This window comes from Haloferax gibbonsii (genome assembly GCF_001190965.1).
Taxonomy (GTDB): domain Archaea; phylum Halobacteriota; class Halobacteria; order Halobacteriales; family Haloferacaceae; genus Haloferax; species Haloferax gibbonsii.
Map to the genome: position 1 here is coordinate 57,672 of NZ_CP011948.1, position 112,877 is coordinate 170,548.

Annotated in this window: 100 protein-coding genes and 2 pseudogenes (2 of these 102 cut by a window edge); 48 read left to right on the forward strand and 54 right to left on the reverse strand. The window is 66.0% G+C overall.

The features are described from left to right. The 3 genes from ABY42_RS15250 to ABY42_RS15260 form a co-directional block, all read left to right on the forward strand. Window positions 1-71: the 3' end of a dihydrodipicolinate synthase family protein gene (locus ABY42_RS15250; RefSeq protein WP_050459987.1), read on the forward strand. The gene continues 868 nt to the left of window position 1, outside the view; only the last 71 of its 939 coding nucleotides appear in the window; its start codon lies beyond the left edge, outside the window; the stop codon is at window positions 69-71. A 245-nt stretch (window positions 72-316) separates the two neighbouring features. Then, window positions 317-2,251 carry a hypothetical protein gene (locus ABY42_RS15255; RefSeq protein WP_050459988.1) on the forward strand — a complete coding sequence of 645 codons (1,935 nt, stop codon included), beginning with the start codon at window positions 317-319 and terminating at the stop codon, window positions 2,249-2,251. Window positions 2,252-2,741: 490 nt separating this feature from the next. Then, a complete protein-coding gene (locus ABY42_RS15260; RefSeq protein WP_004971509.1) occupies window positions 2,742-3,464 on the forward strand; it encodes a ThuA domain-containing protein in 723 nt (240 codons plus the stop codon). A 197-nt stretch (window positions 3,465-3,661) separates the two neighbouring features. Here the strand turns inward: ABY42_RS15260 and ABY42_RS15265 are convergent, their stop codons facing one another. Beyond that, on the reverse strand, window positions 3,662-4,087 hold the full coding sequence (locus ABY42_RS15265; protein WP_049904869.1) for a DUF5518 domain-containing protein: 426 nt from the start codon (window positions 4,085-4,087) through the stop codon (window positions 3,662-3,664). 253 nt (window positions 4,088-4,340) lie between these two features. Here ABY42_RS15265 and ABY42_RS15270 point away from each other — a divergent pair, with 253 nt between their 5' ends. Beyond that, window positions 4,341-4,694, forward strand: a complete 354-nt coding sequence (locus ABY42_RS15270) for a cupin domain-containing protein (protein WP_004971504.1) — start codon at window positions 4,341-4,343, stop codon at window positions 4,692-4,694. 42 nt (window positions 4,695-4,736) lie between these two features. Further along, window positions 4,737-5,567 (forward strand): carbon-nitrogen hydrolase family protein, encoded by an 831-nt coding sequence (locus ABY42_RS15275; protein ID WP_050459989.1) that lies wholly within the window; start codon window positions 4,737-4,739, stop codon window positions 5,565-5,567. Between the two features lie 27 nt (window positions 5,568-5,594). On the opposite strand, the gene ABY42_RS15280 is transcribed toward ABY42_RS15275, so the two are convergent. The 7 genes from ABY42_RS15280 to ABY42_RS15310 all read right to left on the reverse strand — a co-directional run bounded on the left by ABY42_RS15280 (window position 5,595) and on the right by ABY42_RS15310 (window position 14,319). After that, complete coding sequence (locus ABY42_RS15280; protein WP_050459990.1) at window positions 5,595-7,898, reverse strand: pentapeptide repeat-containing protein; 2,304 nt, start codon at window positions 7,896-7,898, stop codon at window positions 5,595-5,597. A gap of 201 nt (window positions 7,899-8,099) precedes the next feature. Then, the gene (locus tag ABY42_RS15285) at window positions 8,100-9,071 is read right to left on the reverse strand and encodes a hypothetical protein (RefSeq protein ID WP_050459991.1); all 972 of its coding nucleotides are present in this window, start codon (window positions 9,069-9,071) and stop codon (window positions 8,100-8,102) included. 22 nt (window positions 9,072-9,093) lie between these two features. Further along, on the reverse strand, window positions 9,094-9,624 hold the full coding sequence (locus tag ABY42_RS15290; RefSeq protein ID WP_050459993.1) for a hypothetical protein: 531 nt from the start codon (window positions 9,622-9,624) through the stop codon (window positions 9,094-9,096). A gap of 6 nt (window positions 9,625-9,630) precedes the next feature. Continuing rightward, window positions 9,631-11,466, reverse strand: a complete 1,836-nt coding sequence (locus ABY42_RS15295; protein WP_050459994.1) for a spermidine synthase — start codon at window positions 11,464-11,466, stop codon at window positions 9,631-9,633. Window positions 11,467-11,524: 58 nt separating this feature from the next. After that, entirely contained in the window at window positions 11,525-12,250 is a 726-nt protein-coding gene (locus ABY42_RS15300) for a hypothetical protein (RefSeq protein ID WP_004971491.1), read from the reverse strand. A gap of 93 nt (window positions 12,251-12,343) precedes the next feature. Continuing rightward, window positions 12,344-12,934, reverse strand: a complete 591-nt coding sequence (locus ABY42_RS15305) for a hypothetical protein (RefSeq protein ID WP_004971489.1) — start codon at window positions 12,932-12,934, stop codon at window positions 12,344-12,346. 122 nt (window positions 12,935-13,056) lie between these two features. After that, window positions 13,057-14,319, reverse strand: a complete 1,263-nt coding sequence (locus tag ABY42_RS15310; RefSeq protein WP_050459997.1) for a glycosyltransferase family 2 protein — start codon at window positions 14,317-14,319, stop codon at window positions 13,057-13,059. Between the two features lie 298 nt (window positions 14,320-14,617). Between ABY42_RS15310 and ABY42_RS15315 the strand changes: the two genes are divergently transcribed. The 3 genes from ABY42_RS15315 to ABY42_RS15325 are packed head-to-tail and all read left to right on the forward strand — an operon-like array spanning window position 14,618 to window position 16,845. Next, window positions 14,618-15,091, forward strand: coding sequence for a molybdopterin-dependent oxidoreductase (locus tag ABY42_RS15315; RefSeq protein WP_050459999.1), 474 nt, complete (start codon window positions 14,618-14,620; stop codon window positions 15,089-15,091). A 4-nt stretch (window positions 15,092-15,095) separates the two neighbouring features. Then, window positions 15,096-16,055: an extracellular solute-binding protein gene (locus tag ABY42_RS15320; protein ID WP_050460001.1), complete on the forward strand. Its 960-nt coding sequence runs from the start codon at window positions 15,096-15,098 to the stop codon at window positions 16,053-16,055. Next, window positions 16,036-16,845 (forward strand): molybdate ABC transporter permease subunit, encoded by an 810-nt coding sequence (locus ABY42_RS15325; RefSeq protein ID WP_004971482.1) that lies wholly within the window; start codon window positions 16,036-16,038, stop codon window positions 16,843-16,845. Before ABY42_RS15320 ends, ABY42_RS15325 begins: the two co-directional genes overlap by 20 nt. A gap of 183 nt (window positions 16,846-17,028) precedes the next feature. Here ABY42_RS15325 and ABY42_RS15330 read toward each other — a convergent pair whose 3' ends face one another. The 3 genes and pseudogenes from ABY42_RS15330 to ABY42_RS15340 all read right to left on the reverse strand — a co-directional run bounded on the left by ABY42_RS15330 (window position 17,029) and on the right by ABY42_RS15340 (window position 20,455). Further along, a complete protein-coding gene (locus ABY42_RS15330) occupies window positions 17,029-17,700 on the reverse strand; it encodes an SdpI family protein (RefSeq protein ID WP_004971481.1) in 672 nt (223 codons plus the stop codon). Between the two features lie 128 nt (window positions 17,701-17,828). After that, window positions 17,829-20,009, reverse strand: coding sequence for a heavy metal translocating P-type ATPase (locus tag ABY42_RS15335; RefSeq protein WP_050460002.1), 2,181 nt, complete (start codon window positions 20,007-20,009; stop codon window positions 17,829-17,831). A gap of 123 nt (window positions 20,010-20,132) precedes the next feature. Then, window positions 20,133-20,455 (reverse strand): annotated as a pseudogene (locus ABY42_RS15340) (universal stress protein). Between the two features lie 316 nt (window positions 20,456-20,771). Between ABY42_RS15340 and ABY42_RS15345 the strand changes: the two are divergent. Then, the gene (locus ABY42_RS15345; RefSeq protein WP_004971474.1) at window positions 20,772-21,980 is read left to right on the forward strand and encodes a CBS domain-containing protein; all 1,209 of its coding nucleotides are present in this window, start codon (window positions 20,772-20,774) and stop codon (window positions 21,978-21,980) included. A 331-nt stretch (window positions 21,981-22,311) separates the two neighbouring features. On the opposite strand, the gene ABY42_RS15350 is transcribed toward ABY42_RS15345, so the two are convergent. Then, on the reverse strand, window positions 22,312-22,740 hold the full coding sequence (locus ABY42_RS15350; RefSeq protein WP_050460003.1) for a DUF7539 family protein: 429 nt from the start codon (window positions 22,738-22,740) through the stop codon (window positions 22,312-22,314). Window positions 22,741-22,764: 24 nt separating this feature from the next. Between ABY42_RS15350 and ABY42_RS19105 the strand changes: the two genes are divergently transcribed. Next, window positions 22,765-23,451 (forward strand): diadenylate cyclase, encoded by a 687-nt coding sequence (locus ABY42_RS19105; RefSeq protein WP_231608377.1) that lies wholly within the window; start codon window positions 22,765-22,767, stop codon window positions 23,449-23,451. Between the two features lie 38 nt (window positions 23,452-23,489). Here the strand turns inward: ABY42_RS19105 and ABY42_RS15355 are convergent, their stop codons facing one another. After that, window positions 23,490-23,729: a hypothetical protein gene (locus tag ABY42_RS15355; protein WP_049904866.1), complete on the reverse strand. Its 240-nt coding sequence runs from the start codon at window positions 23,727-23,729 to the stop codon at window positions 23,490-23,492. A 381-nt stretch (window positions 23,730-24,110) separates the two neighbouring features. Here ABY42_RS15355 and ABY42_RS15360 point away from each other — a divergent pair, with 381 nt between their 5' ends. Then, window positions 24,111-24,326, forward strand: coding sequence for a hypothetical protein (locus ABY42_RS15360; protein ID WP_004971465.1), 216 nt, complete (start codon window positions 24,111-24,113; stop codon window positions 24,324-24,326). Between the two features lie 88 nt (window positions 24,327-24,414). On the opposite strand, the gene ABY42_RS15365 is transcribed toward ABY42_RS15360, so the two are convergent. Continuing rightward, entirely contained in the window at window positions 24,415-24,978 is a 564-nt protein-coding gene (locus tag ABY42_RS15365) for a hypothetical protein (protein WP_231608379.1), read from the reverse strand. Window positions 24,979-25,296: 318 nt separating this feature from the next. Between ABY42_RS15365 and ABY42_RS15370 the strand changes: the two genes are divergently transcribed. From ABY42_RS15370 to ABY42_RS19895, 4 genes are all read left to right on the forward strand, one after another. Continuing rightward, window positions 25,297-26,034 carry a sporulation protein gene (locus ABY42_RS15370; protein WP_004971461.1) on the forward strand — a complete coding sequence of 246 codons (738 nt, stop codon included), beginning with the start codon at window positions 25,297-25,299 and terminating at the stop codon, window positions 26,032-26,034. An 81-nt stretch (window positions 26,035-26,115) separates the two neighbouring features. Next, complete coding sequence (locus ABY42_RS15375) at window positions 26,116-27,126, forward strand: aldo/keto reductase (protein ID WP_050460006.1); 1,011 nt, start codon at window positions 26,116-26,118, stop codon at window positions 27,124-27,126. Between the two features lie 171 nt (window positions 27,127-27,297). After that, window positions 27,298-27,666: a type II toxin-antitoxin system death-on-curing family toxin gene (locus ABY42_RS15380; RefSeq protein ID WP_233510429.1), complete on the forward strand. Its 369-nt coding sequence runs from the start codon at window positions 27,298-27,300 to the stop codon at window positions 27,664-27,666. Between the two features lie 24 nt (window positions 27,667-27,690). Further along, the gene (locus tag ABY42_RS19895) at window positions 27,691-27,831 is read left to right on the forward strand and encodes a hypothetical protein (protein WP_197092944.1); all 141 of its coding nucleotides are present in this window, start codon (window positions 27,691-27,693) and stop codon (window positions 27,829-27,831) included. Between the two features lie 99 nt (window positions 27,832-27,930). On the opposite strand, the gene ABY42_RS15385 is transcribed toward ABY42_RS19895, so the two are convergent. Then, complete coding sequence (locus tag ABY42_RS15385; protein ID WP_004972276.1) at window positions 27,931-28,950, reverse strand: lipid II:glycine glycyltransferase FemX; 1,020 nt, start codon at window positions 28,948-28,950, stop codon at window positions 27,931-27,933. Window positions 28,951-29,235: 285 nt separating this feature from the next. Between ABY42_RS15385 and ABY42_RS15390 the strand changes: the two genes are divergently transcribed. After that, a complete protein-coding gene (locus ABY42_RS15390; protein ID WP_004972274.1) occupies window positions 29,236-29,628 on the forward strand; it encodes a pyridoxamine 5'-phosphate oxidase family protein in 393 nt (130 codons plus the stop codon). Between the two features lie 47 nt (window positions 29,629-29,675). Here the strand turns inward: ABY42_RS15390 and ABY42_RS15395 are convergent, their stop codons facing one another. The 3 genes from ABY42_RS15395 to tenA are packed head-to-tail and all read right to left on the reverse strand — an operon-like array spanning window position 29,676 to window position 32,721. Beyond that, window positions 29,676-31,205 (reverse strand): sodium:solute symporter family transporter, encoded by a 1,530-nt coding sequence (locus ABY42_RS15395; RefSeq protein ID WP_004972271.1) that lies wholly within the window; start codon window positions 31,203-31,205, stop codon window positions 29,676-29,678. After that, window positions 31,199-32,059 carry a TenA family protein gene (locus ABY42_RS15400; RefSeq protein ID WP_050460215.1) on the reverse strand — a complete coding sequence of 287 codons (861 nt, stop codon included), beginning with the start codon at window positions 32,057-32,059 and terminating at the stop codon, window positions 31,199-31,201. The genes ABY42_RS15395 and ABY42_RS15400 overlap by 7 nt, the downstream gene beginning before the upstream one ends. After that, window positions 32,056-32,721: a thiaminase II gene (gene tenA, locus ABY42_RS15405; protein WP_050460007.1), complete on the reverse strand. Its 666-nt coding sequence runs from the start codon at window positions 32,719-32,721 to the stop codon at window positions 32,056-32,058. Before tenA ends, ABY42_RS15400 begins: the two co-directional genes overlap by 4 nt. 284 nt (window positions 32,722-33,005) lie before the next feature. On the opposite strand from tenA, the gene ABY42_RS15410 reads away from it, so the two are divergent. From ABY42_RS15410 to ABY42_RS15420, 3 genes are all read left to right on the forward strand, one after another. Continuing rightward, window positions 33,006-33,572 carry a TATA-box-binding protein gene (locus ABY42_RS15410; protein ID WP_004972266.1) on the forward strand — a complete coding sequence of 189 codons (567 nt, stop codon included), beginning with the start codon at window positions 33,006-33,008 and terminating at the stop codon, window positions 33,570-33,572. A 921-nt stretch (window positions 33,573-34,493) separates the two neighbouring features. Then, a complete protein-coding gene (locus tag ABY42_RS15415) occupies window positions 34,494-35,726 on the forward strand; it encodes a Cdc6/Cdc18 family protein (protein WP_004041152.1) in 1,233 nt (410 codons plus the stop codon). Window positions 35,727-35,841: 115 nt separating this feature from the next. Next, the gene (locus tag ABY42_RS15420; protein ID WP_050460009.1) at window positions 35,842-36,999 is read left to right on the forward strand and encodes a M20 family metallopeptidase; all 1,158 of its coding nucleotides are present in this window, start codon (window positions 35,842-35,844) and stop codon (window positions 36,997-36,999) included. Between the two features lie 60 nt (window positions 37,000-37,059). On the opposite strand, the gene ABY42_RS15425 is transcribed toward ABY42_RS15420, so the two are convergent. Beyond that, entirely contained in the window at window positions 37,060-37,479 is a 420-nt protein-coding gene (locus tag ABY42_RS15425) for a GlcG/HbpS family heme-binding protein (protein WP_004972263.1), read from the reverse strand. A gap of 226 nt (window positions 37,480-37,705) precedes the next feature. Continuing rightward, window positions 37,706-38,953, reverse strand: coding sequence for a serine hydroxymethyltransferase (gene glyA / locus ABY42_RS15430; protein WP_050460010.1), 1,248 nt, complete (start codon window positions 38,951-38,953; stop codon window positions 37,706-37,708). A gap of 372 nt (window positions 38,954-39,325) precedes the next feature. Between glyA and ilvA the strand changes: the two genes are divergently transcribed. Continuing rightward, the gene (gene ilvA, locus ABY42_RS15435) at window positions 39,326-40,567 is read left to right on the forward strand and encodes a threonine ammonia-lyase (RefSeq protein WP_050460011.1); all 1,242 of its coding nucleotides are present in this window, start codon (window positions 39,326-39,328) and stop codon (window positions 40,565-40,567) included. A 122-nt stretch (window positions 40,568-40,689) separates the two neighbouring features. Further along, window positions 40,690-41,070, forward strand: coding sequence for a Rid family detoxifying hydrolase (locus ABY42_RS15440; protein ID WP_004972257.1), 381 nt, complete (start codon window positions 40,690-40,692; stop codon window positions 41,068-41,070). A 6-nt stretch (window positions 41,071-41,076) separates the two neighbouring features. Here ABY42_RS15440 and ABY42_RS15445 read toward each other — a convergent pair whose 3' ends face one another. Then, a complete protein-coding gene (locus ABY42_RS15445) occupies window positions 41,077-41,949 on the reverse strand; it encodes a hypothetical protein (protein WP_050460013.1) in 873 nt (290 codons plus the stop codon). A 248-nt stretch (window positions 41,950-42,197) separates the two neighbouring features. Here ABY42_RS15445 and ABY42_RS15450 point away from each other — a divergent pair, with 248 nt between their 5' ends. Next, on the forward strand, window positions 42,198-42,848 hold the full coding sequence (locus ABY42_RS15450) for a helix-turn-helix domain-containing protein (protein WP_050460015.1): 651 nt from the start codon (window positions 42,198-42,200) through the stop codon (window positions 42,846-42,848). Between the two features lie 31 nt (window positions 42,849-42,879). Here the strand turns inward: ABY42_RS15450 and ABY42_RS15455 are convergent, their stop codons facing one another. Beyond that, window positions 42,880-43,254, reverse strand: a complete 375-nt coding sequence (locus ABY42_RS15455) for a hypothetical protein (protein ID WP_004972251.1) — start codon at window positions 43,252-43,254, stop codon at window positions 42,880-42,882. Next, entirely contained in the window at window positions 43,247-44,389 is a 1,143-nt protein-coding gene (locus ABY42_RS15460) for an aromatic ring-hydroxylating oxygenase subunit alpha (protein ID WP_050460016.1), read from the reverse strand. Before ABY42_RS15460 ends, ABY42_RS15455 begins: the two co-directional genes overlap by 8 nt. Before the next feature lie 198 nt (window positions 44,390-44,587). On the opposite strand from ABY42_RS15460, the gene solA reads away from it, so the two are divergent. The 4 genes from solA to ABY42_RS15475 all read left to right on the forward strand — a co-directional run bounded on the left by solA (window position 44,588) and on the right by ABY42_RS15475 (window position 50,619). Beyond that, the gene (gene solA, locus ABY42_RS15465) at window positions 44,588-45,730 is read left to right on the forward strand and encodes an N-methyl-L-tryptophan oxidase (protein WP_004972248.1); all 1,143 of its coding nucleotides are present in this window, start codon (window positions 44,588-44,590) and stop codon (window positions 45,728-45,730) included. 284 nt (window positions 45,731-46,014) lie between these two features. After that, window positions 46,015-47,769: a BCCT family transporter gene (locus ABY42_RS15470; RefSeq protein ID WP_050460018.1), complete on the forward strand. Its 1,755-nt coding sequence runs from the start codon at window positions 46,015-46,017 to the stop codon at window positions 47,767-47,769. Between the two features lie 34 nt (window positions 47,770-47,803). Further along, window positions 47,804-47,962, forward strand: a complete 159-nt coding sequence (locus ABY42_RS19900) for a hypothetical protein (protein ID WP_004972242.1) — start codon at window positions 47,804-47,806, stop codon at window positions 47,960-47,962. Between the two features lie 140 nt (window positions 47,963-48,102). Then, the gene (locus tag ABY42_RS15475) at window positions 48,103-50,619 is read left to right on the forward strand and encodes a GcvT family protein (RefSeq protein WP_050460019.1); all 2,517 of its coding nucleotides are present in this window, start codon (window positions 48,103-48,105) and stop codon (window positions 50,617-50,619) included. A 160-nt stretch (window positions 50,620-50,779) separates the two neighbouring features. On the opposite strand, the gene ABY42_RS15480 is transcribed toward ABY42_RS15475, so the two are convergent. Together ABY42_RS15480 and ABY42_RS15485 are read right to left on the reverse strand one after the other, a co-directional pair. Further along, window positions 50,780-51,190 carry a hypothetical protein gene (locus ABY42_RS15480; RefSeq protein ID WP_004972237.1) on the reverse strand — a complete coding sequence of 137 codons (411 nt, stop codon included), beginning with the start codon at window positions 51,188-51,190 and terminating at the stop codon, window positions 50,780-50,782. After that, window positions 51,187-52,050: a ParA family protein gene (locus ABY42_RS15485; protein ID WP_004972235.1), complete on the reverse strand. Its 864-nt coding sequence runs from the start codon at window positions 52,048-52,050 to the stop codon at window positions 51,187-51,189. Before ABY42_RS15485 ends, ABY42_RS15480 begins: the two co-directional genes overlap by 4 nt. A gap of 262 nt (window positions 52,051-52,312) precedes the next feature. Between ABY42_RS15485 and ABY42_RS15490 the strand changes: the two genes are divergently transcribed. From ABY42_RS15490 to ABY42_RS15515, 6 genes are all read left to right on the forward strand, one after another. Continuing rightward, window positions 52,313-53,683 (forward strand): SLC13 family permease, encoded by a 1,371-nt coding sequence (locus ABY42_RS15490; RefSeq protein WP_004972233.1) that lies wholly within the window; start codon window positions 52,313-52,315, stop codon window positions 53,681-53,683. 145 nt (window positions 53,684-53,828) lie between these two features. Next, complete coding sequence (locus ABY42_RS15495) at window positions 53,829-54,482, forward strand: helix-turn-helix domain-containing protein (RefSeq protein ID WP_050460023.1); 654 nt, start codon at window positions 53,829-53,831, stop codon at window positions 54,480-54,482. A 183-nt stretch (window positions 54,483-54,665) separates the two neighbouring features. Continuing rightward, window positions 54,666-56,531 (forward strand): ABC transporter substrate-binding protein, encoded by a 1,866-nt coding sequence (locus ABY42_RS15500; protein ID WP_004972229.1) that lies wholly within the window; start codon window positions 54,666-54,668, stop codon window positions 56,529-56,531. Between the two features lie 51 nt (window positions 56,532-56,582). Next, a complete protein-coding gene (locus ABY42_RS15505; RefSeq protein WP_004972227.1) occupies window positions 56,583-57,578 on the forward strand; it encodes an ABC transporter permease in 996 nt (331 codons plus the stop codon). Then, complete coding sequence (locus ABY42_RS15510) at window positions 57,575-58,495, forward strand: ABC transporter permease (RefSeq protein WP_004972224.1); 921 nt, start codon at window positions 57,575-57,577, stop codon at window positions 58,493-58,495. The genes ABY42_RS15505 and ABY42_RS15510 overlap by 4 nt, the downstream gene beginning before the upstream one ends. Next, a complete protein-coding gene (locus ABY42_RS15515) occupies window positions 58,492-60,606 on the forward strand; it encodes a dipeptide ABC transporter ATP-binding protein (protein WP_050460024.1) in 2,115 nt (704 codons plus the stop codon). Before ABY42_RS15510 ends, ABY42_RS15515 begins: the two co-directional genes overlap by 4 nt. Before the next feature lie 386 nt (window positions 60,607-60,992). Here the strand turns inward: ABY42_RS15515 and ABY42_RS15520 are convergent, their stop codons facing one another. Continuing rightward, window positions 60,993-62,033, reverse strand: coding sequence for a zinc-dependent alcohol dehydrogenase (locus tag ABY42_RS15520; protein WP_004972220.1), 1,041 nt, complete (start codon window positions 62,031-62,033; stop codon window positions 60,993-60,995). A gap of 98 nt (window positions 62,034-62,131) precedes the next feature. Here ABY42_RS15520 and ABY42_RS15525 point away from each other — a divergent pair, with 98 nt between their 5' ends. The 4 genes from ABY42_RS15525 to ABY42_RS15540 all read left to right on the forward strand — a co-directional run bounded on the left by ABY42_RS15525 (window position 62,132) and on the right by ABY42_RS15540 (window position 66,667). Further along, a complete protein-coding gene (locus tag ABY42_RS15525) occupies window positions 62,132-62,905 on the forward strand; it encodes an SDR family NAD(P)-dependent oxidoreductase (RefSeq protein WP_050460026.1) in 774 nt (257 codons plus the stop codon). 739 nt (window positions 62,906-63,644) lie between these two features. Then, window positions 63,645-64,514: a fumarylacetoacetate hydrolase family protein gene (locus ABY42_RS15530; protein WP_050460027.1), complete on the forward strand. Its 870-nt coding sequence runs from the start codon at window positions 63,645-63,647 to the stop codon at window positions 64,512-64,514. After that, complete coding sequence (gene gfo6 / locus ABY42_RS15535; protein ID WP_050460028.1) at window positions 64,511-65,629, forward strand: D-xylose 1-dehydrogenase Gfo6; 1,119 nt, start codon at window positions 64,511-64,513, stop codon at window positions 65,627-65,629. Before ABY42_RS15530 ends, gfo6 begins: the two co-directional genes overlap by 4 nt. Window positions 65,630-65,689: 60 nt before the next feature. Continuing rightward, window positions 65,690-66,667 carry a D-xylose 1-dehydrogenase gene (locus tag ABY42_RS15540; protein WP_004972193.1) on the forward strand — a complete coding sequence of 326 codons (978 nt, stop codon included), beginning with the start codon at window positions 65,690-65,692 and terminating at the stop codon, window positions 66,665-66,667. A 27-nt stretch (window positions 66,668-66,694) separates the two neighbouring features. Here ABY42_RS15540 and xacC read toward each other — a convergent pair whose 3' ends face one another. Continuing rightward, on the reverse strand, window positions 66,695-67,549 hold the full coding sequence (gene xacC / locus ABY42_RS15545; RefSeq protein ID WP_050460029.1) for a pentonolactonase XacC: 855 nt from the start codon (window positions 67,547-67,549) through the stop codon (window positions 66,695-66,697). A gap of 77 nt (window positions 67,550-67,626) precedes the next feature. Further along, a complete protein-coding gene (locus tag ABY42_RS15550) occupies window positions 67,627-68,388 on the reverse strand; it encodes an SDR family oxidoreductase (protein WP_197092945.1) in 762 nt (253 codons plus the stop codon). Window positions 68,389-68,488: 100 nt separating this feature from the next. Between ABY42_RS15550 and ABY42_RS15555 the strand changes: the two genes are divergently transcribed. The 6 genes from ABY42_RS15555 to xacK all read left to right on the forward strand — a co-directional run bounded on the left by ABY42_RS15555 (window position 68,489) and on the right by xacK (window position 75,111). Continuing rightward, entirely contained in the window at window positions 68,489-69,253 is a 765-nt protein-coding gene (locus ABY42_RS15555; RefSeq protein WP_004972189.1) for an NAD-dependent epimerase/dehydratase family protein, read from the forward strand. Window positions 69,254-69,550: 297 nt separating this feature from the next. Beyond that, window positions 69,551-70,861: an ABC transporter substrate-binding protein gene (locus tag ABY42_RS15560; protein ID WP_197092946.1), complete on the forward strand. Its 1,311-nt coding sequence runs from the start codon at window positions 69,551-69,553 to the stop codon at window positions 70,859-70,861. A 55-nt stretch (window positions 70,862-70,916) separates the two neighbouring features. Continuing rightward, on the forward strand, window positions 70,917-71,870 hold the full coding sequence (gene xacH / locus ABY42_RS15565) for a xylose/arabinose ABC transporter permease XacH (RefSeq protein ID WP_004972184.1): 954 nt from the start codon (window positions 70,917-70,919) through the stop codon (window positions 71,868-71,870). Between the two features lie 2 nt (window positions 71,871-71,872). Further along, complete coding sequence (gene xacI / locus ABY42_RS15570; RefSeq protein ID WP_004972182.1) at window positions 71,873-72,802, forward strand: xylose/arabinose ABC transporter permease XacI; 930 nt, start codon at window positions 71,873-71,875, stop codon at window positions 72,800-72,802. A 3-nt stretch (window positions 72,803-72,805) separates the two neighbouring features. Further along, complete coding sequence (gene xacJ, locus ABY42_RS15575) at window positions 72,806-73,957, forward strand: xylose/arabinose ABC transporter ATP-binding protein XacJ (protein ID WP_050460031.1); 1,152 nt, start codon at window positions 72,806-72,808, stop codon at window positions 73,955-73,957. A 2-nt stretch (window positions 73,958-73,959) separates the two neighbouring features. Then, window positions 73,960-75,111: a xylose/arabinose ABC transporter ATP-binding protein XacK gene (gene xacK, locus ABY42_RS15580; RefSeq protein ID WP_050460033.1), complete on the forward strand. Its 1,152-nt coding sequence runs from the start codon at window positions 73,960-73,962 to the stop codon at window positions 75,109-75,111. A 354-nt stretch (window positions 75,112-75,465) separates the two neighbouring features. Here xacK and ABY42_RS15585 read toward each other — a convergent pair whose 3' ends face one another. Further along, on the reverse strand, window positions 75,466-76,704 hold the full coding sequence (locus ABY42_RS15585) for a xylonate dehydratase (RefSeq protein ID WP_004972176.1): 1,239 nt from the start codon (window positions 76,702-76,704) through the stop codon (window positions 75,466-75,468). Window positions 76,705-76,884: 180 nt separating this feature from the next. Here ABY42_RS15585 and xacF point away from each other — a divergent pair, with 180 nt between their 5' ends. After that, complete coding sequence (gene xacF / locus ABY42_RS15590; protein ID WP_050460034.1) at window positions 76,885-78,333, forward strand: 2,5-dioxovalerate dehydrogenase; 1,449 nt, start codon at window positions 76,885-76,887, stop codon at window positions 78,331-78,333. Between the two features lie 312 nt (window positions 78,334-78,645). Here xacF and xacR read toward each other — a convergent pair whose 3' ends face one another. From xacR to cobN, 14 genes and pseudogenes are all read right to left on the reverse strand, one after another. After that, window positions 78,646-79,401, reverse strand: coding sequence for an HTH-type transcriptional regulator XacR (gene xacR / locus ABY42_RS15595; protein WP_004972172.1), 756 nt, complete (start codon window positions 79,399-79,401; stop codon window positions 78,646-78,648). A gap of 615 nt (window positions 79,402-80,016) precedes the next feature. Beyond that, the gene (locus ABY42_RS15600) at window positions 80,017-81,444 is read right to left on the reverse strand and encodes an MATE family efflux transporter (RefSeq protein WP_050460036.1); all 1,428 of its coding nucleotides are present in this window, start codon (window positions 81,442-81,444) and stop codon (window positions 80,017-80,019) included. Beyond that, window positions 81,444-82,292, reverse strand: a complete 849-nt coding sequence (locus ABY42_RS15605) for a polysaccharide deacetylase family protein (RefSeq protein WP_050460038.1) — start codon at window positions 82,290-82,292, stop codon at window positions 81,444-81,446. The genes ABY42_RS15600 and ABY42_RS15605 overlap by 1 nt, the downstream gene beginning before the upstream one ends. Then, window positions 82,289-84,269, reverse strand: a pseudogene (locus ABY42_RS15610) (IucA/IucC family protein). Before ABY42_RS15610 ends, ABY42_RS15605 begins: the two are co-directional and overlap by 4 nt. After that, window positions 84,266-85,639, reverse strand: coding sequence for a lysine N(6)-hydroxylase/L-ornithine N(5)-oxygenase family protein (locus ABY42_RS15615; protein ID WP_050460039.1), 1,374 nt, complete (start codon window positions 85,637-85,639; stop codon window positions 84,266-84,268). Before ABY42_RS15615 ends, ABY42_RS15610 begins: the two are co-directional and overlap by 4 nt. Then, complete coding sequence (locus tag ABY42_RS15620; protein ID WP_050460041.1) at window positions 85,636-86,331, reverse strand: GNAT family N-acetyltransferase; 696 nt, start codon at window positions 86,329-86,331, stop codon at window positions 85,636-85,638. The genes ABY42_RS15615 and ABY42_RS15620 overlap by 4 nt, the downstream gene beginning before the upstream one ends. Continuing rightward, complete coding sequence (locus ABY42_RS15625; protein WP_050460042.1) at window positions 86,328-88,109, reverse strand: IucA/IucC family protein; 1,782 nt, start codon at window positions 88,107-88,109, stop codon at window positions 86,328-86,330. Before ABY42_RS15625 ends, ABY42_RS15620 begins: the two co-directional genes overlap by 4 nt. Next, complete coding sequence (locus ABY42_RS15630; protein WP_050460043.1) at window positions 88,106-89,659, reverse strand: pyridoxal phosphate-dependent decarboxylase family protein; 1,554 nt, start codon at window positions 89,657-89,659, stop codon at window positions 88,106-88,108. The genes ABY42_RS15625 and ABY42_RS15630 overlap by 4 nt, the downstream gene beginning before the upstream one ends. Further along, on the reverse strand, window positions 89,656-91,035 hold the full coding sequence (locus ABY42_RS15635; RefSeq protein WP_050460045.1) for a diaminobutyrate--2-oxoglutarate transaminase: 1,380 nt from the start codon (window positions 91,033-91,035) through the stop codon (window positions 89,656-89,658). The genes ABY42_RS15630 and ABY42_RS15635 overlap by 4 nt, the downstream gene beginning before the upstream one ends. A gap of 269 nt (window positions 91,036-91,304) precedes the next feature. After that, complete coding sequence (locus ABY42_RS15640; protein WP_050460047.1) at window positions 91,305-93,131, reverse strand: IucA/IucC family protein; 1,827 nt, start codon at window positions 93,129-93,131, stop codon at window positions 91,305-91,307. Window positions 93,132-93,230: 99 nt separating this feature from the next. After that, the gene (locus tag ABY42_RS15645) at window positions 93,231-94,427 is read right to left on the reverse strand and encodes an ABC transporter substrate-binding protein (RefSeq protein ID WP_050460049.1); all 1,197 of its coding nucleotides are present in this window, start codon (window positions 94,425-94,427) and stop codon (window positions 93,231-93,233) included. Between the two features lie 75 nt (window positions 94,428-94,502). Next, window positions 94,503-95,327 carry a cobalt-precorrin-7 (C(5))-methyltransferase gene (locus tag ABY42_RS15650; protein ID WP_050460050.1) on the reverse strand — a complete coding sequence of 275 codons (825 nt, stop codon included), beginning with the start codon at window positions 95,325-95,327 and terminating at the stop codon, window positions 94,503-94,505. After that, complete coding sequence (locus ABY42_RS15655; RefSeq protein WP_050460052.1) at window positions 95,320-96,000, reverse strand: precorrin-8X methylmutase; 681 nt, start codon at window positions 95,998-96,000, stop codon at window positions 95,320-95,322. The genes ABY42_RS15650 and ABY42_RS15655 overlap by 8 nt, the downstream gene beginning before the upstream one ends. After that, window positions 95,993-99,853: a cobaltochelatase subunit CobN gene (gene cobN / locus ABY42_RS15660; protein ID WP_050460053.1), complete on the reverse strand. Its 3,861-nt coding sequence runs from the start codon at window positions 99,851-99,853 to the stop codon at window positions 95,993-95,995. Before cobN ends, ABY42_RS15655 begins: the two co-directional genes overlap by 8 nt. Before the next feature lie 44 nt (window positions 99,854-99,897). Between cobN and ABY42_RS15665 the strand changes: the two genes are divergently transcribed. Beyond that, on the forward strand, window positions 99,898-102,084 hold the full coding sequence (locus ABY42_RS15665) for a VWA domain-containing protein (protein WP_050460054.1): 2,187 nt from the start codon (window positions 99,898-99,900) through the stop codon (window positions 102,082-102,084). 36 nt (window positions 102,085-102,120) lie between these two features. On the opposite strand, the gene ABY42_RS15670 is transcribed toward ABY42_RS15665, so the two are convergent. Genes ABY42_RS15670 through cbiT form a run of 11 tightly spaced genes read right to left on the reverse strand, consistent with a single transcriptional unit; the run spans window position 102,121 to window position 110,871 of the window. After that, complete coding sequence (locus ABY42_RS15670) at window positions 102,121-103,377, reverse strand: outer membrane protein assembly factor BamB family protein (protein ID WP_050460056.1); 1,257 nt, start codon at window positions 103,375-103,377, stop codon at window positions 102,121-102,123. A 6-nt stretch (window positions 103,378-103,383) separates the two neighbouring features. After that, entirely contained in the window at window positions 103,384-103,761 is a 378-nt protein-coding gene (locus ABY42_RS15675) for a DUF3209 family protein (protein WP_004972141.1), read from the reverse strand. 2 nt (window positions 103,762-103,763) lie between these two features. Continuing rightward, a complete protein-coding gene (locus tag ABY42_RS15680; protein WP_050460057.1) occupies window positions 103,764-104,984 on the reverse strand; it encodes a CbiX/SirB N-terminal domain-containing protein in 1,221 nt (406 codons plus the stop codon). Further along, the gene (locus ABY42_RS15685; RefSeq protein WP_050460058.1) at window positions 104,981-105,652 is read right to left on the reverse strand and encodes a hypothetical protein; all 672 of its coding nucleotides are present in this window, start codon (window positions 105,650-105,652) and stop codon (window positions 104,981-104,983) included. The genes ABY42_RS15680 and ABY42_RS15685 overlap by 4 nt, the downstream gene beginning before the upstream one ends. After that, window positions 105,649-105,903: a ferredoxin gene (locus ABY42_RS15690; protein WP_004972134.1), complete on the reverse strand. Its 255-nt coding sequence runs from the start codon at window positions 105,901-105,903 to the stop codon at window positions 105,649-105,651. Before ABY42_RS15690 ends, ABY42_RS15685 begins: the two co-directional genes overlap by 4 nt. A gap of 1 nt (window position 105,904) precedes the next feature. Further along, window positions 105,905-106,906, reverse strand: coding sequence for a precorrin-3B C(17)-methyltransferase (gene cobJ / locus ABY42_RS15695; protein WP_050460061.1), 1,002 nt, complete (start codon window positions 106,904-106,906; stop codon window positions 105,905-105,907). 3 nt (window positions 106,907-106,909) lie between these two features. Then, window positions 106,910-107,773 (reverse strand): precorrin-3B C(17)-methyltransferase, encoded by an 864-nt coding sequence (locus ABY42_RS15700; protein WP_050460063.1) that lies wholly within the window; start codon window positions 107,771-107,773, stop codon window positions 106,910-106,912. After that, the gene (cbiG, locus tag ABY42_RS15705; RefSeq protein WP_050460065.1) at window positions 107,770-108,768 is read right to left on the reverse strand and encodes a cobalt-precorrin 5A hydrolase; all 999 of its coding nucleotides are present in this window, start codon (window positions 108,766-108,768) and stop codon (window positions 107,770-107,772) included. Before cbiG ends, ABY42_RS15700 begins: the two co-directional genes overlap by 4 nt. Next, the gene (gene cobM, locus ABY42_RS15710; RefSeq protein ID WP_050460066.1) at window positions 108,765-109,616 is read right to left on the reverse strand and encodes a precorrin-4 C(11)-methyltransferase; all 852 of its coding nucleotides are present in this window, start codon (window positions 109,614-109,616) and stop codon (window positions 108,765-108,767) included. Before cobM ends, cbiG begins: the two co-directional genes overlap by 4 nt. Further along, window positions 109,613-110,320 (reverse strand): cobalt-factor II C(20)-methyltransferase, encoded by a 708-nt coding sequence (locus ABY42_RS15715; protein ID WP_004972123.1) that lies wholly within the window; start codon window positions 110,318-110,320, stop codon window positions 109,613-109,615. Before ABY42_RS15715 ends, cobM begins: the two co-directional genes overlap by 4 nt. Next, window positions 110,317-110,871 (reverse strand): precorrin-6Y C5,15-methyltransferase (decarboxylating) subunit CbiT, encoded by a 555-nt coding sequence (gene cbiT, locus ABY42_RS15720; protein WP_050460067.1) that lies wholly within the window; start codon window positions 110,869-110,871, stop codon window positions 110,317-110,319. The genes ABY42_RS15715 and cbiT overlap by 4 nt, the downstream gene beginning before the upstream one ends. A gap of 170 nt (window positions 110,872-111,041) precedes the next feature. Here cbiT and ABY42_RS15725 point away from each other — a divergent pair, with 170 nt between their 5' ends. The 4 genes from ABY42_RS15725 to ABY42_RS15740 form a co-directional block, all read left to right on the forward strand. After that, on the forward strand, window positions 111,042-111,227 hold the full coding sequence (locus tag ABY42_RS15725; protein WP_004972120.1) for a CbtB domain-containing protein: 186 nt from the start codon (window positions 111,042-111,044) through the stop codon (window positions 111,225-111,227). A gap of 2 nt (window positions 111,228-111,229) precedes the next feature. Then, window positions 111,230-112,084, forward strand: a complete 855-nt coding sequence (locus tag ABY42_RS15730) for a CbtA family protein (RefSeq protein ID WP_050460068.1) — start codon at window positions 111,230-111,232, stop codon at window positions 112,082-112,084. Further along, on the forward strand, window positions 112,084-112,425 hold the full coding sequence (locus tag ABY42_RS15735) for a (2Fe-2S) ferredoxin domain-containing protein (protein ID WP_050460069.1): 342 nt from the start codon (window positions 112,084-112,086) through the stop codon (window positions 112,423-112,425). The genes ABY42_RS15730 and ABY42_RS15735 overlap by 1 nt, the downstream gene beginning before the upstream one ends. Before the next feature lie 125 nt (window positions 112,426-112,550). Then, window positions 112,551-112,877 carry the 5' portion of an Lrp/AsnC family transcriptional regulator gene (locus tag ABY42_RS15740; protein ID WP_004972114.1) on the forward strand. Its footprint extends 168 nt past the window's final position, so the window shows 327 of its 495 coding nt (coding positions 1-327); it begins with the start codon at window positions 112,551-112,553; the stop codon falls past the right edge of the window.

Genomic DNA, 112,877 nt, shown 5'->3' on the forward strand with positions numbered 1-112,877 from the left:
CCGAAGACGAGCGCCAGGCGGAGGAGCTGTACGACCAGCTCGACGACGACATCGAGCGCCTCATCGACTGAACGCGACCCACAGAAGACGCCGAGCGACGACAACCAACGACCGACCGACCGAGGGCCGCGAGAGCGACTGGCATAACCGCGGTAGCGACGAGGTCGAGCCGCGCGGTGTCGGCACGGTGAGTGACGACTGAATCGGGAGGTTCGCCGACGACGCGGTCGGACGGAGCGTCGTCGCCCGAACCGACCGGAGCGCCGCGACTCGCGCGACCCAAATATTCATCACCCGAGGCGCGGGGTATGTTGGCATGCGCGAGTTCGAAGCGACCGCCGAGGCGACTCGGCCGCCGACGTGGGCGCACAAACAGCGAGCACTGTTCGACCTGACGGCCGACGCGGTCGACCGATTCGTCGACGACTACACCGGCTCCGACGGGGAGCCGTTCTGGCCGCCGGACGACCACGTGGGCGTCGACGGCTTCGACGACGTGGTCGAGGGGTTCTACAACTGGCCGCTCGTGTACGCGATGGGCGGCGACGAACGCCTGCTCGACCACGCCCGTCGCGTGTACGAGTCCGCGTTGGAACGCGGCGCGGCGACGGAGACGCCGTTCGGCCATCCGATGGTCGTCGACGAGTTCGAACAGTGTCGCGACTGGTTCCACCTCGGGGAGGGCAACCTCTACACGTACAACATGGGCCTCGCCGCGCCCGACGACGACGCGGTCGTCGACCGAGCGACGAAGTTCGCCGACCTCTACACCGCCGACTCGGAGACGGGGAACTACGACGCCGAAAATCGGGTGGTCCGCGGGCCGATGAACGGGAGCATGGGCCCGGAGTTCTGCGACTTCTCCGCCTACGAACACCACCCCTACGGCGCGGACTACCGCTGGGCCAGACACGGCCTCCCGTGGCGGGATTTAGAGTTCGACGAGGCCGCGGACCTCCTCGACCGGGCGAACGAAGAGCGCCTGTTCGAGGTGCTGAACGAGCGCTGCGCGAAGGGCGATATCCCGCTGAACCTCAACATCACGAGCCTGATGACGAACGCCTATCTCCACACGGGCGACGACGACTACCGGGAGTGGGTGACCGACTACCTCGACGCGTGGCGGGAGCGGACGGCCGAAAACGGCGGCATCATCCCCGACAACGTCGGGCGCTCCGGCGAAATCGGCGAGTACACAGACGGGTCGTGGTACGGCGGCTACTACGGCTGGTCGTGGGGCGGGTGGCACTACATCGGCATCGGGCCGACGGTCGCCGCCGAGAACGCAGTCCTGCTCGAAGGTGACCGGGAGTACCTCGACTTCCCGCGGTCGCAACTCGACGTACTCATCGAAAACGGCATCGAGGTCGCCGAAGACGACGTACACAGCACCCTCCACATCCCGCACAAGTACGGCGGCGAGGGCGACTACCACTACGACGCCTCGGGCGTCCTCACGGAGGACGACGGGGAGGTGCTGTGGCGGGACGGCTGGTACGAGTTCCAGCCGCCCACGGACGACCCCTACGCGGTTCACCTCTGGTACATGTCGATGCGCGACGAGGACCGAAATCGGGTCCGTCGGCTCCGCGACTGGGGCGAACAGGACTGGCGACGCGTCGACCCGCGGGCGAAGACGAAACACGACGACGGTCACGAGTACGCGTGGCTGGCCTACCTCGACGGGGAGTTCTCGGACTACCCGGACCGAATCCTCGAAGCGACGCGCGAGCACGTCGACGAGCGACTGCGACTGTTCGACGCCGAGGGGAACGAGCCGACGACCGTGGACGAAGACTACCTCAGAGACCGAAACCCGGCGTTCCACAAGGCGCTGCTCCAACTCACCATGGGAGCGCCACAGCCAGTCTACTACGGCGGCCTCGTCATGGCTCAAGTGCGGCACTTCGACGCCCGCAGGGAGCGGCCGGGACTGCCGACGGGCGTCGCCGCGCTCGTGGAGTCGGTGACGAAACAGGGAATCGAACTGACGCTCGTCAACACCGGGGCGAGACAGGAGGAGGTCGTCGTCCAAGCGGGCGCGTACGGCGAACACCGATTTACGACGGTCGAGACCGACGGCGCGGAGCGTGGCGAGGAGGACTCCGACAGCGCAAGTGACGGCGACGAAGGGACGGGCGCGCTCCGGGTGCGGCTCCCTGCCGGAAGTCGGATGTCGATTCGCGCCGGTCTCAACCGCTTCGCGGACGACCCGAGTTACGAACACCCGTGGTCGGAAACGGCGTCGTAAGGTCCCGCGGCGGCGACGCGCGGGGTTCGGGAGAAGCGCACGAAAAATCGATATAGTAGTTCTCGTTCCCCTCGGGGGAACGACGATATTCGGGGTGTGCCGACAGACATTCAAGAGAGCGATTGGTGAGGCACGAGGCGGGCGATTCGACGTGGAAGTGACTCACGAGAGCTGGAATCGAGTCGAGTGACGTTCCCCTGTTGGGAATTATTAATCGAGAACTATTCTCGAAGCCGTCTCGGGAACGTCGAAGAGACGTTTCGGCAGTCAGATTACAACCATATAACCGTAATGCTTGTCAGCCGGGAAGACGAGGATATTCCCTCGGTACGCGGCGTTCAAAACCACAAGATTCCAGATTCTGCAGCGACAGCCCATGTGTCGACAATCGGCAGTGAGTTCCCATTAGGGGAACAGTCTGGAGCAGCGAGTGGTAGCCAATATCTCGCTCGGGAGGAGAATTTATCAACGGGGGCGAACACTATGGCGCATGCCGACACGAGTCACCGTCTGGAACGAGAACGTCCACGAACGGGAAGAACCAGAGGTCGCAGAGCGGTATCCGAAGGGAATCCACGGCACCATCGCGGAACATCTGGAGGGGCCGAACCGCGAGGTTCGGACGGCGACGTTGCAGGAGCCCGAACACGGCTTAGACGAGGAGACGCTGGACGCGACGGACGTACTGGTCTGGTGGTCCCACTGCGCCAACGACGAGGTGAAAGACGCCGTCGCGGAGCGCGTCGTCGACCGCGTCCACGAGGGGATGGGCTTCATCCCGCTGCACTCGGGCAAGAACTCGAAACCGTTCACGCGGCTGATGGGCACGACCTGCAACATCAAGTACCGCCACGGCGGCGAGCGCGAGCGCGTGTGGGTCGCAGACCCCGGCCACCCCATCGCCGACGGCCTCGACGAGCAGTTCGTCATCCCGGAGACAGAGACCTACGGCGAGCCGTACGACATCCCGGAACCCGACAGAACCGTCTTCATCTCGTGGTTCGAAGGCGGCGACGTGTTCCGCTCGGGCGTCTGCTATCGCCGCGGCCGCGGGCGAATCTTCGCCTTCCGACCGGGCCACGAGGAGTATCCCATCTTCCACCAGGACGAGGTCAAACGGGTCATCGACAACGCCGTCGAGTGGGCGACGCCGACCGAGGGCGCGTCGGCGCGGTGGGGGAAGACCGACCCGCTCGAACCCGTCGACGAGTGAGCACGAGAACGCGCGTCACGATGGGTCTGTTCCCTACAAAGGAACAAACGCGACTATTGTTGCTGAACGAGTTCGAAATCACTTCGCTGTGAGAACGGAGGCGATGTTCGAACCCAAAATCGAGTGTCATGGCTCACACATCAGTTTTCGATGTATCTTTATTATTTGGTAATTCTGTGAAAAGTGTCACAAGGGATCTACGACGTACTCGCAGTAGGATTCCACCGTGAGGCGACGGTACGCACCGTCCATCCGCCGACTCGACCGCATCCCAGACCGAACATGGAGGCGAGACAGAGGACGACCCCGCCGGCGAGCCCGAAGAACGCGATTCTGGACGGCGGCCACGCCGCCGTCGTGCCCGCGGTCGCTGCGAACACCAACAACTCCAGAACGCCACCGAGAAGGCCGGCGCGGAGTCCGGCGGCGTCCGGGTCCGCCGAGCTGAGCGCGGCGACGGCCCCCGCGATGAACGCGCCGAATACCATCATACCGGCACCGACGGTCGACTCCGACTCCGGCAGCCAGTTGACAACCGCAATGACGGGGAGCGAGGCTATCACCCCGATAAGTGCGGATTTCCATGCTGGAGGGAGGGTTCTGAAACGGGGGGTCGAGACCATAGTCGCGTATGTAAAATTGCTAAGGATTCATATATCTTGGCAGGGCTGGACCTCGAGATTTCGAGTTGCGAATCGGCTTCCGGGTCGCTCGTGTGACGACTCGCAGACAGCGGACCCGCCGAGCCAACGAGCCCTCGCGAACGATATTGTCTGTAATAGTATATGAGCTCGTTTTACAAATTTTTCTTACAGGAGATAGTTATGTCGTCAGCACCGACGTAAGAGCTACTACCGTCCCCGGAGAACGTGTTTTATGGCAGACAGTACCGAAGTCGACGAGCTAGTCGTCACGGAGCTTTCCGACGCGGAATCCACAGCGCTCGAAGCCGGCCGCACGGAGTCGGTCGACCTAAGCGACGTGGCGGTCACGCGGGCGACGTTGGAACCGGGATGGGGAACAGAGGACGGCCACGGTGAGACAGAGCTCGACTACTGCCAGAACGCACACGACATCTACGTCGTTTCGGGGACGCTCGGCCTCGAACTGGACGACGGGACGCAGACTGAGGTTGCCGCCGGCTGCGCCGCGACCATCCCGCCGGGACACCGCGGATGGACGGTCGGCGACGAGCGACTGGTCTACCTCGAGTTCGACCCGAGCGAGTAACCGTGACTACCATATCGTCGGTCCACGTAGCCTCCCGACGAGATGTCCCGATTCGTGGCGGCCGCGTGCCAACTAGACTCGCGAGACGACAAGGCGGCGAACGTCGAGCGGGCGCTCGACCTCCTCGACGAGGCCGCGTCCGACGGCGCGGACTTCGTGGCGTTCCCGGAGATGACGACCTTCATCGGCCCGGAAGAGCGGTTCGCCGAGGTCGCAGAGCCGCTCGACGGACCCACCGTACGACGGTTCTCGGAGAAGGCCCGCGAACACGGCGTCTTCGTCCACACGGGGAGTTTCTTCGAACGGATTCCGGACGGCGACCGCGTCTACAACACGTCGGCGCTCATCGGCCCGAGCGGCGAGGTGCTCGACACCTACCGGAAGGTCCACCTGTTCGACATCGAAATCGGCGGGAGCGTCGAACACCGCGAGTCCGACCACGTCGCCCCCGGCGACCGGGCGGTGACGGTCGACACCGACCTCGCGACGTTCGGCCTCTCTATCTGCTACGACCTCCGGTTTCCGGAGCTCTACCGAACGATGGCGCAGTCCGGCGCGAGCGTCCTTCTCGTCCCCGCGGCGTTCACGATGCACACCGGAAAAGACCACTGGGAACCGCTCCTTCGCGCCCGAGCCATCGAGAACCAGGCGTACGTCATCGCGCCCGGCCAAATCGGCGACAAGCCGTCGTGGGTCGAGACCTACGGCCGCACGCTCGTCGTCGACCCGTGGGGGAACGTGATTTCGAAGGCGCAGGACCGCGAGGAAGTCGTCACGGCGACTATCGACCTGTCGCATCTGAACGACATCCGCCGCGACATGCAGACGCTCCAGCACGCGCGACCGGACGTGTACGAGCGGTCGGACGAGTGAGGAGGGGACGCGGGCGACTCGGCTCGATTAGCTCCCGCCGAGGACACGCTTGAACAGCGTGAACGTGAGCAGGGTGAAAAACAGCCCGTTCAACATCCCCTGGCTCGCCGCGAGCACGCGCGCCGCCGGCCCGAGCGGGTTGATATCGCCGTAGCCGACCGTGCTGAAGCTGATGTAGCTGTAGTAGACGTTGTCGAAGAGGACCTCCATCGTCGTCTTGTCGACCGCGGCGGGGTCGAAGACGCTCCCCGCCTGCGTCAGAAACGGCCCGCCGAGGGCGTAACACAGCCCGAACAGCGCCGGGAGGAGGAACGTGAACGCCGCGATTCGCGGGAGGCGGTTACCGTAGCCGCAGGTGACTTGCATGAGCGTGTTCAGTCCCACGCTTGCGACCTTCTTGCCGCGGGCCCACGTGTTCAGCGAGTACTCGTTGAGGATGATGTCGAAGTTCTTCTGGCGGTTGTAGTAGTAGCGCTTGAACTCGAACTCGCGGCTCGCGGGGGTGTCACCGACGGCGTTGGCGCTGTCCTGCGCCTTCCGGTACGTTTCTTCGATGATATCGGGCGTCAGTTCCACGGCGAACTGGCCGGTCGCGCCGTTACCCACGAAGTCGTGGATGGTCCAGTCGTTGCGTTCGAGGTAGCCGTGGTGGTCGCTGAAGTCAAAGCGGTCGAACTCGGTGAGACAGAAGCGGAAGTGGTCAAGAAGCTGGTGTTCGTTGCCGTCGCCCTCCAGCGTCAGGTCGCCGATGGTCGCGCGGGTGAGGTCGTACGGCGTCGGCTCGCCGGAGCCCTGCGAAATCGTGCCGCCGGAGAGCGTCGCGTCGGTGAAGTCGAGGTAGGTGTCGCGGTCGCCGACGAGCACGCGGAAGCGCGCCGTCTCGAAGTCAGACTGCCGGAAGTCCGCCCGGTCGTGGAACGTCGTCTCCCAGAACGACGCGCTCGTGAAGTTCGCGGCCTCGAACTCCGCGCCGGCTTCGAAGGTCGCCTCGTTGAACGAGGCGTTGGCTTCGAGGTGCTGCAGTTCGCCCTCGAAGAACGCCCCGCGGAAGGTGGCGAGGCCGTGGAACGCCGCGGTCTTGAAGCTCACGTCCTCTTCGAACCGCGCCTCGCCGAACCGAGCGTTAGCTTCGAACTCGACCCCCTCGAACGAGGCGTCGCACCCGAACGTCGCCTCCTCGGCGACGACGGCGTCGCGGAACTCGCTCTCGTCGAAGTTCGCCTGTCCGTCGAACGACGCCAAAGAGAGGTCGAACGCGCCGTCGACGCGGAGGCGATAGCAGTCGGTGCGGGCGGTGAACGTCGCGCGGTCGAAGTTGACCGCGCCCTTGAACACGGCGTCCTTGAAGTCCGAATAGCGGAATCGAGCGAGCTTGTAGTCCGCTTCGCCCTCGAACGTCGCGCCCTCGAACGTCACGTCGTCGTGGGTCGTCCGGCTCCCGCCGTTGAACTCGACGCCGCGGAACTCGGCCAACTGCATGAACCGGGCGTCGGCGAAGCTCGCGTCGTCGTCGAACCGCGCCTCGTCGAAGTCGGCCATCTCGTCGAAGCGGACGCCGTCGAACCGGGCGTCGCCCTCGAACTCGACGTGTTCGAAGTCCGACCCCGCGGTGAACCGCGCGCCCTCGAACGTCACGTAATTGAAAATCGCCTGTCTGAAACTCGCGTCGTCGCGGAACGTCGCGTTCGCGAAGGTGATGTTGTCGTCGAGGACGTGGCTGCTCCCACTGGTCTCGACGTTGCGGAAGCGCGCCGTGCCGTGGAACGTCGCGTCTGCGAAACTGGTGTCGCCCTGGAACACCGTCTCGTCGCAGCGGACCTCGCCGCGGAAGGTCGCCTCCGAAAAGCGAACGTCCTGTTCGAACGTCGCCTCGTTGGTCGTCACCGCGCCGGTCACGGTGACCTCCCGTGCGTCCACGTCGCCGGTGACCACCGCCTCGTCGAGTTTGAGGCGGCCGACCGTCGCCTCGCGGAGAATCAACCCCTGGTCGAGGCGGCCGTGGGTGAGGTCCAAGCCCTCGATGTCGGCGTGCTGGAAGTTGAGAACGTGGTTCGTCGCGCCGTTGATGTCCTGATAGGTGAGCGAGAGGTGCGGGAGGTCCGCGCCGACGTACTCGTTGACGCGGGTGTCGGGCGACTGGAGGTTCGCCCGGAGTTCGCCGACGATGTCGTCGCCGGTCACGTCGAGCGAGGCGCGCTCGTCGCGGCTCATGTGGAACACGCAGAACTCGCTTTCGGGGTGGGCTTCGTGCGGACACTCCCACGTCGTCTGGAGGTGGGCGTCGGTCTGGACCGACGGGTCGAACGTGTACCGGCACGACGAGGAGGACATCAGCGCCGGCGTGGACTCATTTCTCGACATGGCTGGGGAGGGGCGGACGGATGCGCCGGGGACAGCGGGCGTGGCGGGTGCGGCTGAGGGTGCAGACCCGGCGAGCGCGTTCGAACACGGGTGCGACGTTCGAACGCGGGGACAATCGTATGTGCAACATTGTCTGGTGTTTTGATATATATCTTCGGACCGCCGACGAGGTCAGTCGAATATCTCGCGGCGCTCGGACGCCGAGAGTTCGGCGTGAATCGCGTTGGGCGAGCAGTGTTCGCACTCGCGGGCGGGGTTGGTGCTCTGCTCGAAGGTCCAAAGCGGCCAGCCGAAGAGGAAAAACGCCTCCATCTGGTGGCGCTCGATGATGGCCTCGGCGGGCTTGCCGCAGTTCGGACACCACTCGTCGCCGTCGGCCGGCTCTTGGAACGTCACCTTACGGCGGCCGAACCCGGCGTTCGAGTAGGCCTCGCTTCGGGACATCTCGACGAGGTCCTCGGCGGGGTAGGGGTCGGCGTCGACCGCGTTGTCGAATCCGGTGTCGGTCTCGACGCTCGACGCGAGGTACGGCCCGACGCTGACGGTGTTGTCGTAGCCGACGAAGTGGACGGAGACTGCCGCACCTCGACCCTCGACCCGCACCTCGTGGCCGTGGCCGACGAGGTAGAGTTCCACGTCCGAGTTGACGTTCGTGAGGTCGACGTCGTGGGCCATGCCGACGGCGTAGACGCCGGTATCGGGGTCGGTCGCGCTCCCCGACTGCTTCCAGCCGAAGGTGGACACGTCGTAGTCGTCGGGGGCGGTAACGGGCGTCCCCTCGCCCGCGTAGACGTTCTCCGCCCCGGGTGCCGAGACCGCGCCGTCGGCGGCGTCGGCCGCGATGAACACGTCTTCGGCGTCGCCGAGGAGCACGTCGCCGTCGACCGACTGGACGTAGCCGTCTTCGAGGCTGCCGCGGATTTCGGTCTCGACGGCCGCGTCGCCGGCCGTCGCGTCGCCGACGGCCGCGTCGTCGGTCACCGGCGCGTGGGTGAAGACGTACTCGGCGTTCTGCACGGTGAGGTCGCCGGCGACGCTCGCGCCGCCGACGAACACGTCCGCGGGGTCGCGCAGTTCGACCGGGGGTCGTTCGGAGCCGTTGAGCGTCACGTCGCCGTCGTAGGTGGTGGCGTTTCGGGTCATCGTTGGGTAGTTCGTTCGGGAGTCATCGCTGAGCCTCTCGTTCGGGCGTCATCGTCGTCTCGGTGTACAGCGCGAGGTCGTACTCCGGGTAGGTGTGGTACGTCTCGTAGCCGCCGTCGCCGACGCGGATAGTGGTCCACGCCTCCGGGCCGAACCGATAGGCGACGGTCGCGTCGTCCGGGCCGGGGAAGGCGTCGAGCGAGCGCCCCTCCACGACCGTCCGGGCGTCGAGTCGGTCGCTCTCGAAGCTGAACTCGCGTTCCGCGCCGACGGAAAGCGGCGTCTCGTGGGTTCGTTCGTGCGGCAGCGGCTTGCACGAACACAGCTCGTGGAAGTCGAGCGCCGGCAGGCCGACGTAGTGGGACTCGCCGATGACGGTGAGGACCGCCGGTTCGCCCGCGAGCGTCGCCGGGGAGACCATCTTCACGTCCACGGTCGTCAGGTCCGGCACGTCGGCGCTGTAGCCGAAGTACAGCTCCGTCGGTGTCTCGACCGGCGGAGACGGGTCGGAGGCGGCGGGCGGTTCGGTGGTGGAAGGTGGTTGGGAGGGCATGGGTAATCAGGTGTCGACGAGGATGTCGTAGTTCGGGTGGAAGATGGAGTTCTCGCGGACGCCGCGGTAGTGCGGGACCGCGCGCCACTCGGCGGAGCCATAGTGCTCCTCGCGGGCGCGGACGTACCGCGTCGCGCCGTCGCCGGTGAGCCGGGGGCGGTCGCCGGGCGCGAGCACGTAGAACTGCTCGACGCGTTCGGTCTCGCCGTCGTCGTCGAGGTCCTCGCGCACCCAGTAGGAGAGCTCTCGGGTGAAGCCCGCGGCCCCGACGGTGTTGACGAACGCCTTGTGGTGTTCGGGGTAGGCGTCGGGCGAGTAGCCCCACGTCACCGCGACGCCGTCCTCGGAGAGGTGCGTCCGGACGGAGCGGTAGAACTCGGTCGAGTAGAGCGTGAGCAGGTCGTCGTCGGTCGCGCCGGGCACGTCGAGCAACACGAGGTCGTACGTCTCGTTCGTCTCTTGGAGGTACCGGTAGCCGTCGGCGACCGTCGTGTTCAGCCGGTCGTACTCGTGGGCGTCGTCGTGCCAGCGGCGGAAGAAGGGGTCCGTCTTCGCGTCGCGCATGAACTCGCCGTCGAGGTCGACGTGGTCGACGGTGACGCCGTACTCCCGCAGGTGGTCGATCGCGATCCAGTCGCCGCCACCGACGACGAGCACCTTGGTCTCCGGACCGGGGTCGACCAGCGACATCGGCACGTCGACCAGCCCCCGATGGTAGCTGTCGGCCCAACTCTCGCAGAGTTGGACGGCCGCGCCGAGCCGGAGGCACTGTTCCGTCCGCCCGTCGAAGTGCGGATTCGGGCCGGTGCCGGTCCACGTGCGGTTGTACCGGATGACGTGCTGGTAGGTGGTCGTCTCCTGCGAGGTGACCGTCGCGCGCATCGCGCCCGGCGGGTACTCGTTTTCTATCTGCTGTTCGAGGTAGAGTTGCGACAGGCGCTCGTCGGCGACGTCGTGCTTGGCGACGACGCCCGCGTAGGTCGCCGTCAAGAGGAGGCAGACCACGAGGAGCGTCTTCGAGACACGCGCGGCCGAGAGCGACCGGTCGGCTCGGGCGCTGTCGGTCGCGTTCCCGCCGGGGTCGGCGCTGGCGGACGAGGTGGGGCTTGCGGACGGGGCGGCGTCGCTGAAGGGCCACCACGACCACTCGCCGAAGTGGGCGACGAAGACGAGCGCGGCGACCCCGTTGAGGAGCGCCAGCACGAATATCGTCGGGATGAGGCCGAGACCCGGGTAGAGGACGCGGGCGTAGACGACGGCACCGGCGAGGCCGCCGACGTAGTCCATCGCGAGGATGACGGAGAGGCCGCTCCTGCGGCCCTCGGTCCGCTCGACGGTCCAGAGGGTGCCGACGGCGGCCACGACGAAATCGTGGATTCGCGCGCCCGCGGTTCGGAGCCACGAGGGCGTCGCCGACCCGTCGTCGCCGAGTTCGTCGAACATGCGGGTCAAAAGCGGGAGTTCGAACCCCGAGAGGAACCCGACGACGACGACGGGGAGGCGGGCGACGGTCCAGATGACCTCCGCGGGCACCGCCTGCGGGATGCGGACGCTGTTGAGACCGACGATGAGCAGGAAGCCCGCGGGCGCGGCCGCGGCCAGGAGCACCTCGGTGCGGAAGAAGTTCCCGCCGAGGGTCGCGCCGTCGAGGTCGTCCGAGAGCGCCGCGCCGATGCCGAGGCTGAAGAAGTACAGCCCGACCGTGATGACGTACTGGGTGACCGTCCCGCCGTACATCACCGTCAGCAGTTCCGAGTAGACGAACTCGTAGGCGAAGCTACAGAACGACACCACGAAGGTGAGCGTCAGGAGCGTCGCCGTGTCGGTTCGCGTGTTGGACATCGATGGAGGGCGAGTGGGTGAGTTATAGAGGGCGAGGGAAAGCGCGCTTCAGCCGCGCTCAGATGCGCGGAGAGACTTTCCACTCTTCCTCGATGGAGTACCCCGCGTCACCGATACCGTCGGTGACTTCGAGGTCGTAACACTCCCAGCGGAAGTCGTGGTTCACGTCGTCGCCGACGACGTGCGCGCCGACGCGGTACCAGCCGTCCTGTCCGAACTGGCTGCCGTCGTCGATGTCGTACTGGACGGTATCGTTCGGGTCCTGTATCTCGCGGTCCCACGGCACCGGGCCGGCGTCGGGCGCGTCGTCTCGCATCGCCGCGGTCGATCCGAGGTAGGCGATGCCGAGCGCGGCGACGCCGACGGGGAATCGACTCACTTTGCCGGCGTTGTTCTCGTACCAGTCGTCGGCGTAGTCGCCGCCGTGGTACCACGCGTGGCCGTGGACCGTCCGCGGGGCGGAGGCGTAGCCGCCCGTGCCGCGGCCGGTCGCGCCGCGGCCGCCACCGCCGCCGCCCTTGCCTTTCGCGCTCGCAACCCCGACGGGGCTGAGCGCGGCCAGCGACTGCGGGTCGAACCCTGACAGCGACGACTGGTCGGCGGCTTCGTAGCGGGACATCACCCACGTCTGGTCGGCGAGGTCGACGACGAGCGAGCCGTCGGAGACCTCGAACTCGGAGACGACGCTCGACTTTCGCGGGGGAGGGGAGTTCGAACCGAGACAGCCGGCGAGTCCGCCGACGGCCCCGAGGCCGGTCAGTTGGAGGAACGTACGACGCTTCATGGGGACTCTCGTCTCTGTCAATCAGAAAACTAGGATAACAGTCTTGTGGTTCGATACGTCTCGTCGGAGAGAACGTCGTGTCCGCTGACGGGTTTACGGGCGGACCGTCGCGAACGCGGTCCTGACGCTCCCGATGACCACCCTGTCGAGCGAGTGCGTCGCCGCGCCGAACGAGACGAAGAAGACGACCATGACGAGGAACTCGACGAGCGGGACCGCGCCGAACGGGAATACGCCGGCACCGAGGCCCGTGACGAGTCGGATGAACGCGATGCCCGCGTCGACGGCGCGGTCGAACGTGAGCACGGCGATAGAGCCGCCGACGACGGTGACGACGCCGTACAGGAGAAGTCGCGGGACGCTGGGGACGGCCCGTCCCGACGCTACGCGGTCGAGTCGGCCGGCGTCCCCGGCGACGACCCCGAGCGCCGCGAGTTGCCGGCGGAGTTGGTCGAGCGTCGTCACGACGAAGATGAACCACAGGAACGCCGCGAGTCCGAAGCCGACCGCCGACGCCGAGAGCCCGGGAACGACACCCGTCACGGTGTCGACGATAGTCGGCGTGGCGCGCTCGACGAACAGGTAGAAGACGACGAACCCGAGCGCCGCGTCCACGGGTCCGTACGCCGGAAAGGGCTCGTGTTTGCGAGCGCGGTCGGGACCGGTGTTCGCGTGCGCGTTCATACGCGAGTAGACGTACCGTGAGCGCATCAAACGGTGGCTCGATTGTCACGGCGCGGGAGTCAGCCCCAGGAGAGTGGTCATCGGATGCCGATCGGGAATGGTTCGGCACGCAATCGCCGCGGTCAATCGTCAAAGACGTGAACAGACTCCCGGAGCCCGCTCGTGAGTCGATTCACGTCCAGCCGCTCGGGTAAGTCGTTCCGCCCGTCGTGTTTCGTGAGCGAGCCGGGCTCGAACGCGGGGTTGCGCTTTTCGACCGTCTCCAGCGGCACCTTGGTCGTGACGGCGAAGTGCTCGACCGGGGAGACGAACCCCCAGAGCGCGCCCGCCGTGTTGAGAACGACGAGAATCGGTGTCCACGGGACCGCGAGGAGCGTGAGTTTCGACTCCGACCAGTAACTTGCCACGCCGGCCCCCGTCACGACGAACAGCGTGGCGAACTCGAGAAGGGAGCCGACCCGATAGAGCATCAGGTCCGGGAGCGCGCCGGGGACGAGGAACGTGATGAACGTTATCACCGGGATGAGCGGCGAAAAGCCCCACGCGACGAGGCGGAACTGCAGGAACATCTGATAGTGCAGCGGCAGGAGGTCCGAATCCTGTCGCGTCCCGGAGAACCACCGGCGACGCTGCTTGAGCATCGTCATCACCGACGGCGGGGCCTGATTGCGGAACTTGCAGTTCAGCACGCTGAAATCGAGGTCGGCGGCGGCGGCGGCGCGCCACGCGAAGTCCGTGTCCTCGGTGATGGTCTTCGAGTCCCACGTGATGCGGTTTTCGAGGCTCGTCCGAATCGCGATGCCGCCGCCCCACGCGTACAGCGGGAAGCTGAAGCGGCCGAACGCCCGCTGTTCGCGCTGGTAACCGATGCGGAACACCTCCGAGAGGTACGTCACCCACGACCCGGTGTACACCGGCAGTTCGGTTATCTGGATGATGTCGCCCTCCGGCAACCCCTCGAAGTTCGCCATCAGCGTGTCCTCGTCGAGGTAGAGGACGAACTCCTTGTCGCAGGGGACCTCGCGGCGCGCCCATTCGAGCGCGCGGCCCTTGTGAGACGCCGTGCAGGTGAACTCCTCGGGAACGGCGTGGACCGTCGCGCCGTCGACCGAAATCGGGTTCTCCGCGATGACTCGAACGTCGGCGAGGTCGTCGGGAACCGCGTTGACCGTCGATTGGACGATGTTCGCCGCGTCGATAGTGATGATGCGCACTTGGATGTCGTCGTAGCCGTAGGCGACGTCGTCTGCGGGAACGGTCTGTCGCCACGCGAGGACGAGCACCTCGACGAACCACGTGAACACCGAGGCCGAATACAGCACGAAGACGGTCCAGACGAGCATCAGGAGGATGAACACCGCCAGTTCGGACTGGACCTCGAACATGTAGATTAAACGTATATTCTCGGAACAATGAATGTACGGACTTCGGAATCGACCGACGCGGCGTAGTTCGAGGGGCTGAGAGTCGTCGATGGAAGGGGAATTCCGGAATTCGAGAACCGACACGACCGCCCCCGACGTTGACCGACCGACTCGTAATCAGGTCGAAACCGCCCACGCGGGTTCCGACGTCCGTCCACCCAGCACGTCGGGGGATTCATTTTCAGACGTTTATAAACCCTTAATTGTTTGAGGTTACACACACCGTTAGAGTCAACCAATATCGGACTAGTGAATACACATGCACGCACAACACGACCGGTCGCGTCCGGCGACCGCCCCGTCCGAGCCGATTCTCCTCCGCGGCGACGGCCGAGCGTCGCTGTCGGGCGCGGAGTTACTCGACTTCCCCGCCGAGGACCGAACGGTGACGGTCGCGTGCGCGTCGGGGACGCGACACACCGCGACGTGGACCGGGATTCCGATCTTCGACCTCTTCGCTGACGTCGGCCTCGACGACGAGACGACGCACCTCGTCGTCGAGAGCGCCGACGGTTATCGCGTCTGTATCGACGTGTACGACGCTCTCGACGCCGTGCTCGCCTACGCCCGCGACGGGACGCCGATAGGCGAGGAGCACGGCTACGAGACGCGCTTTATCGCGCCCGACATTGACGGGTCGCGGACGGTGAAAGGCGTCCGCGCCGTCGAGGCGCGCGCGCTCGACCCGTCTACCGACCCCGAATCGCTCGAAGACACCTCCAAGAAACCCTGACCAGATGACGCGAGAGAGACGGAATCGGCCGGCCCGAACGGACGCGGCGGAGAACACCGATGAGTCCGCCAGTGGGTCGGGCAGGCGGGCGTTTCTCGCGTCCGTCGGCGGGGTCGCCGCGACCGGCCTCACCGCGACAGCGGGCTGTCTCGGTCGAGCGGGGTCGACGCCGACCGTGTCGATTCTCGCCGCCGGGAGCCTCCAGCGGGCGCTCACCGCCGAGTTCGAGCCCCCGGAGGGAACCCGCGTGGAGGTCGAGGCACACGGTTCCGCCCGCGTGGCGCGGATGGTCGCCGACGACCAGCGCGACCCCGATATCGTCGTCCTCGCGGACACGACGCTGTTCGACGCGCCGCTTTCTGTCCCGTGGTACGCGACGTTCGCCAACAACGCGCTCGTCGTCGCGTACAACCCCCAGACCGACGGCGGCGAGCGAGTCGCCGACGCCGCGTCGTGGCCCGACGCCCTCCTCGACGACGTCAGCCTCGGCCGAACCGACCCCGACCTCGACCCGCTGGGCTACCGGACGCGGTTCGCGCTCGCGCTCGCCGCCGACTACTACGACCGGCCGGCACTCGCCACCGACCTGCTTCGCCGCGACCAGATATACCCCGAGACGCAACTGCTCGCGCAGTTCGACGCCGGCGGCGTCGACGCGGCGTTCGTCTACCGGAGCATGGCCGTCGAGCGCGACTACCCGTACCTCGAACTCCCGGCCGAAATCAACCTGAGCGACCCCGAACACGCGTCGGCGTACGCGACGGTCTCCTACACGCTCCCGGAGGGTATCACCGTCCGCGGCGGCCCAATCCGGTACGCCGCGACGCGACGAACCGACACGGCGGCGTCGAAATCGGTGTTCGAGGCGCTCGTCAGGACCGCCGGCGAGTTCCTCGAACCCTCCGGGTTCGCCGTGCGCGCGAGCCACCCACACTACTTCGGAGATGTCCCACCGAGAGCCTAACAGCCGCGAGAGCGGCGTCACGCGGCTCCTGCCCGAGACGTGGCGAGGCCTGACGCTGCTTCTCGCGGGGATGCTCCTCGTCTACTACCTGCTTCCCATCGGCGCGCTCGTCCTCGCGCAGTCGCCGGCGTCGCTGGTCGGCGACGTGACGAGCGACGTCGTTGTGACCGCCGCCACCAACTCCGTCGTCGCCGCGACACTGAGCACGCTGGTCGCCGTCGCCTTCGGCCTCCCCTTGGCCTACTGGCTCTCGCGCACGTCGTTCCGCGGCCGCGACGTGATTCTGGCGATGGTCATGCTCCCGCTCGTCCTCCCGCCGGTCGTCAGCGGGATGTTACTGCTCAAGCTGGTCGGCCCCGCGGGCCTCGGTCAGCTGACGAGCGTCCCGCTGACGCGCTCGCTGGTCGGGGTCGTCCTCGCGCAGACCTACGTCGCCTCGCCGTTTCTGGTCGTGACCGCGAAGACGGCCTTCGACGGCGTGGACAGGCAACTCGAAGCGGCGGCCCGTTCGCTCGGCGAGGACCGCATCGGGAGCGTCCGGCGCGTGACGCTCCCGCTGGCGAAGCAGGGCATCCTCGCCGGGGTGACCCTGACGTTCGCGCGGGCGATGGGCGAGTTCGGCGCGACGCTCATGCTGGCGTACTACCCGCGGACGCTCCCGGTGCAGATCTGGGTGTCGTACCTCTCGACCGGCCTCGACGCCGCGTTCCCGGTCGCGCTCGTCCTCGTCGGCATCGCCGTCGGGGCGATTCTGTTGGTCCACGCGCTGGGGACGAACCCGTGGGAGTGAGGGCGAACGGGACCGCGGGAGTCGTCAGGAGACTGGAACGTAACCAACGACAGTCGTCCAACCGAGAGGTAGGTTCGCCCATCCACCAGACGGCCGGTTCGCGTTAAACGATGCGAAAAAAGCGACCGGTGCGACGTCCAGCCGCGCTATTCAGCACGCCGCTCCTGTTGCTCTCAGAGTGACTCACAGATTCGAGCCCGGGGCGGTATCCGAGCTTCCGTCGATTCGCTCGTACAGGTAGTACGAGTAGACGACGGTAACGCCGGCTGTCAAAAGCGCAGGAACGAGGAGGAAGTAGAGCGCGTAGTCACCGAACAACAGACCGACGAGCGTGAGGACGGCGGTGAGTTTGAAGAGTCGGCCGCCGAGTGCGTGAGTCCGTGCCCAGACCTCTTCGCTACTGAGAGTCCACGGCGTCCGGATACCGACGAACCAGTTCTGCTCGGCGTGCGCGAGTACGACGCCGCTATAATAAAACAGCCCAGCCACGGCGACGAGAATCAGGGAGGTGAAGTCGAACTCGTAGCCGAGATTGAAGGCGACGATGCCGACGTGAACGACGGACATGTAGACGGTGAAGATGACGACGAACCAGTCGTAGTAGGACCGGAACTCGGCGATGTTCTCTCGGAGCGGGTCGATTCGCGGGATGGCGGCGAACGTGAGGAGGAGCCCCGCGGTCAGAGCGGGAATGAGCCAGAGGGCAAGCAGCTTCGGCATCGTCCCGTTGGGCTCGCCACCCGACCCCCAGTTCGTGACGAGCTCAGCGGGGAGCGATGGCGCGGCAAGCAAGCTCACGATACCGGACAGCGCGACGAAGCCCGCAGCCGCGAGGAACCGGTGAATCGTCTTCATACTGGAACGTACGGCCTGCGTGTAGATGAACGGGCGGGTGGGAAAGTCCGCCGGCCTCTCGTCATCGCAACAGGCCGGCGGTCCTCCGAGCGACCGGGGGGAGTTCGCCTCCGTCGCCCGTGACGTACTCACCCACGAAAGCCGAGCAGCCGAAGACCGTTCAGTGAGACGATGACCGTCGAGCCCTCGTGGCCGACTACTGCGAGCGGGAGCGGGATTCCTCGGAGGAGGATCGCACCGACCATGAGTGCAATCGCGCCGAAGGCGATTGCGAGGTTGATGGTGAGCGTCCGGCGAGTCCTGCGACCGAGACCGAGCACGTAGGGAATCTTGCTGAGGTCGTCGCCCATCAGCACCACGTCGGCGGTGTCGAGCGCGACGTCGGTTCCCGCGCCGCCCATCGCGATGCCGAGGGTCGCCGTGGCGAGCGCCGGCGCGTCGTTGACGCCGTCGCCGACCATCGCCACGTTCTCGAATCGCCCGACCAGGCCCTCGATGGTCGCCACTTTCTCCTCCGGGAGCAGTTCGGCCTGTACCTCGTCGATGCCGACTTCGTCGGCGATGCGCTGTGCGACGCGCTCGTTGTCGCCCGTCAGCATGACGATGTGCTCCACGCCGAGCGAGCGGAGGTCGTCGATCATCTCGGCCGCGCCGGGGCGAACGGTGTCGGTGAAGGCGAGCCACCCCGACACGCTGACGTCGCCGTGGCGCTCTCGGGCGACGAGGACGCTCGTTTTCCCCTCTTCCTCTAACGTCTGGAGACGGTCGAGGCCCGGTTCGAGACCGTCGATCGCCGCGTCCCCGAGGACGGTCTCGAAGTAACTGCGGTTCCCGATGTGCGTCGTCGTGCCGTCGACGTCCGCTTTGACCCCTTTCCCGGCGACCGACTGGAACCGCTCCGCGTCGGGGACGTCGAGTGACCGAGCATCTGCCGCCCGCACCGTCGCGCGGGCGAGGTGGTGCTCCGAACGGGCCTGCACCGCGGCCACGACAGAGAGGAGTTCGTCCTCGGTCAGCGTCTCGTCCGCCGCGTCGTCACGGACGAACACGTCGGTCAACTGCGTGTCCCCCTGCGTGAGCGTCCCGGTCTTGTCGAAGGCGACCGCATCGATGCGCGCGGCGGTCTCGACGTGCTCGCCGCCCTTGAACAGGACGCCCTGTCTGCCTCCGGAGGCGATAGCTGAGAGGACTGCCGCGGGCGTCGAGATGATGACCGCACACGGCGAGGCGGCGACCATGAGCGTCATCGCGCGGTAGAACGTCCCGGTGAACTCGTTCCCGAGCGCGACCGGAACGGCGATAGCTGCAATCGTGAGCCCGAACACGCCGAGGACGTACGGTTGTTCGAGACGGTCGATGAGCCGCTGTGTCGGGGCCTTCTCGCTTTGGGCGCGTTCGACCATGTGGATGAGGCGGCTGATCGCCGATTCGTGTGCCTGCCGCGTGACTTCGATTTCGAGGCTCCCGCTCTCGTTTATCGTGCCGCCGAACACCTCGTCACCGGGCACCTTGGGTACGGGAACTGATTCGCCGGTGAGCGAGGCTTGGTCCACCGTTCCCTCGCCGGACGTGACGATGCCGTCGAGCGGGATTCTGTCGCCGGGGCGGACGACGAACACGTCGCCGACGGCGACCTCCTCGATGGGAACCGTAACCTCCTCACCATCGCGGAGGACCTGCGCCTCGTCCGGCCGCATCTCGACGAGGGACTTGATCGCCCGGCGCGAGCGGCCGATCGCGTAGTGTTGGAGCGTGTTCGACAGCGAAAACAGGAAGAGCAGCATCGCTCCCTCGAACGGTGCGCCGATAGAGAGCGCCCCGAGCGCGGCGACGATCATCAACAGGTCGATGTCGACAGCGCCGTGACGGAGCGTCTCGATCGCCCCCTTGAGCCCGTACCAGCCACCGAAGGCGTACGCGACGCCGTAGCCGGCCCACATGAGGAGTGACGGTCCACCGAGCCATCCCGTCGCCAGGCCGGTCACCATGCCGACCAGCGTCAGCCCGACGAACACGGCCTCCCGCCTGAGGTCCGAGCGGGTGGTCGCCTCGTCGGGTGTCGTGTCGGGGTCGTCCCGAATCGAGACGTCGCGGTCGCGAACCGCTTCTCGAAGCTGTTCCTCCGAGGTGACGCTCTCGTCGTAGGTGATTCGAACGCTCCCCGTTCGGAACGAGACGTCGATGTCGTGGACGCCGGGCGTGTCCCGGAGGTATCGTTCGAGGGCTCGAGCTCCCGCTTCGCCGCGACCGCCTCGTCGCTCGATTTGGACAGCACACGTCGAGAGCGGGGACGATTCAGTAACGGTCACGCGGTCTCTCCATACACTGCATCCTGATTCTGTATTGTCGGTCTGTCATCGTGTCCCTATCTGAGTGCAGACGAAGCGGGCCCCCACTGTCGACCGCCCTCGCGTCCTTCTGGTCCGAATGGTTCAACTGACGATCGTCACCGGAATCCGCGCTCGGCGGGTAACCGTCTCGGCAACGCTCCCGAGGAGCGCACGGTCGATTCCCGAGCGACCGTGGCTGCCCATGACGATCTGATCGATGTCGTGGTCGTCGGCGTATTCCAAGATTGCTCGTGCCAGTCTTCGGCGACTGGTAAGCCGCCGGCCTCCACGTCGATAACCGAGTCGAGCGGATTAATCACGTACATCGACGTGATGGACGCGTCCGGGAAGGTCTCGATGGCGTATGCGAGCGCGCGCGCCGAAAGCGGAGAGCCATCGAAGGCGACGAGAACGGTGACCGGCATGAGAGAACACTTCGTGGTGAGTAGGGATGAACGTACTGCCGCGCGGGTGGCGCACCGACGACTCGCGAAGGAGGTGCGTTCGCACAGACCGAGTCGCGGACATCACTCGGCCGGATTCGGCGGTTGAACGCACTCACCTGCCTCGTGGCGACGTGAGTGTGCTAGCGATAGGCGTCGTCGCCGTCGGGTGTAGCCTTCTCGTCGGACTGCCGGCGTTCTCCGTCGCCCTAACCTCGCCATTCGGACGCCTCTACCACTCAACGAAAGGGTGGGACAGGCATAACCGTCCTGCACCGCTCTGTCTAGAGAGTTACTCATGAATATCTCTGAAATTCTCTCCACGAAGTTCACCGAGTTCGATATCGGGACGCCGCTGTCGAAGGTCGCCGGCGCATTCGAGAATCAAGAACTCGATGCCGTCGTGGTGACCGACGGTGACGAGTATCGAGGTGTTGTCAGCCGCCGACAGTTGGCCTCCTCGTCCAATCAGCCCTCCGCAAAGGTCGGCTCGCAGGTCCAGCACGTCCCGACCGTCGAACGCACAGAGGACGTTCGGGAGGTCGCGCGACTCATGATCGGGAGCGACGCTAAAACGCTTCCCGTACTCGATGAAGACCGTATCTTCGGTGTGGTGACCGCAGATGCTATCCTCGAAGCCGTGCGTCCGTTTCTCGATGCCGTGACCGTCGAAGACGCGTATTCGACGAAACTCGTCAGCACGACGCCCGAGGCGACGATCGGAAAAACGCTTAACCTGCTTCGAGAGTCCGGTATCGCCCATCTCCCCGTTATCGACGGGGACGAACTCGTGGGAATCGTAAGCCTGTACGACGTTATCGAATTCACGACGCGAGGTGGAAGCAAGAGCCAGGGAGGGTCGTCGGGCAGTTTCGGTGGCCGCGGACGCTCTGGGGGGTCTCACGGCGGGTTCGGTGCTCGCGAGGGCGACTCCGACCGGATGCTCGACCTTCCGGTCCGAAATCTGATGTCCGATGTAGTTGTGACGGTCCGCCGAAGCGCCCCGCTCGACGAGGTCGTCGAAACGATGTTCGAACACGAGGTCTCGTCGCTCGTCGTCACGGCCGACCAAACGGGCGAGCCAGTCGGAATCATCACCAAGACGGACGTTATTGAGGCGCTCACCTGGGAACGCGACGACCGGAATGCTGTGCAGGTGTTCGGACTCGACTTGCTAGAGGGGATGGACTACGACGACGTCTCCGCGTTGATCGAGAGCGTCACCTCGAAGTACGGCGAGATGAGCGTCATCAAGGCCAGTATCGAACTACAGGAACACAAAGAACAGAGCCGGGGCGTACCACTCGTGTTGGCACGGATTCGACTGGTTACTGACCGCGGGTACTTCACGGCCGACGGCGAAGGGTACGGCGCCACCCACGCACTCCGACTCGCCGCAAACGCGGTCGAACGCCAACTCCTCAAGGGGAAGACGTACGGTCAATCGAAGAAGCAATCCGACGCCGAGTCTCAAGAGCACCTCTACGGGTGGTGGCTCAGCGGGTGACGAACTCACCCTCCCACGAGAAGGCTGGTCGGCGTCGATCGACGGACTACCAGTGTGGTCGGTCGACCGTCACGGGACGAAATCGTTCATCGAGTTCGTGAGCACATATCTCCCGGACCATCCCGAACACCGTCCAGTATGCGGGAACGAAGCCCGCGCTCAGTCGGAGTGTCGGAGCGAAAAGCGCGATGACGACGGATTCCACTTCATGCACGCCTGTCCGGAGTGCGGGGCTGAGGAAGACGTATTTTTAAATCTCGCACCGGAACGCGGACGAACCAGACGGTAGTCGCACACCGATGGCAGTGTAGTAAAAGCGGCGAGACGAACCTCAGCTCTGTGTTCGACGGATGAACTCGTGGAGTTTCTCTTCGATGAGCGTCGCAACCCGCTCACTATACCGCCAGAGTGCCGCGTTGAGTCGCTCTTCGGCCTCGTCGTCGAGGTCGTCTGCCCCACGGAGGACGGAGTCTTTGGTGATCTGTGGGTGATACACGCAGACGACGCCGAGTGAGGTGTCCGAACTCGAGGTTCCCGCCGTGTGGATTCCGTACTGATCGGTCCCCCAGACACCATCGCCTCCCTCTCGTTCCAGTTCGGAGTCGAGCGCATCGAGCAGTTGCACTTCTTCGAGGGAGAGGATGGGGTCGTCACCCTCGAACAGTTCAGTGTACGCCTCCATCCTGGCACTTCTCGTCCACTGGTCCAACTGGGAACGCGCCCGTAGTACGAGTTGTCGTTCGTCTGGGAACTCGGCCATGCTTCTAGAAGGTGTGCAAGGCGAATGAGTGTTTGTACAGTGTCCACGGATGGTAGGTGCGTCAGTAGCGGTGGTGTACCTCAGGCGTCTCTATCACGGGCAGAGCATTCAAACAGAGTCTCCCCGTACATCGAGTATGTCGGTGAGAGAGCTATCGTAAAAGCCAACGACGGTCAGGCGGAGTACGCCACAATCCCGGAGACTATCGACATCCTCAGATATGTCGCGGAGAGTTTGAGTCTCTCTTTCAGCCGGTGGGACGAGCCGTACGTGACCGGACCGAGTCTCTATTTTATTGTCGTCGCTGACATCGATTTCGGAAGATACACCGATCCACTGGGAGACAACACGTGGCCCGTCGAACAGTGCCGGTCAGTCGGTATCACATCCAACGAGTTCATCGATGCAGCCCGCAACGTGGCATTCAGCTGCGATGGAGCAGTCGTCATTGCCGCGGATAAGACAATCCAAGAACAGATGGTTCGCGTTCGGACTCCAAATACTACTGAAGCGGTCGAAGAGACACCCATCGCCTCTGCCGCTTGGATGGGAACCAAACATCTCAGTGCGTTGGAAGTGTCTCTCCGGGAAGAAGTCCTTGCCAGTGTAACGCTGAGCGAAGAGAACGGCCGTGTGACCGTCTTTCGGAGTGGAGAGTATACTGACCGCGAACGTGAGGAGCTTGGGGGACGCTGGCGGACCGCACACTGAGGCTGCGCGTCTCTTCCGGCGGCGGATGTTCCGCGAACTCAGTTCTCGAATCCGTCGTCGTATTGTTCGTAGGTGATGGTTAGCTTGCCTGCCGTTGGACGTTTCGCTGCGTCTCGAAGCGTTTTGAACGATTCGAGGAGTTCGCTTGTGTCGGTCGAGTCCCCTCGGCCGCTCGATGACTCTTCCCGTATCGTATCGTAGACGCGCTCCAGGATGCGTCGAGCGGCGTACGAATCGGTCTTTGAGTCGATGTCGAAGGAAGCCACGTGACGAGACATACGCAGATATCGTGCTCCACGATGTTAACAGCCATCATGGTTCAGCCGGTAGCGTGTCATCGCCCACCGTCGGAGGTGATTCTCGTCCACTCGGGGTCACCGGTTCGGACAGCGGTGAGGATACACTCTGGCTCGGTTGTACCGAGAACTACCGTTTCGCAGTGTGCACGGTGAGCTCCCTTCGCGGCGAGAAGGTCGGCTGGTACACCGTTTCCGGCAGCACCGCCGATATGGAGAACGGGGCCAATGGGTTGGCTCGGGCGGGGCTACCCAACGAGTCGAAAACGGAGAGGGAAGCGCGTCGGAACCCGGCCACCCCGCAGACCGAATCGGCACCCACCTTCTTTACGGAGCGTTCCGTGGTCGCGAATAGAGGACTCGATGACATCGAAACAGGGCGGACACACGCCGCTTTCTCCTCGCGCGACGCGAGCGTTCGAACACCTTCGGCCTCTCGTCGCCGACCGCGACTCGGGGATGCCCGTGGCGGACGCGCGCCGTCGGGTGCGCTCGGCGGGCGAAGACCCCGAAACCGTCGACGAACTCCTGAACAAGGGCTACCTCTACGAAGTCGAAGGCGACGTGTACGTGACGTGAGGCGTGTCGCGCTTGGCTGTGAGGCGCGCGAGTGCGGACCGTCGACAAAAAAGCCGAAGCGAGACGAACTCATCGCGATGACGGCGACTTATTGTCCCGGTGGTGACGTCGGCCGGGTGACCTGATTACCGACGCCGGAGACGACGTACGTCTGGTACTCCCAGTCGCCGCCGAACGCGGGCGGGCGGTCGCCCGTGTACCGCGGGTCCGTCTCGTGGACGATGTTGTAGTTGTAGTTCCCGTTGTCGTCGTAGCCGCGGCAGTTGATCTGGTTTCTGACCCAGCCAGTGTCCAAGAACGGGTCGTTCGCGTACGTTCCCCGGTACTGGACTTTGTACTCACAGACGGTGAGACGGTCCTGGTCAAGCTCGTCGATGCTGTCGACCGTCCCGCTGACCCGACCGTCGCCGAGGTCCCAGTACCAGTCTTCCTGCGGATACGCTCCCGAACCGTACTCGCCCTCGTACGCCAAGACCGACTTGTACGCGCCGGTAACGACCTCCCCCTCGTCAGGGATACCGTTGCCGTCTTCGTCGTCGAACTGGCTTTTCGCGGTCGAACCCGCGGTGCCGACGCCGGCGAACGCGACGAGACCCACAAGTCCCGCCGCGTTCCGAAGGACGGCTCGTCGAGTTCGTGGTTTTGTTGTCACTTCTGAACACCTCGGGTGATAGACAATGTCGGCGGGTAAATAGATATTTAGCTGTCATATCTGGACACTATCAAAATCACCTGAGGGAACTGGTTCGGTGGCTATTATACAATTTTGAATTTCTCACCCGTCACAAAATTCATAATTCTTATATTTTTTGAGGCGGGTCAACAAGTCCCGGTCGGGAGACAAGTCCATATCCTCTGGAGGCTCGACGCGTGTGCATCAACGAATCGGTCGCACAGGAGATCAACTGTCGCTCGGAAAGTAGCGAGCCACGAGATACTTACACCGCGAACGAGACGGTCGGTGTGCATCATGAAGAAGGTCCTCGCACGAATCGGAATCGGCAACGCGACCGTCGATACCGTTCTCCCCTCCGACACCGTCCGCGCCGGCGAGACGGTCGATGCAGAAGTGCGCATCGAAGGGGGTTCGACAGAACAGGAAATCGGGAAGATTCGGTTCGAACTGGAGACCCGCTACCGGACCGAAGAGGGCTACCGAGAGGTGGATATCGCGCAGTACACCCTCGCGGAAAGCCTCACTATCCAACCGGACGAGCGGGAGACGCGATCGGTCTCGCTCGACATCCCTCGCGGAACGCCCGTCACTCTCGGGAACGTCGACGTGTGGGTCGAAACCGAACTCGACATCGAGTTGGCCGTCGACCCCGAAGACAAAGACTACCTGAACGTCCAGCCGACGCCGCGGCTTCAGGCCGTCTTCGACGCGCTCGACGACCTCGGCTTCTCGCTGCACAGCGCCGAGTGCGAGGCCGACCCCCACGGCGTGTTCACCGCGAGCAGGCGCTTCGTCCAGGAGTTCGAGTTCCGACCCACGTCGGGGCCGTTCGCCGGCGAGTTGGACGAGCTCGAAGTCGTGCCGCGACCGGGCGAAGACGCGCTCGAACTGCACCTCGAAGTCGACCGTCGCGGCGGCGTGCTGAGCGAGCTTAGCGACTTGGACGAGCGGACGGTCCAGACGACGGTCCGGACCACCGACGCGAGCCAGGTGCGCGACGAACTGGAATCGCTGATTCGCGCGAACGCCTGACGGCGGAACGCGGGGCGACTCACCCCAATCGCCTTCCGGCTACCCAACGCTTTTGCGTCGATTCGGCGTATCTGTGCGGGCATGACGACACCCGAAGACATCGACCTGGACTTCGTGCCGTTCGGCGAGACGGGCCTCCAGACGAGCGAACTCCAGTTCGGGACGTGGCGGTTCGGCAAGGAGACCGAACAGGGCAACGTCGAAATCGACGAGGAGCGCGCGCACGAACTGCTCGACGCCTACGAGGCGGCCGGCGGACGCTTCATCGACACCGCGGACATCTACGGCGGCGGCGCGAGCGAGCGCTGGATCGGCGACTGGCTCGACGACCGAGACCGAGAGCGGTTCACCATCGCGTCCAAGATTTACTGGCAGATTCGCGACGGCGACCCGAACAGCCGCGGGACGAACCGGAAGAACATCCGGCACCGCATCGACGCCCTACTCGACCGCCTCGACACCGACTACGTGGACGTGCTCTACATCCACCGCTGGGACGACGAGACCCCCACCCGCGAGATGATGAAGACGCTCAACGGCCTCGTCGAGGACGGAAAGGTCCACTACCTCGGCGCGTCGACCCTCCGACCGAACGCGTGGAAGGTGGCGAAGGCGAACGAAATCGCCCGCGCCGAGGGCTGGGAGCCGTTCACCGTCGCCCAGCCGCGGTACAACCTCGTCGACCGCGAAATCGAGGGGGACTACCTCGAGATGACCCGCTCGTACGGCATCGCGGTCTGTCCGTGGAGTCCGCTCGGACAGGGCTTCCTCACCGGGAAGTACACCCGCGAGGACGGCCTCACCGGCGAGTCCCGCGCCGCGGAGTCCAGCCGGTTCGAGGAGTCGTATCTGACGGAGGAGAACTTCGACGTGCACGACGAACTCGACGCGGTCGCCGAGGAAGTCGACGCGACGCCCGCCCAGACGGCGCTCGCGTGGCTCATGCACCGCGACGGCGTCACGGCCCCCATCGTCGGCGCGCGCACGGTCGAGCAACTGACCGAGAACCTCGAAGCCGCCGCTATCGACCTCACGGACGAGCAGGTCGACCGCCTGACCGAGGCGAAGCCCGACCCCTACGCGGGGCTCTAACTTCAGCGTCGAAGGAAACGGTGATACGGCCTCCGGGAGAACACAGCGTTCAATGAGTCGCCCACTCTGGTACCCGACCGTCGACGATGTCGTCGAGATACACGATGACATCGTTTCAGAGTATGCGGAGACGACGCGCGGGGTTCAGAGCGAGGGGGATATCGAGTTCGCGTGGAGTATATCGAAACGGGAAGCTTCGGCGCAGCACCGGAGACCATACACGAGAAAGCGTACCATCTACTCCGACTCCTCGTCGCTAACCATCCGTTCGTCGACGGGAATAAACGAACCGCGCTGAACACGACAGTCGTATTCTACCTGCTCAACGGGTATCGATTGGAGTACGGCCACGAAGTCAGAGAGATTCTCAAGCAGTTCGGAACCGATGAAGCCGCCACGGACGAGGACGGCGTTATCGATTATCTCCGGACACACACCAAAGAAGTCGACCTCAATGACGTGGTCGAACAGTGGCGAAACGGACTCGTTCGGCACGGACTCGACCAGTTAGACGACGACGCATCAGACCCGAAGCAATAACTCTACGGAAGACACAGTAGGCGTATGGCAACGAAAAACGGCGCGAACAATGAATCCGAACTCGACAGGGTGATGGAAGACATCCGTCGAGAGCTCGTTCTCCGCGTCGCGAAGGCCGACCGCGACGACCACCGGGGCGTGTACGACGCACTCGAACACGAGTAAACCCGGGTTTCCGTGCGACCACCGAGTTGGGTAACTAGTAGGGTTTCTGGGACTTCTTGAGTCAATATCCGGACGGAATTCGGGACGAACCGTACTCCGTTACACGCCCTCCCGAATCGTCTTGTAGAGGTGCGCGAGCGTCTTCATTCCCGCCGCGTTCCGTTCGAGGCTGTAGAAGGGGTGGAGTTCGGGATTGAACTTCGCCTTGTACCGGTTGATACGGCGGTTGTTCGCGCCGACGAGGTCGTACGTCGTCCGCCCGCGGTCCATCGCGTCGCGCATGATGTGCCAGTCGAGCAGGTCGTTGACGGCGAGGTCGGTGTCCACGTCGGTCCGCACGCCGCCCTGCCACCGCGACACCGTCTCCTTGTAGTCGACGGCGAGGATGCCGCCGACGAACTCGCCGTCGGTTCGGAGGACGTAGGGGCGAATCTGTCCCTCGGGAAGGGTGGTGTAGAGGTCCTTGACGAACGACGGGGTCGACCGGTACGAGATGCCCTGTGCCTCGTAGCGCGAGGCGACCTGTTCGACGATTTGCTCGATTTCTTCGGGACCGCCCTCCTCGATGGTGTACGCGTCGTCGGGCGCGTTCCGGATGTTCGACCGAGCGTCGCTGCTGAAACTCATGAACACGTCGTCGGCGCCGGGCGAGAGGTCGACGTGGTAGGTGTACTGCGGCGTTATCGCGTAGTCGTTCCACGAGAAGGCCCTGAGGTCGTCGTACCGGCCGTCGAGGCGGATATGGGTGTAGCGCGGTCGAATTTCGTCGCGGACCCATTCGAGGCAGTCGTCGATGAACTCGTGGTGCCGGCCCTCGCGCTTTCGCTGTTTCATGTGGTCCATGTTCAACAGGACCGGTCCGAGATACGCGACTCGCAGTTCCGGCGGCGGCGAGAACACCGTCGCGATTGGTCCTTTGTCGATGCGGAACATCGGAAACAGTCCGACGACTTCCTCACCTTTGCGTCCGACGAGCGGTATCAACTCCGCGCCGGCGTGGGCCGCCTGAATCTCAAGCGCGTCGTACTGATGGAACGCGTTGCCGTGCGGGGACTGTTCGACGAACGCGTCCCAGCCGTGGACGTCGTCTCCAGTCGCCCGTCGAACCTCGATGCTCATGAGTAGGGTGCCTGAACTGTCGCGTCTGACCCCTTTGTTATGCACCCGTTATGAGGCCCCTTTCACCGAATTTGGACGGAGTCAAACCGCGTTTCGGCTGGCGTTAGGAGCGAGTGAACAGGGCAGAGAGGTGACAGAGACTACGCGAGTCGCGAGCGTTCACGAGGCGGGACGTGGCGCGACCAGCGACTCGACGGGACGCGGCCAGCAGCGCGGGGACTACCCTCGCGTTTGTAAAACCGGAGCGAAGTCACCGTTTTACGCCGACACGACGATAATTAGCATATGGCAGGCCTCTCCGAACGCGCCGCGGCGCTCGTGACGAGCGAACCGGTCATGGCGCACCTCGCGACCAGCGTCGACGACCGCCCCCACGTCGCACCCGTCTGGTTCGACTACGCGGACGACCGCGGAGTAATCGAGGTGCTCACCACGGGTCGAAAGCTCGAAAACATCCGCGAGAACCCGCGCGTCGCGCTCTCAATCCAGAAAGACGAGAACGGACAGGCGCAGTGGAAGGTGACGATTCTCGGGACGGCCACCGTCGTCACCGACGACGACGCCCGGAAAGACGCGACCCAGCGAATCAACCGGAAGTACGGGGCCGAAGAATCCGCGTGGCCCGAAAACGAACTCGTCCGAATCTCGGTGGGGACCGCGACGGTCAGCGAGTACTGAAGTCGTCCAGCCGGGATAGTGAGGCGAGCGAGTCGGACGACGGCGCCTCAATCGGACGACGGCGCCTCAGTTCGGCCGTCGTCGAACCGGCGAATCTCTCGCGAGAGCCGACCGAGGTCGAACCCGGCGTCCGTGAGTCGGGCGGCGACGAGCGCCGCCGCCGTCGACACCACGAACGCCCCGCCGAAGGACGTGAGATACAGCGGGTCGGCGGCGGGGAGCAGGCCGCCGACGACCGGAATCGACGTGATGACGCCGCGGAGGTCGGGGAAGAACGCGAGGCCGACGGCGAGTCCGGTGAGACTGCTCGCGAGCGCGCCGGGGCCGGTGATTCGCGTCGAGTACAGCCCGTAGACGAGAGGGAAGGCGACGGCAGCGCCGAGCAGGTCGGCGAAGAAGAACAGCCGGAGGACGCTCTGGGCCCGGAGGCTGACGTAAATCGCGGCGACCGCGACGACGACTGTGAGCGCTCTCGACCCGAGCGCGAGGCGGCGGTCGCTCGGTTCCGCGAGCAGGCGGGCGAGGTCGGCGGTCACGAGGCTCGAAAGCGCATTGAACAGCGTGTCGATGGAGCTCATCACGAGTAGGAGCGCGAGGAGGACCGCCGCGAGGACGAGCCACTCGGGGAACGCCTCGCCGAGGAGGACGAAGAAGGCGGCGTCGGCGTTGTAGCCCGCGCTCGCGGGGTCGGTGACGACGGCGGCGTTACCGACCGCGACGACGCCGAAGAAGGCGGTGACGAACACGATTGCGCCGTTTGCGAGCGCCGCGGTTCGAAAGCTCCGCCCGACCGTCTCCGACGAGTCGGCCGCGTAGATGCGTTGCCACCACGTCTGGTTGATGAGTTCCGCGCCGAGGATGGCGAACGCGAGCGCGAGGCCGAACTGCAGGCCGGCGACCGCACCGAGGTCGAGAAGCGCGGGGTTCGTCGCCGTGATACCGTCGATGGCGGCGGCGGGACCGCCGAGCGCGACGAGCGTGCCGGCGAACGCGAGCAACAAGAGCGGGATAACGATGACCGCTTGGACCGCGTCGGTCGCGATGCTGGCGCGGAGGCCGCCGTAACTCGTGTAGAGCAGGACGAAGCCGCCGACGAGGAGCGCGGTCTGCCACTGCGGGACGCCCGCGACGAGCGAGAGCGCGCCCGCGATGCCGGTCAACTCGGCGGCGAGGAAGATGAACATGTAGAGCGCGCTCACGAGGAGGACGAACGCGTACATCGCTGACCCGTATCGGGCGTGGGCGTACTCGGTCAGCGAGTGACCCTCGGGGATGAGTTCCCGAATTCGCGGGCCGAGGCGGGCATAGACGAGCATCGGGACGGCCTCGCCGACCGCGTAGCCGACGACGGCCGCGATACCGAAGCTCGCACCCGCCTCCGGAGCCGAAAAGAGCACCCACACGCCCATGACGGACGCGACGAGCGTCGCCGTCGTCCGCCGGCTCCCCGCGGAGTCGCGGGCGCTGATGAGGTCCTCGACGGAGCCGACGCGACCGCGAGAGAACCACACGCCGACGCCGGTAAAGGCGACGAGCGTCGCGACGGTCAGCCCGAGCGCGACGGTCGAACTCACCATCGACCGTCACCCGGTCGAGAAGAGCGACCGCCCGACTTCGAGGACGCGGATGAAGTCGTAGGTGCCGTCAAGTCGCCGGACGGAGCCAGTTCGTACGCCTCGTCGAAGAACGCGACCTCCAGTTCGACCGTGCGACAGAACAGTTGTTCGAGCCGCCGCTGCCGACGCGGGGAGGCGGCCGCGCCCTCGCGGTCGAGTTCGGTCCGGAGCCACTCGACGAACGCCGCGAAGTCGTCGACTGCGTGGAGGTCGATCCACTCGGAGAGGTAGAACCGCGAGGGTGATTCAGAGGGGTTCGAGCCGGTATCGTCCGCGGCAGTCGCCCACGACAGGTAGACCCACTCGGCGGGGACGAGCACCGCCAGCGTCTCGGCGTACCCGCCCTGCCCCGCGGCGCGTTCGAGGAGGTCGATAAAGGCGCGCGTCGCCGGCGTAGTCTCGGGGTCGGAGTAGACGGATTCGGGAACGTCGAGCGCGTCGAACGCCCGGAGGAAGTAGTCGTCCTCGTCGTCGGTGAGAACGCCGAGGAACGAGACGAGTTCCGACTTCGACTCCATGGTCGGCGCGGTGCCGACGGCGTGGCCGAAGACGCCGACGAGGGTCTCCACGAAGGCGTAGTCCTGTACCAGGTACTGTCTGAACACGTCGTCTACGAGTTCGTCGGCGGCGAGTTCTCGCGTCAGTCGGTGTCTCGTCGCGTCGTCCCACGAGTCGCCCGCGCGCTCGCGGAGCCAGTCGGTAAAGCGCGGGTTCGACCGCGACGCGGCGAACTCGTCGTACGTCTCGGGGGCCGACGGGTCCGCCTCGGACGAGTCGGGCGAATCAATCGAATCTGACTGATCGGCGTCGGTCATAGCGGCCACTCCTCGCGACGCCAGGCGGCGTCCCAAAACAGGTACTCGTACTGCGCCGACGTGCGGAACAGGTCGCGGTAGCGTTCGCGGTCCGACTCGGTCGCACTCGCGGCCACGTCGTCCATGAGCGATTTACACCAGTCGGTGAGTTCGGTGAACTCGTCGCCGGCGTACATCTCGACCCACGCGGCGTACTGCTCGTGGTCCGGAGTCCCCGCGTCGGCGAGTCGGCGTCCCGTCTCGTTGAACCCCCACATACAGGGAAGCAGGGCGGCGACGATGTCGCCGAAGGAGCCGAGGGTCGCGGTGCGAACGAGGAAGTCAGTATAGGCGCGAGTCGTCGGCGACGGCGTCGTGGCTTCGAGTTCGGCGAGGTCGATGCCGAACTCGGCGGCGTAGCTCCGGTGGAGGTCCATCTCCTCGTTGACGGTCGATTCGAGGAGGCTCGCGAACGTTCCCATGGAGTCGAGCGTCGGGGCCTTCGCGGCACCGAGCGCGAAGAGGCGACTGTACTCGACGAGGTAGACGTAGTCCTGCCGTACCCAGTAGCGGAACGGCTCCTCGTCGAGGCTCCCCTCCCCGAGTCGAACGACCATCGGATGGTCGAGGACGGCCGACCAGAACTCGTCGGCCTCGTCGTGTATCGTGTCTGTGAACGCCATGGCGAGTAATCGAAGAAGACGCTGAAAAGAATTATGATAGGGTGGTATTCATTGGTTATTCACGCGAGAGAGCGGATGTCTCGGACCATCGTATCGGATTTGTTCGGCGGGGTTGCCACCCGTTTCGACTGTTGCCAAGTTCGGGGCGTTGCCCGGTTTCGACTGTTTTTCCGACTGCCGGTCTCGAATGTTAGTTAGTCGCCCGACTAGCCAGTTGTCCGGTGAGTAACGCGTTCGAACGACCCCGGTAGTTTAAGACGAGTGAGTGTCAACTAATTCACAAGATGTCGCACGTGAACGCCGTCGGGTCCATCGAGATTCAGAACGTCGTCGCTTCGACGGAGGTTCCGGTCGAACTCGACCTCGAACGACTCTCGCTCGACATGGACGGAACGGACTACGACCCCGAGAACTTCCCGGGACTCGTGTATCGAACCCGAGACCCGAAGTCGGCGTGTCTCGTCTTCCGGTCTGGGAAAGTCGTCTGTACCGGTGCGGACAGCGTCGACGACGTGGGCACGGCCATCGAAACGCTGTTCGACGAGTTCACCGACCTCGGCGTACCCGTCCCCGAGGACGCGGACATCACCGTGCAGAACATCGTTTCGAGCGCCGACCTCGGGGCGGCGCTCAACCTGAACGCGCTGGCTATCGGACTCGGTCTCGAAGACGTCGAGTACGAACCCGAGCAGTTCCCCGGACTCGTCTATCGCCTCGACGAACCGAGCGTCGTCGTCCTCATGTTCGGAAGCGGGAAAGTCGTGATTACGGGGGCGAAGCGGACTACCGACGCCGAAGCGGCGCTCAAGACGGTCGACGAGGACGTTCGCGAGCTCGGACTGCTCGGGTAAGGTCTCGGTGTCCGTTGGGGCTGCGTGACCGTGCTAACAGTGTCGTGAGGGTGTGTGGGCCGAGACTCGTGTTGCCTGACGGTCAGTCGTCTCTCGGTCATCTCTCGGTCGGTTCTCGATCGTCTCTCGGTTGCTCACCGTCCGTTCTTTGTTCTTCGTTCCTGTTTTCTTGTATATTGTTATAGATTGTATTTTATTGTATGTCGAGTAGTAATAGTAGTAATAGTGGTAGTAGTAGCAGTAGTAACTACTAGTCTACTCTAGCTACTAGTGATACCTGCACACTAGCGGTGTCACTGGGTTCGTTCGAGGTTCCCGTTTCTTCGTTTGGCGGTTGCCGAGTAGTCGTGGTTTTCCCCCGGTCCAGTCGCTGTTCGCGGATAGCCGGCTAGAAGCCGTCGGCTCGTTTCGTTCGGCCTGTCCGTGTTCGGGAGTACACACACACACACCCCCCTCGCGTTTGTAACGGCTACGCCAGACCCTAGGGGAATTCGACACACCCCCCTCGCGTTTGTAAATATAGAAGCAAAAACATCCGGGAACCACTCGACCTGCGAACCGCCCCCACGCCGATTCGCGTTACATTCGCGAGGGTGGTGTGTCTGCACCGGTGCTTTCGACGCTCAACGTTACAAACGCGACGGTACTCCCCCCGTTCAATTACAAACGCGAGGGTGGTCTCTCGCGACTCGAGTTACAAACGCGAGCGTACCCCTCCAGTGAGTGGTTCCCCCGAGACCGTCTCGCGCGTTACAAACGCGAGGGTGGTGTCTGACAGCCTTACTTGCGCGATACTACTCGTTGATCGTCGAATCCAAAACCGGGACTGAAATACCGCTCAAACGGCCGTATTTGTCGCTGTTACAAACGCGAGTCCACCCCTTCACCTTTATTACGGGTGAGTATGAATAGCGAACTCACATGACATCGGACGAGAGCGAGGGTGGGACTCGCGACCCGCTGTTTCGCTACGACCAGCCTATCTTCGCGAACGAGGATATCCTCAAAATCTCTCACCTGCCGGGTCCCGACAAGATCGTCGGTCGCGACGAGCACATGTCGAAAGTCGCACAGGCGCTCAACCCCGCCATCTTCGGACGCGAACCGACCCACCTGTTCATCTTCGGGAAGACGGGGTCGGGAAAGACGCTCACCGCCCGACTCGTGAGCGAGCGACTCCAACACGAGGCGGTCCGCGAGGACGTCGACGTTCGCATCGCCGTCATCGACTGCGGCGAACAGCACACCGAGGCGTCGGTCATCAAGACGCTCGCCTCGCAGGTCAACGACCCGTCGAAAAGCGGGATGACGATTCCCGAGCGCGGGCTGTCGACCGGCGACTACTACAATCGACTGTGGCAGGTGCTCGACACCTGTTCCGACGTGACCATCGTCATCCTCGACGAAATCGACATGCTCCGCGACGACGAGGTGCTTCGAAAGCTCTCGCGCGCGGGCGAGAACCAGAAGATAGTGGACTCCCGTATCGGCATCATCGGCATCTCGAACAAGATCGACTACCCCGAGGAACTCACAGAGCGCGTCAAGTCGAGTTTCGCCCACGACGAACTCGTCTTCCCGTCCTACGACGCGAACCAACTCCGCGAAATCCTCGAAAACCGGAAGGACGCGTTCAAGCCCGGCGTCCTCACCGACGACGTGATTCCCCTCGCGAGCGCGCTCGCCGCCCAGGAACACGGCGACGCGCGGAAGGCAATCGACATCCTCCGCAACGCCGGTCGTATCGCCCGAAACGAGAGCGCGGAGACCGTCACCGACGACCACGTGCGGGCCGCCAAAGAAAAGAGCGAGGCCGACCGCTTCAGCGAACTTCTCGAAGGAACCGCCACGCAGTCGAAGGCCGTCCTCTACTCGCTCGTCCTCCAGACCGGCGGCCGAAAGACCGCCGAGATCACGACGAACAAGATTTATCGACAGTACCTCACCGTCGCCGACGACCTCGACATGGACCAACTCTCGGAGCGCCGCGTTCAGGAACTCCTGCAGGAACTCGACTTCCTCAACGTCATCCAGTCCGAAGTCCGGGGTCGCGGTCGCGGGCAGGGCGTCCACGGGACCCACCGCCTTCTCGAGGACCCGGACATCGTCAAGCGGGTGCTTCTCCGAGACAGTCGTATCTCCACGCTCGAATAGCGACGCCCGACGCGTGCGTTCGCGCGGAATCTTCCACGCCGACGGTCGAGTTGGAAAAAAGCTATCGTACGAACCCTTAACACACGCCCGTCTCTGTCGATAGACGACCGAAATCATGGACGAGGAGTTACTATCGTTGCTCACGAGTCTCGTCGAAATAGAGACCGAGAACCCGCCGGGAGACGAGGCGGCGGCGGCGACTTTCGTGTACGACTGGCTCGAATCTCGGGGCGTCTCGGCGACGCTCGTCGAGGAACCGTATCCCGACCGACCGCAGGTCGCAGCCCGCGTCGGCGACGGCGAGCCCTCGGTCGTCCTCAACGGCCACCTCGACGTGGTTCCGGCGGGCGACCGCGACCAGTGGGACCTCCCGCCGTACGAACCGACTGTCAGAGACGGTCGGCTGTACGGTCGCGGGAGCGCGGACATGAAGTGCGGCGTCGGCCTCGCGATGCTCGCGACGGTCGAATTCGCCGACGCGCTCGACTCCGGAGCCCTCGACGGGTCGCTCGTGTTCCACGCGGCCGTCGGGGAGGAGACGGCCGAACCGGGAACGAAGGCGCTCCTCGAACGCGGCTACGACGGCACCTACGGCGTCGTGCTCGAACCCACGTCGCTGCGAACCGCGACGAGCGCGAAGGGCCTCGGCTGGTACGAGATTACCGTCGGCGGCGACCCGTCGCACGCGAGCCGGCCTGACGAGGGTGACAACGCGATCGGGAACGCCCGACTCGTTCTCGACGCGCTCGCGGCGTACGACGAGCGGATTCGACAGCGGTCTGACCCCCTCGTCGGCCGGCCGACGGCGACGGTCACGCAGTTCGAGGCGGGGACCAAGGAGAACGTCGTCCCGGAGGGCGCGACGATAACGGTCGACAGGCGGTTCGTTCCCTCGGAGTCCGTCGAGGAGGTCGACGCCGAAATCGACGCGGTACTCTCCGACGTCGCGGCCGAACACGACCTGCACGTCGAGTGGACGCGAACGCGGGTCTACGAGTCGGCGGCGATTCCGACCGACAGTGACATCGCGACGCGCTTTCGGGACGCGGCCGCCGAGCGGGCCGACGTCGACCCCGAGCCGTGGGGCATTCGGGCGGCGACCGACGTTCGGAACCTCGTCAACGACGCCGGGATGGACGCGATTACGTGGGGTCCGGGGTCGATGGCGCAGGCCCACGCCTACGACGAGTACATCGAGCTGTCGGAGGTCGAAGCCGGGTACGACATTCTCTGCACGGCACTCCGCGGACTGTTCGAAGACGTGGAGAACTGACGGTCCGAACGTCGGCTCTCGGCCGAACGACTCGAAAAAAGCGGCTGACGGCGACTTCGATTATTCGACGAGCTCTTCGAACCGCTCGACTGCGGCGCTCGCGACCGCCATGTCTTCGGACACCTCGCCGCCGCTGACGCCGACGGTCCCGACGATTTCGCCGTCGACTTCGAGGGGATAACCGCCGCCGAAGACGACGAGCCGATTCTCGTCGGTCGTCTGGAGTCCCCAGAGCGACTCGCCGGGGTGTGTCGGCTCGGCGAGTTCGTGCGTGGGCGTCTGTAGCGCGGCCGCCGTGTACGCTTTGTTCCGAGAGATGTCGACGCTCGCGAGCCACGCGTCGTCCATTCGGTGCTGTGCGATGAGGTTACCCTCCGGGTTCGCGACCGTAATCACCATTCGCAGTCCCATCGATTCGGCCTCCGCCTCGGCCGCCTCGATGAGTACCTTCGCCGTCTCGAGATTGATTGCATCGGACATATCGCTTCGTCGAAACGGGTCTCGACGGTCCTACTTATACGTGCGCCGCGGGTCTCGGACGACCTGACGATTTCGCTTCTTTCTCCTAATTTCGGGCGTCTGAGTGCCCCCTCGAACCACTCGAACGAGAGAACAACAAATATAAGAATTTTTATCATTCGTGTCGCCCGCTTGTGAGACTCCATCGGAAGGCGTTCGGTTCGAGGCGAACCGACCCGGTGTCCGGTCAGTCGTACAGCGGGTACTCGTCGGTCAGTTCGTCGACCTTCTGGCTGACGAACCCCTTGACGGACTCGTCGTGCGGCGCTTCGACGACCTCGTAGATGAGGTCGGCGACGGTTCGGCAGGCCTCCTCATCGAAGCCGCGGGTCGTCAGCGCGGGCGTGCCGGCGCGAATCCCGCTCGGGTTGAACGCCGAACGACTCTCGCCGGGGACCGTGTTGGCGTTGAGGACGATACCAACCTCTTCGAGGGCCGCTTCGACGTCCTTGCCGGTCGTGTCCGGGTGCGACGGCCGGAGGTCGACGAGGACCAAGTGGGTGTCCGTGCCCCCGGAGACGAGTTCGAGGCCGCGCTCCTGTAGCCGCTCGCCGAGGGCGGCGGCGTTATCGACGACCTGCGACGCGTACTCCTCGAACTCGGGAGTCAGCGCCTCGCCGAAGCCGACCGCCTTGCCGGCGACGTTGTGCAGTATCGGCCCGCCTTGGAGTCCGGGAAAGACCGCGGAATCGACGTCGTCGGCGTGCTCTTCGTCGCACATGATGATGCCGCCGCGACCCGAGCGAATCGTCTTGTGGGTCGAACCGGTGACGAAGTCCGCGACGCCGACGGGCGAGGAGTGTTCGCCCGCGGCGACGAGGCCGGTGATGTGGGCGATGTCGGCGAGGTGGTACGCGTCGACCGCTTCGGCCGCGGCCTGCACGCGCTCCCACTCGACCTCCCGCGGGTACGCGGAGTACCCCGAGATGATGATGTCCGGGTCGAACTCCTCGGCCTTCTCGGCGAGTTGCTCGTAGTCGACGTAGCCGGTCTCGGCGTCGACTTCGTACTGTTCGACCTCGTACGTCTTCCCCGCGACGTTCACCGGGTGGCCGTGGCTCAGGTGGCCGCCGTGGGTCAAATCGAGCGAGAGAATCTTGTCGCCGGGGTCGAGCACGGCGAGGAACACGCCCATGTTCGCCTGCGACCCCGAGTGCGGTTGGACGTTGACGTGGTCGGCACCCCAGAGTTCCTTCGCGCGGTCGATGGCGAGCTGTTCGACTTCGTCGGCGTACTCGCAGCCGCCGTAGTACCGGCTTCCCGGGTAGCCCTCGGCGTAGTTGTTCGTCAGCTCCGAGCTTTGGGCCTCCATAACCGCCTCGCTGACGTGGTTCTCGCTCGCTATCATGGCGAGCGTGTCGTTCTGCCGCCGGCGTTCGTCCGTTAGCGCGTCGGCGACTGCCGGGTCGGTCTCTCGAACGGTATCGTAAGGCATCGTGGGTGCATCTCGACTCTGCGGTATAACGCTTCGCCGACCCCCGAGACGGGGGCGGAACGTCGAGCGAGAACCACAACCTAACAGAACACGTATGTTCTGTGGTCGGGTCCATAGGCGTGACGATTGCCCGTGGTATCTATCTACGAATAATTCGAATTGGGTCCGTTGACTGCCGAAATCAGTACATAACGTGTTCGATGACCTCATTGAATTCGACCGACCGACGATAGTTCTATATTGGAACTTCGTCACGTTCGTCTCACAAACCGTGCTAAGAACTATCACAGCTTGCGAACAGTCTCGAACCCGAGGCGACGCGCGCGTGCCGTCCCGGCGTGCCGCGCGACCGACCGTCGGGGTGAGTCGCCGATGAGCGAGGCGGAGTCGCTCCCGGTGCAGTACCGCGATATTCAACGCGCGCGCGAGCGACTCGAAAACGACCGCGTCGTCAAGCGGACGCCGATAGAGCGGAGCACCTCGCTCGGCGACCTCGTCGGCGCGGACGTCTACCTGAAGATGGAACACCTCCAGTGGACGGGGTCGTTCAAGACGCGGGGCGCGTACAACAAGATACGACAGGACACCGACCGCGGAATCGACGAGTTCGTGGCCGCGAGCGCCGGCAATCACGCGCAGGGCGTCGCGCTCGCCGCGACCGAGTGCGGGGCCGACTCCACGGTCGTGATGCCGGAGAACGCCCCGCAGACGAAAATCGACGCCACGCGCGACTACGGCGCGGCGGTCGAACTCGTCGGCGAGGACTTCCAGGAGACGATGGCGTACGCGCAGTCGCTCGCCGAGGGGTCGGACGCCGAGTTCGTCCACGCGTACGACGACTGCGACATCGTCGCCGGGCAGGGAACGCTCGGCGTCGAGATGTACCGCGACCTCCCCGAGATGGACACCGTGGTCGTCCCCATCGGCGGCGGCGGACTCATCTCGGGTATCGCGACCGCCATCAAGCACCACGACCCCGAGATTCGCGTCGTCGGCGTGCAGGCCGCGGGCGCGGAAACGGTCCACGAGAGCCTCGATAAAGGCGTTCCCGTGACGCTCGACGACACGAACACCATCGCCGACGGCATCGCGACCGGCGGCATCTCGGAGCTGACGCTCCGAACCATCGAGGAACACGTCGACGAGGTCGTCACGGTCTCCGACGGGGAAATCGCAGAGGCCATCCTCCTCTTGCTCGAACGCGCCAAACAGGTCGTGGAGGGCGCTGGTGCCGCCTCGGTCGCCGCCGTGCTGAGCGACGACCTCGACGTCGAGGGCGAGACCGTCATGCCGCTGCTCTGCGGGGGGAATCTGGACATGACGATGCTCCAGACGGTGCTCGTCCATGCGCTCACCAGCCGCCGGCAGACGCTGCGCCTCCGGGTCCGAATCCGAGACGAACCCGGCGAGATGGCGCGGCTCTCCCGACTCATCGCCGACCGCGACGCGAACATTCACGACGTTCGCCACGTCCGCGCCGTCGACGCCCTCGACGTCGGCGAGGCGCACCTTCTGTTCCGCATCGAGACGAAAGGGGCCGAACACGCGGCGGCCGTCGTGGACACGATAGAAGACGCGGGCTACGCGGTCGACGACGTTTCGGCCCGGCGATAGCCCGCGTCGCTCGTCGGTTTCGGTCGTTCTCGCGGTCTCAGCACAACCTACCTTTATTTTGATAACTCGTGCGAGTTCCGTCGGGACACAGCTTGAAGGACGGGAACGCCGACACTCTCCCCGTGAAGCGAATCATCGATACCGACGAAGCGCCCGCCGCGGTCGGGGCGTACAGTCAAGCGACGACGAACGGCTCTATCCTCGTCACGGCCGGGCAACTCCCGCTCACCCCGGACGGGGAACTGCTCGACGACGAGTCGGTCGAAGAACAGACGCGTCAGTGCCTTCGGAACGTGGAGGCCATCCTCGCCGCCGAGGGACTGACGCCGGAAGACGTGCTCAAGACGACTGTGTTCCTCGACGACATCGACGACTTCGACGCGTTCGACGAGGCGTACAGCGCCTTTTTCGACGTGGAACCGCCCGCTCGGAGCGCGGTCGGCGTCGGCGACGTGCCGAAGGGCGCGGCCGTAGAAATCGAGGCTATCGCCGCGGTCGAGTAACGCCCGCTACTTCTCTCCGGCCGACGCTCTGATGCGCGCCACGACGTCCTCTCGGCTCACATCGGGGTCGTCGTCGGTCGTGAGGCGGCCCATCACGAATTCGAGCAAGTCGAGGTCTTGGAGCAGTTCGAGCGCGTCCATACGTTCGAGGCCAAGCACCTTCCCGAACTCGTAGACGGTCTTGGCGTCGTTGGCGGCGTCGGCGAGTTGGTCGATTGTGACGGACTCGGGAAGGCCGATGCCGTCGGCGAGCGCCTCGGGCGATTCGCCGGCGTCGCTGGCCGGCGTCGGCGCTCGCTCGATAGCCGCCGGCTCGCCGGCGAGCGACGTTTCGTACGACGACGGCTCGTGGACGCCTTGGTCTATCATGTACCTGCGGACCGTCTCGTCGGTCACGTCCATCTCGAAGGCGTCGGCCATCCGCTCGAACGTCTCGTACCGCGCGTACACGGCTTCGAGGTACGGCGTGTCTTCGAACGCCGGCACGTTCGGGTCACGGACGGTCTCGGGTGACTCGGTATCGGCGTCGCCCGTCTCCTTCGGAGCCGCCGGCGTCGCATCGGCCGCAACCGTGACGACGACCGAGGGCTCCCCGTCGAGCGAGACCTCCGCGGCATCGACGGCGACGTGTTCGCGGCCGCTCGGCAACACGTCGTCGACTTCGAGCGTGAGCCCAATCGTCCCGTCGGAGTCGAGTGAGGTCCCTCGGACTCCGACGCCGGAGCCGCCGCCGGCGCTCGACGAGAGCGTGAACTCGACGTCGGCCGACGCGCCCGTCTCCGTGACCGCCACGGACGACTCTTGGACGTTCGCGGCGTCCGTCCGCTCGCATTCTTCGAGGAATTCGCCCAGTCGCCGAAGCGATGTGCCCACACTCATTGTCCGTCTCGGTCTCGACGGACGCGCCGGGACTCCCTGAAAAGCGGTGTGGAATACTGAGTGGATTTATATAGCCCCACAGAATATGCGGCGAAAACTATTAACAAGAATCTGCTGTTCAAACTACTATATCGTGCCCACGAGAAACGTTTCTACCGCGAACGTCGAAACGACTTCGCGTACTTCAACCGATCCGACGCTCTGGTTTGCCCGGTCTCGAACCCCTTGGACTACGAGGTAAAGACACGATGAGTTTGATAACTGTTGCCGACATCGCGCACGACGACCTCGCGCTGACGCCGACGATTCGGTCGGACGCCGCGAGCGAGATAGACGTCATCTCGCAGTCCGCGACGGACCCCGAGACCGGCCTGTTCTTCTTCGTCGTGAAGGGCGCGGAGTGCTCGGCGTTCGAAGAGGCGTTGGAAGTCGACCACACAGTCAGCGACTGGCGACTCGTCTCCGAGCGAGACGACGCCGCGGTGTATCGCATCGGACACACGACGGACGCGATTCTCCTTTCGCCGGTTATCACGGAACTCGGCGGACTCATGCTCGACGCGTGCAGCAACGACACGGCGGGCTGGCGGCTCCGTCTCCAGCTCTCGGACCGCGAGGCGCTCTCGGAGCTGTGGGAGTACTGCGAGGCGAAGGACATCACCTTCGAGCTGAACCGGATGTTCCGACAGGACGGCTGGATGAACGGCGAGCCGAGCAAACTCACCGACGCACAGCGCGACGCGCTCGTCTCCGCCTACGAACACGGGTATTTCGAGGAGCCGCGAGAGGCGGCGTTAGACGACCTCTCGGAGGTACTCGACATCTCGCCGACGGCCGTCAGCGGGCGCATCAGGCGGGGGACCGCGGAGCTGGTCGAGTCGATTCTTCTCGACGAGTGACCGGGTGAGCCCCGCAGAAACGGTGTGGGAGTCAGACCGCGAGGACGTAGTCGTCCTGCGGTTCGTAGATCTCGCCGCTCATCCGCAGGTCGCGGACGGCGTCGAGCGTTTCGCCGATGGCGACGCCGTTGTCTGTGAGCGCCGCGGCGAGTCGCCCGAGCGCGACGCCGTCGGGGTGGTCCTCGCCGAGTTCGATGAGCGCCTCTTTCACGTCGTCGCTCTCGGCCTCGGCGTCGAACGCGACGCGCTCCCACTCGACGTCGTGGCCGGTGACGTTCGCGTGTCGTCGGTACAGTTCGACTGCCTCGTTCGGCTCCGAGACGGAGACGTGGAGGTCGCACGCCGGGCAGGTGACGACGCCGGCGCGTGGTTTTTCGGCTAGTTTGGAATCCCCGTCGTCAGGCATTGTAAGCGTCCTGTGCGAGTCGATGGAGTTTGTGGACGGTGTGTTCGTTCGGACCGAGCTGTGCCTGTCCGAGCGCGCCGGACTTGAGGCCCTCGTACTGCCGTTCGACGAGTTCGAAGTCCTCTTCTTGGAGCTGCCGGCTCGTCTGGACGAACTTCTCTTCTTCTTCCGACAGGTCTGAGTCGCGGAAGTAGTAGTCCGCGATGAGCTGGAAGCGCCCCTCGTCGATGGGGTCGATGATGTACGTGCCGTAGCCGTCGGCGGTGCCGTACATGTTGACCGTGAAGTTCGGCCAGAAGTAGTAGAACTTGGCCTCGTGCTCGGGATGGATGCGCATCTCGTCGTCGACGTCCTCTTTGTGCTTGTAGTGGAGCACCCAGTGGTAGTCGTTGACTTCGAGTTCGGAGTCCATGAGTTCGAGTCCCCGGACCCAGTCTTGGTGGTTCGCCTGACAGTGGTCGCACTCCGAGTAGTTCCCGCTGAACGTCTTCCAGTTGCACTCGACTTCGGAGACGTAGCGGCGGGCGTGTTCGTACTCGCCGAGCGGTAGGTCCTCGAGTTCGGTCTTCATCGACCCGGCCTGTTCTGCCAGCGAGAGGCTCGGTTCGTCCTCGAAGTTGACGAACACGAGCGGCCCGATAGCGTCCGTGTGGACCTCCATGAGGCCGTTCTCTTCGGGGTCGAGTTCGCTGACGGCGTCGTCGTCGAGGTCGGGGTTCAGACTCGCCTCCTCGAAGCTCTTCGGAGTGCTCTGGAGCGACCCGTCGAGTTCGTACGCCCAGAGGTGGTACGGGCAGGTGATTCGACTGAGGCTTCCGGGGTCGGTCATCGGCGTGTCGTCGAGCATCTTCGACCCGCGGTGGGCACAGACGTTGTAGAACGCCCGCACGTCGCCGTCGTCATCGCGGGTGACGATTATCTGCTTGCCGCCGATGGTTCGCGTGAAGTAGTCGCCGGCGTCCGGGATGTGGGTCGCGTGACCCGCGTAGACCCAGTACTGACCGAACACTTTCTCCTTTTCCATCTCGTGGACCTCGGGGTCCGTGAAGTACTTCGCCGGCAACGCGTTCGTTTCCGCAGTGATGTCGGCGCTAACCGCACCGATTTCGTCACGATTGTTGTTCCACCGTGTCATGGGAGGAAGAAACACACATCTTTGGAAAAGGGTTCGTCGGAAATAGTGGACCCGTATAAGTGGCGGTGGATAGTCGCAGTGGCGCGGCGATTCGGCCGTCAGCGACGGTCTCGACGGGTTTTGAGTCGGACATCGGAAAAAGGTGCTTTGTGATACAGGTCAAGAGTGAAGGGGGGACGTTCCGAACCGCCGAGCACAATGAGTGTCCGTGACGACCGATACGACGTCGCCGTCGTCGGGGTCGGCGGGATGGGAAGCGCGACCGCGTACCACCTCGCCGACCGCGGCCTCGACGTCGTCGGTCTCGAACGATACGACATCCCCCACTCGCAGGGGTCGTCTCACGGTATCACGCGCATTATCCGGCGCGCGTACTACGAACACCCCTCGTACGTCCCGCTCATCGAACGGGCGTACGACCTCTGGGACGACCTCGCCGACGAGACCGGGCGCGAGGTCATCCACCGAACCGGCTCTATCGACGCCGGCCCGGTCGACAACGACGTGTTCGCCGGCTCGAAGCGCTCCTGCGAGGAACACGACATCCCGCACGAGGTGCTGACCGGTGCGGAGGTCAACGAGCGGTTCCCCGGCTACGAACTCCCCGAGGAGTACCGCGCGGTGTATCAGGAGGACGGCGGATTCATCGTCCCCGAGCAGGCGATTATCGCGCACACCGAGGCGGCGCAGGCGCGGGGTGCGGAGATTCGTGCCCGCGAACGGGTCGAAGACTGGGCGGAGACGAACGACGGGGGAGTACGCGTCCGCACCGACCGCGGCGTGTACGTCGCGGACGCGCTCGTGCTCGCCGCGGGCGCGTGGAACTACAAACTCGCCGACGCCCTCGACGGGCTTGCGGTCCCCGAGCGACAGGCGCTCGCGTGGTTCCAACCCGAGTCGCCGGCGACGTTCGCGCCCGAGGAGTTCCCCGTCTGGAACCTCAGCGTCCCCGAGGGCCGGTTCTACGGGTTCCCGGTCCACGACGTGCCGGGCTTCAAACTCGGCAAGTACCACCACCGCGACGAGGAAGTCGACCCCGACGACTTCGACCGCGAGCCGAACCGCGCCGACGAGGCGATACTCCGGGACGTCACGGAGAAGTACTTCCCGGAGGCCGCGGGGCCGACGATGTCGCTCGCGACGTGCATGTTCACGAACTCGCCGGACGAACACTTCATCCTCGACACGCTCCCCGACCACCCGCAGGTCGCCGTCGGGGCCGGCTTTTCGGGACACGGCTTCAAGTTCGCCAGCGTCATCGGCGAAATCCTCGCCGACCTCGTCGTCGACGGCGAAAGCGACCTGCCGCTCGACATGTTCTCGCTCGACAGGTTCGAGTGACGACCGCGGCTTTCGGTTTCACCTCGTCAACCGATTTGAGGGTATAACTTTCGCAACGTCCCTCTATTTGCGTATAAATGCCACTATTATCGAAGACTATCGGTTAAGATGTGTAATACCGATGGGTTGGTTGAATCGTGAGGGGTGTGGGCTCGTGTCACGGTCCGAGTGGACGCGCCGGAGCAGGCGCCGACCTCGACGGTGACAGCGGGTGGCCCCAAAGCGGGGAAACGATATGAACGAACACGAACTCAGGCGGCGGTTATCAACGGAGGCTGTATCGAATGACGAATAGCAACGATTCGTCCGACCGGTCGACGAACGACTTGCAGGCGGACGTATTCTACCCCGAGACGGAGCGCGAACCCGGCGATGGGAACATCCAACGCTGGGGGCTCGACATCCACCCCGTCGTCTTCCCGGCCGCGCTCTTGATAATCGGCGCCTTCGTCGCCGTGACGCTCGTCCTCGGCGAGCAGGCGGCGAGCGTCTACTCGGGCGTCAGGGGTTTCTTCGAGGGTAACTTCGGGTGGTTCTTCCTCCTGTCGGTCAATCTCTTTATCGTCGTCTTGGCGTACTTCGCGCTGAGCAAGTACGGCGAGATAACCCTCGGCGGCGTCGAGGCCGAAAAGGAGTTCAGCGACTTCTCGTGGATGGCGATGCTGTTCAGCGCGGGCATGGGTATCGGACTCATGTTCTACAGCGTCTCGGAGCCGCTGTACTACTTCACCAACGTCCCCGGCTTCTTCGACGCCGAAGCCGGGTCCGGTGGCGCGGGCATCGCCGCGATGACCCAGACGTTCTTCCATTGGGGGTTCCACCCGTGGGCCATCTACGGCCTCGTCGGGCTGGGGCTCGCGTTCTTCTCGTTCAATCGGGGGCTGCCGCTCACCTTCCGGTCGATTTTCTGGCCGCTCCTCGGCGAGCGAATCTACGGCTGGCCGGGCCATCTCATCGACCTCGTGTCGGTGTTCGCGACGCTGTTCGGCCTCGCCACGTCGCTCGGCCTCGGCGTCGCACAGATAAACACGGGTCTATCGTACATCCTCGGCGAGAGCATGCTCGGCATCCTGAGCGTTCCGAACAACACCGGGATGCAGATTGCGCTCATCGCCGCGATTACCCTCATCGCCACCGCGTCCGTCGCGGCCGGCCTCGAAGGCGGCATACGACGCCTGAGCACGCTGAACGTCTTCTTGATGTTCGTCTTGCTGGCGTTCGTGCTCGTCGCCGGTCCGACGATGAGTATCTTCGGCGCGTGGGTGCAGGGGCTCGGAAACTACTTCAGCGACTTCCTCTCGTTGGCGTTCTTCACCGGCACGCTCGGCGGCGGTGCGTCCACCGTCAACGGTTGGACGGTGTTCTACTGGGCGTGGTGGATTGCGTGGTCGCCGTTCGTCGGCATGTTCGTCGCGCGCATCTCGAAGGGACGGACGGTCCGCGAGTTCGTCTTCGGCGTGTTCGTCCTGCCGTCGCTGTTCTCGACGGTTTGGCTCTCGGCGTTCGGCGGGAGCGCCCTGTTCAACTCGCTTCAGGGCAACGGCGTCGTCCTCGCGACCTATGGCGAGGCCGGACAGACCGTCGCGATGTTCGCGCTACTCGAACAGTTCCCCTTCAGCGCCGTCTCGGGACTGCTCGCGGTGACGCTCGTAGTGACGTTCTTCGTGACCTCCTCGGACTCGGGGTCGCTCGTCGTCGACCATCTCACGTCGGGCGGCAAACACAACGTTCCGCGGACGCAGCGTATCTTCTGGGCGGTCACGGAGGGTGTCGTCGCGTCGCTTCTCCTCTACGGCGGCGGGCTCGACGCGCTCCAGACGGCGGCTATCGCGACGGGATTCCCGTTCGCTATCGTCCTCGTCGTCACGTGCTACACGGTCTATCTCGGCCTCGACAAGGAGTACGAACTCCTGCAGTCCGAGGAGTTCGCCGAGCGGATAGAGAACTTGGGCGACGAAGACATCGACATCGACGTCGGTCGGTCTCGGACGTCGGTCGTGACCGACATCCGAGAGAAATCCGGGACGACGGACGACTGAACGGAAGCACCGAATCGATGACTCTACGCTATCGATGAACGCGCTCGCTGTCGTTTCGGCGGCGTTCGCGGTCTTCCTTTTCGTCGTCGCGCTGTTCGCGATGACTGTCGGTGAGCTACAGGGCGCGGGTCTCGCGTTCCTGAGCGCCAGCCTCGTTATCTACCTCAGAGAGAAGTACCTCGTCGGCGAGTGACGCTCGTCGGCGAGAAATACTCGTTGGCAACTGAGACTCGTCCGTGGCCAGACCCGGTTCTCGTCTCCCCCGGAACTTATACACCTCAGATAGTGGACCCGGAGAGACATCCGAAGGCCGCAGTCACTACTGTTTGGTATATGAGCACATGGTCTACGTTTCCCGAACGCGCCGGAACGGTCGTCGTCGGGGCCGGCTGTGTCGGCTGTAGCGCGGCGTATCACCTCGCCGAGTCGGGTCGCGACGACGTCGTCGTCCTCGACCGGGGTCCGCTGTTCGAGACGGGGGGGTCGACCTCTCACGCCCCCGGTCTCGTGTTCCAGACGGCCGGGAACAAGCTGATGACAGAGATGGCGTCGTACACGCGCGACCTCTACGACGGGTTCGGCGACTTCCGGACATGCGGTGGCATCGAAGTCGCCTACACCGAGGCGCGCTGGGACTTCCTCAAACGCAAGCGCGAGTGGGGGCAGTCCTACGGCATCGACGAGGGCGAACTTCTCACGCCCGAGGAGGTCGAAGCGCGCGTCCCGCAGATAAACTCCGACGTTATCTACGGCGGGTACTACGTCCCGTCGGACGGAAAGGCGGACGCCGTTAGCGCCGCCGAGTCGATGGCGGAGCAGGCACGCGAGGTAGGCGTCGAGTTCTACGGCCACACCGAGGTCACGGACATCGACATCTCTGGCGGCAGTATCGATGCGGTCGATACCGAACACGGCCGAATCGAGGCCGACGAGGTGCTCGTGGCCACGAACATCTGGGGGCCGTTGTTCGGCGAGATGGTCGGCACGGACATCCCGCTCGTGCCCTGCGCGCACCAGTATCTCGTCTCCGACGAACTGGACGAACTCGCGGGCGCAGAGCGCGAAATCGAACAGCCGCTGCTTCGGCACCAGGACCACTCGCTGTACTACCGACAGCACGGCGAGCGCTACGGTATCGGCTCGTACAACCACGAGTCGCTCCTCGTCGACCCGGCGGACATCTACGGTCCCGACAAGCTCGACGACCTCGGACTCGAATACCCGTCTCTCCGCGAGTTTACGGAGGAGCACTTCTACGAGAACACCCACCCGGACCACGACCGGTCAGCGTTCGACGCCGCCAGCGAACTCGTTCCCGGTTTCGAGGACTGCGAGTGGACCTCCGCCATCAACGGGATGTTCTCGTTCACGCCCGACGGCATGCCCATCCTCGGGCCGGACGAGGACACGGACGGACTCTGGTGGGCGCTCGCCGTCTGGGTCACGCAGTCCGGCGGCGCGGGCGACATCGTCGCCAGTTGGATGGAGGACGGGACGCCGCGGCTCGACGGCTCCCGAGTCAACGCCTCCGGAGCGCACGTCTCCCGGTTCCAGTCTCACACGGGCAGCCGAGAGTACACCTACGGCCGCGGAGCACAACAGTACCGGGAGGTGTACCAGCTCATCCACCCGCGTGAGCAACCGAGCGGACAGCGTTCCCTCCGCCGGAGCCCGTTTTACGACCGGCAGGCCGACCTCGGCGCGGAGTTCTACGACAGCGACGGCTGGGAGGTCCCACAGTGGTACAAGTCCAACGAGACGCTCCTCGAAACGTACGACGTTCCCGACCGGCCGGACTGGCTCTCGCAGAACTGGTCGAAGGTCCACGGCGCGGAGCACCAGCACCTCCGCGAGAAGGTCGGCATGGTCGATATGACGACGTTCACCCCCATCGAAGTGACGGGACCGGGTGCGTTGGAGTTCCTGCAGGGTCTCCTGACGAACGACGTGGACGTCACGCCGGGCCGGATGCGCTACTCCGCGATGCTCAACGAAGACGGCGGCGTGCTCGCCGACCTGACGGTCGCTCGCCTCGGAGACGAACGGTTCGTGCTGTTCACCGGGGGCGGAAGCTCGGCGACGCTCCACTCGCGGTGGGTCACAGAGCACGCGCCCGACGACGGTTCCGTCGACGTGACCGCGCACGTCTCCAGTCGGACCGGCATCGGCGTCTTCGGCCCCGACTCCCGGAAGGTGCTTTCGGACCTCGTCGAGGCCGACCTCTCGAACGACGAATTCCCGTTCTACTCCGCGCAGGAGACCTACCTCGGGAGCATCCCCGTGACGATGCTTCGACTCTCGTACGCCGGCGAACTCGGTTGGGAGATTTACGCCCCGACCGAGTACGGGTGCCAGCTCTGGGACGCGATTCGGGAGGCCGGCGAGGAGCACGACATCGCTCCCGTCGGCTGGGCCGCGCTCGACTCGACGAGCATGGAGAAGGGGTACCGTCTCTGGGGGACGGACCTCACGCCCGAACACACGCCCTACGAGGCCGGAATCGGCTTCGCTGTCGACCTCGACACGGACTTCGTCGGGAAGGCGGCGCTCGTCGAAGACAACGCAGACGACAGCACGCCGAGCGACCGAATCGTCCCGATAACCCTCGACGAGGAGGGCGCCGTCGTCGACGCGGGCCATCCGGTGTTCGCCGACGGCGACGTCGTCGGCTACTGCTGTCGGGCGGATTACGGCTACACTATCGACGCCGGCATCGCGTACGCCTACCTCCCCGAACAGTACGCCAGCGCGGGACAGGAAGTCGAAATCCGGTACGAAGGTGACGCCTACCCCGCAACGGTCCGGTCAGGGCCGCTCTTCGACCCCGACCGCGACAAGCTAATCCGGTGAGGGACGATTGCCGGTGCGTCACCGCCTCCGGTCACCCACATCCCGCTTCCTACCCACTCGGTAGGGCCGTCTCCGTCGTCTCCGTTGCTGACTTCACTCGCTGTCCGTCTCGTGAATCCCGTCCGGCTCTACGGAGTTCAGCAGAGTCGGATTATCCGAATTATTCAGAGTTCTCGTCGTCGACGCCGCGCTGTTCGAGGACGCGCTCGACGATTTCTTCGGGGTGTTCGGTGGCCACGTCGAGCGCGGCGTTGTGGAGTTCGCTCTTCGTGACGCCCTTGAGCCCGTGGTCGCGGGTCAGTTCGCGCTCCACGTCGTAGGTGATGATATCGTCGAACTCGTCGGCGACCGATTCGAGCACGTAGAGCGCCTTGTGAACGGTCTCGTCGAACTCGAACGCGGGGCGCTCTCGGGGGTCGATTTCGTCGAGCGGTTCCGGTTCTGGCTCCGGTTCGGATTCGGCCGCGTCGGTGGCGTCAGCGCCCTCGGGCTCCGGTTCGGATTCGGGTTCCGACGCGGACTCCCCGCCTCCCATCGCGGCGTCGAGGTCGCCGAAGGGGTCTTCGCTCATCGGGCCACCTCGCCTTCTTCGACGATTTGCGCGAGTTCGTCGTAGCACGCCAACTGGTCGCAGGTGCTGTCGTAATCCCGCAGCGGCATGTGCTCGCGAATCGACGCGTCGATGGCCGAGCGGTGCCGAATCCCCGGCTTCGGCAGGTCGTCGTCCCACTCGCCGTCGTCGATGGCCTCGAACACCTCCGGGTCGGTGTACGCGAAGTTCGGGAGCTTCGACGCGATGTTCGGCTTCGAGACGAGCGCCTCCACGAGCCGTCTCGTCGGGCGGTCGTGGTCGATTCGGTCCCGGAGGTCGGTCGGTACGACGGCGAGGATTTCGAGGTCGAAGTGCTCCCGCGCGGGCGTGATAAGCCGCTTGACCGTCTTTTCGAGCCCCGAGAGCGCGCCCGACTCGGGGCGCATCGGCAAGACGAGGTTCTGTGTGGCGTACAGCGCGTTGTCGTTGAGTTTCCCGCGCGCCGCGGGGCAGTCCACGACGACGTAGTCGTAGTCGTCGCCGAGAAGCGGGTCGATGACGCGCTGTTTGAGCCGCGCCGACCCCATCATCACGCCGCCGAGGTCCGACTCGACCTGTTCGATGCGGTCGTTCGACGGGAGGAGGTCGATTTCGAACCCGGTCTCCAAGATGAGCTCTCGCGGCTCCAACTCGGCGTCGTCGAGGAGCACGTCGCCGAGGTGCGCTTCCGAGTAGAACTCCTCGCCGAACCCGAGGCCCGTCGTGGTGTGTCCGTTCGGGTCGAGGTCGACGAGCAGCACGTCGCTGCCCCGGTGTGCGAGCTCGCGGGCGAGGTTGATGGAGGTCGTCGACTTGCCGATACCGCCTTTGAGGAGACAGACGCTGACTGCACGTGACATGATGGGGATATCCGTGATAGCGAGATTCTCGGCACAGTTGAAATAATTATGGTTACTCCGACTCTTTGAGAAGTTCAAATAATCCAAGTAATTCTAATAGTTTCTATTCGGGTCGTGTCAACTCGATTCGCGCTCTCTCCTTCGACTGGCGGCCCGAATTGTCGCCGGCAGTAGCTATTTGGGCCCGTTGTGTGCAGATAAATTCGTGACAGATTGGTTGCCCGGCCGAGGGCTACGCGCCCCCGAACTCTCGCCGCAGACGGTGACGCTCGCGGTCGCCGCCGCCTTGCTCCTCGCAGTCGTCGGGCTCCACCCAGTCTCCGTCCTTCCGGTCCGGTCGCAGTACGCGCTCTCGGTTTTCGTCGTCGCGCTCCTGCTTTGGTTGACGAAACCGGTTCCGTACGTGATTTCGAGTCTGGCCTGCGTCTCCCTGTTGTACGCCCTCGGCGTCGTGGACTCCTTCGAGGCCGCGGTGAGCGGCTTCACCTCCTCGCTCGTGTACTTCCTCCTCGTGCTGTTACTCCTCGGCAACGCGGTCCGGTCGGTGGGGTTGGATACCCGGTTAGCGAGCCGACTGCTGTCCCCGGACAGCACCCCTCGCGGGGCGTTTCGTTCCATCGCGCGAAACGTCCTCGTGCTGGCGCTGTTCATGCCGTCCGCGATGGCCCGTGCGGTCGCGTTCATCCCCATCGTCGAGGAGGTGACCGAGGAGTTCGACCTCCCGGCGCGAAGCGGGTTCGAACGGGCGACGTTCCTCCTCTTGGGTCACATCAATCCCATCGCGTCGATGGCGCTCATGACCGGCGGCGGGATGGCGCTGGTCACCTCGGGCATCCTCGCGACGAGCGTCCGACCGCTCTCGTGGGTCGAGTGGGCCGTCTTGATGATTCCGCCGACAGTGGTTCTCTACGCGCTCGCCGCCGCGGCCGCCGGTCTCTTCAACGCCGTCGATGCCGACTCGACTGTCGACCCCGGCGAGCCGGGGATTGCGGACGCGCCCCCCGACGGCGAGTTGACCCGCGAACAGGGACTCGTCGCGGCGGTGATGGCCGGTACCGTCCTCGCGTGGGTCGTCGGGTCGTTCGTCGGACTCCCCGAGATTCTCCCGGCGGTCGTCGCGGTCACCGTCCTCGCGCTTCCGGGAGTCGACGTTATCGACGCCGACGACGTCAAGCAACTCAGTTGGGGCGTCCTCTTTCTCATCGGCGCGACGCTGTCGATTCTGGACGCCCTGGAAGCGACCCAAACCATCGCGCTCGTCGTCGACCTCCTCGCGCGGTTCGTCCCGTTCGAGGCGTTCAGCCACTGGCAACTCGTCGGGCTGCTCCTCGGGTTCGCGGTCGTCGTTCGCGTGCTGTTTTCGACCGGGTCGGCCGCCATCGTGGTGATTCTCCCCATCGTGCTGCGATTCGCGGAGACGTTCGGCGTGACGCAACTCTATCTCGGACTCGCGGTCCTCCTCGTGGTGGGGTCGACCACGATCCTCCCGTTCAACACGACCGCCGTCCTCGTCTCGCTAGACCGCGGACCGCTGACGAACCGGGACGTGACGCTGTTCGGGTTCGTGACGATGGGCCTGTCGCTCGTCGTCGTGACCCTCTCGTGGCTCTTCTACTGGCCGCTCGTCGCCTGAAACGTTGACGAGGGCGTCGCGAACTCGGGCCGGTATCATCGCCCGTTGCGGTAACCACCGGTCTATTTGTAGGTGAACGGTATCTGCCCGGTACGGGTGAGTTCGCATCTTACGTGTTGAGTTTACGACGGCTCCGACCGGCGTCATGTCGAAGATAGATCGCCGCCTGCGAGACGCCCGGAGCATCGAGTTGGACAACGCGTTTTACGTCGAGGACGGGACGTGGATCGAGTCGCTCACTATCGCCTCGAACGGCCCCTTCGACGTGGAGTCCCTCCTCGCCGACATCTCGGGCGTGACCGTCTTCTACGACGAGGAGATTCCGACCGCCTCGACCGACGTGCAGATACGTCGAGTGACGATTCTCGCCAACGAGTCGTACCCGTTCATCCTCGGACTGGTTCTCAGACAGGAGACGATTCCGAACCGCATCGTCCTCCAAGACGGCGTCTTCGAGGTCGTCGCCACCGCCCAGGACTGGGACCACTTCAGGGAACTCGCCGACGAGATTCAGGAGACGCTCGGGGAGTTCGAACTCCGCTCCGTCACGCAGGACGAAGCCCCGGGTGAACCGCTCGACAGCGGCCGATTAAAGGAGGTGTTAATCTCCAAGCTGACCGACGACCAACTCGCGGTTCTGGAGACGGCATTCAACCACGGCTACTTCCACATTCCGCGGGAGATCTCTGAGACCGAACTCGCCGAGGAACTGGGTATCGCGCAGTCCACGCTGAGCGAACGACTCCGGACCGCGGAGCGAAATCTGCTCGAACTCATCTACGGTCCGCGACAGGAGTAGCTCACTGCTTGTTGGAGAATATTGCCGCATCCTGCCGACCGAGTATATAAAGAACGATAGATATCGGGCCGTATCGGGAACAGCACCATGGAAGATACTCCATAACAAGCGGTCGCAATGTCGGAGAAAAATCGTGATAGTTCGGGTGTCGAACGTGGAACTGGCCTTACGCGACGCGACTACGTGGCGGCGACTGCGACCGCCCTCGGCGTGACCGGACTCGCCGGGTGTACCGGTGGCGGCGACGGAAGCGGCGGGAGCGACGGCGGGTCGAGTCTCACCCCCGAGGTCCCGTCCGGAACCCCGGAGACGGTCGAGACGAAGTACTGGCGCGAGTGGGAGACCATCGACGCCGACGAACCGCCGCTCGACTACAGCGCGACCGCCGGCGCGGTGTTGGACCCCGTCCCGGTCGAATTTTCGAGCGAGGACGACCCGTGGATGCGGGAACACGCGCTCATGGTCCAGCGCGGGCTTGACGCCCTCGGCGTCGGGACGCAACTCAACGACCGACCGCTGAACCAACTGTACGCCCAGAGTTGGGACACGAAGGGGCTCGAAGCGATCATCTCGATGAGTACCCACGGTCCGGACCCGCAACGCGGGCTGGACCCGAACCCGCTTTTGATGCGGCGGAGCGAGACGAGCCTCTCGAACTACGACAACTACTACCACCCCGACCTGCAGGAGGTGCTGACGGAACAGAGTCAGACGACCGACCGCACCGAGCGCGAGGAGCTCGTCGCCGAGGCGCAGCGCATCTTCAGCGAGGACGTGGGCGCGCTCATCACGCTGTTCCCCGATATCATCACCGCGGTCAACACGGAGCGCTGGAGCGGCTACGTCCAGACGCCGGGCAACGGGCCGACGAAGGACTCGTTCGTCTGGTCGGAGGTGAACCTGCAACCCCAGACCGACGACCGGACCTACATCAAGGGCGTGACCACCTCGATGAACTCGCTGAACCTCCCGTGGGCCGCCGGCGGCGCGGAGGCGAAGCGGCTGACGTTCATTTACGACGGCCTCTTCGACGCCACGCCGGACCTCGAAGTCGTCCCCGCGCTGGCGACCGGCGGCGGGTTCGTCGACGACACCACCGTCGAACTCACTCTTCGCGAGGGCGTCGAGTGGCACGACGGCGAGCCGTTCACCGCGGAGGACGTGAAGTTCACCGTCGAACTGTACAAGGAACACTCCTCGACCAGTCAGACGCCGTTCTACGAGCCGGTCGAGTCGGTCGAGGTGCTCGGCGACCACGAGGTTCGGTTCAATCTGAAGGGCCCCGACGCGGCGTTCATGACCCAGCGCGTCGTTCGCAGCGTCATCATCCCCAAGCACAAGTGGGAGGACGTGGAGAACCCGTCCCAGCACAACCCCGAGTCGCCCGTTGGCACGGGGCCGTTCACGTACGAGAACTGGGAGCAGGGAACCCGCTTCGAGGTCTCGAAAAACGAGGGCCACTGGATGTTCGACGACGACTGGCGGGCAGACGTGCTCGGCGACCAGGCCACGACCGGCGAGGGCGTCGACCGCGTCATCTGGATAAACGTCGGCAACATCGACTCCATGATCGGCTCGCTGCAGGGCGGCGAAATCGACGCCATCGGCACGACGCTCTCGAACTCGCAGGCCGACCGCGCCGCGAGCACCGCCGGCGTCGAAAAGATGACCTCGGGCAACTTCGCGCCGCTCGACACGAAGCTGATGTTCTCCTGTCCGCTCGTCCGCGACAAGGAGTTCCGCGTCGCCCTCGCCAAGTCGGTCGACACCGAGGGCTTCGCCGCCGACGTGCTGCAGGACCGCGCGACCGTTCCGAGCGGGGAGAACCCGATTTCGGACCTCACGCCGTGGCACACGTCGGACACGACCCACTACGAGTTCGACATCGACGGGGCGAAATCGCTCCTCGAACAGGCCGGCTACACGCGGGACGGCGACGGCAACCTCCGGTTCCCCAACGGGGACGCGTGGGCCGCCTTCGTCGAGCGCATCCAGCCCGGGAACATGCACAAGCGCCGCGACGAACTCGGACAGGCGGACTTCTCGTGAGGTGACACGCATGTCGAACACTATCCACTCGTGGCGTTGGGGGGTCCGGCCATGAGCGAGTTCCAGCGGTTTCTCGCAAAGCGGCTCGCCATCTCCATCGTGCTCACCCTCGTGGCCGTCTCGGTCATCTTCGTCGTCCTGCGGCTGCTTCCGGGGAGTCCGTTCGAATCTCTCGTCACCGCGGGCAACCTGAGCCAGCAGCAAATCACCGAGATTAGAGCGATGTACGGCCTCGACCAGCCGATGTGGCGGCAGTACCTCAGCTACCTCCAGAGCATCCTGCTGTTCCAGTTCGGCTACTCCATCCTGCGGAGCCAGCCCGTCTGGGGGGTACTGGCCCCGCGGCTCGTCAACACGCTCATCCTGCTCGTCCCCGCGTTAGTGACGACGGCGGTCCTGAGTTCCCTCCTCGGGATGTACGTCGGCTGGAACCGCGGAAGCAAACTGGAGAAGCTCAGCATCATCACCACGACCTTCCTCCGGTCGACGCCGGTGTTCATCACGGGCATCCTGTTCGTCATCGTCTTCGCGTACAACCTCGAACTGGTGCCAGCTTTCGGGATGCGCTCTATCAGCGCCTCGCCGGAGGGCTACGTCGAGACGTTCGCCTCGCTCGACTTCCTGCACCACTACATCCTGCCGTTTACCGTGTCGGTGCTGTACTACAGCGGCGACTTCCTGCTGTTGGCGCGCAACGGCGTCGTCGAAAAGCGGGGCTCTGAGTTCCTCAAGCTCCACCGCGCGAAGGGGCTCTCGGAGATGCAGCAGCTCGCACGCGCGGGCCGGAACTCCATGCTGCCGATTCTGACCTACTTCGCGCTGCGTCTCGGGATGATATTCCAGGGACTCATCCTGCTCGAAGTCGTCTTCGGCTGGCCCGGCATCGGCCGCGAACTCGTGCTCGCCATCCAACAGCAGGACTACCCGCTGGTGCAGGCCGCCGTGTTCATCATGGCGCTCGCGGTCATCGTGGCGAACCTCGTCGCCGACGTGCTGTACGCCTACTTCGACCCGACCGTCTCGACCAGCGGAGGTGGTGCCGCGTGAGCACCGAGACGAAGCCCGAAGCCGAACTGAAAAAGCGCGTCGAGGGGGTCGCGGAGACGCTCCGCGACCAGTTCACGTTCCTGCGACGCGACCGCCTCGCGTTCGCCGGCGTCCTCATCGTCGCGGCGTTCGTCTTCCTCGGTCTCCTCGGCCCCGCGCTCGCCCCGCACGACCCCATCGAGCACACCGTCCGCGACGACGCCGGCTCGATGCTGCGGCTGTCCGAACCGACCGGCGCGGCTCCGTTCGGGACGACCGCCTACGGCAAAGACGTACTGAGCCAGTTCCTCGCCGGCGCGCAACCGACGTTCATCGTCGGACTGTTCGGCGGCATCGGGACCGGTGCGCTCGGCTTTCTCGTGGGACTCGTCAGCGGGTACTACGGCGGCTGGGTCGACGAGGTTCTCATGCGTATCACGGACCTCACGTTCTCGCTGCCGTTCACGCCGATGGCGCTGTTACTCCTGACGTTCGTGACGCCGAGCGTCTGGCTCATGACGGGTATCATCGTCGCGTTCCTCTGGAAGATGCCCGCCCGCGTCGTCCGCTCCGAGGTCCTCTCCGTCAGAGAGCGCACCTTCGTGAAGTCGGCGCGCGCCAGCGGCGCGAGCGACTTGCGGACGATGCTCTACCACGTCGCGCCGAACGTGCTCCCTATCGGCTTTCTCTACACGGCCTACGGCATCGCGTGGGCCATCGCCGCGCAGGCCAGCCTGGCGTTCCTCGGATTCGGCGACCCGACCGTCACGAGTTGGGGCCGGATGCTCCGACAGGTGTTCGAATCGGGCAACATGCGCGTCGCTTGGTGGTGGGTGCTCCCGCCCGCACTCGGCATCGCGGCCATCACCACCTCGGTGTTCCTCATCGGCCGCGCCTACGAAGAAGTCATCAACCCGGAGATTCAGACCGAACAATGAGCCTCCTCGATATCACAGACCTCACGGTCACGTACTCGACCGACAGCGGAACCGTCCACGCCGTCAACGACGTGTCGTTCAGCATCGACGAGGGCGTCAACTACGGCCTCGCCGGCGAATCCGGCTCGGGGAAATCGACGCTCGCCGAGGCGGTTCTCGGTCTCCTCCCCAGCAACGGCTCCGTCGAATCCGGCAGCATCGAATTCCAGGGCCGGGACCTGACCGGCCTCAGCGAGCGCGAGCGTCGCGACGTGCTCTGGGAGGACATCGCCTACATCCCCCAGAGCGCGATGGACTCGCTCGACCCGGTGATGTCCACCGGCGCGCAGATTCGGCAGGCGATTCAGACCCACCGGAACGTCACCGACGACAAGGCGCGTTCGCGGGTCCGAGAGCTGTTCGAAATCGTCGGACTCGACCCCGACCGAATCGACGACTACCCCCACGAGTTCTCCGGGGGGATGCGCCAGCGCGTGACCATCGCCATGGCGCTCGCGCTCGAACCGGACCTCATCATCGCCGACGAGCCGACCACGGGGCTCGACGTCATCGTTCAGGACAAGATTATCGACAAGATTCTGGAGATACAGGACCGGATGGACAGCTCGTTGCTGCTCATCACCCACGAAATCGGCGTCATCGCCGAGACGTGCGACGAGCTTTCGATACTCTACGGCGGGAAGGCCATGGAACAGGGAAGCGTCGACAACGTCCTCGTGAACCCCACGAACCCGTACACGATGGGGTTGAAGAACTCCTTCCCGGAGATAGAAGAGGGCGACCAGGACCCCGTCTCGATTCCGGGGTCGCCGCCGAACCTGAGCGAGGCACCCGGCGCGTGCGTCTTCAAGGACCGGTGTCCCTTCGCGACCGAGGAGTGCGAGGCGTCCCATCCGGACCTCGTCGACCTGCCGAACCGAAACCACCGCTCGGCGTGCCACCACGTCACCAAAGCCGCCCAGATGCGGCGCGACGCCACCGACCCGGAGACGTGGGGCATCCCCGACAGCCACGACGAATCGGACCGCGGCGAGGTGCTCCTCGAAACCGACGGTCTCGAGAAGTACTACGAGCAGAGCCAGTCGCTCTTGGAGCAACTCAGGGGGAACGACCCGAACTACGTCCGCGCCGTCGACGGCGTCTCCCTGCGCGTCCGGCGGTCCGAAATCCTCGGCATCGCCGGCGAGTCCGGCTGTGGGAAGTCGACGCTCGGCGAGACCATCGCGCTCCTGAAACAGCCGACCGGCGGCGAATTCGTCTTCGACGGCGAGCCCTACGAGCACTACGTGGACGGGAACATGCGCGAGTTCCGCCGGAAGGTTCAGATAATATTCCAGGACCCCTTCGACTCGCTCAACCCGAGACAGACGGTTCGGCAGTTGGTCGGCGAACCGCTCACCATCCACGACTACCGGACCGACGAGCGCGAACGGGCCATCATCGAGACGCTGGAGAAAGTCGGGCTCACGCCCGCGCGGAAGTTCCTCGACCAGTACCCGCACCAGCTATCGGGGGGCCAACGTCAGCGCGTCGCGGTGGCCAAGGCGCTCGTTCTCGACCCCGACTTCCTCATCTGCGACGAGCCGGCGTCGATGCTCGACGTGTCGCTGAAGGTGAACCTACTGAACCTCCTGCGTGAACTCGCGGACACCGAGGACATCGGCATCGTCTACATCTCCCACGACCTCGCCAGTCTGGTGCAGGTGTCGGACCGGCTGGCGATTATGTACCTCGGTCGGGTCATCGAGGAGGGGGACGTCGAGTCCATCGCGGCCGAGCCGAAACACCCGTACACCACCTCGCTCCTCGCGGCCGCTCCCGAGAAGGACCCGACGGTCGACCGCGACCGCGTTCTGCTCGACGGCGAGCCACCGAACCCGGTCGACCTCCCGTCGGGCTGCGTCTTCGCCCCGCGGTGCCCGAAGGCCGAAGACGCGTGTCGCGAGAATGAACCGGGTCTCGACACCGTTCGTGACGGCGAACACCGCGCCGCTTGCTACTTCCCGGACGGGGAGACCCCCGCCGACGACCCCGCCGACGACCGCTCCGGCTCCGCATACGGGAACCCCGAGTTCTCGTCGCCGGCTAGTGGCGATTCGGCGAGCGACTGACGCCCTCCTTCGGTTCCTCTCGCTTGGTCTCTTTGGCGACCGCTCAGGAGTTCCGCGTTCCGACTCGGGTCTGGGGTTCGACCCGGCGCGACAGAATTGTCCAAAATAGAAAATTCCACCGAAGAAAATATTTGAACAGTTTTCAAATTATTGGGCGCATACTCTCGAAAAAGACCTGCAATACAAATTCTAAAATCCAATCATGGGTCACTCATCCAAGGAATTTAGAAAGAATGTATTGATTATCTATTCAGACCGGTTAAAAACGCGAACTATATGCTATGGGCGTGCCTTAGTGGTTGAATTGCCGTCTTCGACCGAATATAATATTGTAGTATATTTGAATTTCTATCTCTGGTTTGAACTGCTATCGACCGAAACTCTCCTTACGCCAACTCGGAGATATCGAACACCGGCTTGCACGTCCCGCCTTCGATGAACGTCTCGAAGGCCTCGTCGGCTTCGAGCAGCGAAAACCGGGTGTCGACGAACGTCTCGCAGTCCACGTCGCCGTCGCGAATCAGGCGGAAGGAGCGCTCGAAGTCCTCGTACATCGAGGCGTACGAGCACTGCAGGTCGATTTCGGCCCGGACGAGCGGGGAGTAGGGCATCGAGGTCTCGCCGGTCTGACCGACGAGGACGATTTGGCCGCCCTTGCGGACCTCTTCGACGGCCGTCGTGAGCCCCGAGGGGTGGCCGGTCGTGTCGAACACCACGTCGTAGCCGACGCCGTCGGTGTGTCGCTCGCGGCGCGCCTCGGTGTCGTCGTCGGCGACGTTGACGGTCTCGAAGCCGAGTTCCTCCGCGAGCGGGAGCCGATAGTCGGCGTCCTGTCCCACGCCGGAGACGACGACGGTGCCGCCCTGTGCGGCCGCGACTTGGGCCGTGAGCAGACCGATCGGGCCGGGTCCTTCGACCAGCACGCGGTCGCCCGCGCCGACGCGAGAGTTCTCGATGACGGCGCGCGCGGCGATGCTCGTCGGCTCCGCGACCGCGGCGTGCCGCTGTTCCACGTCGTCCGGAATCGGATGGAGGGCGCGTTCCGGGACGGCGATGAACCGCTCGTAAGCGCCGTCGTGGTCGACGCCGGTGATGACCGCGTCCTGGCAGACGTTCTCCTCGCCGATGCGACACTGGTAGCACTCGCCGCAGCCCCGAATCGGCCGTTCGACCACGCGGTCGCCGACGCCGAACTCGGTCACGCCGTCGCCGACTTCGACCACGCGCCCGGCGTACTCGTGGCCGATGACGGTCGGGAGCTCCATCCGCTCGAAGGCGGATTCGAACTCGTAGATGCCCGCGTCGCTTCCGCAGAGGCCGGCGTAGTCGACCTCCACGAGCACCTCTCCGGCGCCCGGTTCCGGTTTCTGTCGCTCGACGAACTCCATAGCGCCGGAGCTACGCTCCACTTTGGCAAGTCCTCGCATGAGAGCACATGTGGCACGGGTCCGTAAAAACGTATTGCATGCGGCACTCCCATCGCGCGTTCCGCAACTATCATGTCGGCACCGTGCGGACTGGAACCATGGTCGCATACGAGCACACGCCAGTCTCCGTCAGTGACAAGCGCGCTGTCGTCGTCGGCGGGACAAGCGGCATCGGACAGGCAATCGCTCTCGGATTCGCCAGCGAGGGGGCGGACGTACTCGCAACCAGCCGACGCCAGTCGGCGGTCGACGAGACGGCCGACGCCATCGAGGAGTTGGGCGCGAACGCGGTTCGGGAGACGTGCGACGTGACCGACCCGGCCTCGCTCGAACGCGTCCGCGAGCGCGCCGTCGAGGAGTTCGGCGGTATCGACGTGGTCGTCGCCTCGCAGGGCGCGATCTCCCGCGACTCGGTCCGCGACATCGACGACGACGCCTGGGACCACGTCACCGACATCGCGCTCGGGGGCGTCCGCCGCGTCACGCAGGCGATGGCCCCGGCCGTCGCCGACGGCGGGTCGATTATCAACATCTCCTCTCTGGCCGCGCGACTCTCGATGGCGAACCTCCCCGCCTACTCGGCGGCGAAGGGCGGCGTCGAGGCGTTCACCCGCGCGTCGGCGAAGGAACTCGCGCCCGAGATGCGCGTCAACGCCATCGCGCCGGGGTTCGTCATCACGCCACAGAACGCCGACACCTACGCCGAAGGGACCGAAAAACGCACGCGAATCGACGAGCGAACGCCGCTCGGTCGAGTCGCGGAGCGAGAGGAAATCGTCGGCGCGGCGGTCTACCTCGCGAGCGACGCGTCTTCGTTCGTGACCGGTGAGGTCGTCACCGTCGACGGCGGGTTCGCCGACAGCGCCTTCTGACGCGACCCTCCGTATCTTCTTCCGCACGTCGTCATCCCGTCGCCGGCCGAGAGGGTTCTCTCGAACACCCGTACTGCCGTCGACGCGCGGTCACCGCCGGTTCCGAAGGGCGACTCGATAGGTGTTCTGTAATGGAGAACGTTGTCTACGGCGCGGAATCACGCTCGGTCTCGTATCATGACTCTCCTCGGTGCTCGCCCAATCCGGTCGCTTTCGCCGGCCTCCGCCCTTCTGCATTACAAGCGTACCTGTGTAATCTGGGCCGCGACCGTCCAGCGTCAAGCGCTTGCGTTGTGAACATTCCCGGTCGATATCGACGACCCATCGTTCTGTGATAGAGAACTTGTTGATTCGGCCGCCCCCGGGCCGAAGATACGCTGAATGTCAACGATACGCACGCAAAGACGGACTATCTCTCCTGTCTCTGGCAGACGTGTCTCTTCGGGGAGGCGGCAGACCGTGAGAACACGTCCGAAACCGCCGAAATCATGAACGTCGAACGTTCCGTCTCTCTGCGCCTGTGTTCTGACCATGAGAACAACCCTGTCGGATGCCAGCACGACGGTTCCGAGCCCTTGGCGGCCACGTCGCGGCCGCCGTTCGGCGGTCGGCTCCTCGTCGCTCGGATACGACCTCCTCTCGAACTCGCTCTCGTCCCGCGATTCCGCGCCGTTCGCCGCCAGTTGGTGTCCACGTCGGGACGTACTTTTATAACAATAGATGGTAATGGGGATACTGAATGCAGTACCACCAGCTTGAGGTGTCGGGAGAGCGCTGTCTCACGGCAACTCGCGACTCCACGACGTACGACCTCACGAGCGCCGACGAGGATCTCCGGACGTTCGGGGATTTGGCTCGGGTGGCCGGTATCGCCCGAATCCCAATCGACCGACTCGCCGCCGAACTCACCGAAAACGCCGACGTGATCGACCAAGAGTTCGTCGACCAGCACACGACCGTCCCAGTTGACGCCGAAGAAGTCTGGGCGGCGGGCGTCACCTACCAGATCAGCGAGCAGGCGCGCGAAGAAGAGAGTTCCATGCCGGACATGTACTACGACGTGTACGATGCCGACCGGCCGGAGATTTTCTTCAAGGCCACACCCTCTCGGACGGTCGAACCGGGCGCCGCCATCGGCGTCAGGGACGACTCCGAGTGGGACGTTCCCGAACCCGAACTCGGGATCGTCCTCCGGCGCGGCGAAATCGTCGGGTATACTGTTGGCAACGACGTGAGCAGTCGGTCGATTGAAGGCGAAAACCCACTGTACCTGCCGCAGGCGAAGGTCTACGACCGCTGTTGTTCGCTCGGCCCGTGTGTGGTCACGCCCGACGACATCGACGACCCCCACGAGTTGGAGATGAGCATGACCATCGAGCGCGACGGGGAAGTCATCTACGACGACGCCACGAACACCAGCGAGATGGTCCGCAGTTGCGAGGAACTCGTGTCGTACTTCACGCGCCACAACACGGTCCCCGAACTTGCGGTCATCCTCACGGGTACCTCGCTCGTCCCCGAACAGCCGTTCGACCTCCAAGAAGGCGACCGCGTCGACATCACCGTCGAAGATATCGGCACCCTCTCGAACGGCGTCACCACCGTATGAACTCCACACCCACCGACAGCCTCGAAGAGTTCACGCGCCGTGACTGGCAGGGCGAGGACGTGACGGGCACCGTCAGGCTCGCCATGATCGGTCTCGGCTGGTGGACCCGCGACGAGGCGATTCCCGCGGTCGAGGAGTCCGAGTTCTGCGAGACGACGGTCGTCGTCAGTAGCTCGAAGGAGAAAGCCGAGGGCGCGAGGGAGTTGGCCGAGTCGATAACCCACGGGCTCACCTACGACGAGTTCCACGAGGGCGTCGCGGCCGACGCCTACGACGCGGTGTACGTCGTCACGCCGAACGGGCTACATCTCCCGTACGTCGAGACCCCCGCCGAGTTGGGGAAGGCGGTCCTCTGCGAGAAACCGCTCGAAGCGTCGGTCGAGCGGGCCGAGAAGCTCGTCGCCGCCTGCGACCGCGCCGACGTGCCCCTGATGGTCGCCTATCGGATGCAGACCGAACCGGCCGTCCGACGCGCCCGCGAACTCGTCGAAGCCGGCGTCATCGGCGATCCGGTGTTCGTCCACGGCCACATGTCCCAGCGCCTGCTCGACGAGGTCGTTCCCAACCCGGACCAGTGGCGGCTCGACCCCGACCTCTCCGGCGGCGCGACCGTCATGGACATCGGGCTCTACCCGCTGAACACCGCCCGGTTCGTCCTCGACGCCGACCCCGTCCGCGTCAGGGCGCGCGCCCGAGTCGACGACGAGGCGTTCGAGGCCGTCGGCGACGAACACGTCAGTTTCGGCGTCGACTTCGACGACGGCACGCTCGCGGTCTGCACCGCCAGCCAGTCGGCCTACCAGTCGAGCCACCTCCGGGTGACCGGCACCGAGGGGGAACTCGAAATCGAGCCCGCGTTCTACAACCGCCAGAAACGCGGCTTCCGGCTGTCGTGGGGGGACCAGTCCGCCGACTACGACTTCGAGCAGGTGAACCAGATGACCGAGGAGTTCGACTACTTCGCGTCCCGCCTCCTGACGGAGACCGACCCCGAGCCCGACGGCGACCACGCGCTCGTGGACATGCGCGCGATGGATGCGATTTACGCCGCGGCGGAGCGCGGCACCGACGTCCCGGTCGACACCGACGTCGACTCCGCCTCCCACGAGGCGTAAGTCCCGATTCGACGCGTTTTCGTCCGGAGTTTTATTATCGGGGTCGCCGCACCTCCCCGCATGCAGTTTGGTATCCTCGGCACCGCAGGTATCGGCATCGAATCGGTGATTCCGGCGATTCAGGCGAGCGACCACGCGGCGGCGGCCATCGCGTCCCGCGACGAGACGCGGGCGAGCGCGGTCGCCGACGAGGTCGGCATTCCCACCGCGTACGGCAGTTACGAGGCGCTGTTGGCCGACGACTCCCTCGACGCGGTCTACATCCCGCTTCCCAACAGCCTCCACGCCGACTGGGTTCGAGCGGCCGCCGACCACGGTCTGCACGTCCTCTGCGAGAAGCCGCTGACCGCCAGCGCCGACGAGACGGCCGCGGTCTTCGACTACTGCGAGGACGCGGGCGTCACGCTGATGGAGGGGTTCATGTACCGCTTCCACCCGCGGACCGAGCGGGCCGCCGAACTCGTCGCGTCGGAACTCGGCGAGGTCGTCTCGGTCACGTCGAACTTCTCGTTCCGGCTGCCCGACGGGGCGGAGAACATCCGCATCGAACCCGAACTCGCGGGCGGGAGCGTCATGGACGTCGGCTGTTACGCCATCAGCGCGGCGCGGCTCTTCCTCGGGACGCCCGACCGGGTGTACGCCACCACGACCGACACGCGCGACTGCGGCGTCGACACGCGGATGTCGGGCGTCTTGGAGTACGACTCCGGCGCGACCGCCAGCGTCGAATCGTCGTTCGACACGCCCGAGACGCAGTACTACCGCGTCCAGACCACCGACGGCTGGCTGGAGGCGAAGACCGCGTTCAACATCGAGCCGACGGCGTCCGCCGAACTCACCTACGCGACCGACGGCCGCGTCGTCACGGAGACGTTCGACCCGATAGATAACTACCGACGCGAGGTCGAGGCGTTCGCCCGCGCCGTCGAGACCGGCGAGACGCCGCGAATCGACCGCGAGGAGTCCGTCGACCTCATGCGGACCATCGACGCGGTTTACGAGAGCGCCGACACCGGGCGCGCGGTCGACCTGAACTGACCGCCCGCGGCCTCAGTCCGCTTCGGCTCAGTCAAGTCGAACGTCAGAGCGGAACTCGGGGCGACCGGACGCCGCCACGTCGAGGCGGAACAGCGCCCCGGCCGCGTCGTCTGCTCTGCCGTCCGGGTCGCCGCCGGCGGTCGTCACGTAGAGCGTATCGAAGTCGGACCCGCCGAACGCGACGCTCGTCACTTTCTCCGTCGGCACGTCGAACCGTTCGAGTTCGGTTCCGTCGCCGTCGTACTTGACCACGCAGCCCCCCTCCCAGCGGGCGGACCAGATGTTGCCCGCCGAATCGACCGTCATACCGTCCGGCAGTCCGGGCGTCTCCGGCGATTCGACGAACCGCTCGCGGTCCGAGACGGCTCCCGTCTCCTCGTCGTAGTCGTACCGATAGATGGTGTGCGCCTCGGTCTCCGTGAAGTAGAACCGCTCGCGGTCGCGGGTGAAGCCCATCCCGTTCGGGATTCCGACGCCGGTCTCGACCGTCGTCACCGTCCCGTCGGTGTCGAGGCGGAACAGCCGCCCGTCCCCGGACTCCGCGGGCATCGTCCCGCAGAACACCCGCCCCGCGGGGTCGGCGATAACGTCGTTGAACCGGGTCGGCGAGTCGACGATTTCCGTCGCCCCCGTGAGTTCGCCGTCGACGACGCGGCCGACGCGACCGCGGTCCATAAACGCCAACAGCGACCCGTCGCGCTGCATCGTCACGCCGGCGAGAACCGACGTTTCGACGGGACAGTCGTGCGCTCCCGTCTCGGGGTCGTAGCGGTGGAGCCGTCCGGCTTCGATGTCCACCCAGTACAGCCGCTTTTCGTCGGGGTGCCAGACCGGTCCCTCGCCGAGGCGGCACGACGTGTCGACCACTCGTGTGACAGTCATGGCCGTTCGTTCGCAACCGACCGCAAAATACGCTTCCCCCGAGTTCGCGGGGGTCGCCGCCACTCCCGTCGTCGCCTTCAGAAGTGCGAAATCTTGTCTCGCCGGTAGAGGTCGAGCGAGAGCACCGTGTTCGGCGACCGCTGGCGGACCGCGTAGGCGATGGCGTCGGCGACCTCTATCGCCTCCGTCACCTCGCCCTCGTCGAACGACTCCGCCTGCGTCTCGCCGCTCTCGGAGCCGAACTCGGTCCTGACCTCGGTCGGGTTGACGCAGGTCACGCCGACGTTCTCCTCGCCGATGGACCCCTGCAGGCTCGACGCGAACCCGCGGACCCACCACTTCGTCGCGGCGTACACCGGGTTGTGGGGTCGCGGGTGGTTCCCGGACATGCTCCCGAGGAAGACGATATTGCCCTCCGACTCCACGAGGTGTGGAATCGCCTCTCTCGCCGTGAAGAACATCCCGTCGACGTTGACGCCGGTCATCAGCCGGTACTCCTCGTCGGTGAGTTCCGCGACGGGCTTGTCGACGCCGAGGCCGGCGTTGCAGACGACGATGTCGAGCGAGTCGAACCGCTCGACGGTCGCGTCGACGAGCGCCCGGACCGCGTCGGGGTCGGTCACGTCGGTCGGCACGACGCTCACGGCGGCGTCCGTCGCCCCGCGAATCTCGTCCGCGAGCGATTCCAGTCGCTCGACTCTGCGGGCGGCGAGACACACGTCCGCGCCGTCTTCGGCGAGCACGCGCGCCGTCGCCGCGCCGATTCCCGAACTCGCTCCCGTGACGAGCGCCGTCCGCCCGTCGAGCGGGTCTTCCAAAGCGGTTGGTCGGTCGACCATACTCCGTGATTGTGACCCTGTCGCATACGTGTTTTCCCCGTGGCAATCCGGCGACGGGCGCTTGGAACACGTTTATTAGACTTCCGTCGATTGTCATCGTATGGCACGTATTGCGGTTACCGGAGCGGCTGGCAACGTCGGAAGAGTCACGGTCGAGACGCTGGACTCGGACCACGACGTGACGCCCATCACGCACCGAGAACGCGAGGGACTCGATAGCGTCATTCTCGACGTGCGCGACGAAGACGCGCTGACCGAGGCGTTCGAGGGCCACGACATCGTCGTTCACCTCGCGGCCAACCCGAACCCCGACGCGGCGTGGGACAGCGTCTACGAGGTCAATATCGGCGGCACGTACAACGTCTACGAGGCGGCGCTGGCGGCCGACGTCGACCGACTCGTCTTCGCCAGCACCAACCACGTCCACCAGATGTACAACATCGCCGACCCGACCCGACCGGAGACCCTGGCCGCCGACGCCGAGGCGGTCGGCGTGTCGGACCCGGCGCGTCCCGACTCGTACTACGGCGTGAGCAAGGTGTTCGGCGAGGCGCTGGGCAACTACTACGCGGACCGACACGGACTGGAAGTGCTCAACCTCCGCATCGGGTGGCTCCTGACGGCCGAGGAGGTCCGCGAGAAGATGGACGAGGAAGAAGACGTCGCGCGCTACGTCCGCGCGATGTGGCTCAGCCCCGACGACTGCGCACAGGGGATGCGCCGGGCCGTCGAGGCTCCCCTCCCGGACTCGCCGCTCGCGGTCAACCTCGTCTCCGCGAACGACGACCGGTACCTCTCGCTCACGGAGACGATGCGCGCCATCGGCTACCGCCCGCGGGACAACTCGGCGACTGTCGTGGAGTGAGCGCGGATCGAAGCGAACTGTGAGTGAGGTGTCGACCCGCCGCGAGGCGCGCCGCGGCTGACGACGCCCGTCCCCGCTCGCCGGTTGGTTCACCCGTCGAACGCGGTTCCGAACTATTATTCGAAAGGATGAGATGAGAAATATTTTCGAGACGAGCTTATTCAACCCCTCCGTTTTTATATCATCAACAGTCATTCACAACCTATATATGAGGGAAGATAACATGGGTACAACATGGCTGAGCATGGCTGTAGCGATGAAAGTGTGAACCGCCGAAAGTACCTGAAGGCCCTGTCCGTGGGTGCCGCCGCCGGCCTCGCTGGATGTACCGGGGGTGGCGGCTCCGAGACCGAGGCCACCGAGAGCGGGAGCGGTTCCGACGGCTCCGGCGGAGACACCGAGACCGGCGGGGACAGCTCGGGCAGCACGTGGGACTCGGAACTCGAAGTCCTCCACGGCTGGGCCGGCGGCGACGGCGAGGCGGCGGTCACCGCGCTCATCGAGGCCTTCGAGGAAGAGCATCCCGAGATGGATACGAACTTCCAGGCGGTCGGCGCGAGCGCGAACGTGAACCTCAACGCGACGATTCTCCGACGGCTCGCGAACAACAACCCGATGAGTTCGTTCGCCAACTGGCCGGGGAAGAACCTCGAACGGTACTCGGGCGCACTGATGGACCTCGAAGCCGACGTGTGGGACGCCGAGGGGTTCAAAGACACCATGCAGTCCCGCGCGGTGGAACTGTGTAAGTTCAACGACAAGATGCCGGCGGTCCCAATCGGGTCTCACCGGATGAACAACCTGTTCTACAACACCGCCGTCTTCGAGGAGGCCGGCATCGACGCCTCGAGCCTCGACAGCGTCGACGCGCTCCTCGACGCGCTCGAAACCATCGACCAGAACACGGACGTGACGCCGATGGCGCAGGCGATGGTCGCGCCGTGGACGAACCTCCAGCTCTGGGCGCAGATTCTGACGAGCCAAAGCGGCGTCGAGGCGTACATGAACTTCATCGAGGGCAACCCCGACAGGGCGGCCGTCGTGGAGGCGCTCGAGGCGCTGAAGACCATCAACGAGAACTACATCACCGCCGACGCCTCGTCCATCAGCTTCACGACGGCGGGCCAGAAGGTCATCTCGGGGAAGGCGGCCACCATCCACCAGGGGAACTGGGTGTACGGCATGTTCCGCGCCGACGACAGCTTCAACTACAAAGAGCAGTGGGACTGGATACCGTTCCCGGGCACTGAAGGTATCTACTTCTACCACGTCGACTCCATCGTCGCGCCGAGCAACAACCCGAGCCGCGAGGAGACCGTCGCGTGGCAGAAGTTCGTCGGCTCGAAGAAGGCCCAGATCGCCTTCAACAACCCCAAGGGGTCGGTTCCGCTCCGCACCGACATCGACCCGAGCGAACTGACCGACTTCCTCGCGATGACGTACGAGGACCTCACCGATTCGGAGGCCTACCCGCCGACCATCGCCCACGGGCTCGCAGTCACGCCCAAGACGATGGGCGCGTGTAAGACCGCCTTCGGCGACAACTTCATGGGGCCGTTCAAGGTCGAAGCCACCGCCGACGCGCTCATCGAAGCGGTCTCCGAGTAGGGCTTCGGTCGAAACTACACCTTTATCACTCACAAATAAAATAATAGGTATATCCATGGCCACACACGACAACACGGAGCACGTCTCCGACGCGACCGACGAGGCGGTCGGGTGGGAGTCGAAGCTCCAGTATTTCCTCAACAGCGACTTCGTTCGCTCCGCGCCGTACTGGGGAATCCCGTTCGTCCTCATGAGCATCGCCGTCTACGGCGGCATCGGCTACAACTTCGCCATCTCGTTTACGGACTACGAGGGCCTCGGGACCCCCGATTACTCCGTTCTCGACCTGGAGATGTACGCCCAGGCGCTGTCGAGCGACGCGTTCATCGCCGCCGCACAGAACAACTTGGTCCTCCTGGTAGGCTTCACGACTATCTGTCTGGTACTCGGACTGTTCCTCGCAATCCTGTTGGACCACGGCATCCGCTTTTCGGAGAAGTTCCAGACGGTCTATCTCCTCCCGATGAGCCTCTCGTTCGTCGTCACCGCGCAACTGTGGCTATGGATGTTCAACGTCGAAAGCGGCATCCTCAACCTCGTCGTGACGACCCTCGGGTTCAATCCCGTGGACTGGCTGGGGAACCCATCAATCGCGCTCGGCGCGGTGATATTCGCCCTCATCTGGCAGTTCAGCGGGTACACGATGGTCGTCTACCTCGCGGGGCTCCAGTCGATTCCCGACGACCAGTTCGAGGCGGCCCGCGTCGACGGCGCGAGCATCACTCGGACCTACCTCCGCATCATCGTCCCGCAACTGAAGGAAGCGTCCGTCAGCGCGGCCGTCGTGCTGATGGTGTTCGCGCTGAAGGCCTTCACCTTCCTGTACGCTCTCGTCGGCCGCTACCGCCCGCCGAACGGGACGGACATCCTGGCGACGCTCATGGTGCGCCGCGCGTTCAAGTTCGGTGAGTGGGCCTACTCGGCCGCCATCGCGACCATGCTCCTCATCATGGCGCTCGGCGTCATCGGACCGTACCTCTACTACCAGTACAAACAGGGGAGTCTCTGACCATGTCACAGTCGTCATCCACAGGCAGTTTCGACGTCGCATCGCTCGTCGAGGACGTGAACCTCCGGCGCGTCGCCCAGTACGCGCTCGTCGTGTTCTTCCTCGGCTTCTTCCTCGTCCCGCTAGAGACGGGAATCATGACCGCCATCAAGACGAACGAGTCGGTCGCCCGTTCGCTCCCCTTCGCGCCGCCGGTCGGCGAGGGCTTCACCCTCGGTAACATCCAGTTCGCCCTCGAACAGCTCTCGGGGTCGTTCTTCAACTCGCTCATCATGTCGATTCCGGCGACTATCGGGAGCGTCCTGTTCGGGAGCATGGCCGCCTACGGCCTCACGATGGTCAACTGGCGGGCCCAGATGGGCGTGCTGATGCTCTTCGTCGTCGGCGTCTTCGTCCCCTACCAGGCCGTGTTGGTCCCGCTCGCGCGCTTCTGGAACAACATCTTCCCGCTCGCGCGGATGATAGAGCCGATGGTGGCGTCGATACCCTTCTTCCAGGGGTACCACGCGGAACTCGTCCCGCTCGTCATCACCCACATCGCCTACGGGATTCCCATCTGTACGATACTGTTCCGGTCGTACTACCAGAGCCTCCCGAACTCGCTCGTGGAGGCCGGTAAAATCGACGGCGCGAGCATCACGAAGATTTACCGGCGCATCATCCTGCCCATCTCGAAGCCGATGTTCGGCGTCGTGTTCATCTACCAGTTCACGCAGATTTACAACGAGTTCCTCTTCGCGTTCACGCTCGTCACCGGGTCCGACGCGCCCGCGGCACCGGTCACGCTGGTGCTGCCCGCAATCGGGGCGTCGACCTCCGGTATCGACTTCGGTATCAGGATGTCCGCGGCGTTCCTCGCCGCGGTTCCGACGCTCATCCTGTACGTCGCGTTCGCCGAGCAGTTCGCCAAGGGACTTCGCACGGAGGCCTAAGCTATGGGACAGATTCAACTCACCGACCTGACGAAGCGCTTCGGCGACACGGTCGCCGTCGACGACCTCTCGCTCGACATCGCCGACGAGGAGTTCCTCGTGCTCGTCGGCCCGTCGGGCTGTGGGAAGTCGACGACGCTCCGGATGCTCGCCGGCCTGGAGACCCCGACCAGCGGGGACATCTACATCGGCGGGGACCACATGAACTACCGCGTCCCGCAGAACCGCGACATCGCGATGGTGTTCCAGGACTACGCGCTGTACCCTCATATGACCGTCCGGCAGAACATCCGGTTCGGGCTGGAAGAAGAGGAGGGATACACGTCTGCGGAGCGCGACGAGCGCGTCGTCGAGGTCGCGGAGACGCTCGGCATCGCCGACCTGCTCGACCGCAAGCCCGACGAACTCTCGGGCGGTCAGCAACAGCGGGTCGCGCTCGGGCGCGCCATCGTGCGCGACCCCGAGGTGTTCCTGATGGACGAGCCGCTGTCCAACCTGGACGCCAAGCTCCGCGCGGAGATGCGCACCGAACTCCAGAACCTGCAGGACCAACTCGCCGTCACGACCGTCTACGTCACCCACAACCAGACGGAGGCGATGACGATGGCCGACCGTATCGCCGTCATGGACGACGGCGAACTCCAGCAGGTCGCCTCTCCCTTCGAGTGCTACCACGAGCCGAACAACCTGTTCGTCGCGGAGTTCATCGGCGAGCCGATGATAAACCTCGTCCGCGGAACGCGCTCGGAGTCGACGTTCGTCGGTGAACACTTCTCGTACCCGCTCGACGAGGACGTGATGGAGTCCGTCGGCGACCGCGACGACCTCGTCTTGGGGGTGCGCCCCGAAGACATCGAAGTCGCCGACGCGGCCCCCGACGACGCCGCGCTCGGCGATCACGAACTCCGGATGGACGTGACCGTCGTGGAACCCCACGGCGACCAGAACGTCCTCCACCTCTCGCACCCGGACCAACCTTCCGACGACGACGCGCTACAGGCGGTCACGGAGGGAATGCACCTCGTCACGCGGGGCGACCGCGTCACGGTGAGGATTCCGCCGGACACGATTCACGTGTTCGACGCGGAGACCGGAACCGCGGTGCACAACCGCCGACACGACCAGGAAGCCGACCTCACAGAACTCGAACAGTAGCCATGGCACGATTGACACTCGACGACGTAACGAAGGTTTACACCGACGACGGCGGCGGCGACATCGTCGCCGTCGAAGAGATATCGCTCGACATCGACGACGGGGAGTTCCTCGTGCTCGTCGGTCCCTCGGGGTGCGGGAAATCGACGACGCTCCGGATGATGGCGGGACTCGAAACCGTCACGGAGGGCGAACTCCGACTCGAAGACCGCGTCCTCAACGACGTGTCCGCGCAGGACCGGGACATCGCGATGGTGTTCCAGTCGTACGCCCTGTACCCGCACAAGAGCGTCCGCGGCAACATGTCGTTCGGCCTCGAAGAATCGACCGACCTCCCGGACGACGAGATACGAAAGCGGGTCGAGGAGACGACCGATATGCTCGGTATCTCCGACCTGCTCGACCGCAAGCCGAGACAGCTTTCGGGCGGCCAGCAACAGCGGGTCGCGCTCGGGCGCGCCATCGTGCGCGACCCCGAGGTGTTCCTGATGGACGAGCCGCTGTCCAACCTGGACGCCAAGCTCCGCGCGGAGATGCGAACCGAACTCCAGCGCCTCCAAGAGGAACTCGGCGTCACCACCATCTACGTCACCCACGACCAGACGGAAGCGATGACGATGGGCGACCGCGTCGCCGTCCTCGACGACGGCGAACTCCAGCAGGTCGGGACGCCGCTGGACTGCTACCACCGGCCGAACAACCTCTTCGTCGCGGGCTTCATCGGCGAGCCGTCGATGAACTTCTTCGACGGGTCGCTTTCGGGTGACACCTTCCGCGGCGACGGCTTCGACTACCCGCTTTCGGACGCGACCAGAGACCAGCTCGGCGACGCGAGCGCCCTCACGCTCGGCATCCGACCCGAGGATATCGAGGTCGGCGAGCGGCGCTCCGGCGACCGAACCTTCGACGCCGAGGTGGTCGTCGTCGAGCCGCAGGGTAACGAGAACACCGTCCACCTGCGGTTCGCCGAGGGCCGCGAGGGGGCTCGGTTCACCGCGACCACCACCGGGCGGTCGAGGGTCGAATCGGGCGACCGGACGACCGTCTCGTTCCCCGAGGACGCGATTCACCTGTTCGACGGGGAGACCGGCAACGCGCTGAAGAACCGAGAGCTTCCGTCGAACCGCGCCATCGGCGCGTTCATCTCCGACTGACGACTCGGCCGACACCCCCTGTCGCCGTTCGTTCTTTCACCCCTGCGAGCCGTCCGGGCGTCCCACTTCCTCGGACTGACCATCCACCCCACTTCCTCGGACTGACCATCCACACCTTCTCTCGCCTTCTGTTCGCAAGCGCTGCTCCGGTAGTCGTCAGTACTCGCCTCCCGGCAGCGCGGTAGCTACGTCCGCGAGTCGCGCCGCTCCGGTGTCGAACGACTGCGAGTAAAAGGCGGCCACGGCGGACGCGCCGCGAGCGGTGAGACGCTCACTTCTCTCGGCTGCGGTGTCGCGTCCAGTCGGTGTGTTATGTCAGGCTGATGCGGCCGCTGTGGGACAGTTTCCTCGGGTTTACTCCTCGTCGAAGAGGGTCTCTCCTTCGACCATGTGTTCTCCGACGGCGTCGAGGTCGAGCGTCAGCCCGAGACCGGGCTTCTCGGGAATCTCCATGCGACCGTTCTGAATCAGGTCGTCCTCCTCGACGAGGTCCTCCCACCAGCCGAGCTGATAGGAGTGGTACTCGAGGGCAAGCGAGTTGGGGATGGCCGCGGCGACCTGCGCGGAGGCCATCGTCCCGATGGGCGACGAGACGTTGTGCATCGCCACGGGGATGTAGTACATGTCCGCGAGGTCGGCAATCTTCCGCGTCTCGCGCATGCCGCCGACGCGGGGCAGGTCGGGCGCGATGATGTCTACCGCCTGCGGTTCGAGCAGCGTCCGCTGGCCGAACTTCCGGTAGACGTTCTCGCCGACCGCGATGGGCGTCGTCGTGGACTGGGTCACGAGCTTCTGCACGTCGTGGTTCTCCGGCGGCACGGGGTCTTCGAGCCACCACACGTCGTAGTCTTCCAGCTCGGACGCGAGGCGCTTGGCGCTCCCGCCGGTAAAGGACCAGTGGCAGTCGAACGCGACGTCGGCGCGGTCGCCGACGGCCTCGGTGACGGCCTCGACGATTTCGACCTTGTGGTCGATTTCGGGGTTGCGGAGGTGGCGGTTCGCGCGGTCCTTCTCGTGGCCCGAGGGCACGTCGAGGTCGAACTTGATGGCGTCGTAGCCGAGCTCCTCGACCACGCGGACGCCCTCCTCGGCGCAGGCCTGCGGGTTGGCCTCGTCTTCGGTGTGGAGGTCGCAGTAGACGCGCACCTCGTCGCGGTACTTCCCGCCGACGAGCTGGTAGGCGGGCACGTCGAGGAGCTTCCCGGCGACGTCGTGAAGCGCGATTTCGATGCCCGAGATGGCGGAGATGACCTTGCCCGAGACCGAGCCCTCGCCGGACATCTTCTGGACGAGGTGCTCGTAGAGACGGTCGATGTCGAGGGGGTTCTCGCCGACGAGGAACGGTTTCATCCGCTCGATGATGGCGGTGTCGCCGCCGCCCCAGTAGGCCTCGCCGGTGCCGACGACGCCCGCGTCGGTGTAGACGCGGACGAGAATCCACGGGTAGTTCCCGTCGACCATCGTCGTCTGTACGTCCGTGATTTCGGCGTCGCGGACGCCGCCTCGCGGATTCGTGATATCCATCGTCTCCGCGGACAGGTCGCGCATCGTGTACTCCGCGTTCGGGTCGCTAAGCTTCGCTTGCTCAACCATTGCGCACGTATATCTCGAAAGCCACTACAAAAGTGTGTGGGTTGGTAGTTCGTCGCTCAGTTCGCGTGTACTCCCCGAGCAGTAACCGTCGCTGTCGCCCGAGCACCGGCGGTCGTTGACGGCTTACAAATGGTGACAATTTCGCAAGAATTGTATGTCGGAAGAGAGAACACACGACCGATGACGGAACCCAGTAAAAACTACGTCAACGGTGAGTGGGTCGCTTCGGAGACCGGCGAGACGGCCGAGGTGACGAACCCCGCGAACCCGAGCGAGGTAGTCGCGACGTACCAGCACTCGAACGAGAACGACGCTGCGGCGGCCGTCGACGCCGCCGTGGCGGCCGAAGACGAGTGGCGAAACACGCCCGGCCCCGAGCGCGGGCGCATCCTCCGCGAGGCGGGCACGCTCCTCGCCCAGCGGAAGGACGAACTGACGGAGATTCTCATCGCCGAGGAGGGGAAGGCGCGGCCCGAAGCGGCGGGCGAGGTACAGCGCGCAATCGACATCTTCCACTACTTCTCGACGAAGGCCGCCGACCTCGGCGGCGCGAGGAAGGGTGCGAGCGGACCGAACACGAACCTCTACACGCGACAGGAGCCCGTCGGCGTCGCGGCGCTCATCACGCCGTGGAACTACCCCATCGCCATCCCCGCGTGGAAGCTCGCCCCGGCGCTCGCCGCCGGCAACACCGTCGTCCTGAAACCCGCCTCCATCGCGCCCGGCGTCGTCGTCGAAATCGCCCGCGCGCTCGACGAGGCCGGGCTCCCGGACGGCGTCCTCAACGTCGTCACCGGCCCCGGTAGCTCGGTCGGCAGCGAGTTCATCGGCAACGAGGGCACGGACCTCGTCTCGTTCACCGGCAGCAGTCAGGTCGGCGAGATGGTCTACGAACAGGCCACAGACGCCGGCAAGCGCGTTCAGACCGAACTCGGCGGGAAGAACCCGACGCTCGTCGCCGACTCGGCCGACCCCGCCGAGGCCGCCGACATCGTCGCTAACGGCGGGTTCGGCACCACCGGCCAGTCCTGTACGGCGTGTTCCCGCGCCATCGTCCACGAGGACGTGTACGACGACTTCGTCGCCGAACTCGTCGACCGCGCGGAGTCCCTCGACGTCGGCCCCGGAACCGACCACGAGATGGGCCCGCAGGTCAGCGAGTCCGAGCTCTCCTCGACGCTGGAATACATCGACATCGCCGAGGGCGAGGGCGCGACCCTCGTCGCCGGCGGCGGCGTCCCCGAGGGCGAGGAAGTCGAGACGGGCCACTTCGTCGAGCCGACGGTGTTCACCGACGTCGACCCCGACATGCGCATCGCACAGGAGGAGGTCTTCGGTCCGGTCGTCGCCGTCATCGAAGTGAGTGACTTCGACGAGGGACTTGCGGTCGCGAACGACGTCGACTACGGCCTGTCGGCCAGCGTCGTCACCGACGACCACACCGAGGCGAACCGCTTCGTCGACGAGGCCGAAGCCGGCGTCGTGAAGGTCAACGACAAGACGACCGGCCTCGAACTCCACGTCCCCTTCGGCGGGTTCAAGCGCTCCTCGTCCGAGACGTGGCGCGAGCAGGGCGACGCCGGTCTCGACTTCTACACCATCGAGAAGACGGTCTACGACAACTACTGAGCGGCTCCCGACGGTCGTCGACAGCGACCGTCTGCAATCGTCTCGTTCTTTTCTCTCGTCTCCTCTCGTTCCCTCTGCTGTCGTTTTCTCACCCGTCATTCGCACCCTCACCCGGCCGAGACTGTTGGCTCAGCCCGCTCCAAACACGATTCTCTATAACAGAACGGAACTCTACGGGTGACTGCAGTATGGGTTACACGACTAGCTGTGTAATTTTCACTCGTAATCACACGCCGAGAGCTGTGTTAACACGGCTCTACATCGAGAATTCGAGGGGCTCGCGGTCTGTTCCGAGATAGCGAACAGGGTGCGTCAGTAGTTGATGTTGAGCTCGACGACGTTCGCCGCGCTCAGGACGCGTTCGGGGAGCGACCCGTGGAGGTCTTCGTCGCTGACCCGACTGGCGGGTGCCGAGACGCTGATGGCACCGAGCACCTCACCGGAGGACGATTTGATGGGTGCCGCGAGGCAGCGCAGCCCTTCGAGGCGCTCGCCGTCGTCGATGGCGTAGCCCCGCTCTCGGACCGCTTCGAGCACCTGAAACAGCTCTTGTCGCGTGCCGATGCTCTTCGGGGTCTTCTGTTCGAGACCGTGTCGCTCGATTATCTCGTCCACCCGCGACTCCGGGAGGTTCGCGAGAATCGCCTTCCCGAGGGCGGTCGTGTGCAGGTTCGTTCGGAGGCCCGCGTAGGTGTCGAGGTCGACGGCGTCGTCGCCTTTCGCCCGCATCAGGTAGACGCCCATCCCCTGTTCTTCGACGAGGAGGTTGGCGAGTTCACCCGTGTCGGCGGCGAGCGACTTGACCTCGGGTTCGGCGACCTGATACACCTCCATCGACTTCCGACTGTGACCGCCGACTTCGAGGAACTTCAGACCGACGCGGTAGTCGTCGCCGTCCTTGAGAACGTACCCGTGTTTCTGGAGGGTCGTCAGGTGGTTGTGGACCGCGCTCTTTCCCATGTCGAGGTCGCTCGCTAACTCCGTGACCCCACAGGGTCCTTTCTCCATCAACTCCTCGACGAGCGCCAGTGTCTTCTCGGTGGTTCGCACCGGATGTTTGGCGTCCATAGCTACTCGTTGTCAAGTATCTGAATAAGTGTTCTGGTCCGGAGAACGGTGACGCCGAGTCGCAGAAAGGCGTCCCGTTCGACTCGGAAAACCGCTTTCGATGGTTGATGCTGAGCGTAACGCGAGAATCGGCGGTGGGCGTTCATGAGTTGGACTTGTCACGGCGTCCACCGCCGCCTCGCGCGTACTGGTATGACTGACACGTCACACGGTCGGACCGCTCGCGCCGACCACGCGTAACCTCGTGCCGGAGCGTGATAGTTTTTGGCATGGGTGTAGAGCTTGCCCGGCGGTCGTCTCCTCGGCGCGACCGGTTTGCCGTCGCGACCGCTGGTTCCTCACCGACGCTCACCCCGAGTATCGACCGAATTTATTTATGGATATTTACACAGTTCCTATAAAATAGTCAACGTATCTCGATGATTCGATTCCGTTTGACTCATATCTGAATAGTCGTTTTTGTCGCTGAGAATGGGCTCTTACAGGATGTCTGGGCCACACGTGAGTCTGCGAATAATCTCGTCTACCCCTGATGCGTAAACGTGTCAAATATCTCGGCCTAAAATATATTCAATCTGTGATTTCGTCGATGAGTCCTCGGCCGCCCCGCGGGCGTCAGTCGTCGCCGGCCACGGCCCCCCTCACACCGCTTCGAGCGAGTGAGCGCCGCCGGGCGGCCCGGTAGAACCACAGCGACGCGACGCCGCCGCCGACGACGTTCGAGGCGGCGAACGCGACCCAGATGCCGCCGGGACCGAGGGCGCTCGCCCCCAACAACGCGGCCGGAATTCGCACGACGCCGAGCGCGAGGATAACGATGAGCGACGCCGCTGTCGTCCGCCCCGCCCCGCGCAGTCCGCCGGTGAACACGCGCATCAGCCCGACGAATCCGAACGAGGGGGCAATCGTTCGGAGGAATGAGACGCCGGCGTCGACGACGGTCGCGTCGGCCGCGAACAGACCGACGAGCGGACGGGCGGCCACCCAGACGACGACGCCGCAGGCGCTCATGGCGCCGAACAGGAACGCCGCGGCGAAGCGGTTAGTCGCCGTCGCGCGGTCAGTCGCTCCCGCGCCGAGGTTCTGTCCCGTCATCGTCTCGACCGCGCTCGCGAACGCGACCGTCGGGAGGACGACGACCGAGAATACGCGCGTCCCGACCCCGTAGCCCGCGACCACGCCGGTCGAAAACAGCCCGACGACGGCCAAGAGGAGATTGATTGAGACCGCTCGTCCGGTCTCTTCGAGGGCGGTCGGCAGGCCGAGTCGGAACAGCCGCCTCGCGGCCGCGGCGCTCGGGACGAACTGCCCCGGTCGGAGCCGAAGCCCGCGTCGTCCGTCGAGGAGGATACCGACGCCGACGACGGCCGCCAGCCCGCGACAGCACACCGTCGCTATCGCCGCCCCGCGGATGCCGAGTTCCGGCGCGCCCCACCAGCCGAAGATGAGAATCGGGTCGAGGACGACGTTGAGCGCGACCGACCCCGCCATGACGAGCATGGGCGTGACGGTGTCGCCGCGGCCCCGCATGAGCGAGATGAACGCGTAGAACGCGAACACGAACACCATCCCCAGCGAGACGATGCGCATGTAGGCGGTCGCCAGCGGGAGGACTGCGGGTGACGCGCCCATGAACGCGAGCACGTCGTCGACCGCGACGTAGGCGACAGCGCCGACGCCGACGGCCGCGATGGCCGTGTACGTGAGCGTCTGCGCCGCCGCCCGCTCCGCGTCGAGCGATTCGCCCGCGCCGGTGTGTTGGGCGACGAGAACGCTCCCGGCGATAGAGAGCCCCAGCCCCAGCGAGAGGAACAGGAACACCAGCGGGAACGCGAACGAGATGGCCGCCAGCGCCTCGGTACCGTAGCGCCCCAGCCAGAGCGTGTCCGCGACGTTGTACGCCGTCTGGAGCAGGTTCGTGACGACGATGGGGAACGCGAGGTAGCAAAGCGGCCTCGCGATGCCTCCCTCGGTCAACTCGAGTTCGGACGGGCCGACGAACAGGCCGTCGAGGCGCGCTCGGAGCTTCGTCACGCGACCCATCAGTCGTATCGGTCGCGCCAGTAGCGCGCGAGTTCCGCGCAGGTCGTCACCCACGTGTCGCCGGTCGAGAGCATCCGCTGGAGCAGGGATTCGAGCGCGTCGACGCGGCTCGCTCGGCCCACAATCTGCGGGTGCATCGTCAAGACGAACAGCCGGCCGCGCTCGCGAATGCCGTCGAACTCGGCTTCCCACGTGTCGAAGACGGGACCGTGCGGCGAGATACCCGACTGAAACTCGAACGTCGGACTCATGTTGAACCCCCAGTAGACGAAGTCGTCCAACAGGTAGTCGTTGGGAATCTCCACGAGGTCGCGGTCCTCGCGGAGGTACGGCATGTCCGTGTCCTGCCACGAGGCGTCGTACAGCATCCCGGCGTCCTCGACGAGGTCGAGCGTCTGGTCGCGCATCCCGCCGACAGTCCGGTAGCCGACCGGTGGCTCGCCGGTGAGGTCTTCGAACACCTCGATGGTCCGTCGGAACTCGGTCGCCTCGCGCTCGGCGGACATCTCGCGGGGCGAGACGTGCGTGTAGCCGTGGTGGGCGATTTCGTGGCCGTGTTCGTGGAGGAGCTTCACCGCCTCGGGCCACTCCGCCGCGACCTTGCCGGGGACGAAGAACGTGCAGTTCACGTCGTACTTCTCGAACAGTTCGACGAGCCGCGGCACGCCGACTTCCGGCCCGTAGTCGCCGCGGTAGTCCAACCGGGCGAACTCCGGGTCGAGCGCGGCGGCCGCGCGCCACAGTTCGTTGGCGTCGAGGTCGAACGTGAACGTCGCCGCGGCGCGGTACTCGCCCCACGGGTCCGGCTTGTAGTTCGAATCGACGCGCGCGAACAGTTCGTCGCTCATCGGTCGCCTCTCGCGTCGCTCTCCGATCGCCGGTCTCCGTCCTCGCCTCCCGCCCGTGCCGCCGGTTCGAGGTCGAAAAGCGCGTTCGAGACGGTTCCGTGGGCCGTCACCGCCGGCGGCGCGTGGTCGTCGTCGTAGCCGTACTCCACGAGCCGATTCCGGTTCAGACAGAGCTTGTCGTACTCCGGTTTGAACAGGTCGAACAGCTCGAAGCGGTCTTCCAGTTCCGGGAACCGCTCGTGGTACCGCTCGATGCTCGCGCGGACCTGTCGCCACAGGCGCGTCTCGTCGTAGCCCTCGCGGCGCTCCAGCAGGTCGGCCACGTAGCGCAGGACGCAGACGAACAGCGTGCCGACGATGTGCTGACACATCCCGTCCGGCGACTTCCGGTGGACGATGTCGTCGTGTTCGTACAGGCCGTCGGGGAGTCTGTCGAGTTCCGGTAGTCGCGTCTCACTGACCGCGATCTCGTCCACGTAGTCCTTCACCGCCAGCCGGGTCGGCCGGCCGTCCCCGAAGGACGAGCATCGTGTTCGTCCCGTGGGGCATGAACACCATCCCGTAGCGGTAGAGGTAGTGCAACAGCGGCGGCAGCAGCACGTCGAAGCAGTCGGCCAGCCACTCGTCGATGGAACAGCCGGCCCGCTCGGCGAGCTTGGAGACGACGGGCGTGCCGTCGGCGTCCTCGTGCATGAGCGCCGAGAGCGTGAGCACCTGCTCGTCGTCGTCGACGAGGGCCTCGACGCTCTCGCGCCACACCGCCCCGAGCAGTTCGTGGTACTGGTACGGCGCGTCGTCCAGTTGCGAGAACTCGGGGTGGTCGTAGTTGAGACTCGCAATCTCGCCCGGTAGCACCAACTCGCAGTCGTCGCGGAGGAACGGGTCGTCGTCGCGAATCGACTGCACGTACTCCGTGACCCGGGGCGCGGCGCGCGCCTGCTCGCCGGGCAGTCCCCGATAGACGATGGTGTTCAGCACGCGAATCGGGACCTTGACGTGCGGCTTTTCTGGGTCCGAGAGGTTCGTGAGCGTCCGCACCGACTGCTGCGGGAGGTAACTGTCGGGACCGGTCCCCAGCGGGACGATGTCGCCGGCTGCGACGTCCTTGGCGAACAGCTGTGCGACGGTGTTTTTCCACTGCCACTCGTGGACCGGGAGGTAGTAGTAGTCGTCGGGGTCGTGACCGCCGGCCCGGAGCGTCGCGTCGAACTCCGCCGCGGCCTCGCCGAGTTGCTGGGCTATCAGCGACTCGTACCGCAGTCCCTCGACGCTCCGGAAGTCGGCGCGGTCGCGGCGCGCGGCGACCCAGACGAGGGACTGCGGCGTCTTGCGCTCGGGGGCGTACGCCCGGTAGTCGTCGTAGCCGAAGCCGATGCGGCCCTTGTTGATGGTGAACCACGGGTGGCCCTCCATCTCGCCTTCGACCGCGGCGTACGGCATGTCCAGCAGGCTCTCGTCCGTCTCGGCCTTGCGGGCGTCGATGTGGGCGTCGGCGACCAGCGTGTTGTTGTACTCCCGGACGAGGTGACTCGCCGTCTCGGGGGCCACGCCGAGCGACTCCCGCGAGTCGAGGAGGAACTGGACGGGGTCGGTCGCGGGCCGCCAGCCCTCCCCGTCTCCGCTTTCGGTCGGGTTCTCGTCGGCGTCTCCGCTCTCCGTCTCGCCGCCGGCGTCTCCGTCCCGCCGCTCGATGCTGTCGGGGTCGACCCGGTAACTGTCGAACGGCCGCGATTGGGCCGCGAACCGGTATGCCGCGCCGTCGTAGTCCAGCCGGTACCGGGTCCACTCGCCGTCGGTGCCGCGTGCTTCGGGGTCGAGCAACTCCTCGTACAGGAACTCCTCGAACAGCTTCGTGAGCAGGTCGCGGCTCACGTCCGCCCACCGGTCCGCGTCGAGCGCGGTCCGGAGCGTCTCCAGTCCGTCTATCTGTCCTGTGCGTCCCGTCCGTCCGTTCGTCCGTAGTTCCGGTCCGTTCATTCGTCTTCCTCCGCCGTCGATGCCGCCGCAGTCGCGCCGCCGGTCGTTTCGAGGAACCGCTCGACGGCGAAGTCCTGAAACACGGTGTCCTCGTCTTCGGGGTAGACCGTCCGGTCGCAGAGTCGGTTCACGATGTGCGCGTTGCGATAACAGCCGAGGCCGAGGTCGGGCGCGCCGACGCCGTGGGTGTGGCGTTCCGCGTTCTGGACGAAGGTGCGCCCCGTCACGTCGTCGTCGAGGCGCAGTCGGTAGTCGTCGGTGACGCGGTAGCGACCCTCGTCGTCCCACTCGATGCGCGATTCGAGCGACGAGAGGAAACTCGGCGTCGGCCGGTGGTAGCCAGTCCCGAGGACGACGACCTCGCTCTCGTGGGCGAACGGCGTCTCGGACTGCCACTGCTCGCAGTCGAGGCGGTAGCGCGGTCCGTCGGAACCGGACACCCGCTCGATGCCCTCCACCGAGGTCATGGCGAACAGCCCCACGTCGGGGTCGCGGTCGCCGATGGAGCGACGGTAGAGCGCGTCGTATATCTCGGCGCTGGTGTTCACGTCGATGCCCTTGTACAGCAGGTCCTGTTCGGGGTACACCTCGTCGCGGGTCTCCTGCGGGAGGTCGTTGAAGTACGACGTGTACTCCGGCGTGAAGTGCTGGAGTCCGAGCTTCGAGTACTCCATCGGGAAGAACCCCTCCGAGCGCGTGAGCCAGTCGAGTCGGTAGTCCGCGTCGGCCTGCGCCTCCAAGAGGTCCAAGAACACCTCCGCGGCGCTCTGGCCCGACCCGACGACAGTTATCGAGTCGGCGTCGAGACACCGCTCTTTTCGGCTCCGGTACGCCGCGGTGTGGAACACGTCGCGCTCGGGCTGTCCCCCCAGATTCTCGGGGACGTGCGGCCGGCTTCCGACACCGAACACCACGTCCTCAGCCCGGTAGCGGTGCTCTTCACCGCTTTCGGGGTGGCGGGCGGTCACCTCGAAGTAGCCGTCTTCGACCCACTCGACGTCCGTCACGCGGCGTTCGAACCGGCAGGCGTCGAGTCGCCGGCTGACCCAGCGCAGGTAGTCGTCGTACTCCCGCCGGGGAATCTGGAACGTCTCGTAGAAGTAGAACTCGTAGATGCGGCCCGTCTCCCGCAGGTAGTTGAGGTAGCTGTGGGGGTTCGTCGGGTCGGCCAGCGTCACGAGGTCCGCGAGGAATGGCACTTCGAGGGTCGTCCCCTCGATGAGCATCCCCTCGTGCCACGCGAACTCGGCGTCCTGTTCGAGGAATACCGCGTCCACGTCGTCGGGCGCGCCGTCGAGCATGGCGGCCAGCCCGAGGTTGAACGGCCCGAGGCCGACGCCGACCACGTCGTGGACGGGTGTCTCGCTCATCGCCCCACCTCCGACTCCGCGTCGGCCGCGGTGTCGGCGTCGGAACCGCCGTTCACGTCCACGTCCACGTCCGCGGGTTCCGCAACCGCGTCGAAGAACCGCTCGCGCTCGCAGTGCATCAACAGCGCCTCCTTGTCGGGGAGGTCGATGCGCCCCCTGGGCTCGTAGCCGCACCGCTCGAAGACGCGGATGGCGATTTCGTTGCGAACGTCCGGTTCGCTGACGACGCGACCCGCGTCGGTCGCGCGGAACTGAAACGCGGTAATCGCCCGCAGGAGGGGAACTGCGTAGCCGTGTCCGAGGTACTCCGGCGGCCCGATGAGCAGGTGGACGCCGCGGTCTTCGGGCTCCGCGTCGTAGCGCTCGCCGACCGCGTCGTCGGCCGCGCGGTACGTCTCCCAGTAGCTCATCGGCGTGTGGTCCAACAGGCCGACGTAGGGCGTGAGGTGGTCGTCGCCGAGCTTCGAATCGAGCTTCGCCCGAAACGCCGCCTCCGGCAGGTCGAGTTGCCAGTACGGCTTGACGTGGTCGGAGCCGAACCACGCGCGAAGCCGGTCGAAATCGAGGGTCGGGTCGACCTCGGCGAACGCGACGGTCCGGTCGATGCGCTCGTTTCGAGCCCGATACGCGTACTCGCGCCCTCCGTTCGTTCGCGTCGCCGCGGCCGCAGCACCCGCGTTCGACCCGGTCATGGCGTCGGCACCTCCAGTTCCGTGACCAGCGGGTTGTCGATGTCGGCGTACACCGACTGATTCGCCAGCGAGCCCTCCAGTTCGTCCATGTCGTGGAACCGCGTGAGCAGGTTCGCCTTGCAGGGAATCGTCTCCCTGGTGAGGAGGTCGTCGAGCAGCGACGACGACGGCCGGTCGTACCGGCGGAGCGATTCGAGTTCCTCGCGGAGGACCTCCAAGAGGCGCCGTTCGTCGACCAGTCCGGCCGTGCCGAAGGCGTTGACGAGGCCGAGGGCGTTGTTGATGATGACGTAGTAGCGGATGCGCTCGTCGGCGACGGCGTCCGGGCAGACGGTGTCGGCGCGCTCGCCGATGCCGGGCAGGAGCGCGTCCACCTCCTCGTACATAGATTCGGGGAGGTAGTAGCCCTGATTGTCGCGGTAGCGGAACGTCTCGGGATAGCCGCCGTCGAGCGTCAGGACGCTGTTCTGCTGGTGGGCTTCGACGCCCAGTCCGCGTTCGAGATAGAGCCACAACACCGGCCGAACCGACAGTTCGAGGTACTGGCGGAACCAGTCTTCAGCCACCGCACCGGTCGGTCTGCCCTCGTGCTCGGCGATTCCCTCGACGAGCGTCGCCAGCCGCGACGACCCGTCGCCGAGGTGGTCCTGACAGAGGCCGACCACGGGCGTCGCGTTCGCCGCCGCGTTGCCGCGGAAGGGGTTCTCGCGGAGGACGGTCTCGAAGCCGGACTCGCCGTCGCCGAGGTCGACCGTCAGGTACGCCGGGTCGCGGACGACGTCGAACGCCGGGAACCGCTCTTCGAGGTCGTCGCCGAGTTCGGTGTCCAGCAGTTCGGTGACGGCGACGCCGCGCTCCAGTTCTGGGAGTTTGTTCGTCCGCTCGGAGTTGGTGATTTTGACGTTCAGCGAGCCTTTGACCATGAACGGCGCGTCCGGCGAGTACAGCGTCCGAACCGAGGAGGTCGGATAGAACTCCCTGCCGACTTGGCCGACGTATTCGAGGCCGTCGCCGAGGTGCGCCTGCACTTCGGGTTGCGCGCGGAGGTAGTCGGCCTGCCACGGGTGGACGGGAACCAGCACCTCGTCGGCGTCGACGCATTCGGCGACGAACGACTCGGGGACCGACTCGTCCGCTCGGAGCGCCGACGCGACCCACTCGGCCGCCGAGTCGTCGCGCGCGGAGTCCTGCGAGACGAGCGAGGGGTCGGCGCTGAAGTACGCCAGCGGGAACGACCCGCGGAGTTCGGGCGCGTAGGTCCGCGACTCGTGGTCGGGGATGCCCTGTCTGCTCTTCGGCGTCGGGTGTAACGGGTGGCCGAAGACGAGCGACTGCTCGGCGTCGCGGAAGGTGGTGTCGAAGCCGTAGAGTCGCTCCTCGTCGCCTTCGCGGGCCTCGACGAACTGTTCGATATTCTGACAGCTCTTGACGACTCGCAGGAGGAGTTCGTCGGCCGCGCCGGTGTCGTCGCGGTCGAGTCTGAGTTCGGTCGTGACGAGCGTCACGAGCATCGTGTACTCGAGCGGGAGCGTTTCGCCCCGCGGAAGCCGGTAGACGCCGGGGAGGTCGAACAGGTGGCGGTCCGTCGGCGACCGGTACGAAAGCGGGACGTAGAGGTCGACGCCCTGGTGGAACAGCGGCGCGTGGACGACTTCGTCGGCGTCCGTCTCGACCGGTGCGTCCCCGGCGGGGACGACGGTGTAGTCCCCCGTCTCCCGGAGGTAGCAGTTCAGGAAGCTGTGCATCGTCGCTGACTCGGCCGTGTCGTTCGGATTCATGCGTGTCGGTCGTCGGTCGTCGTTTCGAGTGCGGTGCCGCGGGTCGAAACCTCGCGCAGGAGCGCTCGGAGGTCCTCGCGCGTCGTTCGGGGGTTCAGGAGCGTCAGCTTCAGGCACGTCTCGCCGTCGACGGTGGTCCGGGCCACCACGGCCTCGCCGTCGTCAAGGAGGGAGTCGCGGATAGCTTCGTTCACCTCGTCGGCGCCGCGTCTGTCGGGGTCACCGTCCCGTCCGTCGCCGGGGACGTACCGGAAGACGACGACGTTCAGCTCGGAGTCGTGGACGAGGCGGAGGTCGGGGTCGGCCTCGACGAGCCTCGCGGCGTCGTCGGCGAGGTCGATGGTGTACTCGACCATCGACGCCAGCCCCTCGCGGCCGAGCGCCTGCATCGTGACGAAGGGTTTGAGCGCGTCGAACCGCCGGGTCGTCTGGACGGACTTCGAGACGAGATTCGGCACGCCGGCGTCGTCGTCGCGCTCCGGGTTCAGGTAGGCCGCGTTGCGGTCGATGAGGTCGTACGCCGACTCGTCGCGCACGAGGACCGCGCCGCAGCTAATCGGCTGGTAGAACAGCTTGTGGAAGTCGACCGCGAGGGAGTCGGCGGCCTCGACGCCCGCGAGTTTGTCGGCGTGGTCGTCGCTCAGCGCGAGCGCGCCGCCCCACGCGGCGTCGACGTGGTACCAGCAGTCGAGTTCGGCCGCGCGGTCGGCCAGCGGCCCCAGCGGGTCGATGCTGCCGAAGTCCGTCGTCCCGGCGGTCGCGACGATTGCGAACGGGCGCTTTCCGCGCTCGCGGAGGTCCGCGACCGCCTCGTCGAACGCCTCCATCGACAGGCGGCGGTCGTCGTCGGTCGGGACGGTGACGACGGCGTTCTCGCCGAGGCCGAGGTGCGAGGTGGCCTGCGTGGCGGTGAAGTGGGCGTCGGCCGAACAGAGGATTCGGAGGTCCCGCGCCTCCGGCGGCAGCCCCTCGCGCTGGACGTCGACGCCGAACTCCTCCAGTACGACCCTGTTGCGCGCGAGGAGCAGGCCGACGAAGTTCGACTGCGTGCCGCCGCTTGTGAACACGCCGTCGCCGTTTTCGTAGCCGAACAGCTCGCACAGCTCGTCGACGAACCGTCGTTCGAGCTGCGTCGCGGCGGGGCTCTGGTCCCACGAGTCCATCGACTGGTTCGTCGCGGTCAGGAGCACCTCGGCCGCGAGCGCCGGAATCGTCGGCGGACACTGGAGGTGCGCGACGCAGGCCGGGTCCGAGACACCGACCGAGTTTCGCAGAATCGGCTCGGTGCGGTCGAGCGCCGCGGCCACGCCGTCGCCCTCGTGGGGCAACATCTCGAACCGGGCGAGCGCGTCGTCGAGCTCCTCGGGCGTCGCCCCCGAGTACGGCGTCGCCTCGTCGGCGAACTCGTCGAGGACGAGGTCGCACGCCCGGCCAATCGCGTCTCGGTAGCGCGCTCGGTCGTCGTCGCCGCCGCTCAGGAACCACTTCGCGGCGTCCGGCCGCGGGTCGCGCCGCTCGCCGACGCCGTCGACGCCGCCGACGTCGTTCATGCGGCGACCTCCCGGCGGCCGTCGGCGTCGACCGCCTCGATTGCGGCCTCGACGGCGTCCGCGAAGATGCTCCCGATGGCGTCCACGTCGTTCGGGGTGACGACGAGCGGCGGGAGGAACCGGACGACGCTCCCGTGGCGGCCGCCGAGTTCGACGATGAGTCCGCGGTCGAAACACGCCGCGCGGACGGCGTCGGCGAGGTCCGGATGCGCCGGGAAGCGCCCGCAGGCGTCGGGCGCTCCCGCGGGGTCGACGAGTTCCACGCCGAGCATCAGTCCGCGACCGCGCACGTCGCCGACGGCGTCGTGGGCGCGCTTCGTCGCGTCGAGGTGGCCGCGGAGTCGGTCGCCCATGCGCGCGGCGTGGTCGTCGAGGTCGTGTTCGAGCACGTGTTCGATGGTGGCGATGCCGGCGGCCATCGCGAGTTGGTTCCCCCGGAAGGTCCCGGCGTGCGCGCCCGGTTCCCAGACGTCGAGCGACTCGTCGTAGACGACGACCGAAAGCGGGAGCGACCCGCCGATTGCCTTCGAGAGCGTGACCGCGTCGGGGACGATGTCGGCGTGCTCGAAGGCGTACAGCTCGCCGGTCCGACCGAGGCCGGTCTGAATCTCGTCCACGACGAGCGGGATGTCGCGCTCGCGGGTCACCCGCCGCATCTCTCGGGTCCAGTCGTCGGGCGCGGGAATCGCGCCGCCCTCGCCCTGCACGAGTTCGACCACCATCCCCGCGGGCTCGGTGATGCCGCTTTCGGGGTCGTCGAGGGTGCGTTCGACGTACCGGGCGGCGAGTTCGTGACACTCCTCGCCGCCGACGCCGAACGGACACCGATACTCGTACGGATACGGCAGGTGGTGTACGTCGGGCATCAGTCCCGGCACGTCCTCCTTCGGGTCCGTGTCGCCCATCAGGCTCAGCGCGCCGTTGGTCATGCCGTGGTAGCCGCCCTGAAACCCGAGGACGCTCCGGTTGCCCGTCGCGGTCTTGACGAGCTTGAGCGCGGCCTCGACGGCGTCGGTCCCGGCGGGGCTACAGAACTGCACCCGCGCGTTGTCGGCGAACTCGTCGGGGAGGCTGTCGAACAGCGTGTCGACGAACCGCTCCTTGACGGGCGTCGTGATGTCGAGGGTGTGGAGCGGGCGGTCCTCCGCGAGGACGCGCTCCATCGACTCGACCACCCTCGGGTGGTTGTGCCCGAGGGCGAGCGTGCCGGCCCCCGCGAGGCAGTCGTAGTACTCCTCGCCGTCCATGTCGGTGACGGTGACGCCCGAGGCCTCCCGTATCGCGTGCGGGAGGTGCCGGGGGTAGGTCCGCGCGCTCGACTCGCGGGCGGCCTGCTGTTCGAGTAACGCCTCGTTGCCGGCCGTCGGGTTGGTCATCGCCCTTTCCTCCGTCGGTTCGTCGTCGGTCTGTCGCTGTCGAGCATACAGTTTTAGGCTAGCCTAAAAATACAAAAAGTTTACTGCAGAGACATTCTGAATGAATAATATCGGGATAGCGCGGCCGCTACTCGGTCGCCGCGGAGCGTCCGCGACGACCCGCCGCCCGCCGCGTTCGACGGTTTTCTCTGTCCGCACGCGGCTCCCGGCCGGGCGAATCGAGTCGAATCTCGCTCCGTGTCGGCCGCTCGCGTCGCCGCCGCGTTAGCTCACCGCTCCCCGTCGAACGCCGTCACCAGCGGGTTGTCGACCTCGACGAAAAGCGGCGCGTCGTCGAGCGAGTCGTCCAGTTCGTCGATGTCGTGGAACCGCGTCAGGAGGTTCGACTGGCGGGTCAGCGTCGGCTCGGCGAGCAACCGGTCGAGGAGCGACGACCCCGGCGCGTCGACCCCGCGGAGCGATTCGAGTTCCTCGCGGAGCGCCGCGAGCAGTCGCCGCTCGTCGACCAGCCCGCTCCGCCCGAGCGCGCTGACGACGCCGAGCGCGTTGTTGAGAACCGTCCAGTATATCATGCGCTGGTCCGCGATGTCGTCGTCGCAGACGGTGTCTGTGCGCTCGCCGACGCCGGGGAGGAAGTCGTCGAGTCGGTCGTACCGCGACTCGGGGAAGTAGTAGCCCTGATTGTCGCGGTAGCGGAACGCGCTCGGATAGCCGTCTTCCAACAGGACGACGCTGTTCTGCTGGTGGGCCTCGACGCCGAAGCCGTACCGGAGGTAGAGCCACAGCACCGGCCGGAGCCCGACCGAGAGGTACCGACGAAACCACGACTCGGCGACCGCGCCCGATGGGCGGCCCTCGCGTTCCGCGAGCGTCCCGACGATGGTCCCGAGCCGGGAGCGATGCTCGCCGATGGGATTCTGACAGAGCGCGACCACGGGCGTCGCGTTCGTCGCCGCGTCGCCGCGGAAGGGGTTCTCGCGGAGGACGGTCTCGAAGCCGGACTCGCCGTCGCCGAGGTCGACGGTGACGTAGGCCGGGTCGTCGACGAGACCGAACTCGGGGAACTCGGCGTCGATAACGTCGCGGAGGCCGGCGTCGAGCAGCTCGCTGACGGCGACGCCGCGGACCAGTTCGTGCCGCTTGTTGACCCGCGCGGAGTTGGTGATTTTGACGTTCAGCGAGCCTTTGACCATGAACGGCGCGTCCGGCGAGTACAGCGTCCGAACCGAGGTGGTCGGGTAGAACTCTCTGCCAACCTCGCCGAGCGACTCGATGCCGTCGCCGAGGCGCGCTCGAACCGCCGGCTGTGCGAGGAGGTAGTCGGCCTGCCACGGGTGGACCGGGACGAGTCCGTCGTCGGTGTCGCCGTCGAGGTGTTCGGCGGCGAACGAGTCGGGCACCGCCTCGTCCGCTCGGAGCGCGTCGGCTATCCACGCCGGGGCGCTCCGGTCGAGCGTCGAGTCGTGGTCGAGGAGGTCGGACGCGACCCGGAAGTAGTGGAGCCGGAACGACCCGCGTAGCTCCGGCGCGAACCGCGGTTCGTCGTGCGGCGCGATGCCCTGCCTGCTCTTGGGCGTCGGGTGTCGGTGGTGGCCGAAGACGAGCGACTGCTCGGCGTCGCGGAAGGTGGTGTCGAAGCCGTAGAGTCGCGCTTCGTCGCCGCGGCGGGCCTCGACCGCCCGGGCGGTGTTCCGACAGCTCTCGACGACCCGGAGGAGCAGTTCGTCCACCGCACCCGGCGCGTCGCGGGCGAGCGACAGCTCTTCGAGGAGCAATCGCGCAAGCCGGAGGTAGTCGAGGTCGATGACCCGGCCGTCCGGGAGGACGGAGACGCCGGGCCCGCCGAACAGGTGTCGGCCCCCGTCGGAATAGTACGAAAGCGGCACGAAAACCTCGATTTTCTGCTCCGGAAGCGGGAGTCGAACTCCACGTTTACAGTCGGCCTCGAGCGGCGCTTCGGCCGCGTCGACGACCTCGTGACCGCCGATTTCGTGGAGGTAGCAGTTGAGGAAACTGTGCAATGTCGCTGACGCGGCGCGGTCGTCCGGGGCCGCGTCGGCCGCCGGTGTCCGCCCGATATCTCGGCTGGTCGCCATGTGTTTTAGGCTGACCTAAAAACATATAAGAATTCTGGCGGAACGCGCCGCTCGACGGCGGAGCGAAACGGGAAAAGCGGGGCCGCGAAGCGGGACCGACTACAGGTCGCCGTTGACGATATCGCTGACGCGCTGGGCGTCGAACAGGCGCTCGTCGGCGTCATACAGCGTCTGCGCGAGGCGGTCCGTGACGACGAGGTTCGTGATGGGGCCCTGGTAGAGTCCGCCGGCGCGGTAGACGTCGTCGTTCTTGACGGCGGTGAGCTCGCTTGCGACCTCGTGGTTCTCCATGAACGAGATGACCGTGTTCTGGAACTCCTCGCGGTCCTTGGCCTCCTGTCCGCGCAGGAGGATTACCTCGGGGTCGACGTCCAAGAGCGTCTCGAAGTCGACCGCGCCGCGGTTGCTGAAGAAGTCCTTCACGTCGGTCGCCGCGAGCGCGTCGTTGACTTTCAGGTCGTTGAGGTGCTTGAAGCTCGTTCCCTCGTCGATGATGTAGGGGTAGAACTCCTCGGGTTCGTCGCCGCCGCCCCAGACGACGGCGGCCGAGGGCCGCTCCCCCTGCCCGGGGACGACCGACGCGAGGTTCGCCTGGAACTCGTCGTGGACCTGTTCGAACGCCTCGAAGCGGTCCTCGCGCTGGAACACCTGCGCGAGCTTCTCGAACGCCTCGTAGAGGTCGTAGTAACGGTAGTCATCGTGCCACGCGTAGCCGCGCGAGAAGATGCTGTTGCCGAAGAACGGACCGACCTGCGTGCTGATCTCCTCGACGTCGGCGTCGCTCCACTGACCGCGGTTCTTGAGGAAGTTCGGGTCGGCGATGTGCACGTCCGCGTCCATGTCGTAGAACTGCTCTTTGCCGACGCCGCTGTCGCCCCAGAGCTGTCGAATCGACGATTTGTCCACGCTCACGCCCGGAATCTCGTCGTAGTACTGCGTGTGGTACCGGCCGGTGAGCCAGACCCCCATCGGCGCGTCGAGGCCGAGCGCGACGCCCATGTCGGCCCAACTGCCGTTGTTCGCGACCCACGTCTCCGGGACCGAGTCGAACGTGACCTCCCCCATCGGCTCTATCGATACCGAGTAGGACTCGGATGTCTCGGTCGTCGTCTCAGTCTCGGCCTCGGTTGTCGATTCGGTCGTCGCCGCCGTGGTCGTCTCGGTTTCGGATTCGGTCGTCTCCGACCCGCCGCCACCGGTACAGCCGGCGAGCAGACCACCCGCAACGACCGCCCCGCCGTACTGCAGATACTCGCGCCGCGTCGATTCTCGACCGCTGTGTCCGTCGTTTGCCATGTGTTTTAGGCTTCCCTAAATGGTTAAAACGTCTTCGAAATTTAGGCGAGCCTAACTACCGCCGTGTGGGGCGGCTCAGTCCGTCGCGTCGACGGGCGCTCTGACGGCGAGGACCGAGAGGTCGGAGTACGGCGTCGAGTCGGGACCGCTCCCGCCGGCCGACTCGCGGAGGTCGCCGAGCGTGGTTCGGGTGATTCGCTCGTCGTCGTGAGTCAGCCGTTCGAGCACGAGCGCGTCCAGCGATTCGTCCGCGCCCGAATCGACGAGGAACTCCGCGATGTCGCCCGGCATCCAGTCGAACGGCCGCGGCAGGACGAGCAGGTGGCGCTCGCCGACCGCCCCGGCCAGTCGGTCGAGGTCGGCGTCGAGCGACCCGCTCTTGTGGAGCGTGACGAACCGCGTGTCCTCCATCGGCGTCCGGGCGCGACTCGCGGCTATCTGGAGCGACGAGATACCCGGAATCACCCGCACCGGTCGCTCGACGGCCCGCTGGACTTTCCCGAGGAACTGGTAGCCCGAGTGGTTCGGGTCGCCCATGAGGACCGCCGTCCCGCGCTCGCCGGCCGCGACGCGCCTCCCGAACTCGGACAGCGCCTCTGCTTCGTCGGCGTAGCCGCAGGTGAGCAGGTCGGCGTCAGTCTCGTCGGCAACGAAGTCGACGACCGTCTCGAAACCGACGACCACGTCTGCCTCCCGAATCGCTCGCCGCCCGCGAGGCGTCAGATACTCCGGGTTGCCGGGGCCGATTCCGACCGCGTAGACCGGCGCGTCGGCGACCGCGGAGCCCTCGGCGTCCTCGCCGCTCCCGTCGATTCCGTCGATGCTCGGTTCGGGCGCGGCCGCGGCGAACGCCGCCGGGTCCGGCCCGGAGTCGAGGTCGTACGGGTCGTCCTCACTCATGGTTTGCGAGGTCCACGTCGCCGTTGCGAACGTCGCTCGCGACGTGAATCAGCTCGTTCGTGAGCGCGGCCGCGAGGCCGCTTCCGCCGCGTTTCCCGACGTTCGTCACCGCGGGCACGTCGTACTCGTCGGCGATTTCGCGGACGCGTTTTCGGCTCTCTTCGGCCTTCACGAACCCGACGGGCGTCGCGACGACGGCCGCCGGTCGGGTCCCGTTTTCGATGCAGTCGCACAGCGCCAACGCGGCGGTCGGCGCGTTGCCGACGACCGCGATTGCGCCGTCGTAGACGCCCTCCTTGTCGAGTTCGAGCACCGCGGCCGCGGTCCGGGTCATGCCCGTCTCGGCGGCGAGTTCGGCTCCGTTGCCGATTGCCTTCCGCACCGGGCAGTCGTGACCGCGGCCCGTGACGCCGGCTTTCGCCATCGTGATGTCGGTCACGATGGGTCGCTCGTCGAGGACGGCTCTCGCGCCCGCGACGACCGGGTCGTTCTGGCACCGGATGAGGTGCTGGAACTCGATGTCGCCGGTCGAGTGGACTGACTTCTGTCGCAGTCGGTCGTTCAGCGTCTCGTCGGGGACGAACGTCCGGACGATGTCCATGCTCGTCTCCGCGATGTCCATCGCTTCTTGCGTCGTCGCGCCGAGGTCGGCGTAGGCGTCTCGTTCAGTCATCGGATTGGGTCTGCGTCATGGCGTTCGTCGTGTTCGCTTCGAGGTCGCCCTCCACGGAGAGGTTGATGTCCTGCAACCGCTCTCTCACGTCGTCGTCGGCGTCCCACAGGTCGCGGTCGATGGCTTCGAGGAACGTCGCGGTGATGCTTTCGAGCGCCCACGGGTTCACGTCGCGCAGCCACTCCCGTCGGTCCTCGTCGAAGGCGTAGGCGTCGGCGAGACTCTCCCAGAGGGTGTCGCTGACGACGCCCGTGGTCGCGTCCCAGCCGAGCGCGACGTCGACCGTGGTCGAGAGGTCGCCCGCGCCCTTGTAGCCGTGTTCCTCCATGCTGTCGAGCCAGTCGGGGTTGAGGACGCGCGCCCGCATCGCCTTGCGGACCTTCTCCTCGTTCGTGTAGACGCTGACGTTGTCGGGGTCGCTGGAGTCGCCGACGTACGAGGCCGGGTCGCTCCCGGAAATCTCGCCGACGGCGGAGACGAACCCGCCGTGGAAGGCGTACCAGTCGGAGGAGTCGAACTCGTCCTGCTCTGCGGTGTCCTCGATTTTCACCGTGGCTTCGACCCCGCTCAGGCGTCGCTCGAAGGCGTCGTGGGCCTCGGTCACGCTGCCGCGACTCCCGAGGGCGTAGCCGCCCCACTGGACGAACACGTCCGCGAGGTCGCTCCGGTCGTCCCACTCGCCCTCGTCGACGGCCTTGTTCGTCCCCGCGCCGTAGCCGCCGGGCGTCGTCGTGAACACGCGGTGTTTGGCCAGTGTCTCGGCCTCGTCGGCGTCGACGCCCTCCGATTCGAACTCGGCGGCGTCCTCCTCGACGTGCTTTTTCACGTAGTTCATCTCGTGGGGCTCGTCGAGTTCGACCACCGCGTCGACGGCGTCGTTGACGACGCTCGCGGCCTGCGGGAACGCGTCGCGGAACAGCCCCGAGACGCGGGTGGTCACGTCGATTCGCGGGCGGTCGAGTTCGTCCAGCGGAATCGGCTCCACGTCGTCGACGCGGCCCGCGTCGGTCCACACCGGTTCGACGCCCATGAACGCGAGCACCTGCGCGATGGTCTCGCCCCGGGTCCGGACCGTCGGCGTCCCCCACGCGACGACCCCGAACTCCTCGGGGTACTCGCCGTGGTCGTCGTAGTGGCGGTCCAGAACGCCCTCGGCGACGCGCTCGCCGACGCTCCACGCCGGCTTGGCCGGGACTTTCCGCGGGTCGAGCGTGTAGAAGTTCCGCCCGGTCGGAAGCAGGTCCACCCCGCCGCGGGTCGGCGCGCCGGAGCCGCCGGGTCGGACGTACTCGCCGTCGAGGGCGTCCGCAGTCTGCGGAATCTCGTCTTCAGCGGCCGCGATTCGCGGGGCCGCCTCGTCGCAGACGAACGCCAGCACCTCGCGGAGGTCGTCGTGCGCGCCGCGCTTGGCTCGCGCGTCGCCGAGTTGGTCGATATCGACGACGAGCAGGTTCATGTTCACCTCGTCGTCGGGGTCGGCGTCGACTTCCGACTCGGGCACGTCGAAGTCGCGCTCGGCGAGGGCCGACACCAGTTCGACGCACTGGTCGTAGACGCGGTCTGCGGCCTCCGAGAGGTACATCTCGAGGTCGTCGTCGTACGTCCCCGGCTCGTCTCGCATCCGGTCGTAGTCGACGCCCATGACGCCCGCGACGCTCTCGCGGAGGCTCGGCGTGTCCGCGTTCGGGAGGCGGGTGAGCGCGACGAGGTACTCCACGAGTCGGTCGCGCTCGGGCGGTTCGCCCATCGTGTGGAGACCCATCCGAATCTGCGTCGTCTTCACGTCGGTCAGGTACTCGTGGACGCGCTCGACGAGGTCGTCGAAGTCCACCTGCTCGGAACTGACTTCGGCATCCGCGTCGCCGATTGCGTCACCGACTGTGCCGGTGTCTTCGAACCCGAGTTCGACCGCGAGGTCGAGGTCGTCGACCGCGTCGAGGAGGAGTTCGCGGAGTTGGTCGCCGCGCTCCGGTCGGGCTTCATCCATGCCGGCCTCGCGGTACTCGCGGGCGAGTTCTTCGAGGTCCGCGAGGTCGTCGTAGGTCCCCGCGGTGCGCATGACCGGCGTGAGGTAGTCCACGATGGCCGCGTAGGACCGGCGCTTGGCCTGCGTCCCCTCCCCGGGGTTGTTGATGATGTACGGGTAGACGTTCGGGAGGGCCGAGACCAGTTGGTCCGGGGCGCTCTCGCCGTTCAGGCCGACGGTCTTGCCGGGGAGCCATTCGAGGCTGCCGTGGGTGCCGAGGTGGACCACGGCGTCGGCCTCGAACGCCTCGCGGAGCCACGCGTAGAACGCCACGTAGTCGTGCGGGGGCTGGAGGTCCGAGTCGTGGTACACTTTCGAGGGGTCCATCCCGAAGCCGCGCGGGGGCTGGACGGTCACGAGGACGTTCTCGAACTCGACGCCCGGAATCGCAAAGGGTCGCTCGGGCGGGTCGCCCCACTCGTCGACGACGTTGTCTCGGAATCGCTCGTCGGCGTCGGCGAACCAGTCGGCGTACTGGTCGGGTGAGACCACGTCGACGCTCAGGTCACGCACGTCCTCGGGCGCGACCCAGCGGTCGTCGAGAGTCAACTGCGAGGTGAGGTCGTCGATGAGCGCCTGCCCGTCCGCGGGGAGGTCGCCGACGGCGTAGCCCCGACCCCGGAGTTCGGACAGGAGGTTGACCGTGCTCGCGGGACTGTCCATCCCGAAGGCCGTCCCGATGCCGTCGTCGCTCGGCGGGTAGTTGTGGAGGACGACCGCGACGCGCTTCTCGTCGTTCGGCAGGTGGCGGAGCCGCGCCCAGTTGACCGCGAGTCGGGCGACGTGGTCGACCCGGTCCTCGATGGGGAAGTGCTGTTTCGGCGCGCTCCCGACGCCCGCCTCGTCTTCCATCCGCTCTTTCCCGCTTATCGGGTGGGTGATGACGTTGCCGTCGAACTCGGGGAGCGCGACCGACAGCGCGAGTTCGAAGCCCATCACGCCCGTGTCACTCGACTCGTACCGGCTTCGGGAGCGCATGGTCGTGACGGCCTGTAAGACGGGAACGCCGAGTTCGGTGAGGAACACGTCCTCGGCGTCCGCGCCCTCGTCGTCGGCGTCGCGACCGCGCTCGCTCATCGACAGCGAGAACATGAAGGAGCTGACGACCGCGTCCACGACGGGGCTGCCGTCGTCCGAAAACCAGTTCCGCGCGACCCACTCGGCGTTCTCCTGTCCCTCCTCGTCGGTCGCGGGGTTGCAGAACGCGGGCAGGACGTTCGCGCCGAGCGATTCGAGTCGCTCCACGAGCGCGTCCACGTACCGGGTGTTCGCGTGCGTCCAGTGGGACTCGTAGAACCAGACGCCGATGGTCGGCTTGTCGGGGTCGTGAGTGTCGAGCAGTTCGTCGTACTCGACGCCGGGGTAGTCCGGGTGGTAGACGCCCTCTGTCGGGAGTTCGACCGGGTCGTCGACTTCGGTCTCGACGCCGGCGTACTCGGCGGCGAGGAACCGACAGAGGTTCTCGACGTTCACCGCGCCGCCGCGGTCGAGGTAGTCGCAGACGCGCCGGCGGTCCGCGTCGGCGACGGTCGTGTCCCGCCGCGCGAAGGCGTCGCCGGTGGCCTTGACGACGAGCGGCACGCCGGCCGCTTCGAGCCGTTCGACCGCGTGGTCGTAGCCGGGCATGCTGTCTTCGGCCCCGTGGAGCCAGAAGACGGCCGCCGTCGCCGACTCCAACTCGTCGACGAAGGCGTCCGCGTCGGTCACGTCGTCCAAATCGCTCGCGGAGCGGACGACGAGGTCGATTCCGTCGAGTCGGCGCGCGGCCCGCTGGACCGCGCCCAACTCGTTTTCCGTCGCTGTGTACAGTCCGATTGTCGGTGTCATTGATAAAGTGTTATTGTCTTACTGCAAGTACGGTTTCGCATTCGATGACGACTCAGACGCTGCCGTTCTCGGCTATCGTCGGGCAAGACGAACTGAAACGAGCGTTGCTGGCCGTCGGAGCCAACGACGACCTCGACGGACTCCTCGTTCGCGGCGAGAAGGGAACCGCGAAGTCGACCGCGGTCCGCGCGCTTTCCGACCTCCTGCCCGAACAGGAAGTCGTCGCTGGCTGTCCGTACGGCTGTCCGCCGGACCCGGACGACCCGGCCCGCCAGTGCGACTCGTGTCGCGCCCGCGACGACCCCGCGGTCGAGCGCCGGTCGGTCCCGCTCGTGACGCTCCCCCTCGGTGCGACCCGCGACCGGGTCGCGGGCACGCTCTCGGTCGCCGACGCGCTCGACGGCGAGGCGTCGTTCGACCCCGGGCTCTTGGCCCGCGCGAACCGCGGCATCCTCTACGTGGACGAGGTGAACCTCCTCGACGACCACCTCGTCGACCTGCTTTTGGACGCGGCCGCGAGCGGCGTCAACCGCGTCGAGCGCGACGGCGTGAGCGTCGAACACCCCGCCGAGTTCACCCTCGTCGGGACGATGAACCCCGAGGAGGGCGACCTCCGCCCCCAGCTCCGGGACCGCTTCGCCCTCCAGGCGACCGTCGTCGGCAGCCGCGACATCGACGACCGCGTGGAGATTATCGACCGGGCGCTGGCGGACGGCGACGACCCGGAGACGGTCGCCGACGCCCACCGCGAGGGGACGGCGGCGCTCGAAACCGCGCTCCGCGAGGCGACGGACCGCCTCGACTCGGTCGCGCTCCCGGCCGAGTTCAAGCGCGACATCGCCGAACTCTGCGTCGACGCCGGCGTCGAGGGCCACCGCGCCGACATCGCCATCGCTCGCGCGGCCCGCACCCTCGCGGCGCTCGACGGCCGGACGAAGGTGCTCGAAGGCGACGTGCGCGAGGCGGCCGCGCTCGCGCTCCCCCACCGACTGCAGAGCCGTCCGTTCGACGACGACCCGGATGTCGACGACGTGCTCGACGACCACTTCGACGGGGAAGACGACCGGGACGACGGTGACGGCGAGGAGGATGGTAGCGGTGACGGGAGCGAAGGTGCCGGTGGCGACGGCGATAGTGACGGGGGAGACGACGGCGATGGTGGCGATAGAGACGACGACGGTGGAGGCGACGGCCGCAACGACGACGGTGGCGAGGAAGCCGGTTCCGACGCCGCGGGAGATTCTTCTGATTCCGATGCCGGGGACGACGATGACGGGGACGATGCCGGCGGCGACGACCGAGGTGGAGCGGTCGGCGGAGCCGACGAGAGCGCCCCCGAAGACGGCGATTCGGCAGACGGAAGTTCCGGAGACGGAGATACCGACGACTCCGGAGATGTCGGCCCCGAAGACGACCCCGACGAAGCAACGCCGCTTCTCCCCGGGCAGAGCCGGGCCGCCATCGGCGACTCCGAGCGCCCGCCGGTCGAAGAGGCGACCCTCGACGCGGAGACGCCCGGTGACGGGAGCCGCGCCGCAGTTCGGGAGTCGCGGCAGGGCCGAGGCTCGCGGGTGCGGACCGAACCGGCGACCGAGACCGACGACATCGACGTTCCCGCCTCGGTCCGGGCCGCGGCCTCGGCCGGGCGCTCCCGAGTCACCCGGTCGGACCTCAGAACCGCGGTCGCCCGCGGGTCGGCCGAGACGCTCGTCGTGTTCGTCGTGGACGCGAGCGCGTCGATGCGCGCCGCGATGCGGCGGGCGAAAGGCACCGTGCTGTCGCTCCTCGAAGACGCCTACGAACAGCGCGACGAGGTCGCGTTCGTCGCCGTCGCCGGCGACGACGCCGAGGTGTTGCTCCCGCCGACCGACAGCGTGACGCTGGCGGCGCGGCACCTGAAGGAGCTCCCGACGGGCGACAGGACGCCGCTTCCGTCCGGGCTGGACGCCGCGCGCCGGGTCATCGACCGCTCGGACGCCGACGCCGCGCTCGTCGTCGTCGTCACCGACGGCCGGGCCAACGTCGCGGACGGCAGTCCCACCGGACAGACCCGGTCGGCGGCGCGGCACCTCGCCACCGCCGACGCCTCGGTCGTCGTCGTCGACGCCGGTGACGACGGTATCGGCGTGACCGACATCCTCGTCTCCGAGACGGGCGCGCGGCGCATTCCCCTGTCCGACCTGTCGGCCGAGCGGGTCGTCGAGGCCGCGCGCTCGGCGGACGGTCAGTAGCCGGGACTCGGTCGTCTCTTTTGGCATGGTGTGCTCCTATCGAATCGGTCGCGTGCGGAGTCGGTACGCCCCGCGAGTGACGCCCTCGTCGTGGTACTCGACCGGTTCTTCGACCACCGCGAGGACGCCCCCGCCCGCGGCGACGGCGGTCGGGATACCGGGGAGTCCCTCCGTTTCGACGTGCCCCGCGTCGGGGGCGAAAACGTGGACGCCGTGGCGCTCGGCCTCTCGCTCCCGGAAGTGCTGGGCGGACGGCACGAACGCCCGCGAGCAGGTGGCGACGGCCGCCCGTGCGAACCCGCCGGTGTCGCGGGTCCACAGGCGCTCGCCCTCGTCGACCGAGACGCCGACCGCGGTGTGTTCGTCGGGGTGTCGCGCGTCCGGGTCGCGGGTCGACTCGGCGAACGTGTTCCCCGTGACGAAGACGGCGGTTCCGTCGGCGACGCAGACGTGGTTCGGGTAGGCGTAGACGGTCTCGTCGCCGACGCGGCGCTCGGTCGCGAGGTCGAGTCGCCACCGCGTCTCCCCGTCGAAATCGATGAGGTAGCCGCGTTTGTCGCCGTGGCTGGCGACGGCGACGGCGTCGCCCGCGAAGCCCACGTCGCCGACGCGTCGGTCCCCGTCGGTGTCGGGGTCCCACGACGCGACCCGCGCCCCGGAGTGTGCGTCGAGGAGAACGAGACCGTCCTGTTCGGGGTTCGGACAGCGGTTGTACGCGACGGCGACGCGGTCCCCCTCGGCGGCGACCGCGATGGGCGACGCGTGGACGTGTCTGCGCCACGCGAGCCGTCCGTCTCGGTCGAACCCGAGGACGACGCTCCGCCAGGCCCTGTCCTCGCCGTCCCGCTCGTAGCGCCGGGCGGCGACGACGACTCTGTCGCCCGTCACCGCGAGGTCCACGACGTACGGTCGGAAGAACAGCGAGTCCTTCGTCGCCGTGCCCACGTCGTCGGCCGTCGCGTACGTCCAGCGGGCGACGCCCGTTTCGGCGTCGAGGACGCGAACCAGCCCGTCGCCGCCGCGCTCGCCGACGACGAGGGCGTCGTCTGTCGCGGCCATCGACACGACGGAGTGCTCACCGCGCGCCCGCCAGCGCTCGCCGGCGTCGGGCGCGGCGTCGGAGGCACTGGTCGCGTCGGTAGCAGTCTCCAGCGCGACGACGCGGCCGTCCGCGGTCCCGACGAAGACGGCGTCGGCGGTCGCTTCGACCGCGGAGCGCGCCCAGTTGTGGCGACTGCTCGCGGGCTCGACTTCCCCGAGGTCGCGGCGGGCCGTGAGTGGGGACGGTGCCATCGGGACTCAGTCCTCGACGGGGAAGGCGTCGTGGAGCGTGTGGTGCGCCTCTCCGAGGTCGTCGAGGAACGCATCGGCTCCCTCGCGGATGCGGCGAAGCGACCGCTCGGCGTCGCGGACGGCGACGAGCCGTCCCCGAAGGTAGCCCGATTGCGGGTCGTCCTCGTCGATTCGCGTCGCCTCCTCTTCGAGGTCGACGAGCGCGGCGTCGAGATGCCGCTGGGCCTCGTCGAGGGTGGTCGCGTTCGCGAGCGCCTGAATCGGGCCGGGGTCGTCGAGGTAGTCTTCGAGTTCGGCTTCGGCGTGTCGCTTCGCGTGTTCGTCGGTCGTTCCGGTGATGTTCAACAGCGCGAGTCGGAGCGCTTCGAGTTCTGCGCAGGCCATGGTTAGAGTGATTGGTGGACGAGGTTCGAGACGATGCGGTCCCGTTCGAGGTGGGACGAGACGATGCGGTCGGTGTCGTCGGGCGTCACGCCGCCGTACCAGACGCTGTCGGGGTAGACGGCGACGATCGGGCCGTCGCCGCACTGGCCGAGACACGAACTCCGCGAGACGTGCACGTCGCAGTCATCGGCGTCGCGCACGCCCTGTCTGAGCTCTTCGAGGACGGTCGCCGCGCCGCTGGCGGCGCAGGTCTGGTTCGTGCAGACCGCGACGTGTTTCTCGGGGGCGTCGTGGACGTGCGGGTCGTCGTCCACGTCGGTTCGGTCGGCGTGTTCGGCCTGATGGACGAGCGAGCGGAGCATCGCGCGCGCGCCGCCCTCGTCGTCCTCGTAGCCGGCGAGTTCGACCTTGTACTTGCAGGTGTCGCAGGACATCTCGACGCTCCCGGTGCGGGCCTCTCGATACCGGTCGGCGAGCGTCTCGACCACCCGGTCGTCCGCGCCGAGCGGTCCCGACGCGCCGGCGTCGACGTAGGGGTACTCCTCGTCGAACGTCTCGGCCGTGTCCACGATTCGCCCCGTCAGCACGCCGTCGCCGAGCATGTACGGGAGGACGACGACCGCGTCCGGGCGGTCCTTGGCGACGGTGTGAAGCGTCTCCTCCAACCGGGGCGTGGTGACGCCGATGAACGCCGATTCGACGCGGGTGAACCCGCGGCCCTCGTACAGCAGGCGCGCCAGTTTGTGCACGTCGCCGTTCGAGTCGGGGTCGCTCGACCCGCGGGCGCAGAGCACGACCGCCACGTCGTCGTCCTCGCGGTCGACGCCGAGGTCGGACTCGACCGCCCGCGCCCGCTCGTCCAGCAGGTCCACGAGCGAGGGGTGGATGCCGAGGTGCGACCCGAACCGGAACTCGGTGTCGTCGTGGGTCGCGCGGACCCGCTGGACCGCCAGCGGCACGTCGTTTTTCACGTGGCTCGCGGCGAAAAGCGAGAGGGGGACGACGGTCATCGTCCGGCAGGTCGGTGCCAGCGACTCGATTGCGTCGTCTATCGACGGCTCGGCGAGTTCGATGTACGCCGCGTCGACCGGAACCGACAGCCGCGACTCCAACTTCGCGGCGAGCGTCCGCACCTGCTCGTTGGACGCCTCGCGGCGCGAGCCGTGGCCGACGAGGAGCACCGCGTCGTCGTCGAGCGCCGGGTCGGGCCGTTCGAGGCTCATGCGTTCTCGGCCTCTTCGAGACTGCGGACGAGCTTTCGCCGCCGCGTCGGCGCGAACAGGCTCGTCCCGTCGCTGCCCTCGTAGACCCACTCGCCGAAGCCGGCGGCCGCGTCGTCGTCGATACCGAACCAGTGGCCGCCCGACGAGGTCTCCTGAATCGGGCCGGTCGGCGCGTCAGCGGGGCAGGCGTCGAGCAGTCGGTCCACGGTATCGAGGAGCGCCCGGTCGTCGTGGACGAACGAGATGCCGACCGTCCCCGCCGAGGACTTGAAACAGACCGTCCCGCAGGATTCGAGGAGCCCCCGAAGGAGCTGTTTTCGCCGGTCTTCGAACACGTCGAAGCGGTAGCCGCCGGCGTCGTCGCCGACGGGGAGGCCGAACGCGGCGCTCGCGCTTCTGACCACGTCGCCTTCGACCATGACGTGGTACTCGTCTTTGACGCGGGTGACGGCGGTGTTGTGCGCGTATTCTCGTTCCGTCTCCCGGCGGTCGATTTCGCCGCCGCCGGCGATGGCCGCGAGGCGGTTCGCGCAGGTCTCGTCGTTCGTCAGCGCCGTGAACTGCCCCGGCTCGACGCGGCCGCCGCCGGCGACGTGGCCCCACAGGTAGGCCGTCTCGGGCGCGCTCTCCAGGAGGTCGTCCGCGGGGTCGACGCCGACGTCGCTCACGCGTCCACCTCCCGGACCGAAATCGCGCCGGGCGGACAGGCTCGGGCCGCGAGCGCCGCGTCTTCGTCCGCCTCGGCGTCTCCTTCGAGGAGAGCGACGACGCGTTCGTCGGTGCGCTTGACGCGCACGACGCCCGCCGCGTCGGGGTCGATCGTGGCGAGGCCGTCGTCGTCCTCGACGAACCGCCCGTCGCGGGCGAGACAGGCGAAGATGCCGTCGCAGGCGTCTCGGTCGATTGCGATTTCGAACATCTCAGTACTCGTACTTCTGCTCGTAGCCTCGCGGCGTCACCATCCGGTCGTCCCAGACGTAGGTCTCCTCGTTGCCGACAAGCAGCGTCGTCGTCATGTCCACGAGGTCGGTCTCGCCGAGGTCGGGCAGTTCGCGGAGTTCGACGATTTCGACTTCCTCGTCGTCGCGGCCCGCGCCGTGGACGATGCCGACCGGCGTGTTGGGCGCGCGGTGTTCGAGGAGAATCTCGCAGCACTTCTCGTAGTTCGACCGGCGCTTGCGGCTCCACGGGTTGTAGATGGCGATGGTGAAGCCCTCCTTGGCGGCCGCGTGGAGTCGCGACTCGATGGTCGGCATCGAGGTCAGGTGGTCCGAGAGGCTGATGGTCACGGTGTCGTTGACGAGCGGCGCGCCCAGCCGGGCCGCGCAGGACTGCGCCGCCGGGACGCCCGCGACCACGTCGAAGTCGACCACGCTCGCGGTCGCGCCCTTCGATTCGAGGATTTCGAGCGCGAGGCCGGCCAGCGCGTACACGTTGGGGTCGCCGCTCCCGACGATTGCCACGTCGTTGCCGGCGAGCGTTCGGTCGACCGCCTCCTCGGTCCGGGAGACCTCGCCGCACATCGGCGTCGAGTAGATGTCTTCTGCGCCCTCGACGATGTCGTCGGGGAGGAGTTCGATGTAGGTCGTGTAGCCGACGATGTGGTCGGCCTCGCGGAGGGTGTCTTTCGCCAGCGTGGTCATCTCGCTCGCGCGACCGGGTCCGAGGCCGACGGCGACGAGTTGGCCCGGTTCGCCGTCGAAGTCCTCGATGGTGGCTTCGACCTTCTCCGCGGTCTGTTCCCTCTTCGACCCGCCCGACCCGCCGCCGCACTTCGAGGATGACTCGCCGTCGGCCTTCGAGGACGACGCGCCGCACTTCGAGGGCGTGTCCTCGGCCTCCGTGTCCGCTTTTGTCGTCGTCTCGGTCTCGGTCTTCGCTCCGCCGCAGTTCGATTCGGATTCCGTGTCTGATTTGCTCATGCGTTAGAAGTCGTCGACGTCGCGCCCGCCGCGGGGCGTGACCAGGTACGTTTCGTAGTCGTTGCTCCAGGGTTCGGTCTCGTGAGTGCCGATGAGAATCGAGGTTCCCATCCCGCCCACGTCGTCGTCGTGGGCTTTCGCGTCGCCGAGGGTCGTCACCGAGAACGTCTCGTCGTCCAGATTGCGGCCGGCCTCGCCCCGGCCGGCGTCGTTGAAGATACCGACCGGCACGTCGTCGGCGCGCTCCTCGCGGACCACGTCGATGGCGCGTTCGTAGTTGCGCCAGCAGTTGTACAGGACGATGACGAAGCCGCTGATGGCGGCCGCGCGCAGTTTCTCCTCGATTTCGTCCCAGCCGCGCCACTTGTCGGACAGCGAGACCGTACAGAAGTCGTTCGACAGCGGCGCGCCCATCATGGCCGCGCCGCCGAGCGCCGCGGTGACGCCGGGGACGATTTCGATCGGCACGTCGGTCGCTTCGTCCGTCTTCGCCATCGTGAACACGAGGTCGGACTTCCCGTAGACGTTTGGGTCGCCGCCGGAGACGTGGACCACGTCCTCGCCGTTTCGGACGCGCTCGAACGCCTCGCGGGTCAGTTCGACCTGCTTTCCCATCGACGAGCGGACGACCTCCGGCCCGTCGTCGCTTTCTTCGGGCGGGAGCGTTCCGTCGTCGCGGAGGAACTCCTGATAGAGGTTCGACGCGACGACGCAGTCCGACGTCGAGACGAGTTTCTTCGCCCGCTTCGTCATGTGGTCCGGGAGACCGGGGCCGATGCCGACGACGTAGAGCGTCCCGTAGTCGTCGGGTACTTCGTTGCGGTCGCGGTCGCTGGAGCCGACCGCCGGTCCGCCGCCGTCACTCATCGTCCCACCGCCACGGTCACGGCGTCGTCGTAGCGCCGCTTTTCGACGACCAGTTCGTGGTCGCGGCCGCCGGCGATGGCGCTCGCCTCGGCGATGCCGGGCCAGCCGATGAGTTCCTTCGACCGCGAGGGCGTCGGTCCCTCGAACTCGGTGAGGGTCTCCTTTTCGAAGTAGACGACGCCCGCGCCGATTTCCTCGGCGGCGTCGAGCATGCCGGGTTCGTCCGCCTTTCGCGTGCCGGTGGCGACGAACTCCACGTCGTCGAAGTCGCGGTCGGCGTCGTCGAGCGCCCGTTCCCACGCCGTCAGGAACTGCGCTTTCTTCGCGCCGGAGACGCTCCCGGTCCCGAGGACGACGCCGTCGTCGCCGTTTCGTTTCAGGACCGTCACGTCGTCGCCGACGAGGACCGCCTTCGGACCGTCGAGTCGGGCGACGGGGCCGAGTTCGTCGTTGAGGACGGCGAGGTTCGTCGCCACGGTCGAATCGCCGTTGACGACGTGGGAGTCGAGCGCCTTCGCCTTGCTCTCGACGCCCTGTTTGCCCGCGGCCTCCGAGGCCGTCGTCATCGCCGGGACGGCCCCGAGTTTCGAGAGGTCGTGGGCGACCTGATTCGCGCCGTGGTGGCCGCCGGTGAGCGGAATCGCCCACGTCAGTTCCTCGTCGACGACGACGACCGCCGGGTCCTCCCACTTGTCGTCGAGGAGGCCGGCGGTCTTCCGCATGGCGATGCCGCTGGCCATGAGGCCGACGAAGCAGTCGTACTCGCCCCAGTGGTCGGCGAACACGTCGCCGTGGTAGGTGAGAACGTCTATCCGGTCGTAGTCGTCCGCGAGGTCCCGCTTGATTTCCTCCGCCGTGTCGAGCTTTCGCTCGAAGCTGACGATGGCGATTTCGTCGGCGACCTCGCCGTCGCTGTCGGGGGTGCTACAGTGGCCGCTTCCGGAATCAGAGTCGGCGTCGGAGTTGGAGTTGGTGTTGGAGTCTGCGTCGCTCATTGCGCATCACGCTCCTGCGCTTCGGAGTCGGAATCGGAATCTGGTTCGTCGTTCGGCGCGTCGCCGCCGCGGGCCCAGTCGCCGTAGAGGAACGACCGCTCGTAGTCCGAGCCGGTCACCGCCTCGCCGATGATGACGAGCGCGGAGGCGCGGTAGCCCGCGTCTTCGACCCGCTGGCCGATGGTCTCGATGGTTCCCTCGATAACGTCTTCGTCAGGCCACGAGGCGTGGTAGACGACCGCGACGGGCGTGTCGGGGTCGTGACCCTCGTCCAGCAGTCGGTCCATCGTCTCGGCGACGGCGTGGGTCCCGAGGTAGATGCAGACCGTGGTGTCGCCGAAGCCCACGAAGTCGCCGATGTGGTCCTCCTCGGGCGAGAGCGTCCGCCCCTGCGGTCGAGTGAAGACGACGTGGTTCGAGACCTCGTTCAGCGTCAACTGGGTTCGGAGCGTCGCGCTCGCGGCGAACGCCGAGGTGACGCCGGGGACGAGATACGTCGGAACGCCCGCCTCGGCCAGCGCGTCCATCTGCTCCAAGGCGGCCCCGTAAATCGCCGGGTCGCCGCTGTGGAGTCGGACGACGGTTCGGCCCGACTCGTAGGCGTCGGCCATCAGCGGAATCAGCTCTTCGAGGTCCTTGCCGACGCTGTTGACTCGCTCGGCGTCGGCGCAGAACTCGTCTAAGAGCTCGCTGTTGACGAGCGACCCCGCGTGAACCACGAGGTCGGCGTCCTCGACGAGCTTTCTTCCGGCGACGGTGAGCAGGTCCGGGTCGCCCGGTCCCGCGCCGACGAAGGGAATCCCCTCCTCGTCGGTGAAGCCGGTGTCCGCGTCGCCGTCGACGCTCACGCCGACCCCCCCGATTCGACGCCGTCGAACGCGGCGGTCGCCACGTCGCGCTCGACGCCCTCGCGCTCCGCGTAGGCCAGCGTGTAGTAGTCGCGCTCCGCGAGTTCGTCGGGGTCGTCGGTGACGACCGTCTCGCCCTGCTCCATGAACAGGCGGCGGCCGAACCGAACGTCGTAGCCCGCCTCGGTCAGTTTCTCGTGGGTCGCCGGCGCGTCGGTGACCTTGAACAGCACCATGCGGTCGGGGCCGGTCGGCGCGGAGCCGTTCGCGGCCTCGCGGAGCGCGAGCCCGGTTCCGGATTCGATTTCGACGCCGAGCGCGGTCGTGAAGGCCGTCATCGCGCTCACGCCGGGGACGACTTCGAGGTCGACCTCGGGGTGGAACGCGTCGAGGGTGCGGCGGAGGTGTCCGAACGTCGAGTAGACGTTGGGGTCGCCGAGGGTCACGAACGCCACGTCCTCCGTGTCGGCGCGGGCGGCCACCTCGGCGGCGGCTTCCTTCCACGCGCGGCGGAGTTCGTCGGGGTCGCGCGTCATCGGGAAGTCGAGGTCGCCGATGCGCTCCTCGGGGACGTGGTTCAGCGCGACCGTCCGCGAGAGTCGGCCGGGCGAGTAGACCACCGCCGCCGATTCGAGCAGGCGTTTCCCCTTGACGGTCACGAGGTCGGCGTCGCCGGGGCCGAGGCCGATGCCGTAGACGGTCATAGCCCCTCCGCGCCCCGCCGACCGACGACGACGTAGACCGGGTTGTTCGACCGGAAACTCGTCGCGCCGGCGAGTTCGTAGCCGTGGCTCACCTGCATCTGGACGACCTCCGAGAGCAGGTCGCGCTCGCGGAACGCCTCGATGGCGTCACCGGCGGGTTCGACCCGCGAGACGTTCATCACGACTCGGTCCACGCCGGTCTCGACGGCGTGGTCGAGGACGGCCTCGAAGTTCCGGCTCCCGCCGACGAACATCGCGTCGGCGTCGGCCGGAAGCCCCTCGGGGGCCTCCGCCTCGCGGAGCGTCACGTCGGCGTCGTAGTCGTTCGCCCCGAGGTTCTTCCGCGTCACGTCCAGCCGCTTCGGTTTCCGTTCGACGGCGGTCACGCGCTCGACCCGCCGGGCCGCCTCGATGGTGACCGAGCCGGTACAGGAGCCGACGTCGACGAAGTGGTCCGTCGGCCGCAAGCCGAGTTTGTCGAGCGTGACCGCTCTCACCTCCGGTTTCGTGGGTCCCGCCTTGGCGTCGTGCGGGAGCGTTACCTGTGACATTCGACTCGACAATCCGGGCGCGGTTTGAAAACAATTGTGCTTGGAGTACAGCAAATCAACTTTCATAAAATCGACCCACCGAGTTATTAAATTTCAGTTGCTGAAACACAATCTGGCTTGTCTTCGAAAGTTTTACAATCAGACTTGGTTTTCATCAATCTGAGTTTACCATGGCTACGGCGAACACCGTCAACGGTCGAATCGAACGCGCCCGAACCGAACTGGCTCCCACGCAGATGGCCGCGGGAGCCCTCTTCATCGCCGCGCTGGGCTTTACGCTCCTGTTCGTGCAGGACCCGCTCGTCCACGACTCGCTGCACAACTTCCGCCACGCGGCCGGTATCGCCTGCCACTGACGATGTTCGCCGAGTACCTGACGCGGGGAGTGAAGGCGGGGCTGGTCGCCGGACTGGTGTTCGGCCTGTTCATGGCCGTCGTCGCCAACCCCCTCGTCGCCTACGCGGACGAACTGAACCACGCCGCCGTCGAGGAGAGCGGTCACGGTCACGAGGCGGAGAGCGCCCACAGCCACGATTCGGAGGGGGCTCACAGCCACGAGACCGACGGCGCTCACAGCCACGAATCCGGTGACTCGCACGCCGGCGAAGGCGGCGGCCATCACGACACCGCGGTGTCGATGGCGGTCACGAAGGCCGTGAGCGTCGCGGCCGGCGGGCTGTGGGGCGTCGTGCTCGGCGGCGCGTTCTTCGGGGTCGCGTTCTTCTTCCTCGAACCGGCGATTCCCGGTCCAGACGCCGCGAGGAGCTACCTGATGGGGCTCGCGGGGTTCGTCACCGTCTCGGGCGCGCCGTGGCTGGTCCTCCCGCCGGCCGCGCCGGGCGCGGAGCAGTCGCTTTCGGTGGCGACGCGGCTCCCGCTCTACGCCGGGATGATGCTCGCCGGGGCGCTCGCCTGTCTCTCGGCCGGTTACGCCTACGCCCGCCTGCGCGAGTCGAGCGGCCTCGTCGCGGCCGTCGTCGGTGCGGCCGTTCCGTTCGGTCTGCTCGCGGCCGTCGCCGTCGTCGCCCCCGAAAACGCGGTTCACGGGGCGCTGTCGCCGACGCTCGAAACCGGACTCGCCGGACTGTTCGCGTTCGGACAGCTCCTCCTGTGGCTGGTTCTCGCGGCGGCGCACGCCCAGTTCCGGTCGGCGGGCGAGTCCGAGTCGGCGACCCCGATTGCGGGCCGGGACTCGGCTCCCGCGGCCGACTGATGCGCGACCGAACCGACGAGGTCCGCGAGCACGGCTTCACCGACCACGTGCTGGTCTGCACGAACAGTCGAGAGTCCGACTACGCCGACTGCGCCGAGGCCGACGGCACGGCGGTGTACGACGCGGTGACCTCGTGGTTGCGCGACCGTGGCGTCTTCTGGTCGCGGGTCCACGTCGCCGAAACGAGCTGTCTCGGACTCTGTAGCACCGAGGGGGCCGCGGTCGCCATCCACCCGCGAAACCGGTGGTACTCGGACGTTCGTCCGGACGACGTACCGGCGCTGTTGGCCGACGAGTTCGGTCCCGACGCGTCGAACCTCGGCGTTCGACCCGACCGCTGACCGCCTCGGCGACGACCTCCGGCGTCTGCGCCGCGCCCTTCTCACCGCCGTCTTGCCGCTATCTCCGTGACGAAGCGGGGATTGGACGCAGAACAATAATATCGTTGCACTTCTGATTACGGTTCATGGACGAGAAGGACCTTCGAATCCTCAAGGCCATCGGGACGCTCGAATCGGGGAGTCCCGACCGGATAACCGAGGAGACCGGCATCCCGAAGTCGACCGTTCACTACCGCCTCGAACGGCTCCAAGAACAGGGCATCATCAAGAACGACATCTTCGACATCGACTTCGAGAAGGCCGGGCTGAACCTCACGCTCATCACCGAGGTCTGGGCGGAGTACGGCTCGGAGTACCACAAGGAGGTCGGCGACAAACTCGGCGAGGTGCCCGGCGTCAACCAGGTGTACTTCACGCTCGGCGACACCGACTTCGTCCTGATTTCGCACCTC

What these genes read in the sequence shown, in the direction of transcription:
- solA (WP_004972248.1), top strand. Translation starts at nt 44,588, where the DNA reads ATGAGTGTCCGTGACGACCGATACGACGTCGCCGTCGTCGGGGTCGGC.
- ABY42_RS15540 (WP_004972193.1), top strand. Translation starts at nt 65,690, where the DNA reads ATGCAGTTTGGTATCCTCGGCACCGCAGGTATCGGCATCGAATCGGTG.
- ABY42_RS15325 (WP_004971482.1), top strand. Translation starts at nt 16,036, where the DNA reads ATGTCCCACCGAGAGCCTAACAGCCGCGAGAGCGGCGTCACGCGGCTC.
- ABY42_RS15450 (WP_050460015.1), top strand. Translation starts at nt 42,198, where the DNA reads ATGAGTTTGATAACTGTTGCCGACATCGCGCACGACGACCTCGCGCTG.
- ABY42_RS15415 (WP_004041152.1), top strand. Translation starts at nt 34,494, where the DNA reads ATGACATCGGACGAGAGCGAGGGTGGGACTCGCGACCCGCTGTTTCGC.
- ABY42_RS15350 (WP_050460003.1), bottom strand. Translation starts at nt 22,740, where the DNA reads ATGGCCGAGTTCCCAGACGAACGACAACTCGTACTACGGGCGCGTTCC.
- ABY42_RS15315 (WP_050459999.1), top strand. Translation starts at nt 14,618, where the DNA reads ATGCACGCACAACACGACCGGTCGCGTCCGGCGACCGCCCCGTCCGAG.
- ABY42_RS15635 (WP_050460045.1), bottom strand. Translation starts at nt 91,035, where the DNA reads ATGACCAACCCGACGGCCGGCAACGAGGCGTTACTCGAACAGCAGGCC.
- ABY42_RS15260 (WP_004971509.1), top strand. Translation starts at nt 2,742, where the DNA reads ATGCCGACACGAGTCACCGTCTGGAACGAGAACGTCCACGAACGGGAA.
- ABY42_RS15650 (WP_050460050.1), bottom strand. Translation starts at nt 95,327, where the DNA reads ATGAGTGAGGACGACCCGTACGACCTCGACTCCGGGCCGGACCCGGCG.
- ABY42_RS15730 (WP_050460068.1), top strand. Translation starts at nt 111,230, where the DNA reads ATGTTCGCCGAGTACCTGACGCGGGGAGTGAAGGCGGGGCTGGTCGCC.
- ABY42_RS15630 (WP_050460043.1), bottom strand. Translation starts at nt 89,659, where the DNA reads ATGAACGACGTCGGCGGCGTCGACGGCGTCGGCGAGCGGCGCGACCCG.
- ABY42_RS15265 (WP_049904869.1), bottom strand. Translation starts at nt 4,087, where the DNA reads ATGGTCTCGACCCCCCGTTTCAGAACCCTCCCTCCAGCATGGAAATCC.
- ABY42_RS15485 (WP_004972235.1), bottom strand. Translation starts at nt 52,050, where the DNA reads ATGTCACGTGCAGTCAGCGTCTGTCTCCTCAAAGGCGGTATCGGCAAG.
- xacH (WP_004972184.1), top strand. Translation starts at nt 70,917, where the DNA reads ATGGCCACACACGACAACACGGAGCACGTCTCCGACGCGACCGACGAG.
- ABY42_RS15530 (WP_050460027.1), top strand. Translation starts at nt 63,645, where the DNA reads ATGCAGTACCACCAGCTTGAGGTGTCGGGAGAGCGCTGTCTCACGGCA.
- ABY42_RS15400 (WP_050460215.1), bottom strand. Translation starts at nt 32,059, where the DNA reads ATGACCGACGCCGATCAGTCAGATTCGATTGATTCGCCCGACTCGTCC.
- ABY42_RS19105 (WP_231608377.1), top strand. Translation starts at nt 22,765, where the DNA reads ATGAGTGTTTGTACAGTGTCCACGGATGGTAGGTGCGTCAGTAGCGGT.
- ABY42_RS15525 (WP_050460026.1), top strand. Translation starts at nt 62,132, where the DNA reads ATGGTCGCATACGAGCACACGCCAGTCTCCGTCAGTGACAAGCGCGCT.
- ABY42_RS15665 (WP_050460054.1), top strand. Translation starts at nt 99,898, where the DNA reads ATGACGACTCAGACGCTGCCGTTCTCGGCTATCGTCGGGCAAGACGAA.
- ABY42_RS15715 (WP_004972123.1), bottom strand. Translation starts at nt 110,320, where the DNA reads ATGACCGTCTACGGCATCGGCCTCGGCCCCGGCGACGCCGACCTCGTG.
- ABY42_RS15310 (WP_050459997.1), bottom strand. Translation starts at nt 14,319, where the DNA reads ATGTTCGAGGTCCAGTCCGAACTGGCGGTGTTCATCCTCCTGATGCTC.
- ABY42_RS15515 (WP_050460024.1), top strand. Translation starts at nt 58,492, where the DNA reads ATGAGCCTCCTCGATATCACAGACCTCACGGTCACGTACTCGACCGAC.
- ABY42_RS15285 (WP_050459991.1), bottom strand. Translation starts at nt 9,071, where the DNA reads ATGACCCGAAACGCCACCACCTACGACGGCGACGTGACGCTCAACGGC.
- ABY42_RS15505 (WP_004972227.1), top strand. Translation starts at nt 56,583, where the DNA reads ATGAGCGAGTTCCAGCGGTTTCTCGCAAAGCGGCTCGCCATCTCCATC.
- ABY42_RS15725 (WP_004972120.1), top strand. Translation starts at nt 111,042, where the DNA reads ATGGCTACGGCGAACACCGTCAACGGTCGAATCGAACGCGCCCGAACC.
- ABY42_RS15615 (WP_050460039.1), bottom strand. Translation starts at nt 85,639, where the DNA reads ATGAGCGAGACACCCGTCCACGACGTGGTCGGCGTCGGCCTCGGGCCG.
- ABY42_RS15385 (WP_004972276.1), bottom strand. Translation starts at nt 28,950, where the DNA reads ATGAGCATCGAGGTTCGACGGGCGACTGGAGACGACGTCCACGGCTGG.
- ABY42_RS19895 (WP_197092944.1), top strand. Translation starts at nt 27,691, where the DNA reads ATGGCAACGAAAAACGGCGCGAACAATGAATCCGAACTCGACAGGGTG.
- cbiG (WP_050460065.1), bottom strand. Translation starts at nt 108,768, where the DNA reads ATGAGCGACGCAGACTCCAACACCAACTCCAACTCCGACGCCGACTCT.
- ABY42_RS15410 (WP_004972266.1), top strand. Translation starts at nt 33,006, where the DNA reads ATGTCGCACGTGAACGCCGTCGGGTCCATCGAGATTCAGAACGTCGTC.
- xacF (WP_050460034.1), top strand. Translation starts at nt 76,885, where the DNA reads ATGACGGAACCCAGTAAAAACTACGTCAACGGTGAGTGGGTCGCTTCG.
- ABY42_RS15300 (WP_004971491.1), bottom strand. Translation starts at nt 12,250, where the DNA reads ATGAAGCGTCGTACGTTCCTCCAACTGACCGGCCTCGGGGCCGTCGGC.
- ABY42_RS15605 (WP_050460038.1), bottom strand. Translation starts at nt 82,292, where the DNA reads ATGAGCGACGAACTGTTCGCGCGCGTCGATTCGAACTACAAGCCGGAC.
- ABY42_RS15550 (WP_197092945.1), bottom strand. Translation starts at nt 68,388, where the DNA reads ATGGTCGACCGACCAACCGCTTTGGAAGACCCGCTCGACGGGCGGACG.
- ABY42_RS15305 (WP_004971489.1), bottom strand. Translation starts at nt 12,934, where the DNA reads ATGAACGCGCACGCGAACACCGGTCCCGACCGCGCTCGCAAACACGAG.
- ABY42_RS15690 (WP_004972134.1), bottom strand. Translation starts at nt 105,903, where the DNA reads ATGTTCGAAATCGCAATCGACCGAGACGCCTGCGACGGCATCTTCGCC.
- ABY42_RS15360 (WP_004971465.1), top strand. Translation starts at nt 24,111, where the DNA reads ATGACATCGAAACAGGGCGGACACACGCCGCTTTCTCCTCGCGCGACG.
- ABY42_RS15395 (WP_004972271.1), bottom strand. Translation starts at nt 31,205, where the DNA reads ATGGTGAGTTCGACCGTCGCGCTCGGGCTGACCGTCGCGACGCTCGTC.
- ABY42_RS15475 (WP_050460019.1), top strand. Translation starts at nt 48,103, where the DNA reads ATGAGCACATGGTCTACGTTTCCCGAACGCGCCGGAACGGTCGTCGTC.
- ABY42_RS15680 (WP_050460057.1), bottom strand. Translation starts at nt 104,984, where the DNA reads ATGAGCCTCGAACGGCCCGACCCGGCGCTCGACGACGACGCGGTGCTC.
- ABY42_RS15670 (WP_050460056.1), bottom strand. Translation starts at nt 103,377, where the DNA reads ATGGCACCGTCCCCACTCACGGCCCGCCGCGACCTCGGGGAAGTCGAG.
- ABY42_RS15355 (WP_049904866.1), bottom strand. Translation starts at nt 23,729, where the DNA reads ATGTCTCGTCACGTGGCTTCCTTCGACATCGACTCAAAGACCGATTCG.
- ABY42_RS15645 (WP_050460049.1), bottom strand. Translation starts at nt 94,427, where the DNA reads ATGGCAAACGACGGACACAGCGGTCGAGAATCGACGCGGCGCGAGTAT.
- ABY42_RS15375 (WP_050460006.1), top strand. Translation starts at nt 26,116, where the DNA reads ATGACGACACCCGAAGACATCGACCTGGACTTCGTGCCGTTCGGCGAG.
- xacJ (WP_050460031.1), top strand. Translation starts at nt 72,806, where the DNA reads ATGGGACAGATTCAACTCACCGACCTGACGAAGCGCTTCGGCGACACG.
- ABY42_RS15585 (WP_004972176.1), bottom strand. Translation starts at nt 76,704, where the DNA reads ATGGTTGAGCAAGCGAAGCTTAGCGACCCGAACGCGGAGTACACGATG.
- ABY42_RS15390 (WP_004972274.1), top strand. Translation starts at nt 29,236, where the DNA reads ATGGCAGGCCTCTCCGAACGCGCCGCGGCGCTCGTGACGAGCGAACCG.
- ABY42_RS15280 (WP_050459990.1), bottom strand. Translation starts at nt 7,898, where the DNA reads ATGTCCTCCTCGTCGTGCCGGTACACGTTCGACCCGTCGGTCCAGACC.
- ilvA (WP_050460011.1), top strand. Translation starts at nt 39,326, where the DNA reads ATGAGCGAGGCGGAGTCGCTCCCGGTGCAGTACCGCGATATTCAACGC.
- ABY42_RS15255 (WP_050459988.1), top strand. Translation starts at nt 317, where the DNA reads ATGCGCGAGTTCGAAGCGACCGCCGAGGCGACTCGGCCGCCGACGTGG.
- xacR (WP_004972172.1), bottom strand. Translation starts at nt 79,401, where the DNA reads ATGGACGCCAAACATCCGGTGCGAACCACCGAGAAGACACTGGCGCTC.
- glyA (WP_050460010.1), bottom strand. Translation starts at nt 38,953, where the DNA reads ATGCCTTACGATACCGTTCGAGAGACCGACCCGGCAGTCGCCGACGCG.
- ABY42_RS15460 (WP_050460016.1), bottom strand. Translation starts at nt 44,389, where the DNA reads ATGACACGGTGGAACAACAATCGTGACGAAATCGGTGCGGTTAGCGCC.
- cobN (WP_050460053.1), bottom strand. Translation starts at nt 99,853, where the DNA reads ATGACACCGACAATCGGACTGTACACAGCGACGGAAAACGAGTTGGGC.
- ABY42_RS15370 (WP_004971461.1), top strand. Translation starts at nt 25,297, where the DNA reads ATGAAGAAGGTCCTCGCACGAATCGGAATCGGCAACGCGACCGTCGAT.
- ABY42_RS19900 (WP_004972242.1), top strand. Translation starts at nt 47,804, where the DNA reads ATGAACGCGCTCGCTGTCGTTTCGGCGGCGTTCGCGGTCTTCCTTTTC.
- ABY42_RS15555 (WP_004972189.1), top strand. Translation starts at nt 68,489, where the DNA reads ATGGCACGTATTGCGGTTACCGGAGCGGCTGGCAACGTCGGAAGAGTC.
- ABY42_RS15420 (WP_050460009.1), top strand. Translation starts at nt 35,842, where the DNA reads ATGGACGAGGAGTTACTATCGTTGCTCACGAGTCTCGTCGAAATAGAG.
- ABY42_RS15700 (WP_050460063.1), bottom strand. Translation starts at nt 107,773, where the DNA reads ATGAGTGACGGCGGCGGACCGGCGGTCGGCTCCAGCGACCGCGACCGC.
- ABY42_RS15455 (WP_004972251.1), bottom strand. Translation starts at nt 43,254, where the DNA reads ATGCCTGACGACGGGGATTCCAAACTAGCCGAAAAACCACGCGCCGGC.
- ABY42_RS15480 (WP_004972237.1), bottom strand. Translation starts at nt 51,190, where the DNA reads ATGAGCGAAGACCCCTTCGGCGACCTCGACGCCGCGATGGGAGGCGGG.
- ABY42_RS15675 (WP_004972141.1), bottom strand. Translation starts at nt 103,761, where the DNA reads ATGGCCTGCGCAGAACTCGAAGCGCTCCGACTCGCGCTGTTGAACATC.
- cobJ (WP_050460061.1), bottom strand. Translation starts at nt 106,906, where the DNA reads ATGAGCAAATCAGACACGGAATCCGAATCGAACTGCGGCGGAGCGAAG.
- ABY42_RS15625 (WP_050460042.1), bottom strand. Translation starts at nt 88,109, where the DNA reads ATGAATCCGAACGACACGGCCGAGTCAGCGACGATGCACAGCTTCCTG.
- xacK (WP_050460033.1), top strand. Translation starts at nt 73,960, where the DNA reads ATGGCACGATTGACACTCGACGACGTAACGAAGGTTTACACCGACGAC.
- gfo6 (WP_050460028.1), top strand. Translation starts at nt 64,511, where the DNA reads ATGAACTCCACACCCACCGACAGCCTCGAAGAGTTCACGCGCCGTGAC.
- ABY42_RS15425 (WP_004972263.1), bottom strand. Translation starts at nt 37,479, where the DNA reads ATGTCCGATGCAATCAATCTCGAGACGGCGAAGGTACTCATCGAGGCG.
- xacC (WP_050460029.1), bottom strand. Translation starts at nt 67,549, where the DNA reads ATGACTGTCACACGAGTGGTCGACACGTCGTGCCGCCTCGGCGAGGGA.
- ABY42_RS15445 (WP_050460013.1), bottom strand. Translation starts at nt 41,949, where the DNA reads ATGAGTGTGGGCACATCGCTTCGGCGACTGGGCGAATTCCTCGAAGAA.
- ABY42_RS15295 (WP_050459994.1), bottom strand. Translation starts at nt 11,466, where the DNA reads ATGTCCAACACGCGAACCGACACGGCGACGCTCCTGACGCTCACCTTC.
- cbiT (WP_050460067.1), bottom strand. Translation starts at nt 110,871, where the DNA reads ATGTCACAGGTAACGCTCCCGCACGACGCCAAGGCGGGACCCACGAAA.
- ABY42_RS15520 (WP_004972220.1), bottom strand. Translation starts at nt 62,033, where the DNA reads ATGCGAGGACTTGCCAAAGTGGAGCGTAGCTCCGGCGCTATGGAGTTC.
- ABY42_RS15640 (WP_050460047.1), bottom strand. Translation starts at nt 93,131, where the DNA reads ATGGCGACCAGCCGAGATATCGGGCGGACACCGGCGGCCGACGCGGCC.
- ABY42_RS15275 (WP_050459989.1), top strand. Translation starts at nt 4,737, where the DNA reads ATGTCCCGATTCGTGGCGGCCGCGTGCCAACTAGACTCGCGAGACGAC.
- ABY42_RS15270 (WP_004971504.1), top strand. Translation starts at nt 4,341, where the DNA reads ATGGCAGACAGTACCGAAGTCGACGAGCTAGTCGTCACGGAGCTTTCC.
- ABY42_RS15320 (WP_050460001.1), top strand. Translation starts at nt 15,096, where the DNA reads ATGACGCGAGAGAGACGGAATCGGCCGGCCCGAACGGACGCGGCGGAG.
- ABY42_RS15345 (WP_004971474.1), top strand. Translation starts at nt 20,772, where the DNA reads ATGAATATCTCTGAAATTCTCTCCACGAAGTTCACCGAGTTCGATATC.
- ABY42_RS15655 (WP_050460052.1), bottom strand. Translation starts at nt 96,000, where the DNA reads ATGACTGAACGAGACGCCTACGCCGACCTCGGCGCGACGACGCAAGAA.
- ABY42_RS15620 (WP_050460041.1), bottom strand. Translation starts at nt 86,331, where the DNA reads ATGACCGGGTCGAACGCGGGTGCTGCGGCCGCGGCGACGCGAACGAAC.
- ABY42_RS15470 (WP_050460018.1), top strand. Translation starts at nt 46,015, where the DNA reads ATGACGAATAGCAACGATTCGTCCGACCGGTCGACGAACGACTTGCAG.
- ABY42_RS15600 (WP_050460036.1), bottom strand. Translation starts at nt 81,444, where the DNA reads ATGGGTCGCGTGACGAAGCTCCGAGCGCGCCTCGACGGCCTGTTCGTC.
- ABY42_RS15290 (WP_050459993.1), bottom strand. Translation starts at nt 9,624, where the DNA reads ATGCCCTCCCAACCACCTTCCACCACCGAACCGCCCGCCGCCTCCGAC.
- ABY42_RS15495 (WP_050460023.1), top strand. Translation starts at nt 53,829, where the DNA reads ATGTCGAAGATAGATCGCCGCCTGCGAGACGCCCGGAGCATCGAGTTG.
- xacI (WP_004972182.1), top strand. Translation starts at nt 71,873, where the DNA reads ATGTCACAGTCGTCATCCACAGGCAGTTTCGACGTCGCATCGCTCGTC.
- ABY42_RS15330 (WP_004971481.1), bottom strand. Translation starts at nt 17,700, where the DNA reads ATGAAGACGATTCACCGGTTCCTCGCGGCTGCGGGCTTCGTCGCGCTG.
- tenA (WP_050460007.1), bottom strand. Translation starts at nt 32,721, where the DNA reads ATGGCGTTCACAGACACGATACACGACGAGGCCGACGAGTTCTGGTCG.
- ABY42_RS15735 (WP_050460069.1), top strand. Translation starts at nt 112,084, where the DNA reads ATGCGCGACCGAACCGACGAGGTCCGCGAGCACGGCTTCACCGACCAC.